Origin of the sequence: Paenibacillus daejeonensis DSM 15491 (genome assembly GCF_000378385.1) — a bacterium.
GTDB lineage: Bacteria > Bacillota > Bacilli > Paenibacillales > Paenibacillaceae > Paenibacillus_D > Paenibacillus_D daejeonensis.
Window position 1 is genome coordinate 173,015 of sequence record NZ_KB899662.1, and the last position, 114,014, is coordinate 287,028.

Annotated in this window: 96 protein-coding genes and 1 riboswitch (1 of these 97 cut by a window edge); of the genes, 21 read left to right on the forward strand and 75 right to left on the reverse strand. The window is 53.3% G+C overall.

Going from position 1 to position 114,014, the window contains the following annotated elements; translation table 11 throughout:
- Both F556_RS0114210 and F556_RS0114215 read right to left on the reverse strand, forming a co-directional pair.
- Nucleotides 1-442 carry the 5' portion of a chromate transporter gene (locus tag F556_RS0114210; RefSeq protein WP_020617637.1) on the reverse strand. Its footprint begins 89 nt before the window's first position, so 442 of the gene's 531 nt are visible here — the first part of the coding sequence; the start codon lies at nucleotides 440-442; its stop codon lies beyond the left edge, outside the window.
- Nucleotides 443-465: 23 nt separating this feature from the next.
- Nucleotides 466-1,089 (reverse strand): chromate transporter, encoded by a 624-nt coding sequence (locus F556_RS0114215; protein ID WP_020617638.1) that lies wholly within the window; start codon nucleotides 1,087-1,089, stop codon nucleotides 466-468.
- Nucleotides 1,090-1,262: 173 nt separating this feature from the next.
- Here F556_RS0114215 and F556_RS0114220 point away from each other — a divergent pair, with 173 nt between their 5' ends.
- A complete protein-coding gene (locus F556_RS0114220) occupies nucleotides 1,263-2,459 on the forward strand; it encodes an ROK family protein (RefSeq protein WP_020617639.1) in 1,197 nt (398 codons plus the stop codon).
- Between the two features lie 3 nt (nucleotides 2,460-2,462).
- Here the strand turns inward: F556_RS0114220 and F556_RS0114225 are convergent, their stop codons facing one another.
- The 15 genes from F556_RS0114225 to ilvB all read right to left on the reverse strand — a co-directional run bounded on the left by F556_RS0114225 (nucleotide 2,463) and on the right by ilvB (nucleotide 18,755).
- Complete coding sequence (locus F556_RS0114225; RefSeq protein ID WP_020617640.1) at nucleotides 2,463-3,605, reverse strand: Gfo/Idh/MocA family protein; 1,143 nt, start codon at nucleotides 3,603-3,605, stop codon at nucleotides 2,463-2,465.
- Nucleotides 3,606-3,811: 206 nt separating this feature from the next.
- Nucleotides 3,812-4,177, reverse strand: a complete 366-nt coding sequence (locus tag F556_RS34050; RefSeq protein ID WP_020617641.1) for an IDEAL domain-containing protein — start codon at nucleotides 4,175-4,177, stop codon at nucleotides 3,812-3,814.
- 263 nt (nucleotides 4,178-4,440) lie between these two features.
- On the reverse strand, nucleotides 4,441-5,955 hold the full coding sequence (locus tag F556_RS0114235; RefSeq protein WP_020617642.1) for a leucyl aminopeptidase: 1,515 nt from the start codon (nucleotides 5,953-5,955) through the stop codon (nucleotides 4,441-4,443).
- 69 nt (nucleotides 5,956-6,024) lie between these two features.
- Nucleotides 6,025-7,395, reverse strand: coding sequence for an ATP-binding protein (locus F556_RS0114240; RefSeq protein WP_020617643.1), 1,371 nt, complete (start codon nucleotides 7,393-7,395; stop codon nucleotides 6,025-6,027).
- A gap of 203 nt (nucleotides 7,396-7,598) precedes the next feature.
- Nucleotides 7,599-9,047: an anti-sigma factor domain-containing protein gene (locus F556_RS36295; RefSeq protein ID WP_020617644.1), complete on the reverse strand. Its 1,449-nt coding sequence runs from the start codon at nucleotides 9,045-9,047 to the stop codon at nucleotides 7,599-7,601.
- 3 nt (nucleotides 9,048-9,050) lie between these two features.
- Entirely contained in the window at nucleotides 9,051-9,836 is a 786-nt protein-coding gene (sigI, locus tag F556_RS0114250; RefSeq protein ID WP_020617645.1) for an RNA polymerase sigma factor SigI, read from the reverse strand.
- A gap of 112 nt (nucleotides 9,837-9,948) precedes the next feature.
- A complete protein-coding gene (locus F556_RS0114255; RefSeq protein WP_020617646.1) occupies nucleotides 9,949-10,374 on the reverse strand; it encodes a hypothetical protein in 426 nt (141 codons plus the stop codon).
- Nucleotides 10,375-10,681: 307 nt separating this feature from the next.
- On the reverse strand, nucleotides 10,682-11,131 hold the full coding sequence (locus F556_RS0114260) for a C40 family peptidase (protein WP_020617647.1): 450 nt from the start codon (nucleotides 11,129-11,131) through the stop codon (nucleotides 10,682-10,684).
- A 3-nt stretch (nucleotides 11,132-11,134) separates the two neighbouring features.
- A riboswitch (cyclic di-AMP (ydaO/yuaA leader) is annotated at nucleotides 11,135-11,271 on the reverse strand.
- A gap of 148 nt (nucleotides 11,272-11,419) precedes the next feature.
- Nucleotides 11,420-11,929 carry a hypothetical protein gene (locus F556_RS0114265; RefSeq protein WP_020617648.1) on the reverse strand — a complete coding sequence of 170 codons (510 nt, stop codon included), beginning with the start codon at nucleotides 11,927-11,929 and terminating at the stop codon, nucleotides 11,420-11,422.
- Between the two features lie 146 nt (nucleotides 11,930-12,075).
- Entirely contained in the window at nucleotides 12,076-12,495 is a 420-nt protein-coding gene (locus F556_RS37135) for a hypothetical protein (protein WP_211222590.1), read from the reverse strand.
- An 83-nt stretch (nucleotides 12,496-12,578) separates the two neighbouring features.
- Nucleotides 12,579-13,658 carry a 3-isopropylmalate dehydrogenase gene (gene leuB, locus F556_RS0114270; RefSeq protein ID WP_020617649.1) on the reverse strand — a complete coding sequence of 360 codons (1,080 nt, stop codon included), beginning with the start codon at nucleotides 13,656-13,658 and terminating at the stop codon, nucleotides 12,579-12,581.
- A 34-nt stretch (nucleotides 13,659-13,692) separates the two neighbouring features.
- Nucleotides 13,693-15,237 carry a 2-isopropylmalate synthase gene (locus tag F556_RS0114275; protein ID WP_020617650.1) on the reverse strand — a complete coding sequence of 515 codons (1,545 nt, stop codon included), beginning with the start codon at nucleotides 15,235-15,237 and terminating at the stop codon, nucleotides 13,693-13,695.
- 161 nt (nucleotides 15,238-15,398) lie between these two features.
- A complete protein-coding gene (ilvC, locus tag F556_RS0114280) occupies nucleotides 15,399-16,391 on the reverse strand; it encodes a ketol-acid reductoisomerase (protein ID WP_020617651.1) in 993 nt (330 codons plus the stop codon).
- Between the two features lie 136 nt (nucleotides 16,392-16,527).
- Nucleotides 16,528-17,013, reverse strand: a complete 486-nt coding sequence (gene ilvN / locus F556_RS0114285; RefSeq protein ID WP_020617652.1) for an acetolactate synthase small subunit — start codon at nucleotides 17,011-17,013, stop codon at nucleotides 16,528-16,530.
- Complete coding sequence (gene ilvB, locus F556_RS0114290) at nucleotides 17,010-18,755, reverse strand: biosynthetic-type acetolactate synthase large subunit (RefSeq protein WP_020617653.1); 1,746 nt, start codon at nucleotides 18,753-18,755, stop codon at nucleotides 17,010-17,012. The genes ilvN and ilvB overlap by 4 nt, the downstream gene beginning before the upstream one ends.
- A 533-nt stretch (nucleotides 18,756-19,288) precedes the next feature.
- On the opposite strand from ilvB, the gene F556_RS0114300 reads away from it, so the two are divergent.
- Nucleotides 19,289-19,744 carry a GNAT family N-acetyltransferase gene (locus F556_RS0114300; protein ID WP_020617655.1) on the forward strand — a complete coding sequence of 152 codons (456 nt, stop codon included), beginning with the start codon at nucleotides 19,289-19,291 and terminating at the stop codon, nucleotides 19,742-19,744.
- A 48-nt stretch (nucleotides 19,745-19,792) separates the two neighbouring features.
- Here F556_RS0114300 and F556_RS0114305 read toward each other — a convergent pair whose 3' ends face one another.
- From F556_RS0114305 to F556_RS0114325, 5 genes are all read right to left on the reverse strand, one after another.
- A complete protein-coding gene (locus F556_RS0114305) occupies nucleotides 19,793-20,131 on the reverse strand; it encodes a hypothetical protein (protein WP_020617656.1) in 339 nt (112 codons plus the stop codon).
- 478 nt (nucleotides 20,132-20,609) lie between these two features.
- Nucleotides 20,610-20,975 carry a 50S ribosomal protein L20 gene (gene rplT, locus F556_RS0114310; protein WP_020617657.1) on the reverse strand — a complete coding sequence of 122 codons (366 nt, stop codon included), beginning with the start codon at nucleotides 20,973-20,975 and terminating at the stop codon, nucleotides 20,610-20,612.
- A 68-nt stretch (nucleotides 20,976-21,043) separates the two neighbouring features.
- Nucleotides 21,044-21,244, reverse strand: a complete 201-nt coding sequence (gene rpmI / locus F556_RS0114315; RefSeq protein WP_020617658.1) for a 50S ribosomal protein L35 — start codon at nucleotides 21,242-21,244, stop codon at nucleotides 21,044-21,046.
- Nucleotides 21,245-21,268: 24 nt separating this feature from the next.
- A complete protein-coding gene (infC, locus tag F556_RS0114320; protein ID WP_040716578.1) occupies nucleotides 21,269-21,766 on the reverse strand; it encodes a translation initiation factor IF-3 in 498 nt (165 codons plus the stop codon).
- Nucleotides 21,767-22,045: 279 nt separating this feature from the next.
- Nucleotides 22,046-23,287 (reverse strand): glycosyltransferase family 2 protein, encoded by a 1,242-nt coding sequence (locus tag F556_RS0114325; RefSeq protein WP_020617660.1) that lies wholly within the window; start codon nucleotides 23,285-23,287, stop codon nucleotides 22,046-22,048.
- A gap of 427 nt (nucleotides 23,288-23,714) precedes the next feature.
- Between F556_RS0114325 and F556_RS0114330 the strand changes: the two genes are divergently transcribed.
- Nucleotides 23,715-24,275 (forward strand): phosphatase PAP2 family protein, encoded by a 561-nt coding sequence (locus F556_RS0114330; protein WP_020617661.1) that lies wholly within the window; start codon nucleotides 23,715-23,717, stop codon nucleotides 24,273-24,275.
- Here F556_RS0114330 and trmB read toward each other — a convergent pair.
- Together trmB and F556_RS0114340 are read right to left on the reverse strand one after the other, a co-directional pair.
- Nucleotides 24,191-24,979: a tRNA (guanosine(46)-N7)-methyltransferase TrmB gene (gene trmB, locus F556_RS0114335; RefSeq protein WP_020617662.1), complete on the reverse strand. Its 789-nt coding sequence runs from the start codon at nucleotides 24,977-24,979 to the stop codon at nucleotides 24,191-24,193. The genes F556_RS0114330 and trmB overlap by 85 nt on opposite strands.
- A gap of 135 nt (nucleotides 24,980-25,114) precedes the next feature.
- A complete protein-coding gene (locus F556_RS0114340) occupies nucleotides 25,115-25,324 on the reverse strand; it encodes a hypothetical protein (protein WP_020617663.1) in 210 nt (69 codons plus the stop codon).
- Nucleotides 25,325-25,586: 262 nt separating this feature from the next.
- Here F556_RS0114340 and mnmL point away from each other — a divergent pair, with 262 nt between their 5' ends.
- Genes mnmL through F556_RS0114355 form a run of 3 tightly spaced genes read left to right on the forward strand, consistent with a single transcriptional unit; the run spans nucleotide 25,587 to nucleotide 28,180 of the window.
- Nucleotides 25,587-26,546, forward strand: coding sequence for a tRNA modification radical SAM protein MnmL/YtqA (mnmL, locus tag F556_RS0114345; RefSeq protein ID WP_020617664.1), 960 nt, complete (start codon nucleotides 25,587-25,589; stop codon nucleotides 26,544-26,546).
- Nucleotides 26,546-27,157 (forward strand): tRNA 5-(aminomethyl)-2-thiouridylate-methyltransferase MnmM, encoded by a 612-nt coding sequence (gene mnmM / locus F556_RS0114350; protein ID WP_020617665.1) that lies wholly within the window; start codon nucleotides 26,546-26,548, stop codon nucleotides 27,155-27,157. Before mnmL ends, mnmM begins: the two co-directional genes overlap by 1 nt.
- 54 nt (nucleotides 27,158-27,211) lie before the next feature.
- A complete protein-coding gene (locus F556_RS0114355) occupies nucleotides 27,212-28,180 on the forward strand; it encodes a type I phosphomannose isomerase catalytic subunit (RefSeq protein WP_020617666.1) in 969 nt (322 codons plus the stop codon).
- A 72-nt stretch (nucleotides 28,181-28,252) separates the two neighbouring features.
- On the opposite strand, the gene F556_RS0114360 is transcribed toward F556_RS0114355, so the two are convergent.
- The 4 genes from F556_RS0114360 to F556_RS0114375 all read right to left on the reverse strand — a co-directional run bounded on the left by F556_RS0114360 (nucleotide 28,253) and on the right by F556_RS0114375 (nucleotide 33,865).
- Nucleotides 28,253-30,061: a B12-binding domain-containing radical SAM protein gene (locus F556_RS0114360; RefSeq protein ID WP_020617667.1), complete on the reverse strand. Its 1,809-nt coding sequence runs from the start codon at nucleotides 30,059-30,061 to the stop codon at nucleotides 28,253-28,255.
- A 124-nt stretch (nucleotides 30,062-30,185) separates the two neighbouring features.
- Nucleotides 30,186-31,712, reverse strand: coding sequence for a stalk domain-containing protein (locus F556_RS36300; RefSeq protein ID WP_020617668.1), 1,527 nt, complete (start codon nucleotides 31,710-31,712; stop codon nucleotides 30,186-30,188).
- A 93-nt stretch (nucleotides 31,713-31,805) separates the two neighbouring features.
- Nucleotides 31,806-32,903 (reverse strand): ABC transporter permease, encoded by a 1,098-nt coding sequence (locus tag F556_RS0114370; RefSeq protein WP_020617669.1) that lies wholly within the window; start codon nucleotides 32,901-32,903, stop codon nucleotides 31,806-31,808.
- Complete coding sequence (locus F556_RS0114375) at nucleotides 32,900-33,865, reverse strand: ABC transporter ATP-binding protein (protein WP_020617670.1); 966 nt, start codon at nucleotides 33,863-33,865, stop codon at nucleotides 32,900-32,902. The genes F556_RS0114370 and F556_RS0114375 overlap by 4 nt, the downstream gene beginning before the upstream one ends.
- A 101-nt stretch (nucleotides 33,866-33,966) precedes the next feature.
- On the opposite strand from F556_RS0114375, the gene F556_RS0114380 reads away from it, so the two are divergent.
- Nucleotides 33,967-34,926 carry an RluA family pseudouridine synthase gene (locus F556_RS0114380; RefSeq protein ID WP_020617671.1) on the forward strand — a complete coding sequence of 320 codons (960 nt, stop codon included), beginning with the start codon at nucleotides 33,967-33,969 and terminating at the stop codon, nucleotides 34,924-34,926.
- Between the two features lie 50 nt (nucleotides 34,927-34,976).
- Here the strand turns inward: F556_RS0114380 and F556_RS0114385 are convergent, their stop codons facing one another.
- The 3 genes from F556_RS0114385 to F556_RS0114395 all read right to left on the reverse strand — a co-directional run bounded on the left by F556_RS0114385 (nucleotide 34,977) and on the right by F556_RS0114395 (nucleotide 38,111).
- Entirely contained in the window at nucleotides 34,977-35,957 is a 981-nt protein-coding gene (locus F556_RS0114385; RefSeq protein WP_020617672.1) for a Gfo/Idh/MocA family protein, read from the reverse strand.
- A 38-nt stretch (nucleotides 35,958-35,995) separates the two neighbouring features.
- A complete protein-coding gene (locus F556_RS0114390; RefSeq protein ID WP_020617673.1) occupies nucleotides 35,996-36,544 on the reverse strand; it encodes a C40 family peptidase in 549 nt (182 codons plus the stop codon).
- A gap of 151 nt (nucleotides 36,545-36,695) precedes the next feature.
- Nucleotides 36,696-38,111: a S41 family peptidase gene (locus tag F556_RS0114395; RefSeq protein ID WP_020617674.1), complete on the reverse strand. Its 1,416-nt coding sequence runs from the start codon at nucleotides 38,109-38,111 to the stop codon at nucleotides 36,696-36,698.
- Between the two features lie 141 nt (nucleotides 38,112-38,252).
- Between F556_RS0114395 and F556_RS0114400 the strand changes: the two genes are divergently transcribed.
- Nucleotides 38,253-39,065: a Cof-type HAD-IIB family hydrolase gene (locus F556_RS0114400; RefSeq protein ID WP_020617675.1), complete on the forward strand. Its 813-nt coding sequence runs from the start codon at nucleotides 38,253-38,255 to the stop codon at nucleotides 39,063-39,065.
- A gap of 234 nt (nucleotides 39,066-39,299) precedes the next feature.
- On the opposite strand, the gene F556_RS0114405 is transcribed toward F556_RS0114400, so the two are convergent.
- From F556_RS0114405 to F556_RS0114450, 10 genes are all read right to left on the reverse strand, one after another.
- Nucleotides 39,300-40,370 (reverse strand): sulfate ABC transporter substrate-binding protein, encoded by a 1,071-nt coding sequence (locus F556_RS0114405; RefSeq protein ID WP_020617676.1) that lies wholly within the window; start codon nucleotides 40,368-40,370, stop codon nucleotides 39,300-39,302.
- Between the two features lie 29 nt (nucleotides 40,371-40,399).
- Complete coding sequence (locus tag F556_RS0114410) at nucleotides 40,400-41,464, reverse strand: sulfate/molybdate ABC transporter ATP-binding protein (RefSeq protein ID WP_020617677.1); 1,065 nt, start codon at nucleotides 41,462-41,464, stop codon at nucleotides 40,400-40,402.
- A 3-nt stretch (nucleotides 41,465-41,467) separates the two neighbouring features.
- Nucleotides 41,468-42,262, reverse strand: coding sequence for a sulfate ABC transporter permease subunit (locus tag F556_RS0114415; RefSeq protein WP_020617678.1), 795 nt, complete (start codon nucleotides 42,260-42,262; stop codon nucleotides 41,468-41,470).
- Nucleotides 42,259-43,065 (reverse strand): sulfate ABC transporter permease subunit CysT, encoded by an 807-nt coding sequence (gene cysT / locus F556_RS0114420; RefSeq protein WP_040716621.1) that lies wholly within the window; start codon nucleotides 43,063-43,065, stop codon nucleotides 42,259-42,261. The genes F556_RS0114415 and cysT overlap by 4 nt, the downstream gene beginning before the upstream one ends.
- A 535-nt stretch (nucleotides 43,066-43,600) precedes the next feature.
- Nucleotides 43,601-44,662, reverse strand: a complete 1,062-nt coding sequence (locus tag F556_RS0114425; RefSeq protein ID WP_020617680.1) for an S-layer homology domain-containing protein — start codon at nucleotides 44,660-44,662, stop codon at nucleotides 43,601-43,603.
- 43 nt (nucleotides 44,663-44,705) lie between these two features.
- Nucleotides 44,706-49,073 (reverse strand): discoidin domain-containing protein, encoded by a 4,368-nt coding sequence (locus tag F556_RS0114430; protein ID WP_020617681.1) that lies wholly within the window; start codon nucleotides 49,071-49,073, stop codon nucleotides 44,706-44,708.
- A gap of 28 nt (nucleotides 49,074-49,101) precedes the next feature.
- A complete protein-coding gene (locus F556_RS0114435; RefSeq protein WP_020617682.1) occupies nucleotides 49,102-50,163 on the reverse strand; it encodes a hypothetical protein in 1,062 nt (353 codons plus the stop codon).
- Nucleotides 50,164-50,277: 114 nt separating this feature from the next.
- Nucleotides 50,278-51,978 (reverse strand): type 2 periplasmic-binding domain-containing protein, encoded by a 1,701-nt coding sequence (locus F556_RS34065; protein ID WP_020617683.1) that lies wholly within the window; start codon nucleotides 51,976-51,978, stop codon nucleotides 50,278-50,280.
- A 109-nt stretch (nucleotides 51,979-52,087) separates the two neighbouring features.
- Nucleotides 52,088-53,701 carry a response regulator transcription factor gene (locus F556_RS0114445; RefSeq protein ID WP_020617684.1) on the reverse strand — a complete coding sequence of 538 codons (1,614 nt, stop codon included), beginning with the start codon at nucleotides 53,699-53,701 and terminating at the stop codon, nucleotides 52,088-52,090.
- Entirely contained in the window at nucleotides 53,679-55,445 is a 1,767-nt protein-coding gene (locus F556_RS0114450) for a sensor histidine kinase (protein WP_020617685.1), read from the reverse strand. The genes F556_RS0114445 and F556_RS0114450 overlap by 23 nt, the downstream gene beginning before the upstream one ends.
- A 217-nt stretch (nucleotides 55,446-55,662) precedes the next feature.
- Here F556_RS0114450 and F556_RS0114455 point away from each other — a divergent pair, with 217 nt between their 5' ends.
- Together F556_RS0114455 and F556_RS0114460 are read left to right on the forward strand one after the other, a co-directional pair.
- The gene (locus F556_RS0114455) at nucleotides 55,663-56,607 is read left to right on the forward strand and encodes an ABC transporter permease (protein ID WP_020617686.1); all 945 of its coding nucleotides are present in this window, start codon (nucleotides 55,663-55,665) and stop codon (nucleotides 56,605-56,607) included.
- 204 nt (nucleotides 56,608-56,811) lie between these two features.
- Nucleotides 56,812-57,690 (forward strand): carbohydrate ABC transporter permease, encoded by an 879-nt coding sequence (locus F556_RS0114460; RefSeq protein ID WP_020617687.1) that lies wholly within the window; start codon nucleotides 56,812-56,814, stop codon nucleotides 57,688-57,690.
- A 749-nt stretch (nucleotides 57,691-58,439) separates the two neighbouring features.
- Here the strand turns inward: F556_RS0114460 and F556_RS0114465 are convergent.
- The 7 genes from F556_RS0114465 to F556_RS0114495 form a co-directional block, all read right to left on the reverse strand.
- On the reverse strand, nucleotides 58,440-59,807 hold the full coding sequence (locus tag F556_RS0114465) for an FAD-dependent oxidoreductase (protein ID WP_020617688.1): 1,368 nt from the start codon (nucleotides 59,805-59,807) through the stop codon (nucleotides 58,440-58,442).
- A gap of 54 nt (nucleotides 59,808-59,861) precedes the next feature.
- The gene (locus F556_RS0114470; RefSeq protein ID WP_020617689.1) at nucleotides 59,862-60,863 is read right to left on the reverse strand and encodes a glycoside hydrolase family 130 protein; all 1,002 of its coding nucleotides are present in this window, start codon (nucleotides 60,861-60,863) and stop codon (nucleotides 59,862-59,864) included.
- Nucleotides 60,864-61,064: 201 nt separating this feature from the next.
- A complete protein-coding gene (locus F556_RS0114475; RefSeq protein ID WP_020617690.1) occupies nucleotides 61,065-61,967 on the reverse strand; it encodes a carbohydrate ABC transporter permease in 903 nt (300 codons plus the stop codon).
- A 312-nt stretch (nucleotides 61,968-62,279) separates the two neighbouring features.
- Complete coding sequence (locus F556_RS0114480; RefSeq protein WP_020617691.1) at nucleotides 62,280-63,179, reverse strand: carbohydrate ABC transporter permease; 900 nt, start codon at nucleotides 63,177-63,179, stop codon at nucleotides 62,280-62,282.
- A 66-nt stretch (nucleotides 63,180-63,245) separates the two neighbouring features.
- Nucleotides 63,246-64,673 carry an ABC transporter substrate-binding protein gene (locus F556_RS0114485; protein ID WP_020617692.1) on the reverse strand — a complete coding sequence of 476 codons (1,428 nt, stop codon included), beginning with the start codon at nucleotides 64,671-64,673 and terminating at the stop codon, nucleotides 63,246-63,248.
- A 122-nt stretch (nucleotides 64,674-64,795) separates the two neighbouring features.
- Nucleotides 64,796-66,421 (reverse strand): response regulator, encoded by a 1,626-nt coding sequence (locus F556_RS0114490; protein WP_020617693.1) that lies wholly within the window; start codon nucleotides 66,419-66,421, stop codon nucleotides 64,796-64,798.
- Nucleotides 66,408-68,192, reverse strand: a complete 1,785-nt coding sequence (locus F556_RS0114495) for a cache domain-containing sensor histidine kinase (protein WP_245583066.1) — start codon at nucleotides 68,190-68,192, stop codon at nucleotides 66,408-66,410. The genes F556_RS0114490 and F556_RS0114495 overlap by 14 nt, the downstream gene beginning before the upstream one ends.
- Before the next feature lie 309 nt (nucleotides 68,193-68,501).
- On the opposite strand from F556_RS0114495, the gene F556_RS36895 reads away from it, so the two are divergent.
- Nucleotides 68,502-73,337, forward strand: a complete 4,836-nt coding sequence (locus tag F556_RS36895) for a 3-keto-alpha-glucoside-1,2-lyase-like domain-containing protein (protein ID WP_020617696.1) — start codon at nucleotides 68,502-68,504, stop codon at nucleotides 73,335-73,337.
- 73 nt (nucleotides 73,338-73,410) lie between these two features.
- Here the strand turns inward: F556_RS36895 and F556_RS0114510 are convergent, their stop codons facing one another.
- Nucleotides 73,411-74,538 (reverse strand): Gfo/Idh/MocA family protein, encoded by a 1,128-nt coding sequence (locus F556_RS0114510; RefSeq protein ID WP_020617697.1) that lies wholly within the window; start codon nucleotides 74,536-74,538, stop codon nucleotides 73,411-73,413.
- A gap of 142 nt (nucleotides 74,539-74,680) precedes the next feature.
- Here F556_RS0114510 and F556_RS0114515 point away from each other — a divergent pair, with 142 nt between their 5' ends.
- Nucleotides 74,681-75,529 carry a helix-turn-helix transcriptional regulator gene (locus tag F556_RS0114515; RefSeq protein WP_020617698.1) on the forward strand — a complete coding sequence of 283 codons (849 nt, stop codon included), beginning with the start codon at nucleotides 74,681-74,683 and terminating at the stop codon, nucleotides 75,527-75,529.
- Between the two features lie 84 nt (nucleotides 75,530-75,613).
- Here F556_RS0114515 and F556_RS0114520 read toward each other — a convergent pair whose 3' ends face one another.
- Entirely contained in the window at nucleotides 75,614-78,751 is a 3,138-nt protein-coding gene (locus F556_RS0114520; RefSeq protein ID WP_020617699.1) for a 3-keto-alpha-glucoside-1,2-lyase-like domain-containing protein, read from the reverse strand.
- A gap of 373 nt (nucleotides 78,752-79,124) precedes the next feature.
- On the opposite strand from F556_RS0114520, the gene F556_RS0114525 reads away from it, so the two are divergent.
- Entirely contained in the window at nucleotides 79,125-80,621 is a 1,497-nt protein-coding gene (locus F556_RS0114525; protein ID WP_020617700.1) for an FAD-dependent oxidoreductase, read from the forward strand.
- Here F556_RS0114525 and F556_RS0114530 read toward each other — a convergent pair.
- The 8 genes from F556_RS0114530 to F556_RS0114570 all read right to left on the reverse strand — a co-directional run bounded on the left by F556_RS0114530 (nucleotide 80,608) and on the right by F556_RS0114570 (nucleotide 89,746).
- The gene (locus F556_RS0114530) at nucleotides 80,608-81,459 is read right to left on the reverse strand and encodes an AraC family transcriptional regulator (RefSeq protein WP_020617701.1); all 852 of its coding nucleotides are present in this window, start codon (nucleotides 81,457-81,459) and stop codon (nucleotides 80,608-80,610) included. The two genes, F556_RS0114525 and F556_RS0114530, sit on opposite strands and share 14 nt — an antisense overlap.
- A 597-nt stretch (nucleotides 81,460-82,056) precedes the next feature.
- A complete protein-coding gene (locus F556_RS0114540; protein WP_020617703.1) occupies nucleotides 82,057-82,428 on the reverse strand; it encodes a DUF4383 domain-containing protein in 372 nt (123 codons plus the stop codon).
- Between the two features lie 467 nt (nucleotides 82,429-82,895).
- Nucleotides 82,896-83,528, reverse strand: coding sequence for a YigZ family protein (locus F556_RS0114545; RefSeq protein ID WP_020617704.1), 633 nt, complete (start codon nucleotides 83,526-83,528; stop codon nucleotides 82,896-82,898).
- 14 nt (nucleotides 83,529-83,542) lie between these two features.
- A complete protein-coding gene (locus tag F556_RS0114550) occupies nucleotides 83,543-84,892 on the reverse strand; it encodes a glucose-6-phosphate isomerase (protein ID WP_020617705.1) in 1,350 nt (449 codons plus the stop codon).
- A gap of 98 nt (nucleotides 84,893-84,990) precedes the next feature.
- Nucleotides 84,991-85,308, reverse strand: coding sequence for a pyrimidine/purine nucleoside phosphorylase (gene ppnP / locus F556_RS0114555; RefSeq protein WP_020617706.1), 318 nt, complete (start codon nucleotides 85,306-85,308; stop codon nucleotides 84,991-84,993).
- A 30-nt stretch (nucleotides 85,309-85,338) separates the two neighbouring features.
- Nucleotides 85,339-87,354, reverse strand: coding sequence for a transketolase (tkt, locus tag F556_RS0114560; RefSeq protein WP_020617707.1), 2,016 nt, complete (start codon nucleotides 87,352-87,354; stop codon nucleotides 85,339-85,341).
- A gap of 316 nt (nucleotides 87,355-87,670) precedes the next feature.
- Complete coding sequence (gene purU, locus F556_RS0114565; protein WP_020617708.1) at nucleotides 87,671-88,573, reverse strand: formyltetrahydrofolate deformylase; 903 nt, start codon at nucleotides 88,571-88,573, stop codon at nucleotides 87,671-87,673.
- 45 nt (nucleotides 88,574-88,618) lie between these two features.
- On the reverse strand, nucleotides 88,619-89,746 hold the full coding sequence (locus tag F556_RS0114570; protein WP_020617709.1) for a deoxyribonuclease IV: 1,128 nt from the start codon (nucleotides 89,744-89,746) through the stop codon (nucleotides 88,619-88,621).
- Between the two features lie 101 nt (nucleotides 89,747-89,847).
- Between F556_RS0114570 and F556_RS0114575 the strand changes: the two genes are divergently transcribed.
- From F556_RS0114575 to F556_RS0114585, 3 genes are all read left to right on the forward strand, one after another.
- Complete coding sequence (locus F556_RS0114575; RefSeq protein ID WP_020617710.1) at nucleotides 89,848-90,303, forward strand: DUF2621 domain-containing protein; 456 nt, start codon at nucleotides 89,848-89,850, stop codon at nucleotides 90,301-90,303.
- 121 nt (nucleotides 90,304-90,424) lie between these two features.
- Nucleotides 90,425-90,913 (forward strand): hypothetical protein, encoded by a 489-nt coding sequence (locus F556_RS0114580; RefSeq protein WP_020617711.1) that lies wholly within the window; start codon nucleotides 90,425-90,427, stop codon nucleotides 90,911-90,913.
- Nucleotides 90,914-90,932: 19 nt separating this feature from the next.
- The gene (locus F556_RS0114585) at nucleotides 90,933-91,829 is read left to right on the forward strand and encodes a TIGR01777 family oxidoreductase (RefSeq protein WP_020617712.1); all 897 of its coding nucleotides are present in this window, start codon (nucleotides 90,933-90,935) and stop codon (nucleotides 91,827-91,829) included.
- Nucleotides 91,830-91,908: 79 nt separating this feature from the next.
- Here the strand turns inward: F556_RS0114585 and F556_RS0114590 are convergent, their stop codons facing one another.
- The 15 genes from F556_RS0114590 to F556_RS0114660 form a co-directional block, all read right to left on the reverse strand.
- Nucleotides 91,909-93,537, reverse strand: coding sequence for a DUF6382 domain-containing protein (locus tag F556_RS0114590; RefSeq protein WP_020617713.1), 1,629 nt, complete (start codon nucleotides 93,535-93,537; stop codon nucleotides 91,909-91,911).
- 21 nt (nucleotides 93,538-93,558) lie between these two features.
- Nucleotides 93,559-94,047, reverse strand: coding sequence for an A24 family peptidase (locus tag F556_RS0114595; RefSeq protein ID WP_211222592.1), 489 nt, complete (start codon nucleotides 94,045-94,047; stop codon nucleotides 93,559-93,561).
- An 18-nt stretch (nucleotides 94,048-94,065) separates the two neighbouring features.
- On the reverse strand, nucleotides 94,066-95,031 hold the full coding sequence (locus F556_RS0114600; RefSeq protein WP_020617715.1) for a hypothetical protein: 966 nt from the start codon (nucleotides 95,029-95,031) through the stop codon (nucleotides 94,066-94,068).
- On the reverse strand, nucleotides 94,994-97,237 hold the full coding sequence (locus F556_RS0114605; protein ID WP_020617716.1) for a TadE/TadG family type IV pilus assembly protein: 2,244 nt from the start codon (nucleotides 97,235-97,237) through the stop codon (nucleotides 94,994-94,996). Before F556_RS0114605 ends, F556_RS0114600 begins: the two co-directional genes overlap by 38 nt.
- Nucleotides 97,234-97,917, reverse strand: a complete 684-nt coding sequence (locus tag F556_RS0114610) for a TadE/TadG family type IV pilus assembly protein (protein WP_169447590.1) — start codon at nucleotides 97,915-97,917, stop codon at nucleotides 97,234-97,236. The genes F556_RS0114605 and F556_RS0114610 overlap by 4 nt, the downstream gene beginning before the upstream one ends.
- Before the next feature lies 1 nt (nucleotide 97,918).
- Nucleotides 97,919-98,104: a Flp1 family type IVb pilin gene (locus tag F556_RS0114615; protein WP_020617718.1), complete on the reverse strand. Its 186-nt coding sequence runs from the start codon at nucleotides 98,102-98,104 to the stop codon at nucleotides 97,919-97,921.
- A 33-nt stretch (nucleotides 98,105-98,137) separates the two neighbouring features.
- Nucleotides 98,138-99,019 (reverse strand): type II secretion system F family protein, encoded by an 882-nt coding sequence (locus tag F556_RS34080; protein ID WP_020617719.1) that lies wholly within the window; start codon nucleotides 99,017-99,019, stop codon nucleotides 98,138-98,140.
- Between the two features lie 37 nt (nucleotides 99,020-99,056).
- Nucleotides 99,057-99,809 carry a type II secretion system F family protein gene (locus tag F556_RS0114625; RefSeq protein ID WP_020617720.1) on the reverse strand — a complete coding sequence of 251 codons (753 nt, stop codon included), beginning with the start codon at nucleotides 99,807-99,809 and terminating at the stop codon, nucleotides 99,057-99,059.
- Nucleotides 99,809-101,050 (reverse strand): TadA family conjugal transfer-associated ATPase, encoded by a 1,242-nt coding sequence (locus F556_RS0114630; protein WP_020617721.1) that lies wholly within the window; start codon nucleotides 101,048-101,050, stop codon nucleotides 99,809-99,811. Before F556_RS0114630 ends, F556_RS0114625 begins: the two co-directional genes overlap by 1 nt.
- Complete coding sequence (locus F556_RS0114635) at nucleotides 100,986-102,140, reverse strand: P-loop NTPase family protein (RefSeq protein WP_020617722.1); 1,155 nt, start codon at nucleotides 102,138-102,140, stop codon at nucleotides 100,986-100,988. The genes F556_RS0114630 and F556_RS0114635 overlap by 65 nt, the downstream gene beginning before the upstream one ends.
- Nucleotides 102,141-102,291: 151 nt before the next feature.
- Complete coding sequence (gene ndk / locus F556_RS0114640; protein ID WP_020617723.1) at nucleotides 102,292-102,699, reverse strand: nucleoside-diphosphate kinase; 408 nt, start codon at nucleotides 102,697-102,699, stop codon at nucleotides 102,292-102,294.
- A gap of 23 nt (nucleotides 102,700-102,722) precedes the next feature.
- Nucleotides 102,723-103,694, reverse strand: a complete 972-nt coding sequence (gene glpX, locus F556_RS0114645; protein ID WP_020617724.1) for a class II fructose-bisphosphatase — start codon at nucleotides 103,692-103,694, stop codon at nucleotides 102,723-102,725.
- Nucleotides 103,695-103,964: 270 nt separating this feature from the next.
- Nucleotides 103,965-104,792, reverse strand: coding sequence for a pyruvate, water dikinase regulatory protein (locus tag F556_RS0114650; RefSeq protein ID WP_020617725.1), 828 nt, complete (start codon nucleotides 104,790-104,792; stop codon nucleotides 103,965-103,967).
- Between the two features lie 12 nt (nucleotides 104,793-104,804).
- Nucleotides 104,805-105,449 carry a CBS domain-containing protein gene (locus tag F556_RS0114655; protein ID WP_020617726.1) on the reverse strand — a complete coding sequence of 215 codons (645 nt, stop codon included), beginning with the start codon at nucleotides 105,447-105,449 and terminating at the stop codon, nucleotides 104,805-104,807.
- Between the two features lie 591 nt (nucleotides 105,450-106,040).
- A complete protein-coding gene (locus F556_RS0114660; protein ID WP_020617727.1) occupies nucleotides 106,041-107,825 on the reverse strand; it encodes a M3 family oligoendopeptidase in 1,785 nt (594 codons plus the stop codon).
- A 132-nt stretch (nucleotides 107,826-107,957) separates the two neighbouring features.
- Between F556_RS0114660 and F556_RS37140 the strand changes: the two genes are divergently transcribed.
- Both F556_RS37140 and F556_RS0114670 read left to right on the forward strand, forming a co-directional pair.
- Nucleotides 107,958-108,128, forward strand: coding sequence for a YycC family protein (locus F556_RS37140; RefSeq protein ID WP_020617728.1), 171 nt, complete (start codon nucleotides 107,958-107,960; stop codon nucleotides 108,126-108,128).
- Nucleotides 108,125-108,367, forward strand: a complete 243-nt coding sequence (locus F556_RS0114670; RefSeq protein ID WP_020617729.1) for a hypothetical protein — start codon at nucleotides 108,125-108,127, stop codon at nucleotides 108,365-108,367. The genes F556_RS37140 and F556_RS0114670 overlap by 4 nt, the downstream gene beginning before the upstream one ends.
- 16 nt (nucleotides 108,368-108,383) lie before the next feature.
- Here the strand turns inward: F556_RS0114670 and F556_RS0114675 are convergent, their stop codons facing one another.
- Both F556_RS0114675 and F556_RS0114680 read right to left on the reverse strand, forming a co-directional pair.
- The gene (locus F556_RS0114675) at nucleotides 108,384-109,088 is read right to left on the reverse strand and encodes a DUF2225 domain-containing protein (protein WP_020617730.1); all 705 of its coding nucleotides are present in this window, start codon (nucleotides 109,086-109,088) and stop codon (nucleotides 108,384-108,386) included.
- On the reverse strand, nucleotides 109,089-109,478 hold the full coding sequence (locus F556_RS0114680) for a globin domain-containing protein (protein WP_020617731.1): 390 nt from the start codon (nucleotides 109,476-109,478) through the stop codon (nucleotides 109,089-109,091).
- Nucleotides 109,479-109,762: 284 nt separating this feature from the next.
- On the opposite strand from F556_RS0114680, the gene ylbJ reads away from it, so the two are divergent.
- The 3 genes from ylbJ (at nucleotide 109,763) to F556_RS0114695 (ending at nucleotide 113,430) form a co-directional block, all read left to right on the forward strand.
- Nucleotides 109,763-110,821, forward strand: coding sequence for a sporulation integral membrane protein YlbJ (ylbJ, locus tag F556_RS0114685; RefSeq protein WP_020617732.1), 1,059 nt, complete (start codon nucleotides 109,763-109,765; stop codon nucleotides 110,819-110,821).
- Nucleotides 110,822-110,889: 68 nt separating this feature from the next.
- The gene (locus F556_RS0114690; protein WP_020617733.1) at nucleotides 110,890-111,687 is read left to right on the forward strand and encodes an NAD kinase; all 798 of its coding nucleotides are present in this window, start codon (nucleotides 110,890-110,892) and stop codon (nucleotides 111,685-111,687) included.
- 3 nt (nucleotides 111,688-111,690) lie between these two features.
- On the forward strand, nucleotides 111,691-113,430 hold the full coding sequence (locus F556_RS0114695; RefSeq protein ID WP_026297302.1) for an ABC transporter ATP-binding protein: 1,740 nt from the start codon (nucleotides 111,691-111,693) through the stop codon (nucleotides 113,428-113,430).
- Nucleotides 113,431-114,014 lie beyond the last annotated feature (584 nt).

The window sequence follows — 114,014 nt, forward strand, 5'->3', positions numbered from 1 at the left end:
CCGCAATGAGAAGTGTACCGAGAAAGCTCCAGTTCAGCCACCCGGCGCCTGCCAGTGGAATCAAAAATCGGATGGCAGCGTAAGCGATCAGTCCGGCGACCACAGGCCGCAGACCGTACAGCACTTTGCGGACAAGCGGCAGTTCAAAGTTGCGCACGAGCAGTGCGGATAGCCCAATCATTACGAGCAGTGAGGGCAGCGCCATTCCCAATGTCGCCGCAATGGCCCCACCCCACCCTGCAACCTCATAACCAATCAAAGTCGCACTGTTGACAGCAATGGGCCCCGGGGCCATACCGGCTAGAGAGGCTAGCTCATGGAATTGCGAGGCGCTCATCCAATCCCGGGCACTCGCTTCATATTCGATGACCGGCATGATGGCATAGCCACCGCCAAAGGACAAACAGCCGATCTTAATAAAGGTCAAAAAAAGCTCCCACACAGCAATCCCCCCTGGTGTCTGTGCTAGATGTAATATTCAGGATACACATGCTCTTCCTGTTGCTCCAATTTAGGGCGCTCCAGGCGCCAGGCCAATCCGAGCCAGCCTTTGCCGGCAATGACGGCAGAGCCGATGAGCAACCCTCCCGCGATAAGCCAGCCTGGATGAATCGGGGTCAGGATGAGACTGGCTAGCGTGGCTGTCAGAATGACAAGCGTCGATGCGTCAAAAACCGCCGCCTTGCCCATTCTCCAAGCAGCCATGGCAATCAGTCCGACAATTCCTCCCTGGATGCCTTGGAGCGCCGCAATAGCCTTGGCCTGATCGGCCACAAGTGTAAAGCCGAACCCCAGTACCAGCACAAGCGTAAACGTCGGTAGCGTCATTCCAAGTACAGCGGCTACCGAGCCGGGGCTGCCAGCTACGCGGTAACCGATCGCAGCAGCGGCATTTACACCTACCCCGCCTGGCGCTGCGGCGGCCAGGGAAAGCAGATCGTTCAAGGTCTCTTTATCCGTCCAATTGCGGCGGTGCACGGCCTCTCGCTCAATGACAGGCAGCATGGCGTATCCACCGCCGAACGCCGTCGGTGCAACCCGTATAAAGCTCCAAAAAAGCTGCCACAACAATCCGGCCTTGGCTATCATCTGGATGTCACCTCTTCTTAGTTGATGATATCTATCTTCTTATTATACCATCTTTATTTCATTTTGACATAAAGTATTGATGAATTGGATCATTGTCCTGAAAATTGTTCACTCTCCCAAGATTCGATATAATAGAAGAAACACAATGTGAACAGGGAAACGGAGGATTCATTATGCACCCGGGTGAACGTCTGCCCTCGGCGAAGCGGCTCATTTACAATTACGTGGCCCAACACGGCCCGCTCCCCAAAAACGAGCTGCGTCATGTGGTAGCAGCATCCGGTAGTACGTTGACACGTGTGTTGGAGGAAATGGCTGCTCAGGGGTTGCTCAACGCTGATAGTTTTGGACCCTCGAGCGGTGGCCGCCGGCCAACGCTCTATCAGATCAATCCCCGTTATCGCTATATTTTTGGCTTGGAAATCTCGAGACTGTACTCTGCTTTGGCTCTTTTTGACATGCAAATGAACCCCATCTCCAGCATTCAATGGCGCATGGATGAGGCAATGGATCCAGAGCGTCTGGTTGAGTACGTGCATGTGAATGCGCAAGCGTTCCTAAGGGATCATCAGATTCGAAGGGAACAGGTAATGGGTATGGGTATCGGAGCTGTTGGCCCGCTGGACCGGGAGAAAGGAATGATTCTTGAGCCGCTCTACTTTACAGCAAAGGGATGGAAGCATGTACCGATCTGTCGCATGCTGGAGGAGAGAACCGGGTTCCCTGCCAGACTAGACAATGGGGCCAATGCTGCCCTCGCTGGGGAGCATTGGTCGCTGCGTGAAGCCAATCTTCAACATATGCTGTATGTTCATGCAGGAGTCGGTTTGCGCTCAGCCATGATGTCGGGAGGGAAGATCATCCGAGGCAGCGTGGATATGGAAGGCGCAATTGGTCAGATGATTATTCAACAGGACGGCCCTCGTCTGGACAACCATGGCAATTCCGGGGCGCTGGAAGCCTTTGTCTCCGTGCAAGCATTAGAGCAGCAGGTTCGCGGCCTCATCAAAACTGGAAGGGACCATCTGCTGCAGCAATTCCGAATCAGCGTCGAACAGGTAAATTACGATATTCTGCTCCAGGCACTCGCTGGCGGAGATGTCATGGTCCAGGAGTTGTTCACCCGGTCGGCTGCGCATCTGGGAATCGGCCTAGCCAACCTGATCAACATTTTACATCCGGAACGGATCGTTCTTGGGGGCGCTCTGGTAAGCGCCAACCAAGCCTATTATGATACCGCCATAGAGGTAGCACTCAAGCACACCTATTATTACCCGGACTATGCCCCACAATTCTCCAAGGGCTTGCTGCGCGAGCATGCCGTCGCAGCCGGGGCTGCACTGCAGCTATGGAACGAGCTCGACATGTAGCGGTTAGTCCTGCTTAAGCTCGACCCACCTGCGTTCCTCGTGACTGCACAGGATCGCCTCAATTAATTTCATCAACTGATGGCCTTGGTTAAACGTCGCATAACTACGATGATGCTTGGGCTCTCGTACATGAGAGTAGAAATCATGACACAGGTTCTTGAGACCGTCTGGCCAGCCTTCCTGGTGTCCACCGGGATAATGCGCCAGTTTGGCAGAACGCTTGGAAAGGGTCTCTGGATCCTTGAGAATGACTTCATTGGCTTGGCCGCGTCGTCCCACCCATAATTCGTTCGGCCGTTCCTGATCCCAAGCCACGGCAGATTGGCCTGCAGCAATCTCAAAGACCAGGCGATTTTTTCTTCCAGCAGCAACCTGGGATACCGTGAATACACCTTGCACCCCATCATCAAACCGAATCAGAACGCTGCCGTAATCCTCCGAGCTGACAGCCACTTCCTCGCACTCTCCAGCTGCTGTCGCAAAGGTTGCAACCTGCTCTATTGGCCGTTGTCGGTGCGAATGAGCCGTCTTCAGATCGGCGCACACTTCGACAATTCTTTTGCCCAATACATGCTGTACGGTATCGCACCAGTGCGACCCGATATCTGCCATGGCGCGTGAAGGGCCATTCACCTCGGGGTCCAGCCGCCAGCTATAGTCGGATTCATAGAGTAACCAGTCTTGCAGATAACTGCCTTGAACATGAATGACCTCTCCATTATCGTCCTTGCGAAGGAACTCCCTTGCTTCCGATACCATCGGATAATGCCGGTAGTTAAAGCATACCCCGCTTCGAACATTGACCTGATCTGCGAGCTCCGCGAGCTCCTGCGACTCTACAGAAGTGACGGCCAGCGGCTTCTCCGACAAGATATGCTTGCCAGCCTGCAATGCCTGCTTGTTAATCTCGTAATGAAGCACGTTGGGCGTGCAGTTATGGATAACCTCAACCTCAGGATCTTCAATCATGGACTCATAATCATCATAAACATGCGGGACTCCCATCTCGGTAGCTACCTGTTCTGCCTTGGCACGTTCCCTCCCCGCTATGCCCCATACCGTTACGCCCGGAATCCGGCGCAACGCCTCAATATGAGCAATAGCCGAAAACCCCGTCCCTACAATACCTGCTTTGATTGGTTTCATGATTGCTCATCCTCCTTTGTATTCGTGAAATTGTATCTTATGTTTGTTATTTACACCGCCATCGAACCGGCAAAACGAAGGTGAAATCTTTATCATAAATATGAAAAAGGAGCCGTAGTCATGGATTCATGTTGTCACAATCCTGACTGCAGCTCCTCATTCGCCAGAGACAAGCTCCGGTGTATATGGAATACCGTGTATTTAATTTAGAAGTTTAAAAAATTCAGGCGTGGGTTCTGCATCAGATCAGCAGACAGGTCATGCTCCGTATCCGTCGCCTGCACTTCCTTCAATTGAGCGGCCAATTCATTAAACCAAGCCTCATCACGACCCGCCAGCGCGGCATCAATTAAGGTTCGCAGCGTCTGTGACTCGGTAAGGGGTGCCATCTCCAGCTTCTTCAGCTCATGCTCGCGAACGCCTACATACTTGTTAATGATGCTTTCGTGGTCAGAGTGAATGACATGCAGTTTGATAATCCCTTGAAATTCACCGATCGTCTCGATATAACCGTGCACAAGCTCACCATTACTGGTATGGCCTTGCACCCAGTCGCCAATTTGAAATGTCATGGTCTAGCACCACCTGTTCTGTAAAAGTCTAGAGTTACATCGGTCTCAACTGTAACAACTACAGGTACACTTTGGCAATCAAACCACCTTGTTTCAGGCATACTGTAATAATACTAGATACAGTTGTGTTTGTCAAGTAAGCTAACCTCTTTGGAAGGTACCGACGCAATCGTCCCACAAGTGTGTAAGGTCCGGAGAACAAGAAGAGCCCCGCTTCGGCGGAGCCCCCTTCTTCTCTATAGATCCATCTTGCCTATTTCGACTCAATTCGACGGACTTGTCAGCTCCGCCAGCGTCCGTACCATGACCCCTGTGGCCCCCTTGGATTCCCAGCCCCGGCTTCTGGACAACCAGGCTGTACCGCCGATATCCAAATGAACCCACGGCCGTTCTTCCGCAAAGGTACCAATGAACAAACCGCCCGTAATCGTGCCTGCCAACCGGCCGCCCGTATTTTTCATATCTGCTGCATCACTATCGAGCTGCTTGCGATATGGCGCGTAGGAAGGCAATTCCCAGACTTTCTCGCCGCTGCGCTCTCCTGCATCCCGTACCTTGCCCATCAACTCTGGATTGTTGCTGATTGCTCCGGTTGCCACATCGCCCAGAGCCACCATGACGGCACCTGTCAGTGTCGCCACATCGACCAGATGGGTAGCCCCCCGCTGAATCGCAGTCGTCAAGCCATCCGCAAGCACCAGACGCCCTTCGGCATCGGTATTCACTACTTCTACGGTGCGCCCGCTCATGGTTGTAATGACATCGCCAGGCTTAAGCGCACGATCAGACGGCATATTTTCTGCAGCAGGGATGACCGCCACGATGTTCACCGCAGGACGGAGCTTGCCGACAATTCGCATCGCCCCCAGTACTGCAGCTGCACCGCCCATATCAGAGATCATCTCTTCCATGCCTGCCGCTTTCTTGAGCGAGATGCCGCCCGTATCAAAGGTAATGCCCTTGCCGATCCATCCCCATACGGTCGGATCGTCTGGTGCCCCTTCATAGTGCAGCACGATCATCCGCGGCGGGTTGGAGCTGCCCTGACCGACGCCGAGCAGACCTCCCATGCCTTGCTCCGCAGCGGACCACTCATCCAGCACTTCGCATTCGATGTCCAGTTCAGCCCCTAGCTGCTCTGCTTCTTCCGCCAGTTGCTCCGGTGTCAGCAGATTCCCTGGCCGATTCGTCAACTCGCGGGCATAACAGACGGCTTCTGCATAGACCTGTCCTCTACGGATCCCTTCCTCCCAGGCCGCCGCAATTTCAGCTCCTGCTGCATCATTGGGGATAATGGTTACCGAACCAAGCCCCGGCCCTTCCTTGGCTTCTCGCCGGATCGCCTGGCGGCTGTCCGTTCCCAGGATAAGCCCCTCGCTCAGCGCTTGTGCTGCTGTTGCTGTCCCGTACTGCTCTGCACCCTCGACTAACAGCTGAGGCAGCAGCACGCGGATATGGACCGCTTTGAGCGGCTGTACCGCGCGCGCAGCAGCAGCTCCAGCCAACCTAAGTTTCTCTGCTGTGATCTCTGAGGACAATCCGATATAGACGACAAATGGTGAAGGCAGCAACCCCAGGGTAGGCAACACATAGGTCTCCTCTGGTTTCGCCCGGTACACGCCTCTCGCATACAGCTGACGTAAGCCATCATCCAGTTGCGGATGGAGCGCCAAGCCTGTCTCCGCATCAGCTTGAAGCTCCTGCTCGGTTACGAAGGTGAGTATGACGTCCGCTTCCGGCTCCTGTTCCTGATGACCGTAAGTAATTTGCAAGTTCATTAGATTTCCTCCTACTCAATCTGCTATGTGAAGAAAAAAAGAATCGGTCTTTTAACCGATTCTAAGCGTTTATCGCACCATTGGCAAATAAATCGTAAACTCCGTTCCTTCACCACTGTTGCTGTCTACCTTGATAAAGCCGCCGTGGTTGCGAATAATCCGGTAACTCACCGACAACCCCAGCCCTGTGCCTTCCGCCTTCGTCGTGAAGAACGGATCAAAGAGGCGGTTCATCGTTTGCTTCTCCATCCCTTTCCCGTTGTCGCGGATGGTAATCTCTGCATACCGGCCTTCCTTGCGGCTGATGACCTCAATTCGGCCTTCCCGCTCGCCCCCCAGCTCGACTATAGCATCGAGAGCATTCTTCAGAATATTCAGAATTACTTGTTTGACCTGTTTCATGTCGATGGAGACCTGAAGCCCGTCCGAAGATCCCTCATATCCAATCACACTCCCCTTCATCAGGGCCTCACTCTCGGTTAACAGAATGACTTCCTTGAGCAGAGAGTTGATCGACACCAGTTGCATCATTGGCGCAGAGGGCTTGGACGAATTTAAAAATTCGTTGATGATCTCATTTGCTCTATCTATCTCGGAGAGAATAATTCTAGCGTATTCTTCTTTGCCTAGCGCTAGCAGATGCGGGCGCAACAGCTGGATAAACCCGCGAATCGAGGTCAATGGATTGCGGATCTCATGCGCGATAGCAGCCGCAATCTTGCCCAGCATCGCCAACTTATCATTCTGATAAGCCGTCTGTTCGATTTGCTTGTATTCGGACACATCCTTAACGCTAATGAGGTAATCACCATCCAGTTGATCCCCATAGGTTACAGTCACGAGCAAATGACGCCCGCCCGCATCCTGAAGCTCAAAGTATCGGCTTCGCTGCCGGATCATCTGCTTGAACAGTCCAATGATCATCCGCTTGGTAGTCTTGCGCAGCGCCGCGTGGGTAACGATTCCCCTTACATCGCAGCCAATCAATGTTGTACGGGGGATATCCAGAATCCGAGCCATCTGCAGATTGACAAAAGTCAACAGCCCCTCTTTGTCGAATAAAGCGATACCGCTGTCCATGTGCTGGAGCACATTCTCATACTTGTCCTTCATCAACTGGGTCGAACGATTGGATTTGAATAATAGCTCTTTCATTTCGTTGAACGTTTCTTCGCTTGACTGCTGAGGGAATGAGCGATTCTTGACCTCCGTCGTCAACTCGACGAGCAGTGTCGTACTGCGTTTGTACACGATCGAGGGATCGCCTGCCAACTTGTCATCCAAGAGCAGCTGCAGCGCCTCATTGTGAATCGAGCTGATTTCCTCCGGACTCAGGCTTTGCAGACAGCGCCCGAGCTCTTGCTTGCGATACATGGATACTTCTCGAGAGCGAACATAATCGGAGAGGATTAGATAATACTTCTTCTGGATAAAGGGCATTCCGGCCTCACTGTGGCTACATACAGCATACCTGACTTGTGGGTCATGCTTGGAACGTCTCATCAGCATTCTCTTATCACATCCGATAGGTTTGTTATCCAACACGATAACCTAATAATAGTTATAATATGTAATCGGTGTCAATCAGAGATTGTGTCGAATGATCCGGGTCAATTCGACAAGAAAATCAGCCTGACGACAAGTCAAGCCGCCCGCACTAGGCCTCTCTGATCAGAGGCCCCCTGCGCTTCCCGCTCCATCCGTTCATTGGACTTACCGTTATTCCCGTGACGTCCTTTTTCTTTTGCGGCCTCGCTCTTGCCTTGTCCCTTATGATGTCCGTTCTTGCTCTCATTGCCCGATTCCTTCTCTGGACGCTCACCCGGCGAGCCTTCACCACGGCCTGGCACATTCTCCTGCGAATCGTTGTTCTCGCGCTGCGGCTTTTTCCCCGGGTCCTGCTGCTCTTGTTTTTTAGTCTCTTTTTGTTGCTGCTTTTGTTGCTTTTCCTCTTCTTTTTCCTCTTCTTTTTCCTCTTTCTTCTTCTGTTTTTCCTCTTGCTTCTTCTGTTTTTCGTCTTCCTTCTTCTGTTTTTCGTCTTTCTTGTTCTGTTTATCCTCTTGCTTTTTCTGCTCTTTATCCGTTTTCTGCTCTTGCTTTTGCTCCTGTTTGCTTTCTTTTGCTGGAGGGACAACAGGAGCTCTGTCTTCTGCCTGTGGCTCCACAGGCTGCACCTGCAAGTTTTCCGCTTGTGGTTTTACCTCCGGCAAGGGCGCGCCGACTGCTGTCTTCCCTGCATCACCCTCGATTCGTGGCGGATCTTCGATGCCGCTCTCTGGAACCGTTGGTTGCTCTGCCTCCTGCGCGAGCTCCTGCTGAAGAAGCCGCCGCAGCGCCTCGCTGGCTCCGGCGGTATCCAATTGACTCAGAATGGCCTCCATCCCCCCGTGCGCTGCCACCGCTTGGTGAATGGAGAATTGCTGTAGCTCCTTTAACATAATTGGATCACTGGTATGCTTCGCGAGCAAATAGACGGCCATTTTGCCTGGCGTAACCCCCTGCTGCTCCGCTTCCTCTCTAAGTTCCAATGGTGCGCTCAACACGGTAACCGTCAGATCAAGAGCCGATTCCAGCATCAGACTCACTTGCCCCGCCACTCTGGCTTCCAGGGATGCATCTGGACGTGCACCTGTGATTACGCTGGTGACAATAACTTCGGGTCTGTCTTCGATCAGATATTGCCCTGCTCTGGCGCGTTCGACAATTTGTCCCAACACTTCCTGCATGGCGATGTTCTCATAGTTCATGCCCTCGATCATCTCCGCCCCGTCCGCATTCCAGGAGCGCAGTTCCAATACGCGCTCGTGTCGATCCACCCCAAGCTCCAGACTTGGATTGAAATCAATCGCCAGGTAAACCGCTACTTCGGAGTAAGAGCGCATGAGATTCGGGAGCGTGAGGAGCAAAAGCACGACAGAAATTGCAGCTACCAGAGCGATCGTCTTGCGCGCTGCCAAAACAGGCGGGCCAGGCAGTCTCACCTCGTCCCCAAGGTCTGCTTCCGAGGTACGCCGTATTTTACGGAATTCCCCATCTGCTGTCATCACGATCCAATGCTTGGGACCAATTTCTACAATGATTCCGTGCTTCATGCTTTACTCCCCTCCTTTCTCTTGCTGCGCTTTCTCGGTCAGATAGGCCTGCAGATGTGGATATGCTCCGATACGGATTAACACAAGGGCGATCAGGAACTTTCGATTGCGTTCCAGCGTCTTTCGGGTGACTCCCGCAAAAGGCAGGATTTCTTTAATCGGCAGTTGTTTTTTGTGCTGGAGCTGTTCCAGCAATGCCTCATTTTCTGCTATATCTGATGCGATCTGCTGCATCTTCTGCCTAGAGTCGATATGCTTGGGCGACACCTCGACCAATTCGGCAAACGTAATTCCGAAGCGCCGAAGGTGGCCACTGAATTCCTCAATTTCCTGGCGCCGTTCGTCAGATTGCAGTTCGGCTGCATAATGACGCATCGACTGTTGCTGTTCAATCCGGCTGAGGCGTCCTTCCTCACCGGGTTGTTCAATCGCACTATAGGGAACTGAAGCAGCATGACGCTGTTCTTTGCGAATATGATCGATCAGCCGGCGACGAATAACGGTCTCTGCAAATCCGATGAAGGACTTCCCCGCTGTCGGATCATACTGCCTGATGGCTTCATGAAAGCCATTGAGCGCGATACTATATTCATCATCATGGGCAGGATCAATATATCGCTTGCAGAATCTGCTTGTTGCTTTAATAATAAAAGGCTCATACGCGGCAATAAAAGGGCTTAGAAGTTCTTCCTCCCCTTTGGCAATACGCGCTACAAGAACCTCCGGCGTCTCCTTACCACGCTCTGGGGCCTTGTCCTTATGTGACTTGCCGAGCCATCGTCTGAACAAAACAAGTAACAACCGCTCCACCTCACATTGATAGCTTTCGACCTGATGTAATTTGTTGTGGGGGTGTATGCAAAAAGAAACGCCTCCCTGTACACGGAGGCGAGATTCAACATTAACAATAACCCTCGGACGTTCGTCTTTGCTGCAATTTGTTGCGTCTTTTATTAAGGACGCTCAATCGCCGCTTGAGCTGGGCTTCCCATTCGAGATCCTGAAGCTGCTTGGCAAAGCTTAGCAGATCCAGCGCCATATCAATCTGGCTATGTACAACCTCCATGGGGTCTTCATGCTCGTGATTGACGCAATTTTCTGCAAGCGCCACATTCTCTTGCTCGACGTAATCGTGAAAGTCGACCTCAGAAGCACCGTCTCCATGAGCATATTCAGCCAGGATTTCATATTCATTTTCAATCAGGTAATGAATTTCTACCCGGTGACAGACAGGACAGAACATAATCGGCACATTATGAATATGTGTTCGATAATGCTTCAAGGTCCCCTTCGTCCCCAACATGCTGGCGCCACAACAAAAGCTCATTTCGACCCCTCCTTTGGCTCGACTGTCCGGACCGCTAGCCCGGAACAGCTCGCTTGCCGTGTCATTTTGACACTTTTACCCGTTCTCTGCATCAATTAATCATAGCTGAATGTACGGGATTGAAGATTCTGCCTAGTGTAGTATATTCGCCTTTTGACCCATAATCCCTGCTAATCGTCAGCCACCAATATCTAACTGTTGTTCATCCTCAAGACGGGAGAGCTCCAACTTCTCGCCATTGCCTGACTGGGAAAAGAAAAACAAGCCCTGAAGGGGCTTGTCTGGCTAGGTTTATGTGGATAACGTTTTAGATAAACGTTTTGGCAGTCGTTACACGACGGGCAGTGACATAACGCTTGTCATAGTAAGAGCTGGACATCTTGCTGACGATCACACCTTTACTGCTGGAGGAGTGTGCAAACTCACCGTTCCCGAGGTAGATACCTGCATGGGAGATGCCTTTGCCGCTGGTATTGAAGAACACAAGATCGCCTGGTTGAAGATCGGCTCTGTTCACTTTTGTGCCTTTTTGCGCTTGAGCACTGGACGTTCTAGGAAGCTTGATGTTGTACTGATTAAAGATATGAAGCACAAACCCAGAACAATCGAATCCTTTTGTTGTCGTACCGCCGTATTTGTAAGGCGTACCTACAACCTTGTTAACCTTTGCCCGCAAATCTTGTTCATTGGCAAACACGGAACCTGCGAATGTGAATAACATTACTGCTGCGAGCATTGCTGCGACCAATCTTTTCAAGACTTTTTCTCCCTTCGTGCCTACGAGGTTAGCTGAGGGTTCGGTTGAGAGTTCCCTATAATTCCTTCTTGCGGAATTAATTCACCCGGGGATGGATCCCCCGTTTCTCAGGAAAACTGAGAATTCGGCATCGCTAGTATTAATTTTCCTATGTTACATGGATTCGCCCTTAAGAGCCAAATTCCTACCTATTTAAACATTAGAAAAACTTCATAAAGTGACGAACAGCGAAAAAGCCTGTAAGCACAAGGCTTCAGGCTGTCGTATTTATTTAAATATGAGAGAACCTTAAGGAATATATTGCTGCACGATTTTGATGATTTTGTCATCTTTTACAGTAAGGTGGTAAGGAAAGTCGCGCAGGTCCCATTCTTCATTGTCCTGAATGAGGGCTACGAACGTTTCCACATCAATCTGCTCATTCCAGATAATGTCTGCTTCCTCAATAACACCTGTACGGTTGTAAATCTGCATGTATACTTCCGCATCCGCAGCTACCTCCAGCTCAGTCAAGGTCTCATCCTCATTCACGATGTAATACCCGTCTGGCGCTTCGGTCATTTCCGGGTCCTGCTCATGCAGGCGAAATTGTTCATTGGCCTCTTCACCTTCGAACCATTGAATGTAATCAGCCACGAGAGTGATCTTGCCGTCTTGCTGAGTAATCGATTCAATATAGGAAGCATGCGTCTCGGGAGAAGCCTCTACAGGCTGATAAGCGTCGTCCTTGGCACTCGCTGCACCAAATTGGATCAACACGATCATGACGACAAGTGCGCTCAACAATGGTTTCTTCATTGCATTCTCTCCCTTGAGTAGCATATTCCTGTCCGCATCTTACAGTTTTCTTACCCTGCCCTGCGGATATTGAACCAGCTCTAGTTTTTATTTTTGATTGCTATACTAATAAGACGGATGAGCAGGTGATTTGGTTGCATCAAAAATCACACTTTCGAAAAAAAATTAAAAAAATGAGAAAACCCTTGAAAACGATCTATGGACCTGTAAAGGAAGAATGGTGCGTTGGAGCAGGCGAAGTGCTGGTTCGGCGGGCAATAGAGGAAGAAAGGTGCGTTGGAGCGGGCGGTTGGCGGGTTGCCTGACAAATAGAGGAACAAAGGTGTGTTACAGCGGGCGGTTGGCGGGTTGTCCGACAAATAGAGGAACAAAGGTGTGTTGGAGCAGCCGGTTGGCGGGTTGCCCGACAAATAGAGGAACAATGGTGCGTTGGAGCAGGCGAAGTGTTGGTTCGGCGGGCAATAGAGGAACAATGGTGCGTTACAGCAGCCGACTAACGGGTTTACGGACAAATAGAGGAAGAAAGGTGCGTTACAGCGGGCGGTTGGCGTACAAAACTCTATCAAAAAGAGGCTGCCCATCGTCAGTGTTACCTGACGTGCTGGACAGCCCTGATAAGTGCTCAAATGAAGTTTACTTGGCAGTGGAATTAAGCTTTGAGTGCTGCGACGATCAGGTCGCCCATCTCGGTTGTGCCGACAGCTGAGCTCTTATCGACAGCGATGTCGCCGGTACGGTGGCCGCTGTTCAGCACTTCGGATACCGCATCTTCAATCGCTTGAGCTGCAGCTTCGTAGCCGAAAGTCAGACGGTACATCAGCGCAACGGACAGGATGGTTGCAATCGGGTTAGAGATGCCTTGGCCGGCGATATCCGGCGCCGAGCCGTGAACGGGCTCGTACAGGCCGAAGCTGCCTTCGCCCAGGGAAGCAGACGAGAGCATGCCAATCGAGCCGGTCAGCATGGCAGCTTCATCACTCAGGATGTCGCCGAACATGTTCTCGGTAACGATAACGTCAAAGCTCGCCGGGCGGCGAAGCAATTGCATCGCGCAGTTGTCGACAAGGACGTGCTCCAGTTCAACATCCGGATACTCAGGGGCAATCCGGTTGACCACTTCACGCCACAGACGGGACGTCTCGAGGACGTTCGCTTTGTCAACGGAGGTCAGATGCTTTCTGCGCTTCTGTGCAATGTCAAAAGCCTGGCGAACGATACGCTCAACCTCAGCTACATTGTATACGCAAGTATCTACCGCTTCTTCACCATGCTCGCCTTCGCGACGGAATTTCTCGCCAAAGTAGATGCCGCCTGTCAGTTCACGGACAACGATCAAATCCGTACCTTCCAGAACTTCTGGTTTCAGCGTGGAAGCTTCGCGCAGGCAGTCGAATACATTAGCCGGACGAATGTTCGAGAACAGTCCCAGCTCCTTACGAATGCCCAGCAGGCCCGTTTCCGGACGCAGCTCTTTGCTGTTGTTATCCCATTTTGGTCCGCCGACTGCACCCAGCAGTACAGCATCCGCATTTTTACAGATGTCCAGCGTTTCTTGCGGCAGCGGTGTGCCTTTCTCATCAATTGCGATACCGCCGAAAAGACCGTGTTCGAATTCGAAGCTAAGTCCAAACAGCTCCTCGGTCTTTTTCATCACCTTGATTGCTTCCGCGACAACCTCCGGTCCGATCCCGTCGCCGGCGATGACCGCAATTTTTTTCGTTTCTGCCATGTGGTTTACACTCCTTTGTTTATAGTTCGCCTTTTTAGATAAGGCTCATTTTGTCGCGACGTCCCGGCGACTTCCGCTTGTCAATCAAGCGGTTTAGCGCATCGACATAAGCGCGAGCACTCGCTTCCAGAATATCCGTGCTCAGCCCGCGTCCTTGAGCAGACACTTCTTCCTGCTTCAGCACAACATGAACCTCGCCGAGCGCATCCTTGCCCTGGGTAACCGACTTGATGGAGTAGTCTTCCAGCTCCACGACCTCTGAAGTCGCCTTGTCGATAGCATTGTAGATCGCATCTACAGAGCCATTGCCCTCTGCCGTAACCGACTGTTCTTCGCCCGCTGCGGAACGAATGCGGACAGTCGCGCTTGGCGTGGCCTGGTTGCTATAGCTTACCTCAACAGCTTCCAACACGAAGACCTCTGGCGTATCGATCAGCTTCTCCTCAAGCATGGCCCGGATATCTTCATCGCTGACGTTCTTTTTCTTGTCCGCCAGATCTTTGAATTTGGCAAAAGCCGTATTCACTGCTTCATCTGACAGATCATAGCCCATATCGAGCAGCTTCTCACGGAATGCATGGCGTCCGGAGTGCTTGCCAAGGACCAGCTTCGACTCTTTCAAACCGATGGTGTCCGGGGAAATGATCTCATACGTTGTTTTCTCTTTCAGCATGCCATCCTGGTGGATACCGGACTCATGCGCGAAAGCGTTGGCACCGACGATCGCCTTGTTGCCAGGCACGACCATTCCCGTCAGCTTGCTTACCAAACGGCTTGTTTTGGCGATCTCTGTCAATTGAATTGTCGTTTCAGCCTGGTAATACTCGGAACGCGTAGCGAGCGTAAGGATGACTTCCTCCAGCGCTGTGTTACCGGCCCGCTCACCGATGCCGTTAATCGTTCCTTCAATCTGATCTGCACCATTCTTGATGGCTGCCAGTGCATTGGCCGTGGCCATACCCAGATCATCATGGCAGTGCGCGCTCAGTTGAATCGATTCAATATTCGGCACCTGTTCTTTGAGTGTCTTGAAAATATTGCCGAACTCCGAAGGGGTCATATAGCCCACCGTATCCGGAATGTTCACCACAGTCGCACCTGCGCGGATCGCCATTTCTGTCACTTCACAGAGGAAGTCCAGCTCCGTGCGTCCTGCATCCTCCGGGGAGAACTCGATTTTATTGAAATATTGCTTCGCATAACGAATCGCTCGCTCCGCCGTCTCCAGCACCTGCTGCTTCTCCATACGCAGCTTATGCTTCCGGTGAATCGGCGATGTAGCCAGAAACAAGTGCAGGCAAGGATCCTGTGCATCCTTGAGCGCCTCACGCACAGCATCAATATCTTGCTCCCTGGAGCGAGCAAGACCAATAATAGACGCATTCTTCACAGCTTTGGCTACGGCTGCTACACCTGCCAGATCCCCGGGCGAAGCCGCGGGAAACCCCGCTTCGATGCGGTCGACGCCAAGCTTTTCCAGCTGCAGGGCGATTTCGACCTTCTCTTGCGTGTTCAGGTTGACGCCTGGCGATTGTTCACCGTCACGCAGCGTTGTATCAAAAATATAGATTTTGCGCATGCTTGTGTGCCTCCTGTCCCCGTAATATGAAGACTGACCCGTATACAAACCAATCATCCCGGATACCTGCGAGAGCAGCCAGGCCTTCCGTGTAGGAAAGCCTGCCTCTCTGCCTGGATAGCCCGGGATTCATGGCATTACTTTGTGGTTACAACTACTTCTTACTTCTTGATCCAGTGCATCAGTTCACGCAATTGGCTGCCCACTTGCTCGATTGGATGCTCGGCTTCACGACGACGAGTTGCAGTCAGTGTAGCACCATTGGATTGGTTCTCAAGGATGAAGTCACGTGCAAAACGTCCAGCTTGGATGTCTTCCAGTACGCGCTTCATTTCTTTTTTGGTTTCTTCTGTAACAACACGAGGTCCAGTTACATAGTCGCCATACTCAGCTGTGTTACTGATGGAGTCGCGCATGGTGGACAGGCCGCCCTCATACATCAGGTCAACGATCAGTTTCAGCTCATGCAAGCACTCGAAGTATGCCATTTCTGGCGCGTATCCTGCTTCAACCAAAGTTTCGAAGCCTGCTTTTACCAATGCGCTTGTACCGCCGCACAGAACAGCTTGCTCACCGAACAGATCGGTTTCAGTCTCTTCGCGGAAGGAAGTCTCGATGACGCCAGCGCGGGTACAGCCGATGCCTTTGGCATAAGCCAGGCCGATAGCTTGCGCGTTGCCTGTAGCATCCTGCTCGATTGCGATCAGACCAGGAACGCCGAAGCCTTCAACATACGTACGACGTACCATGTGACCAGGGGATTTAGGAGCTACGAGGAGCACGTCAGTATCCTTGTCAGGTACGATTTGTCCGAAATGAACGTTGAATCCGTGCGAGAACATCAGAGCCGCGCCTTTTTTCAGGTTTGGTTTGATTTCTTCGTTATATACGCGAGCTTGGGTCTCATCCGGCATCAGGATTTGGACCACATCAGCCACTTTAACAGCTTCAGCTACAGAAAGAACTTCAAAGCCGTCATTTTTTGCTTTTTCAGCGGATTTGCCTGCACGCAGACCGATAACGACTTTCAGACCGCTGTCACGCAGGTTTTGTGCTTGTGCGTGACCTTGGCTGCCATAACCGATAACTGCGATTGTTTTGCCTTGCAGGACATTTTGGTCCGCATCTTTTTCGTAGAACATTTTAACTGCCATGAGAATGAATGCCTCCTTTAATTTGAACCCTATTGAACGGGTGCTCGAAGGGGCGAGTCCAGGGACACCTCGCCCGCTCAAGCTCCCGTTCAATAATATGGGTGTGTACTAATCTGCCAGCATTGCAGCAACGCGCTTAGCGCGCGTTGCCTCGCATCATCGCCGTCACGCCAGTCCGGGAGAGCTCCCGGATGCCGTATGGCTTGAGAAGCTCGACCATTGCGTCGATTTTCTCGGAATCACCGACGACCTGTACCATCAATGTATGGGTGCCGATGTCGACTACCGCTGCCCGGAAGGTGTCAACGACGCCAAGAATCTCAGGTCTGGTGGAAGGTTCCGCACTAACCTTGATTAGTGCCAATTCCCGTCCGACCATTGGGTTCGCACTCAGATCGACAACCTTGATGACATCAATAAGCTTGTACAATTGCTTGGATACTTGCTCCAGCGTCCGGTCATCACCGCTGGTGACGATGACCATCCGCGAGAGCCCCGGCTCCTCCGAAGTACCAACCGTGATACTCTCGATATTGAAGCCTCGGCGGCCGAACAGGCCGGAGACCCGTTGCAGCACGCCAGGCTGATTGTTAACCAATACGGCTATGGTAAATTTCTTCATTCCGAATCCCCCATTATCATCGCATCAATCGTGTTGCCCTGGGTGACCATCGGGTACACGTTCTCGTCCTTCCGTACGACGAACTCGACGACGGCCGGTCCTGGATGACGGAGCGCTTCTTCCCATACCGCCCGGGCATCTTCCTTGCCGGAGGCACGGAAGCCCTTGACGCCATAAGCCTCAGCCAGCTTGACGAAGTCCGGGCTGCCAGCAAGGTCAATGTGGCTGTAGCGGTTGTCATAGATGATCTCCTGCCACTGCCGTACCATGCCAAGCACCTGGTTGTTAATGATGGCTACCTTGACCGGAATATTGTTGATCGCGCAGATGGCCAGTTCCTGGGCACACATCTGCATGCCGCCGTCGCCGTTGATCGAGACGACCACCCGGTCCGGACAGGCCATTTGGGCGCCAATCGCCGAAGGAAAGCCGAAGCCCATCGTTCCGAGTCCACCGGAGGTGATCCAGGAGCGTGGCTGGTTGAAGCGATAGTACTGGGCAGCCCACATCTGATGCTGGCCGACGTCTGTCGTGACGATCGCTTCCCCCTTGGTCGTGTCATGAATCATCTCGATGACCCACTGTGGCTTGAGCACCGTATCCGAATCAATGTATTTGAGCGGCTTGGACTGCTTCCACTCTTGGATCTGGCGGCGCCAGGCATCAGCCCGCGTAGCTGGCTGGGCGTCGCGGTTGGCCAACTGCAGCACCGTCTTGATGTCGCCGACGATTGGAATCTCTGTCGGTACGTTCTTGCCGATCTCGGCCGGGTCGATGTCGATGTGAACGATCCGCGCTTGTGGCGCGAAGCCTTGCAGCTTCATCGTTACCCGGTCATCGAAGCGAGCCCCGATGTTGATCAGCAGATCCGCCGACTGGATGGCTGTGTTGGCGGTGTAGGTGCCGTGCATCCCCGGCATTCCCATCCAGAGGTCTTCGCCGCTCGGATAAGCGCCCAGGCCCAGCAGCGTAGTTGTTACCGGGATCTGGGTCTTGGTTACGAACTCCAGAAGCTCTTCATGGCCGCCCGAGTACACAACGCCCCCGCCTGCCAGAATTACCGGACGCTCAGCTTCGGTGATGGCCTTCAGCATCTTGTCGACCTGCAGCTTATTCGGATGAACCGTAGGGTTGTAGCCCCGAATACTAACCTCATTCACGGGCTGGAATAATGCAGTCTGTGCCGATACATCCTTCGGAATATCGATAAGCACCGGACCTTTGCGCCCGGTATTGGCGATGTAGAACGCCTCATGTATAACACGCGGCAAGTCTTCGACGTTGCGCACGAGATAGCTGTGCTTCGTAATCGGCATCGTAATACCCGTGATGTCGGCTTCTTGGAACGCATCGGTTCCGATTGCCGTCGTAGCTACGTTGCCTGTAATCACAACAAGCGGCACGGAATCCATATACGCTGTCGCAATCCCCGTCACCAGATTGGTTGCTCCCGGACCCGAGGTGGCGATACATACACCGACTTTCCCGCTTGCCCGCGCATAACCGTCAGCCGCATGGATGGCGCCTTGCTCATGACGTGTGAGCAAATGATTAAAATCGGCATAGCCGTGCATCGCATCATAAATGTACAAGACAGCACCGCCAGGGTAACCGAAGACACATTCCGCACCCTCCAGAACCAAGCTGCGAAGCAATATTTCTGAGCCGCTGATGACCTCTTGCTTCACCAGCTTATCCATTATTTCTTCCTTTGACTTTAGCGCTGCACTTTGTGCGTTCATAGTCATCCTCCTTCTCCAGGTTTTGAGTGGGTGAGTTCCCGAAAATCAAAAAAACCTTTCCTCCCTAACACATGTGCATGTGTTGAGGGACGAAAGGTTTAGCTTCCGTGGTACCACCCGAATTTGTCATACGTCTCGCGACATACAACCTCATGAAGTAAGACAGACTCAGGGTCTGTGCCTACCTGCGGCACTGTAACGCGTGCCTTGCGATTCTCCCTAATAGTCCAAACAGGCTTTTCAGGAAAACAGCTCCGAGGTGAGCTCGTAGAAAAGGGATTCTGGCGACGGTCTCAGCTATTCCGTCCGCTCTCTGATACAAAAGAGCCCTTAACACTTCGTCCTCATCATTGCCGATTGCGTATGATATGTTAGGTTTAATTATATGCATTGCATGTCGATTAGTCAAGACCAGGATCGACGGCTTACCCAAAAAGTTGCGCCCATTGTACGCTTACCTGTCCTCCTTCATAAGATAGTATAACCGCCGCGGCGGAACACTACCGGAAACGGAGAAGGAGCGCGTCTATTCGATGACCATCATCCGCAGGCGCAACCCCCGCCTGGATACCCAAGAAATCCTGCGTCTTATTCGTACGGAGCTGATTCCCAGATCCCACACGGTTCGGGAAGGCGATCCGCAAGTATTGAGAGAACTGCCCAAGCGCCTCAGAAAGGGCGAAACGCTGGTTGCCTCGCGCACCCGGTCTGGCTCAGTGCTAGGGTTTGTCCATTTCATCGCTTCTCCGGATCAATTGTACATTGATATGCTTGCCGTACATCCGCAGCAGCAGGGCCGCAGCCTGGGCAAGCAGCTGATGCAGCGTGCGGAAGCTCACGGCTTGTCCCTTGGCTGCAAGGATGCCCGCTTGTTCGTGGATGATGACAATTACCGTGCCCGGCACTTTTATACCCGTCTGGGCTACCAGCAGGTTCGTTACCTTCCTACCTTTCGCTGTTACGAGCTGTACAAGCGCCTAGCTCTCTAACCAAACAGGTGGGGCACAGGATTCTCCTGTGCCCCACCCGTCTACCTTTTAATAGAAATAAGGGCCTTGGTTGCAGCAGTTGCCGCCGTAACCACCACCGTATGGTCCAAATCCGCCGCCTCCGTACGGGCCGGGGCCAAAACCGCCTCCGAAGCCACCGCCGAAGCCGCCTGCGTACGGCAGAGTGCCGATCGCCAGAAGGTCGAATAAGACCAGCGGCAGAATCGCTTTGGTGCTTACTTTTTTCCCTTTGTTCAAGGGACGCAAAATGAGTCGTTCGCCACTGATTTTCACCAGTCGTCCCGTTACTCTCGTTCCGTCCTTGCGAACCGCGTAGATGGCCTTGCCGACCAGCTTGCGGGCCTCTTGCCGGGATACGTTGCGCATACTATCCCTCCTCCTCCGTGATGACACAGTGTATTCAGGAGCCGGGGCGCTAGCGTGTACCCTTGTCTACTATCGGCTAATTTTGGGCCAACAGAATGGCCAAGGTGAAACTGCATAGCCGTCCTTTGACGGCGATGCCAGTTTCACTCCTTCGAATTCTGAGCAAACGTTACCTTGAACCGACTAATACAAAATCAGTTCTGCTCTAACGGCCACCAGCGCACTTATTCCATCCTTTTTGCTTGGTTCGGTAATCTAACGGCCACCAGCGCAGCTATTTCAGTGAAATCGCACGAAATTAGGCACCAAGAAGGCAAATAGGCGCTTATATGGCCGTTACAATTTTAAACCATCGATTTGGAGTGAAATAACGGTCCTGGTGTCCGTTAGAGCAAGCATCCCGCTAATTAGTCCTCTTCATCCATAAAACAATAAAAAAAGCCCCGAACCCAAAAGGGCCGAGGCTTCATTAAACTCCTTACGCGGATGCGTTGAGTTTGTCTTTGGCTACGCCAGCCAGCGAGTTGAACGCACCGATGTCGTTCACTGCCAGGTCAGCCAGCATTTTGCGGTTCACTTCTACGCCAGCCAGCTTCAGGCCGTACATGAACTTGCTGTAGGACAAGCCGTTTTGACGAGCTGCAGCATTGATCCGTGTAATCCACAGTTTGCGGAAGTCACGTTTTTTCTGGCGACGGTCACGGTATGCATAGAGCAGGGAGTTCATTACTTGCTCTTTTGCCGATTTAAACAGTCTGTGTTTCGAACCGAAATAACCTTTTGCCAGCTTCAGAATTCTTTTCCGACGACGCGTGCGGACAAAGCCGCCTTTCACTCTTGCCATGAATTAGCCCTCCAGTTGTATACTTATTCGTTCAATCTATTGATTGTTCATTTGATATCTAGTACAGATTACTTCAGGTTGTCCAAGCCGCGTTGCAGACGTTTTACGTCACCAGCTGCCATCAGTGGTTGTCCCGACAGGACGCGCTTCTGACGACCGGATTTGTGGGAGAGCAAGTGGTTCTTGTAAGCTTTGTACCGTTTTACTTTACCGGTGCCGGTAATTTTGAAACGGTCTTTCAAACTGCTGTGCGTTTTCATCTTAGGCATGTTGTGGTCCTCCTTGGGTTTCGGTTAGGTATTGGTTTTTGGCGCAAGAATCATAATCATGCTGCGTCCCTCAAGCTTGGGCATGCGTTCCACAACACATAGTTCCGCGACTTCCTTCGCCAGATTGTCCAGAATTCGCTGTCCGATCGACGCATGGGTGATCTCACGACCGCGGAAACGGACCGAGCATTTCACTTTGTCGCCTTCCTTCAGGAATTTGACAACATTGCGCATTTTGGTTTGGTAGTCATTATCCTCGATATTGACCCGGAACCAAACCTCTTTCAGATCGACGGTCTTCTGATTTTTACGCGCTTCTTTTTCTTTCTTCTGCTGCTCGTAGCGGAACTTGCCGTAGTCCATAATCCGACATACGGGGGGCTTCGCTGTAGGAGCGACGTTAACCAGATCCAAGTTAAGATCTATGGCCATTTGGAGCGCTTCACGAAACGGCTTGATGCCGATTTGTTCACCTTCTGCACCTACCAGGCGTACTTCTCTTGCCCGGATTTCGTCATTGATCTGATGTTCTCTGCTAATAACCTTCCACCTCCATAGTCTTCTACAACTTTACCGACGAGTTAAAACAAAAAATGCGGGCCCCCACGGGCCCGCACTCCATAACCATTCCTCAGCAGGCGCTCGTTGCTTGTAAGCAACGTGCCGGCACGGTTGTGATTCTTCGCATAACCAGCCAACCAGCGTTGGTCAGGTGAGAAGCGGGCGCTTCTTCTTCAAAGGGTATGACATAAGCCACTTGAATACTATATCACGCTGCACAGGCAGTGTCAACAAGATTTGTCAGCCCGCTTGCTTGCTTTGTACATCCTCGAGCCGAATTACTCTAGTATGCTGGGTGTGGCTCCACTGCTTGTTGTTCTGAGTGAAAAAAGCATAGCAGGTAATCGGCAGCCAGGAGAGCAAAAAGAATGGCAGCGTCAACAGGTGCATGTACATTTTCCACGACCTCACCCGCTCCAGCAGCAGCGCCGCCGGAAACTGAATGACGGCCATCCCCATGGCCGCGATAACCACCCAAGCCGGCAAATACTCATACATGGAAACAAACGCATTCTTGGCCGGCAAAATGTAATCTCCCCATAACAGGGAAGTCAGCAAGAAGCCGAGCAAGACATTGTACACGCTGGCAGAGTAGAGCGCCGCATCAAACTTGACGAAGTTTCTTTCTCGAATGCTCTGCCACAGCAAAGGAAAGAAAAACCGCCGGGCCACATGAAAATGCCCTTGCATCCACCGCAGGCGTTGTCTCGCTGATGCTCTAAACGTAATAGGCTTCTCATCGAATACCTTGGCCTCATAATTCAGGACAGGATGGATCCCCCGCTGGATGCAACGCATGGTGAATTCCAGATCCTCGACCAGGCTGGTTGCCCCCCATCCCATTTCTCTGAGCAGGCGTGACTCGAAGCACATCCCCGTACCTCCGAGAAAGTTGGCCATGCCGAGATTGCGGCGGGAGAGCTGCCACAGCCGATTGCAGTACCAGTAGGTGATCCCATACGCAGCGGTAACCCAAGAGTCCTTGGGGTTTTTGGTATCCAGATAGCCTTGAATGACTTGCTTGCCCTCGCACAGATCCGCATTCATATGCTGCAGGAAGTCAGTATCCACGAGATTATCGGCATCGAACATGACAACTGCATCGTAAACTCTCGGCATCTTCCACAGCTCACTTAACATCCATTCAATGGCGTAGCCTTTGCCGCGCAGGCTTGGGTGGGTACGGATGCAAGCACGAACACCGTGGCTCCGCACAACGTCCGCTGTCCCGTCGGTGCAATTGTCGCAGATCACAAAAATATCATAGAGCTCTTTTGGATAATTCAAATGTTTCAAATTGTCGATCAGTGCTCCAACGACTTGTTCTTCATTGTGCGCGGCGACAAGTATGGCAAAGGATTTGCGCGGTGCAACCCTCTGTTCCTTATGTTTGCGCGTCAGACCAAAAACCGATATCAGAAACTGATACACTCCTACAAAAGCCAATAAAATCTGCATGCCAACAATAAACCCGTCGACCATTATGGTTGTGCCCCCTTAAGACCCCTTTTTTTCAAGTTCTCTCTGTACGTATCTCATCTCAGCCTTTTCTCTATCTGCTTGTAGACGTGTCATCATTTTTCCCGAACTCCCATTTTCCTATGTATTTTCTCGATTCCTTTCTACAGCTATAGCCATACTTTGTGATTCTTAAAACTCTGCTGCTTGCAAAGGGTGTGTTATGATAACAATAAGTACCAAGCAATGAGCCACGAGCTGAGGACGCAAGATGGAAGAAAACGCAAAAAACGGCCAGACTCCATAAAGGAGTGCTAGCCGTTAAAGGGCACAGAAAATGAAAAAAAACTTTTATCTGTCATTAAATTACGTTATTATACCGTTGACATGACGAGAACAATCGACCGCTACACTGGAGGTGACCATGAAAAAAAACACGGGAGGAACCCCTATGCAGCGGGTAACAAACTGGCTGATCTCAGCAGAGCGACGCATGCTGCTGATGGCAAATCGCAGACCGATCAACTTACTGTTGAATCGTCTCCTCAGTGGATGGCTGGGCTCCATCACCCATTTGGGCGGAGCCACCTTTACCTTGACGGCATCGCTGCTCATCGGATTATTCGCCAGCGCCCCCTGGAGCACCGCCGGCTGGCAGGCGCTAGCCGCCGTCGCGCTCAGTCACCTGCCGGTGGCCATCGTTAAGCGCAAGTTCAAGCGACTACGCCCGTACCAAGCCTTGAAGAATGTCAATATCGGCAAGCGGACATTGATGGACCCTTCTTTTCCGTCGGGCCATACAACAGCCGTCTGCGCCTGGCTTGTCCCTTGGCTCTTTGTCCATCCGGAGACATCGCTGCTGATTGTGGCTCCAGCTATGATTATCGGCCTCTCGGTGGCATGGTCACGCATGTACCTGGGTCTTCATTATCCTTCGGACGTTGCTGCGGGTGCTGCACTAGGCTCAGTAACCGCCTTGCTGGTCGTTTCTTTCTGGCCGGCCTTCTCCTGAGCCGCAGCGTCGCGCTCGGCCCGGTAGGACTTCAGCGCAGTGCTGCCGACAAGTGATTCGAGCCGATAGATCGGTTGTCCCTTCTCGATGAACTTGCTTTCATATTCTGTCAGCACCAGATCCTCACGGATTCCATCCTTGTGCAGGTCCAGCGAGATATTCCGCATGAGCAGCTCCGATTCGGAGAAGCTGTTCAGCGAGAACTCGAAGAGGGAACGCGAGTCCGTCTTAAAGTGAATTTCCCCATGCTCGTTCAGCAAAGCGGCATACTTCGCCAAGAAACGCGGATGTGTCAGCCTGCGGCGGGCATGTTTGCTTTTGGGCCACGGATCGCTGAAGTTAAGATAAATTCGCTGCACTTCTCCAGGCTCGAACATCGTTTCGATCTCCTCAATATTGGCACGCAGCAGAGCGAGATTGGGCGGCGTTTCCTCGCCTTTTTCCTCCCAGACAGCACGTGCCTTCTCGCTTGCACGGCGCAAAAGCTCATCATACATATCAACGCCGATATAATTATATTGCGGATTTAGCCCGCTCATCTGACTGATGAAGCGCCCTTTCCCCATCCCAAGCTCGATGTAGATCGGGTTATCATTGCCAAAAAACTCCCGCCAGCGTCCTTTATAGCTCTGTGCCTCCAGGACGACAAGCTCGGGCTGGGCTTCCAGATTTTCACGTATTCCTTTTCTTCCTCGCAAACGCATGCTCAGTTCCTCCATAACGTGGGTTGTCGTCTTATTGTGCCAGATGCGGCGGAAAGAAGTAAAGACATCTGCAGGCAAAAATAAAAGCAGCCTCGGGATCAGTGATCCACAGGCTGCTGACAAGTTGGGACGTTGTTAGTTAAGCAGTTGATAGTCAATGGGGTCTTTTTTGGAGCTTTCGATGTTGTACGTGTCCGCGAGGACCGTTTTCAACTTCTTGCGCGCTCCAATTTCCAGCGTATGGTTCCCATGGAATCTCGCGCCTGTAAGCGCCATCAATTCCTTGACAGTAAGCTCAACTGTAACCTTCTCATCGCCTTGGGGAATTTTTACCGATGTGTTCATTCCTCATCACCTCACGTTTTAGTAATAACAGTATAGCCAAAAATTCATCCTGCTATGACGAGTGGCGTGGCAGTAGAAGTTGTGAAAAACCTTGATTTAGCACACTTTTAATATAACACATCATGTGAGGTGTTGCAAGCCTAAATTCAAATTTTCTTCACGGCGCAGCAAGTGGCCTACGGGGATTTTTTCAGGTACAATAGAAGCAAGTGTTAGAGTGACCCCCTGCTATTGCCGGGGCTGCAGAAAGGGTTTGTCCACGATGTCCACCATGATCCAATCCGCCGGCGAACCGCACCTCTGGCAAGACAAGCGATTCCACACCTGGAATTATGAAATGAGAGAGCAGTTCGGCGGTAAAGTATTCAAAGTCACGCTCGACGCCGGCTTCACCTGCCCCAACCGGGACGGCTCAATCGCTGCCGGGGGCTGCACATTCTGCAGCGCTAGAGGCTCAGGCGATTTTGCTGGCAGCCGTCGGGATGACCTAGTCACGCAATTTAACCAGATCCGTGACCGTCAGCATCTCAAATGGCCGGATGCCCGATATATTGGTTATTTTCAGGCGTATACCAACACTTACGCACCAGTCGAGGTACTCCGCGACTATTACGAAGTCATTCTTGCGGAACCCGGCGTGGTCGGATTATCGATTGCCACTCGCCCGGATTGTCTGCCTGATGACGTCATAGAGTACCTGGCCGAGCTCAATAAGCGTACGTATCTTTGGGTCGAGCTCGGACTGCAGACGGTCCATGAATCGACCTCCAATTTAATTAACCGGGCTCACGATACGGCCTGCTATCTCGATGCGGTTGCACGGCTGCGAGCGCATGGTATTCGTGTGTGCACACATATTATTTATGGGCTGCCCCAGGAAACGCATGAGATGATGATGGAGACCGGCAGAGCCGTTGCGGAAATGGATGTCCAGGGCATCAAAATTCATTTATTGCACCTGATGCGCAAAACGCCGATGGTCAAGCAATACAATGCCGGGCTTTTACGCTTTCTGGAGCGGGACGAATATATCCAGCTTGTGGTCGACACCCTGGAAATTCTGCCACCGTCGATGATTGTCCACCGATTGACCGGGGACGCGCCACGCGATCTGTTGATCGGTCCGATGTGGAGCTTGAATAAATGGGACGTATTGAACGGCTTTGACGCGGAACTGAAGCGCCGGGACACCTGGCAAGGCAAGTATTGGAGGGGACGCTAATGGGCTTTCCTTCTGTACTGGGCATGGCCAAGACCTGGGTCAGCCAGCGTCTCTCCCCAGGCGATGCCGCAATCGATGCTACGGCCGGTACAGGCGTGGATACCCTGTTTCTGGCCGAGAGCGTGGGCGCGCGCGGCAGTGTCTATGCGTTTGATATTCAGCCGCTGGCACTGGCTCGCACCGCTGCCAGACTGGATGCCCGCTTTGCCGGCGAAGCGGCAGTGGACAAGCCTGAGATCGCGCTAATCGCGCAGAGTCATGCCGAGATGCGTGAATGCATACCCGAACGACGGCATGGCCGTGTTTCGGCCATTATGTTCAACCTGGGGTATCTGCCGGACCCTGATGCGGATCAGCGTATCATTACGAATCCGTCCTCCACGCTCACGGCTCTGGAAGCTGGCCTTGCGCTGCTGCGGCCGGGCGGAATCATGACTGCCGTTGTTTATCCTGGCCATCCCGGCGGCGCCGAGGAAGCGGACGCCGTTGCGGCCTGGGCTGCTGCCCAGCCTGCAGCACGTTGCCAGTGCGTGTACTACCGGATGACGCAGAAGCCCTCGGCCCCGTATTTAATCGCTCTTGAGACCCGCCGACAACCCTCAATGCCTTAGTTCAAGTGAGTTAGACGTTCCATAGCTATCTATACATACAGAGGAGAGATGACCATGACTATCAAACCCTATCCGATTCAATTTAAGCCCGAGATGAAAGAACGCATCTGGGGCGGCCAGGCGCTTAGCCGCTTCGGCCTCGATGTGCCCGAGGGCAATATCGGCGAAGGCTGGATGATCGGAGATCACCCTAATGGCACCACCAAAGCCATCAATGGCGAGCTTGCCGGACTGGGCCTCGACGAGATCCGTGAACAATACGGTGCCGAGTGGTTCGGAAGCAAAGGCTACAAAGCAGGCACCCGCTTCCCTCTGCTCATTAAGCTCCTAGACTGCAATGATGATCTGTCCATTCAGGTTCACCCGACCGATGATTACGCCAAGCTGCCTCCGGGAGAGCTGGGAAAAACCGAGATGTGGTACATTCTTGATGCCAAGCCTGGCGCAAAGATCATCTATGGTCTCCAGGAAGGCGTGGACCGCGCTCAGCTGGAACAGGCACTGAAGGAGAACCGCGTAATGGACTGCCTGCAGGAGGTTCCTGTCAAGGCGGGTGACGCCTTCTACATTCCTGCCGGTACCGTACATGCCTTGTGTGCAGGAATCGTTGTCGCAGAGATTCAGCAAAACTCAGATACGACCTACCGGGTCTATGATTATGACCGCCCAGGACTCGATGGCAAGCTGCGCGAGCTCCATGTTGAGGATTCCCTCAATGTGACCGCCTACGAAGGCGCAGGAGCAACCCGCACAACAACGGATGGGGTGCAGGCCGGAGAGTGGCTGGAAATCGCCCGTTCCCCTTATTTCATCGTCGAGAAGGGCATCATCGCCGGTTCAACAAGCCTCCGTGTGCCTTCTGACAGCTTTGTAATCCTGGTGATTGCCGAAGGTAGCGGTTCCCTGGAGTGGGAAGGCGGCAGCCAGGACGTAAAGGCCGGAGAATGCTTCTTGCTCCCTGCTACGCTTGGTCAATATGTGCTTGATGGACAACTGACCGTCATCCGCAGCGAGCTGCCTTAACTGACAAATGCAATTAAGAAGAGGGAAGGGACCCAACCCGGGTCCCTTCCCTCTTCTGTCTTTCCTTCCTCGTTAGCCGATTGCTGCATGTTCCTCCAGTTGGAGATAGTAAGGGGTCGCCCGCTGCTGTCCTGCCGCATCGGGCATATACAGCACAATCAGCAACGTTTCCCGATCCTTGCGCAGCACCCCTTCTTCTACATAGCTCTGCAGATCAAAAGGAATCCGCTCGATCACCGCATGCTTCTGCAGTTCCTTCTCACCCATGCCCAGTGATTCAAAGTCAGACGATACGGCCGAGGGTTGAGCAGCCAGACGGCTCATCCAGCCCTGCCACGCGGCTTTGTCCATATCATGCCCCCACCATACTTTGCGGGGCTTATATTTGTGATTCAGGAAGTAATCCAGCTTCATCAAACCGAGAATGACGGGAAGATCGAGCGCTGTCCTGCCGGAGTCGGCCTTGGCCTGCTCCTCCAGGAAGGACCAGAGCCGGGAGAACAAATCCTCCAGCTGATGACCGATCTTCTGCCAGCCGCGAGCTTCCCAATAGTCACCGAACTGCTGGAAGAAGTCGAATGGCGAATCATAGATACGTTCTACAAGATACAGGAGCGTATGGTCCAACCGATGGGCGTTCCAGTACTTCTCCAGCACATCCTCCACTCGCTTGATTCGAACAATATCACCGAATGGCAGCAGATCATTGCCCAGAATTTCATAAGGAGCGCGGTCCATGAACACATAGCCATGCTTGTCCGCATCCAATCGCATCCCGGTACCGCGCAGCATTTTGAGAAAACCGAGCTGCAGCTCCTCGGGACGCAAGGCAAACACATCGTTAAACGTTTTGCGGAAGCTGTCATAATCCTCATGCGGCAAGCCAGCTATCAAATCGAGATGCTGGTCGATCTTGCCGCTTTCCTTGACCTTGGTAACCGTACGCGTCAGCTTGGTAAAATTCTGGCGGCGCTGAACAGCCAGGTTGGTCAGGTCGTTAGTGGACTGTACGCCGATTTCAAATCGGAAGATGCCTGGCGGCGCATGCTCGGCCAGATAATCCAGCACCTCCGGCCGCATGATGTCGGCCGTAATCTCGAACTGGAACACGGTACCCTGATGGTTCTCGATCAGAAACTTGAACATTTCCAGCGCATAATCTCGCTTGATATTGAACGTCCGATCAACGAATTTAATCAGCTTGGCGCCCGATTCAATTAAGTACAGCAGATCCGCCTTGGTCCGCTCAATATCAAAATAGCGCACGCCCACCTCAATACTGGAGAGGCAGAATTGACAGCTGAACGGGCACCCCCGGCTTGTCTCGAAGTAGACGACACGATTGGGCAAATGAGGGATGTCTTCGTTAAAGCGGTGCGGACTTGGCAATTGAGCCAGATCAAGCTTGGGACGGGGCGGATTCATAATAATCTCGATTTCGCCATCCGCCTTCTCTTTCCGGTAAGTCAGCCCAAAGACCATATGAAACTTGCGATCCCCTGCAATCTCAGTCAGCAGATGATGAAAGGTCTCCTCCCCTTCACCCACGACAATAAAATCGACTTCCGGCAACCGGTCCATCCAGTACCCCATATCGTAACTGACCTCGGGTCCGCCCAGCACAATCTGCAGCGAGGGTTTGATTTTGCGGAGCATATTAATGACCGTAATCGTCTCCTCGATATTCCAGATATACACCGAGAAACCGATGACGTCAGGATTGCGCGCGTACAGATCGGCAACGATATTCATGGCCGGGTCCTTGATCGTAAACTCCGCGATATCGATGTCAAAATCCCGTTCACTATAGGCCTTCAGACAGCGCAGCGCCAGGGACGTGTGAATGTATTTGGCGTTCAATGTAGATAATACAACGTTCATGATGTACTCCTCTTGGTATGGCATTGTAGCTTCTCTCATTGTACCCAATCCTGCCTTAAAAAAGAAGAGCCCCGTCTGTGACGAGGCTCCGCAACTCAAACCATTATTAAAGGATGAACGAAAATTAGTGCCGGCCAATCTTGATATGTCCACGGTCTTGGGTCTGAAAATGAATGACTGGATAACGGACCTTCCACTTGTTGTTGCCCAAGCTGGTGACTTCTTCAGCCTTGAAACCGCGTGGTTCATAACCGAATGTCTGCTCATAATGAACAATTAGCTCCACCGGCTGATTAGGCAGCATGCGCTGCAGCTCGGAGCCGGCATCCACCGCCCAATACCGCATATCCTGAGCGATTTTGTCAGCAAAAACGGTGTAGAAACCAGGATCGATGTTGGCTTCAATGACCAGCCAGCCTTTGCTGTCCCGGTTCACTTGCCAGCCGGTCAGTTCGGTCACGCCAACCGGTGTCCACAGAACAGAAAACTCGTCTTTCATAAGTTTGAGAATCTCTGCATTCGAAGCATTGGTCAAACTAGCTGGCAATCGGGAAGGCAGGAATGCCGCGCGGGTGCCGCTTCTTTTCGCTTGTTCGAGCAGCGGCAGCGCATGCTCGCTGGATACTGCCAGGTTCAAGTGAGCGGTCGTATCCGGAATCGTCGCCGTCACAATACCGACCACCGTACCGTATTCATCAAACAAGGCGCCGCCGGAGCTGCCGGAATCGATCGCTGCCGTCGTTTGAATGTAAGATACCCCGCCCTCATAGTGCACATTGCTGATGATTCCTTCGGAGACCGTATTGCGGAAGCCCTGCGGACTGCCGATCGCGAGAACCGGATCTCCCTTGTAGAAGAGCTGCTCGGTATCCAGAATGACCGGACGCACCCCGAGGGACGAAGCCGTCTCAATGACAGCCAGATCTGCATCTTCATCATAGGCCAAGAGGCCGTTAATTTTAAGAGATTTGCCATTCGTCAGTTCAACCGTGCCTTTGGTTGCGCCTGTCATCACGTGATAGTTGGTCAGCACGTGGCGGTCGCCCACAACCATGCCGCTTCCCTGTCCGCGATCTGTCTCGATGGTGACGATACTGTCATCATACATATAGACAATGTCGCTGAACGAGAAGGTTTCATAGGTGTCGAAGTCTGGAAGCGCGTCGTATTCATCACGACTAATCTGCTCCACCGAACGGATCCGAATCGTGCGGGTTGCACTCTCCCATGCCACTTCTGCCCCTAACGCTTCACCAATGAATCTTAGTGGTACCATGGTTGCCCCCTGTATCAATTGGGGAGGCGTGTCCAGCTGCTGTGCCTTGCCGTTGATCGTCGCCTGCTTGGCGCCAATTTTCAACGAAATAGCCGTACCGCCTTTGGTTGCGAAGATCGTCTGCGTTTGCTGCTCCCAGCTCACTGTCGCCTGCAAGGCTTCGAAGATCGGCCGCATGGGTACAAAGGTGGTCCCATTCTGTTGTACAGGGGCTGGTTTAAAGGAAACCGCCTTACCGTCAACGATGACTTTGATCTCGCTTGTGGCCTGGGCTGCCGTAGCGGCAATGGGCTCCAAGGACCAGCCGGAGACCGGTTGGATGGCGACGCTCGCGGCGATCACCGATGTTGCGATGAGACGGGTTAAAGTTTTCATGTTTTACAGGCTTCCTCCAGTGCATTCCTTTTTCTTCCATACACTAATATCCTACCATCGGCCCCCGACTTTTGTCCACATAAATTTAAGGGGTTATTCCCACTTGAATGTCAGTGATGCCGCGATAAAAGCGACGATCAGCCAACCTCCGAGCAGAGCAGCTTCAAACGCTACATCCGTCAACGAAGCACCGACGTTCATGATCTGTCTCAGCGCCGTCGACAAGTGGGCAATCGGTAGCAGTTTGACGATGGGTTGCAGGAATTCGGGCATATTCTGAATCGGGAAGAAAACACCCCCAAGAAACAGCAGCGGGAACGAGACAAATCCCGAAATCGGTCCCGCGCTCTCCGGTGTTTTGGCCACGCCGGCGATGATGAAGCCGATGGACATGAAGGCTAATGTGCCCGCTATGACAAAAGCCAGCAGGAGCAGCCATGACCCGTTCACCTGCGTCCCAAATATAAATTGGGCAATGAGAACGACGATTACTGCCTGTAGTCCGTTCAGCAGCAGCCGCGCCGTAATCTGGGCAGCGATAAAGGACGAGGCATGCAGCGGCGTACTCTGCATCCGGCGCAGGATGCCCCGCTCCCGCCAGGAGGAGATCTGAGCGGCAACACCATTCAGATTGGTCGTCATAATCATCATCGCCACTATGCCTGGCACCAGAAAATCGATATAGGAAAGCTCGAGCGATTGAACGCCCTCGCTTGTCACCGTTAGAATTGGCTCATATCCGGTCCGTGCCTTGGACACCTCATCGATAATGTATGTAATTGTCGTGCGGGCCAGCTCTGACACCGTCAGCTGCGTCTCATCTGTATAGAGTTGTACGGATACTGGACTGATAGACGGTCCAGCGTCCAACGCCGCTCCCAAGCCCGCAGGAAGTACAATGACAAAGGAGGTGTCGCCAGATTTCAGCTGGGTTAGCGCGTCGTCTGCGTCCGCTGCTTCCGACAGCATCAGCGCATCAGTAGCCAGCAACCGTTCCTTCACGGTTGCTGCGGCTGGGCTCCCGTCTTCATCAACCAATACGCCCTGTAGCGAGATGCCATTGCCCTGACCAAGAAATGAGCCCATCATGACCATCAGAAAGATCGGAAAAGCGATACTCCAGAACAGCATTTGACGGTTGCGGGCAAAAAGCTTGAGCTGCGCAAGCGTTAGTTGTTTGTATGCATTCATGCTTCTCTCAGGCTCCTTCCAGTCATCTGGATGAATACATCCTCCAGCGAGGCCGTCCGGGTCTGCAGCCCGGTAAGCGGCAGCGCCTCCCGTTCAGCCATGCCAACCAGCTCGGTAAGAGAGGCTTGGAGATGCTCGGTATAGAGGATGACCCGATTCTTGCGAATCTCGGCCTGGGCAACCCCCGCTAATTTACGCAACCGATTGAGGACGGGTTCTGTGTCCACAGCTGACGAATCCGTTGAGGAGTTCAGCTCAAATTCAATTGCACTGCCCGATGCCAGCCGATCAATCAGCTGCCTTGGCGTGTCCAGCGCCACGATACGACCGCTGTCCATCAGACAGATCCGGTCGGCCAGAATCTCAGCTTCGTCCATATAGTGGGTACTGAGTACGATCGTTTTCCCTTCATCGCGCAAGCCCAGGATAATGTCCCACAACATGCGGCGAGCCTGTGGATCAAGCCCTGTCGTCGGCTCGTCCAGAAACACGACCTTGGGATTATTGACCAGGGCCAGGGCAATGGCCAGCCGTTGCTTCTGGCCTCCGGAGAGATGCTTGACGCGGTCATTCAACTTCTCCTGCAGCAATACCCGTTCGAGCAGTGGCTCCACGGGGAGGGTCGGCACCCGGTAAAAGCTGGCGTACATCGCCGTAATCTCACGGACAGTCAACAGATCGAACAGCGATGTCGATTGCAGCTGGACGCCGATGACCTCCTTCACCCGCTTCAACTGCGTCCGGGTGTCATAGCCTGCAATGCGAGCATGCCCCTCATCCGGCAGCCTCAACCCTTCTAGCATCTCCATCGTCGTTGTCTTGCCAGCACCATTGGGACCCAGCAGACCAAATACTTCGCCTGGACGAACCTCAAGCGATACCCCGTTCACCGCAGTAAATGCACCGTAACGCTTAACCAGTCCAACGGCTTCGATGACCGGCGTATTCGGCTCTTGTGTCATTTGCACTTCACTCCTCTCTCCGGCCTGGGCCAGGATAGCTTTATCGAATCAACTCATGCTATAGTAGGGGGAAACTATGAAACAAAGGACGGAATTTTGTTATGAATCGACCCAAGAAACAAGCTTCTTTTCGCAAACCGGCCAAATCGGCTCCCCCACAAAAAAGAGCCGGCGCATCGGCCGGCCACGGCACCAAATCATTTGATGTGCGTGAGCCTATGGAGCTGTTGCCTTTCCTGATCGAGCGCTATGCCCGGCTTAGCCGCAACAGTGTCAAATCCTTGCTGACGCGCAAGCAGGTCGCTGTCGATGGCCGTATTGTCTCCATCCATAATCATCCGCTGGAACCGGGCCAGGTCGTCACCGTCGGTGAACGGGAGCCTGAGACCGCTCCACTGGCAGGAATGTCCATTCTGCATGAGGACGAGGATATCATCGTCATCCACAAGGATGCCGGGCTTCTGTCGATCGCCACGGACAAAGAAGATCAGCTGACCGCTTATCGGCAACTGACCGCTTACGTCCGCCGCACGGATCCCCGCCAGCGGATTTTTATCGTGCATCGCCTGGACCGGGATACCTCCGGCGTCATGATGTTTGCCCGCAGCGAGCAGATCCAGCAGCAGTTGCAGAATGAGTGGCAGGAGGCTGTCGTCGAGCGCTCTTATGTAGCCCTGGTAGAGGGACGGGTACGCAGGGCTGCAGGCCGGATTGAATCGTGGCTGAAGGAGAGCAAGACGCTGCGTATGTATGCCAGTGAGCGGCAAGGCGACGGCCAGCATGCCATCACCCATTACAAGGTAATGGAGACCAGTCGGACTCACTCCCTGCTGGAGGTTACCCTGGAAACTGGACGCAAGAATCAGATCCGCGTGCATATGGAGGAGATCGGTCACCCCGTTGTTGGAGACAAAAAATATGGCTCCACCAGCAATATTATCGGCCGCTTGGGATTACATGCCCGCATCCTGGTATTCCGTCATCCGCGCAGTGGCGAGCTGCTGCGTTTCGAAACACCGATTCCAAAAGCATTCCTGACGCCTTTCCGTTCCCAATCCTAGTCAGAAGCTGCAGCCAGCTGCGTCGTCCTGCGGGGCGACGCTAGTTCTGGTTAGCCCTGCAGCGGCTTCAGCAGTTGATCCATGATTCGGCTCGTCCGGACGGCCGAAGCCGCATCACTGGGACAGGCGCCGCGCTGGCCGAGCAGCTCATCTACGATGGTCTGAATCAAGGGCTGCTGCACATGCGCCGGATGGGCAATCTCCCACGACTGCAATTCCGTGCCGCGGTGCAGGACGACCGGGAGCTCTCCGAAGGTGGAGAACACCAGCTTGCCCTCGCTGCCGACAATCTCGTTGATATCCTCTTCGACACCTACCGTGTACCCCCATTGCCCGCTGCCATGAATGCCATCTTCTGTCTGATAGAAACCGGTGACCAGATCCTCGACTTCATAATAACCGCCACGGTTGGAGCTGCGTCCTTCGGCCGCTGTAATCGGTCCGACCAGATAATCAATCAGATTAAGCGTATGACTGGCCAGATCCACAAAGTGACCACCCCCGGCTACCTCCCGCTGCAGACGCCAAGGCAGATCCCCTTGTCGCTCCTGCTCCGAAGCCCGCCGCCAGTGTCTGGTGTTGACCGCGTGCACCCGTCCGATTGCCCCTTCCTCCAACAGCTCCTTCACCTTAAGAAACCGAGGTAGTGCCCGGCGATAATACGCTACGAACAAAGGAACACCCGCCTCCTGGCAGGCCTCCGTCATCGCTGTACACTCACCGGCATGCAGCGCCATCGGTTTCTCCACATACACCGGCTTCCCCGCCTTGGCCACCTGCAGCGTGTAGGGCAAGTGCTGAGCAGGCGGAGTCGCGATATAGACCGCATCCACCTCCGGATCATGAATGAGCGACTCAGCATCGGAATACCACCGCTCTACGCCATGCCGCCGGGCATAATCCTCAGCCAATGCACCATCTCTCCTCATAACCGCTGTCAGCCTGGAGCCTTGCGCCTTTTGAAAGGCAGGTCCGCTCTTTACTTCTGTCACATTGCCACAGCCGATAATTCCCCATCTGATTTCCTGCAAGCTGCCACTCTCCCCTGATTAGCATATAGTTTCCTCTATCATAACCGATGAAGGGGAACTTGCCGACTGCCAAAACGACTCAGCTCGCCGCGGAACATCAGCTCCAGCGATGGCGAACGCTCCAGATCAGCCGGAGTCGTCAGAGAGGGGCATTTGGGAACAAGACTCAGCCCATTCTTCTCAAAGGCAGAAGCGACGAATTGCGAACAAAAAAACGCATGCTGGCGTTTGATCCGAACATGAAACATGACGCCGAACAGACCAAGAAAATTGTATCGGTAGCGGTCGGGATCCTGCTCGAAGCTGCGTACATAATTGCGGATCCGCTCATACTTGCGCTGACTGACCTTGCAGCTATAGACGGCACAGGTTGCGTGGCGGAATAAACCTCCGCCCAGATCCTCTTTGATGAAGCCCCCTATAAACGGATTGCCCGGGCTCTTGCGCCCGAAGCTGTATACCTCGCGAAGATCGTCATCAAATGCAATCGAGGCATGGTTGAGCTCCGCTCGCGTATACAGCCGAATCAAACGGGTCAACAGCGTCCCCGTGTCCGACAATAAGATATAGATGGTTTTCTCCTTCATCCTTCATTCTCCACCCGTACATTAAGATTGGAAAAACGTCCGGCGTCTTCCTACCATTAATGATAGTGGGCGGAGAATGGAAATAAAACCGTCCTGTGTCTGAACGAGAACTAGACTTCGGTCCAGTGCAATATCAGCTAAACTGGTTTTGCTATCCAGTTAAGAGTTCTACTGCACGCTGATGCTGCGGGTCCTCGCGAACGACCTTGTCGCGCACCCGTTCCACGAGACGGTAGGACGACCTACCGCTGAGTACACCATCTACCGGCAGACCTTCATCCCGCTGGAAACGCTGGACAGCGGCTTTGGTCTCCTCGTCGAAAATGCCCTCAGGCTCACCTGGCTGGTAGCCAAGTGTCTCTAGCAGCTGCTCGGCAGTCTTGACATGCTGGCCAAAGCTGCCTACAGAAATATCAATGTCTGACGGCAGCGAGGGGAGGGACGCATAATCCGGCATTCGCACCTCAACCGTCGGCTCGATCCCTTCGTCTTGAATCCAGCTGCCGTCTGCCCTGCGCCACTGCGCTTCGGTCAGCTTGAGCACAGAATGATCTTCGAACTGCTGGAAGGTCTGAACGATGCCTTTGCCAAAGGTTTTGACACCAACAATCTCGATGCCGGCAGAATCCTTGAGCGCCGCGGCCAGCACCTCGGCCGAGCTGGCGCTATTCTCGTCCACAAGGACAACCATCGGGAGCTCCCACGGTTCTTCCTGTTTGGAGCGGTGGGTAATATGATGCTTGTCGTCCTTGTATACGACCTGAACGATAACTTCATCCTTGGGTACAATCCGACTGGCAATCTCAATCGCCGGCCGCAGCAGCCCCCCGGGATTCATTCGCAGATCCAACATCAACGCTTGCATGCCTTGCTGCTCCAGCGCTCGGATGGCCTCATCAAATTCGGCTGCTGTATCCTCGGAGAAACGAATGATCTGGATGCTGCCGATGCCGTCTTCCAGCATTTCATATTCTACCGTAACAACTGGAACGGCAGCCCGTACCAGCACCTGCTCAAAAGGCGCCTGCATCCCTTCGCGCTCGATCGTCAGCGTGACCTCGGAGCCTACCTCGCCACGGGTAAGCTGGATGATCTCCGGCAGGGTTTTGCCCGTTAACGGCATGTTATTGATTTCAGTGACAATATCATCCTTCAATAGTCCGGCCTGATCGGCCGGCGCTCCTTCGACAACGGCCTCCACCCGGAAGTGCCCGTCCTCCTTCCTTAACTCCAGACCAATTCCCACGAATGAATTCTCGTAGCGCTCCAAATAGCTTGTCCCTTGCTCTTTGGTATAGTAACTGGAATAAGGATCATTCAGGGATTCGACCATCCCTTCGGCGGCGCCATGCAGCAGACTGCTCGCTTCGGCACCGTCAAGATAATCGGTCATAATCTCTTTATAGGTTGTGTCGAGGTTACGGAAAACCGGCTCCTTCAACATCGGATACTGTGTCGTCATCGACCAGCGTCCTGCGCCAAAGCCAATGCTGATCGTGATCAGACAGAGAATAACGAGGAGCGCAGCCCGCCGTTGCCGTCGCTTGGGTGATTGAGGTGGGTTCATCTGCTTATCCTCCATTCAAGCTTGCTGTTATCACTGTATCGCATTCGGAGACAGGCTTCAAGCGGCGCTTCTATCCCTTGTGCCAATATAGCTTTTTCGATACAATCATTCTAGCTGACAGACGATAGAGGAGAGAAATCAATGACTTATAAACTGATTGCAATCGATGTAGATGACACGCTTCTTAATGATGATATTCAGGTCAGCGAAGGCACGCGTGCCGCCCTGATCGAAGCGTCTGCCCAAGGGGCCACAGTGACATTGGCTACTGGACGGATGTATGCCTCCGCACGCAAGATTGCCCAGCAAATTGATCTCAACGTGCCTATCATCACGTATCAAGGTTCACTTGTGAAGACACTGATCGACGAAGAAGTGCTATACGAGCGTAATGTGCCGGAGGATGCCGCATTGGAATTGTTCGATTATTGCATCCGCAAGGGATTGCATTTGCAATTGTATGTAGATGATGTACTCTATGTACGTGAAGACAACGACAAGGCCCAAGGTTACTCTCGCCTGTCCAATATTCCTTATGTCGTCGAACCCGACTTCGAGAGCCTTGCTCGTAAGCCACTGAACAAGATGCTGATTATTGATGATCCCGAGCTGTTGGACCAGGTCGCACTGGAGCTGGCACCGCTGATTGGTGATCGGGTACACATCACCAAATCCAAGCCTCACTACCTGGAGATTATGCACAAGGAAGGGACAAAGGGGCACGCGCTGCAGTATATGGCCGCCCATCATGTGGGCTGCAGCATGGATGAAGTGATTGCAATTGGTGATTCGTGGAATGACCACGAGATGCTGGAGGTCGCAGGCCTCGGCGTAGCGATGGCCAATGCCGTTGAACCGCTCAAGGCAATTGCGGATTATGTAACCTTGTCCAACAATGAAGAAGGCGTGCGACATGTGATCGAGAAGTTTGTGCTCGGCCGCCCTGTAGAGTAAACTTCGCCAAATTCTCAGGCTGTCCTCAACAAGGGGCCTACGGTCACGGATCGATCTTACGATCGCTGTTGTCCCCAGATTTCTTGATTTACTAACCGCTCTAGCGGTTGAAATCCGGGGACAAAGGCGAACGCTTCGCTTCTCCAGATTCGATTCCGTGCCTCTTCGGCCTTTAAGGACAGCCTGAACGCGTAGCAAAATGCCCCACAGTCATCTAGACTGTGGGGCATTTGTTTATAGTCCAGCCAGCACTTGGTACCAGACGCCTCTCTTGGAGTATAGCAGCTCACGAACTTCGGGCCAGCCTCCCAGGTACTCGATATCGAATAGCCCTTCTGGGATGGTGAATTGCTCCTGTGCGGCCTCTTCTAGCACATCGTTAGCCGGTCGGAAGCCGTAATCCATGAATAGCGACTGGGCTTCTTCACTGTATAGATATTCTACAAAAGCCTCCGCCACTTCTCGGGTCCCGTGCTGATCGACGTTTTTGTCGATGACTGCGGCAGGGTTTTCAATGAGAATGGTATCTTCAGGGATCACGATATCATATGGCACGCCTTGTGCAATCCGGGCCAGCAATTCATTCTCATAGGTGACGATGACGTCTCCCACACCATATTCAAATGCCGCCATGGAAGCACGGCCGCTCTTGTCCAGCGATTCGATATTGGCATGAACCTGTTCGAGGAACTGCTTGGCATACGCGGGATCAGCCGTGCCCGATTGACGTTCCGAGCGCTTCAACCCGGCGCCGTAGATGGCATTAATGTCCCATTGCGCGCCACCTGATGTCTTGGGATTGGGGTACAGCACCTTGACGCCGTCCCGGGTCAGATCCTCCCAATCGCGAATGTCCTTGGGGTTGCCGTCCCGGGTGCCCAGCACAACGATCGAGCGCGTAATCATGCCGCCGGCACCTTGCTCCCGCCAGTCGTGCGTAATCATGCCCGCTTTCTCGATCCGCTCAACGTCCCCCTCCATCGCCAGCACCGTCACATCTGCCTCGAAGCCGCCGACAATGGCCCGCGCCTGCGTCCCCGACGCCTCATATGATTCCTGAAACGTTACCGTCTGCCCGCTTTGCTCCAGCCAATGCTCCTGGAACATCGGCAAGAGCTCTGCAAATACATCCTTAACCACCGAATACGCTCCAATGACCAGGGTAACATCCCCCTGCTGCACCGGCTCGCCGTCCACCGTCTCATGATTGGTCCCGGTGCAGCCGCTGACGGCAAGCGCGGCGCACAGGACAAGCAATAGCTTGCTGCGGCCTAAGGATCGCCTAATGAGATTCGATAATGGCATATGCTTTACACAACACTTTCTACCTAATTTTAGATATGAACCGGCATTGGATCTTCCTTCAATCGGTTTTCCATAATCCAGCTCTCATCATTGGTGAAGAGGTAAGCACGGTGAACCAGAACATTGATTTCTTCGCCAGGCTGCAGAATATCTTTTTCCAGGGAGCGATACGTGATCAGCGTGATGTCACCGACCGTCACCTCAACCATCCATTCGCTGCCGCGGAAGTGCAGCTGCTTGATTCGCCCAGGCTCCGTCGCCGAAGCAATCTTGAACTCATGCAGCTTGCCGATCTCGATATATTCCGGCCGGATCAGCGCTTTGACGCCAGGGTGGGCGGATGCAGCTTCGAAGCCTTTCAGCTTGGAGATGTCCTCCACAATCGTCGATTCGCCGATGAAGCTGGCCACAAATTGCGTCTGCGGACTTTTATAGATATCCCACGGCGATCCTTTCTGCTCCAGCTTGCCCTTGTTGATGATCATGATCTCATCTGCTACCTCAATCGCCTCATCCTGGTCATGGGTAACGAAAATGGAGGTAATGCCGAGCCGCTCAATCATTTCCTTGAGCCACGTCCGCAGCTCTTGACGAATCTTGGCATCGATTGCGGCAAACGGTTCGTCAAGCAGCAGCAATTGCGGCTCTGGAGCCAGTGCACGCGCGAACGCTACCCGCTGGCGCTGACCGCCAGAGAGCTGGTGCGGCAGCCGATGTTCGAAGCCCTTGAGGCCAGTCAGCTCAACAAGCGTAGTGACACGCTCGCGGATTTGTTCTTTGGATTGTTTCTTTACCTTCAGGCCAAAAGCGATATTCTCGAAGACCGTCATATGCTTAAACAACGCGTAGTTCTGAAAAACAAACCCGATGCCCCGCTCCTGCGGCGGCAAATCATTGACGCGTTTGCCATGGAAGACGATATCGCCTGAGGTAGGCGTCTCCAATCCAGCCAGCATGCGGAGGATGGAGGTTTTGCCGCCACCGCTGGGACCGAGCAGACCGATCAGTCTCCCCTTCTCGATCGAGAAGCTGACATCCTGCACCGCATGAAATTCACCGAATTGCTTGTTAAGCTGTGTGACCTCGATATGCATGGCTTAGTGCTCCCTTCGTTTCTTCGCCCACTCCATTAACAGAAGCAGTCCGAATGATACTGCAGCCAGTACAAGCGCCACACTGTTGGCTGCCAGCACGTTGAAATTCTCCACGTCCTGATAAACCAGTGTCGTTGCTGTCTGCGTCTTGTTCATGATATTGCCCGATACAACCAGCACCGCTCCGAACTCGCCCATCGAACGTGCAACCGTGAGTACAACTCCGTAGATCACGCCCCAGCGGATCGAGGGCCAGGTCACTTTCCAGAAGGTATAGAACGGGTATGCCCCCAGCGTCGAGGAGGCTTCTTCCTGCTGGGTCCCGATTTCTTGCAGCACCGGCATCACTTCGCGAATCATGAGGGGAAAGGTGACGAACAGTGTTGCCAGAATCATACCCGGAAGCGCGTAAACGACCTTGAAGCCCAAATCGCCAAAGAAGCTGCCAATAATGGTGTTCGGTCCGAGCAACAGTACGATCATTAAACCGCCGATAACAGGCGAAACCGCAAACGGCAAATCCACAATGCTGTTAAGCAGCTGCCGCAGCCGCTTGCTGAGCCAGGTGGCACGCACCAGATACAGAGCAAGCATGACACCGAATAGCGTATTAATAATCGTGACGGTAACAACGATGATCCCCGTCATATACAGTGCATGCAGAGATTGCGGCCTTGTAATTGCTTCTACAAATCCGCCCCAGCCTTCTTCCCAGGACCCGATGAAGATCCGAACCAACGGAATTATGATTAAGATGGTAAATACAGCATACGTCAGGGTGATCCATAATTTTTTCATGCGCCCGCCCTCCTGGACTGAATCACATTCACGATCCAGAGGATAAGGAAGGAGAGGGTCAACAAGATAATAGATACCGAGGCCGCGCCTTGTGGATTATCGCTCTCCACTTCGCCGAAGATGTAAACAGACGCAACCAGCGTCCGGCCCGGGATATTGCCCGCAATCAGAACTACGGCTCCGAACTCTGCGAGGGCGCGCGAGAAGGCCAACATGCCTCCGCTCATAATTCCCGGTGTCATCGTCGGCAGAATGACCTGGAAGAAGGTCTTGGCCTTGGATGCGCCAAGCGTGTAAGCCGCCTCCTCCTCCGAACGGTCCATCTCCTCCAGGAGTGGCTGTACCGCACGGATGACAAACGGAAAGGTAACGAAAACCATAGCGATCACAATCGCAGGTTCATGGAAGACGATCTCAATCCCGAAAAAGCCGGCAATATCGCCTACGAGGCTATTCGGTCCGAGCAGCAGCAGGATCATCAAGCCGCCTACCGCAGTTGGCAACGCGAACGGCAGATCAACCAGACTGTTGAGCAATCGGCGCCCCCAGAAGGAGTAGCGGATGAGTACCCAGCCGATCATGGTACCTACGGCAACATTGATGAGTGCAGCGATGACAGCCAGCCGGATGGTAAGCAGAACCGCTTTCCAAGCCAGGGGGTCACTGACACTTTCCCAAAATGGCTGCCAGCCAAGCGAGAAGGATTGACCATAAACACCAATGATGGGTAAGACGATTAGTACGAGAAAATACAGCATGACGGTACTTCGGAATCCGAAGCTCCACCAGCGGCTGCGAAACATCACATTCACCTTAAGTAACCCTCCCAGACCTTCGGTATGTCCGATCGCCCTGTTTATAGGCTTTGGTACGTTAATTCCTATTATTTCACTAGGTATTAATACTTTAGCAGAATGTGGGCTGTCCAGTCAATCACTAAAATGCAATCTTTTGAGAGATGGCACGTGTATCACCCTGGATGCTCGGATTAGCCTTTTTTCGCTAAGGAAACGACATAACGCTATCTTGATGATTTTGCTCGAATTCTATTTCTAACGAATCTGTGTATCTCTATACCAAGGAATTCCAGGGCAAACAGGGAAATTTTGCAATAATAAAGTGATGTAGTTTCGTTAGAATTGCAGTATGCCAATTTTGCACCCAATAGCGTGTCTCAGTTTCCTTACACACGTGTCTTGCAGGCTCCTTCGGCGAATACTTCACTGGGGGCTCTGTTCTAAGCTGAGGCTGCTCAAAAAAGCCGTCTCCAGCACCGTGATCGGCGTGGAGACGGCTAGTTAAAGTGCATGATGTTACCGGTAAAGTTAAGCGCGATAGTTAGTTGGACACGATTCGCAGAATCAGAGTAACCGCCTCCGCTCGCGTTGTCCGCTCCAGTGGCCCCAGGAGCCGAGGACCGCGGCCCTGCAGCAGACCTGCTTCCACTGCCAGGGCCATGGGCTCTATCGCCCACTCCCCAAGCTGGTGGCGATCAGCAAAGCGGGACAATACAGATGGATCAGCAGGTGCGGAGCGATCCATCGTTCGGGCGATGATCGCGGCCAGCTCCTGGCGTGTAATCGGCTGCTTGGGGCGGAAGGAGCCGTCCTCGTAGCCGATGATCCACTGCTGCGTTACTGCTGCTTGCACAGCCTGGATTGCCCACGACGCTATGGACTTCTCATCTGTGAAAACCGTCCCTGTGACCCCGGTCGTATGGCCAGCCGGCTGTCCGTCGTCTGATTGGCCGGATAATAAATCCCCGGCTGTCATTCCCTCACTTGAACCATCTCCGAGCGCACGTACCAGCAGCACCGCGAATGCCTCGCGGGTCACCTGCAGGTCCGGCCGGAACGTGCCGTCCTCGAAGCCGCTGACGATCCCGCGGGCGACGCCCTCCAGGACGGCCTCCCTTGACCAGTGACCATCCAGGTCAGAGAATCCACCAGGCGAGACACCACTCTCGATAACGACGGGCTGCTTTGGCTGAACCTCCTCCATAGCCAGCTTGGAGTCTACCAGCTTGGCGTTCTCAATGCCAACCATCGCCGCCCCTTCCGCAATCCGCTGAAAACTCAGCCGAGCGAGCTCGAAATCCCCGTCCCTGCCGCTCCCCTGGCCAGTTCTGGTATGGGCGTACCTCACCTGGCCAGGCTGATGAATCGGCTGAACGGCATAACCCGGCAATCCAGTCTTCGCGTCCAGCCAGCGCAGCCGTTCAGCATCATAGTGGATAACGATGTCCCAGGCATACAGATCCCGAGCACCAAGAACGCGAACAACCACCTCAATTTTATCACTGCCCTCTGCTGCTTCCAGAGTCACGACGGGCACCGCTGCCGCCTGGACTGCTCCTGCCGGCACAAGAGCCGGCAAGAGCAGCAGCATCGCACATCCCATCAACAGAAACCTCCGAATCCGCAAGGTCCAGCTCTGCCCGCGATTACGCATCATACCAGTCGGAGAGAATCATACGAGCAACCGCCGCCAGGGATTGAATGGTAATTTCCTGCTGATTCAGCACATCGGCTGCAGCAGCCTCGTGCCAGTTGACGGCCTCAGACGTAAGACCGAAGTAACGGGCTACGACGGACAAGGTTTTCAGCGTAATTTGTGTCTCGCCTACTACCAGTGTCACCCGCAGCTGTCGGAAAGCCGCCATCTCTGTATTCAGCGTCTCCACAGCTGTATTGACTGTGGACTGGGATGGGCTCCCTGCTTCCACTGCTTTGGCGGCTGTGATGGCCTCCTGCAACGCTGTTGCTCCTGCTTGCGGATATTGTCCCACCTTGCTGCCAATTGAAGCGCCATCATGCAGACGCTCTGCCAATTGGATCGTCTCCCGCAGCGCACCTTTATCTACAGGTGTCGATTGATTTACCGAAGCACGGAAGGTCTGTACTGCACCACTAATCGCTGTTAGCGCTTCGTTCACCGCTTGCTGAGACTGCGCTGGATCATCATAAATCGCTTGCGCTGTCTGAATAGCCGTCTGCAGTATTGCTTTGGACCCTGCGGGATATTGTCCGGCTGCCGCGCCTTCACTCGAATCGTCATGAAGTGCTTGTGCTTCTGCAATCGCCCCGCCGAGCGCCGTCCGATCGGCAAGCGTCACGGTGAGGAGATGTCTAGCCGTTTCAATAGAGAGCGGACGGACCTCCCCATCCCCGTCGATGATATCTGCTTTTGTCAGGTGAACCGTCGTGTCGCCGGAGGACACCTCTGTCTTCACGCTGCCATGCAGTCGGAACCATTCCCCACTGGCCTGCAGCGTCCGGCCCGGCGCGCTTAGCAGGACGTATATCAAACCTTCCGATTGTTTCACAGCAGAACCCAGCACCGTCACGCCATCACGGCTGGTGGAGATGGCCTCGTCTGTCAACGATACCATGCCGTCCTCCCCGACCGTCGTCTCGAAGCTGAGCACCTCAGGATCATAGGCTACAATGGCGCTCATTGTTGTATAGTCCTCGTCGCTCTCGGAAGCGTCGACCGTCAGTTCAACCCGCTGGCCAGCATAGACGCTCGCGGGGCCACTCACTTGCAATACGGGAAGCACTGGGTCTGGCTCTGGCTCCGGATCTGTACCAGGCCCGGCTTCCCCGCCGTAGACTTCAAGCTCAAAAACCCGCGCCCGCTCATCGGAGCGCTCGTTACCCTTGGTTATGTAGAGCCGCAGCCGCTCGGTCTGCACCGGCTCCCAGGACAACTCAGTATATTGTCCGACATAATTGTCATCCGCATTGCCTTCAACTGCCGCTAGCGTGGACCAGGCGTCACCATCCCAAGCCTGGATCTCGAAGTCTGACAGCTGCATGCCTTTGGCGTCGCTTTGTCCGCTCCATACCCGCGCCCCCTCTACCTCTTGCGACTGCTCCCAGGCCAATTCCAGCCAGTGGGGCCCTTCCGGTCCCGTAACCCAGCGGTCGGAGCCCGTATGCTTGTTGCCATTGACCGCCAGAGTCGGCGGGAAATTCCCGCTCTCGTGTACGGAGCTGGCGGTTACCGTTGCTTGGGGCGCCAGATTCGGACGTGCCGGCGGGTCCGTAATCTCGATAAGGACGCGGCCGGTGACTCCGGAGCCGTCCTCTGCCGCTGCCACCACAGTCACAGTGCCCGCCGACACTGCGGTCAGCACGCCCTGCTGATTGATCGCAGCAGCCGTTGAAGGCGCGCCAGTTTCATCTTCCACGCGCCAGGTCACTGACGGATCATCCGCGCGGGCAGGCAGAACTTGGGCTGCGAACGCCAACGTATCCCCAACATCCAGCTTGGTAATGCGGTTCTGCGGCGTCACATGAATGCCGTGAACATAAACTGGCGGAATTTCTGGTCCCTGTGGATCCGGATCATGCTCCCATACCTCCAGTTCAAATACACGTGCATGATTATCGTTCGTCTGCGGACTCACCGTACCGTTAGTGACATATAGTCTGATTTTATCCGTGTGAATGACCGGGAAGGTCAGATCGTTGAACTGGTTGATCCGGGCGTCCATCGGATTGTTCGTGACAGCCGCTGCCTCTTGCCAGGCCCCGCCCGACCAGTACTGAATCTGGAAGTCACGAATTTGCCAGTTGGTCGTCCCAGCACCTGCACCACTCCATAAGCGGATGCGGTCGATGTCATAGCTTTCATCCCACGCCAGCTCCAGCCAGTGTGGAGCCGTACTGCCCGCTGCCGTTATCCAGCGGCTGTTAATGTCCTTGGAACCATCCGTTGCAAGGGATGGCGGATACAGCGGATTGTAGGAGCTGGCTGTCAGTTCAGCTGCAAGGGCCAGATTCTGCTTGCCCGGCAGCGGCTCTGGCGGCAGCTCCGGCGGAGCCGCTGGCGGATCGACCGCTCCGTACTCGTATAGCAGCAGGTCGTCAATGAGGACCGCACCGCCTCCATCATGCTTGTAGAGGTAGATGACCCCGCTAGTGGCCGCAGGTCCCGTCGTAAAGGCTACCTCACGAGCCGCATAGTCGGTCGTTGCGCCTATTACGACCTCTTTGGGCGATTGGCCATGATTCTTGACGCCTAGCAGTGCCCTTCCACCGCCGCTGTTCTTGCTGTAACCCGACAGCTTATAAATCGTGTTCGGCTTGAGTGCGAGGGTCTGTTCAATGCCTGATACGGCATTCGCCAACCGGGCCGCCTTCTCCCCGCTTCGGACGTCGGTGTCAACGACCGCTGCGCCACCGAAGGTTACCCCCCAGCCGGTAAAATTGTTCTCAAAGCCCGGATTGACGAGGAGGTTGTCAATGTCCGCCCCCGGCGGCACTTCACCTTCTGGGATACCCGGTCCTTCATAAGCGCCGATATTCGGCTGCTGGTTGGCCGGCACGACATTGCCGAAAAAGTCCAGTCCGCCGTTGTCGGGAATAATGGCGCCGCTGCCGATCGCAGGTGAGCCTTCCAGCAGCTGATAGCCGGCAAGTGTATCTCTTCCAATGCGTCCCGTTCCCGGAGCAGCCAGCAGCGGGTCTGCAACGATCTTGTTCACATCCATGTCCAGGACGTTCTGCGGATGATTGCCATAGAACAGGTTGTTATCAAACACATTGCCTGTACTCGAGCCAAAGTTGTAACCGCCGCTGCCAAGATTGACGATGAGATTGTTCGTATACGTCTGATTCTTGGCCCAGCCGCCCCAGTTGAGCGTGTCGACAACCTTGGTCGTCGAGCCTGGCGGGATATAGACCGTATTATTGTAAACATGCGTGTTCTCCGGCGTGCCGCTGTAATTGAACACGGCCCCCAGATCACTCTGGCTAATATTGTACCGAATGATCGTATCACGATTGAAGTTCGCCGCCTGCGTGCCGTCATTGACTGCAAGCGACATGCCTCCGGCGTTATTGTGACTGTAATTGTATTGGATAATGGTGCCTTCGCTCTTGTAGTCGGAATCGTACGCCATCGCATCGCCGCCCGGATGCGTATTGAATACCTCATTATATTGGATAATCGAGTCCTTCGATTCGAATAACCAGAGCGGTACATGATAACTAGTTGAACGCTTGTGCGTATCATAGACAACATTACGCTCAATCAGACCATTGGTCGTATTGAGGATGAAAGCACCGTCGCCTCCGATATCATACATGACGTTGTCCGCAACCTTGTTGTTGAACGAATACGGGCGACTCCCCCCATTCAGGTAAATGCCTACACTGTCCAGCGAGTAGATCTTGTTATGCTGAATCGTCACATCCGTTACGACATAGTTCCAGCTGGGATCCCAGATGATAATGCCTCCATTATGGGCATAATCCATGGCCAGACTGCCTTTGATGCTGTGAATGTCCAGGTACTCGAACACAAAATGCCGGTACACCTTCGGGTTGTTCCAACCGCCACTGTTCCCTGCAACATGGATGCCCCGGCGCTCGCCGCCAGTTGCCGCATAGTTGGTAATCTCCAGATGGCGCACTTCCCAATATTCCTGACTGTAAAAGTATACCGCCGCATCCGCGCCATCCCCGGCAATCAGCGGCTTGGGACCTTCACCGTAGCGGTCGATGCGAATTGGACTGCCTTCTACGCCGGAGCCTTTCGGATACAGCGTACCCTTCCAGACGCCACCCGCCTTGAATCGTATCGTATCACCGGGCTGAAAGGTCGTGGCATTGACCTTGTTCAATGTTTTCCAGGCGGTGCCTTCACTGGTCCCGGGATTGCCGTCATCGCCGCCTGCAGCATCTACGAAGTATTCGGTTCCGGCGGCATCGGCCGCCTGCAGCGGCCATCCGGGAATTCCGGCTCCCGCCAGCAGCACAAGAATCAACAGCCAGCTGATTACCTTGCGGTTTCCTGTTCTCATGAATTATGATCCTCCTCGGTTTGTTGTCTTACGGTGTCATCCCCATCGTCTGTTCCTCCAGCTCCGGCAACAAGACAAGCTGCGCCTCGGCAACCTTCGACGTGACATAGTCTTCATAGGCCTGTTCAAGATAAACTTTGCGGACTTGATCCCGGACAGCGGCGAATGCCGGACGTTCTCCCTGCTGATGCTCCTTCACTTGGACCACAAGGAAGCTGCCAGATGCCGGATCGTCAATGACCACAGCCAAATCTTGATCGGTAGCGCTTTCATGAAGAGCCATATATAAGGCGTTTTCGCTTCTGTACATCCGCGATGCATTGGCGCTGTCCAGAACAAGCCCCGGCTCGGTATGTATCCTGTCGTCGGCAGCCAGTTTCTGGTCACCGAGTGAAGTGGATTGCAGCTGCTGACGCAACTCCTCCGCAAGCCGCCCCGCCTCGATCCGCAGCGCTTCATTGGGTTCGCCCTCCAGCAGGTAGGTTATCGTATATTGGTCATAGATAATCCGGTCCTCGGCAGGCATCAGATCAGGCAGTTGCTGCTCGTAGTAACGCTCCAGCTCCCCCTCTCCGGGCATCAGCTCTCCCAACGCCAGCTCTTCTAGGAGCAAGGTCCTCGTCTTGCTGCGGAAGAAATCGATGAATGTATGCGTTTCAAAATGGAGCGGTCCGTAGATCGGTCCACCCTTAGCTACCACCGCTGCGCGCCGTTCATTTTCTTGCTCCATTTGTGCCATTACACTCTCGTAGGAAACGCTTTCAATAATGCTATGCTCCCGAGCAAGCTGCAGCTCGATCTTCATCTGAATCGCGTCTGCAAGCGACTGCTCCCGCAATGCCTCCATCGGCGTCCGGCCTTCCTTCTCCTGATGCCAGAAGGTTTCATCCACCGCCTCCTCCGTCAGCTGGCTATAACGCTCAATGACTGAAGCCCGGTGTTCCCCGGCAAAATGATTCAGCTCCCAGACCGTAATCGGGTCGCCATTGACCTCAGCAACTACGACCGACCCCGCTGGCTCTCCCGCAACCCGGAGCGCAAAACCTGCGCCTGCAAGCAAAAGAACCAAGGCCGTTAATGTCACCATCATCACAGGCGCAGTACGCCTCTTTCTTCCAGTGCTTTTTTGCAAAGCTCTCATCTCCGGTTGGAATCATTATCAACAAGCAGGGGGCCAGCCGCTTCCGGCGGCCCCCCCGACCTGCTACTTCATGTTCTGATACCACTCATTCGCTTCCTTCGTTACATCGTTACCGCCAATGCTTTTCCACTCTTCGACGAAATTTTCGAAGTCCGTGATTGGCTTTTTGCCATAGATCATGTTGATGAACGTATCCGATTCCAGCTTGATCAGAATTCCGTTCTTGGACTGCATCGCAGGTGTCGGCGAACCCGTGAATTGCTGGGCAATCGCCGAGCCGCTGTCCCAGCCGTCTACGACAATCTCTGCCGCCCGAAGCGTGTCAGGATTAGTCTGGGCCGCGCGTTTCTCTGCGGAGGTCTGCGGCTCTACGCCGCGGCTGATATTCGCCAGCATCTCCAGATTGGTGAATGGATTCTTTGGATCAATCAGCACATATTTGGAGACGGATACTTTCTCTCCTGGAATATCATCCTCGGACACGGATACGGTACCGTCCGGCAGGATCGTATAGTCATAGTCAAGCGCCCAGCCGTGCTCGAACTCACTATCCGGCTCATTCATGATACGGCCGAAAATCCGGTTCAGGTACAAGAACAGTGCATCCACATGTTCAAAATCCTGCTTGACCAGCATACCGCCTCTGAGAAAGGTTGTGTCGCGGGAGGCTGATTTGCCATCCACGGTTGGCAGCGGGAACGGCTTCATATCTGCGCCTTCCACATTATTCTTCAGATCCGGAATCGGCCAGTTTGGCAGCCAGTAAGGCGCCACTACCATACCCACGCGACCTTGACCGATCAATTCGGCAAGCTTGTTCTCATCATGCAGGCCTGCCTCCTTGGAGATAAACCCTTTGTTGAACCAATCGTTCAGACGCGTCAGACCGTCCTTCATCTCCGGCAGCGTTGAGCCATGTACGAGTTCGCCATCACGCTCCAGCCACTGGTACGGAATGGTGCCATAAGGACCGAATACCCATGTGCTCTCGCCGAGCCAGCCAGCGAACGGATTCGGATGGTTGCCGCCCGAGCCAAGACTCAGACCAAGCGGGATAGAATCAGCGTTAAGCTCCAGGAACGCCTGCATTACCGCTTCGAGGTCCTCGAAGGTTTCCGGCGCCTCCATATTTGCTGCTTCCAGCCAGTCGGTACGCACCCACAGAACGCCATTGTCATTGCCTGCATGGGCAAAGTTCGGCAGGGCCATCCGTTTGCCTTCGTGCGTCACCTGACTCCACATCAGCGGATGGGAATCGTAGACATCCTTTACGGCCTGCGAGGCATATGTTTCAAAGTCCTGTGTAATGTCCCGGTAGTGTCCAGATTGGATCAACTCATTGATGAGACCCATATCTTCGGTATTGATCACATCCGGAAGATCTTCCTTGGCCGTCAGCATGAGCCGTACCTTGGTAGCGAATTGATCTCCAGGCGACTCCCAGAGATTTTTAAGCTCAATGCCAAGCTCTTCTCTGGCCCACTTCGTGTGTACGTTGTTCTCCAGATTTTCACCATTTTTGAATTTCAGCGTACCATCGGTCGCTTTTACCGTCGTAATGGTCACCGGCGGGTCAAACTTGTGCGTGCCGTTTTGAATGGCTTCCGCATTGGCATCCGTCTCTGCCGGTGGTGCCTCTGCCGAATTACCAGGCTCCGTCTGGCCTCCTGTTTGCTCCCCCGCATTGTTCGAGTTCGTCGAGCAAGCTGCCAGCGTGAAGACAAGCAGCGCTGCGAACATCAGTAGAATGGACTTTTTAACCATGTGTCTAGGTGAACCTCCCTTGAATCTGCTGTATTGAGATGCAACTTAATCTTATTACAGCGCTTACAGCTGGGTAAGAGATAAAGTTTTAAGATCGTATAGCAATTTGTTAAGATTCCGCCTGGTTACGTTCCCGGTATTCGTTCGGCGTCATCCGGTAGTGATACTTGAACAGTTTGCTGAAATACGGCGGGTTCTGAAAGCCCAACATACTGGACAGCTCATAAATTTTGATGTCCGTCGTCCGCAGCAGTACGCTCGCCTTCTCCATGCGGTACCGCATAATAAAATCGCTAATATTCTCTTTGGTCTCCTGCTTGTAGAGGGAGGAGAGATAGGCCGGGTGCAGTCCAACATGATCGGCAATCGCCTGCAGCGAGACATCCCGCGCAATCTGATCTTCGATAAATCGGTGAATCTTGGAGATGAGCTGACTCTTGTTATCCTTGAACTCTCGTCCTCCCGCAGTCGTCACATTGCGGAGCGCCATCTCCGCCCACTCCATCACATGATCCAGCCGGCTGAACACGCCCTGCTCTGCTGCGATATCGGCCTCAAACCCTGTCAGCTCCATCAGTGTTTTGCCTTGTTGATGTGCCAGATACAGAAAAGCATTCATCAGCGTATAGACCACTTCACTAATATGTTCTTCCGTATCCAGCTTCTTGGCACGCATTTCTTCAAACAGCGCAGCCAGCTTCTGACTGGCCTCCGGCCAGCGCCTTGCTTCGAGCAGCTGCTGAAAGCTCGGCGGGGCATACAGAGAGTCCAATGACCGGGATTGCGTCCGAGCTTCCTCCGAACGAACTACGATTCCACGGTCGCTGCGGGGGATTTTGCGGAAGGCATTGAGAGAACGCCGGTATTGGTCAACCAATTCACCTGGGAAGGACCGCGTCTCTCCGATTAGGACAGAAATCTCCCCCTTGAGGAAGGCTGCTACCTTCAAAATCAACTCATGCGCCAGCTTCTCCAACTGTTTGCTCTCTTCTGCCAGTGCAGGCTGGGTCCGGTTCTTGTTCTGCATCAGCAGACACAGATACCCGTTGGCATCTGTATATAACCATATCTCATACTGGCTGCCCAGCAATTCAGCGGCAATGTTGCCGACCGCGAAGGTATAGAGCGAGGATTCATGGATGGATGCCGAGTCGTCGAGCCGGACCAGCATCAGTGTGCTGGCGGCGCCGGGTTCAAAAGACAGCTGATACTCCCGCATCCGCTCAGCCAGCACAGCTTGCGGCAAGCGCATTCCGCCTAACAAATCCCCCAGCAGGTTTGAGCGCAGCAAAGGCAGATGGGCATGCAGAGTCTGCCTCGCCCGCTCAAACGAGCCAATGCGATCCCATTCCTGCTCCTGTAGCATTTTGACCCGCGCCACTTCGGCCATGAGCTCTTCATCCGACACCGGCTTGAGCAGATAATTGGCTGTCCCGTAGACGATCGCTTGCTTGGCATATTCAAACTCTCCGTAGCCCGACAGCAGAATACACTTGGTCAGCGGGTGATGCTCCTGCACGTACTTGCATAACTGCAATCCATCCATCCCCGGCATCCGGATATCTGTCACGACAATGTCGATCGCCAAGCTTTCGATTAGCTCCACCGCTTCCAGGCCCGTTGTCGCCTGATAGACCTGCTCGATGCCGATCGCCCCCCAATCATTGGCCACCATGCTCTTCAGGATTACCGGTTCATCATCAACAAATAAAAGTCGGCTCATAGCTATTCTCCTTTGTGTCTGCTCCTAGTTCTGTTTTCCAGCGCAACGAGATGGACATCCCCTTTAATGTTTCCGAACGCTCAATCGTCACGCCAGCTCCTTCGCCGTATCGAACCTTCAATCGCTGGTGAACGTTCCATAGCCCACAGCCGGTTTCCTCGCTCATCGGCAGCTCCAGCTGTTGTCTATAGTCAGCAATCGCGTGTTCAGTCATGCCTACGCCGCTGTCTTCGACCTGCAGGATGGTCCATCCCGCCTCTCTCCGTCCCCGGACGACGACAAGTCCCGGACCGGGCTTCGGCTCGACGCCATGCATAATCGCATTCTCGACCACCGGTTGAACAATGAGACGCATGACCGGCTCCCCCAGCATGTCCTCCGGCACCTCGATACGGTAATCCACCCGCTCCAGCCGGTACGTATAAATCTGCAGGTAGTGCTGGACAAGATTCATCTCTTCTTGAAGCGTTGCCTTTTGATTCTCCACTCGCGTCGTGTACCGATAATAGCCCCCAAGATGATAAGCCATATCCTTGATCGTTTTCGTTTCGCCCGCTTTGGCGCAGGCCGCGATGAACGAGAGACAGTTGTAGAGGAAATGGGGATTGATCTGGGATTGCAGCTGCTTGAGCGTGGCCAGTCGGGAGCGGTTCTGCTCCTCATACACATTTTGAACCAGATGCTGAATTTCCCGGCCCATGTCGTTAAACCGGTGCATCATGTAATCAAATTCATTATGAAACCGCTGCTGGATCCGATACCCGTAGTCCCCTATTTCGAACTGCTTGAGGCCTTTAATCAAGGTAGACAACGGCTTCTGCACATGCAGATAGAGCAGGTAGGAAGCGCAAAAACCGAGCACCACCAATACCAGCATGCTGATGTAGAACAGGTTGCGGCTCTGGATAATCGGAGCGTGAAACTGCTCCAGCGGCACATAATCCACCAGCCAGGCACCGAGATGCGGCACAGGTGCGTAGCTTAGATAGACCTCTTTGCCATCCACCGTCATATTGTGGTTGCCGATCCCTTCCAGCCCCTCTGCCAACAGGCTGGAACCGAGCTCGGCATAGTTAGCGTCGTTGGCACCCGTATCCGAGAAGACCTCTCCGGATTCAGTCATCAGGAAGCTGTGACCGGGATTTTCGGTGTTGTACTGACGCAGCATTTGGCGGACATTATCAATTCCGAAACGTACTTCGAATACCGCATTTACCGAATCCGGCTGGTCTTTGGAGAGATAAGGATCCCAGATCAACATCTGGTAGTAGGCATCTTGTGCCTGAGAGCCGGCCTGAAATTCCCACACGCCGTTATCGGATTGCTCCAGTACGGTCGGGTCATAGCTGCTGCCCAGGGTGGTGGAGATACGGGTCTGGATATCGGGGATATAGACGGAGAGCTCATTGGACCAATGGCTGGAGAAGCTCTGCAGATAGAGCTTTTCTTTGACCAGCGACTGGTATTCAATCATCCGCAGATAGTCCTTCCGGAGAATACTGAGATACAGGTCCAGAATCGAAGAGTCCCGTGCGAGCACGTTGGAGGACAGCGACAGCCGCTCCACATTGGATTTAATCTGGCTTTGGAGGAAGAGCAGCTGGCTCTCCTTGTAGGCTTTCATCTGCGAGTCAATCACCTGCACGCTGGATGTACTGAAATACGTGTACAGGATGACCGTAGGAATGAGCAAGATGAGAATAACGCCGTTAATCTTAAAAAAAATCGGTCTGCTCCGCTTCAACTGTGGTTCCCCCTAAAATTTATATGCAAAATTTTATATTCCGGTTTTCAGAACCGAGAAGGTTGGAAGTTATCAAAACCGGACTTCTTAAGAAAGTGATAGTGACCTTTAGGATGTGCTGTATACAAAGCCAAACCCAATGACCTACAATTTTTTCATACCGCTCAGGCCGTGTCAGCGGCCGGACGCAGCAAAACCGATCAGGAGGCAGTCCCCCATGAAGAATACCGACATTATATCATCACCTGCACGTTCGTCAACTGGACGCACCAGCAAAAATCCGTTTCGTAAAACGTGGCGGCTTCATATCCTGCTGCTGCCCGCTGTCCTTCTAGCCATCATCTTCAAATACGCCCCGATGCCGGGAATTGTAATGGCTTTTCAGGACTTCAAGCCTTGGCTGGGCATCAGTCAATCGCCGTGGGTCGGCTGGGATAACTTCCAGCTCATGTTCACCCTTCGGGGTACGGTGCAAGTTATCTGGAATACGCTCATCATCTCGGTCATGAAGATCATCTTTGGACTGGCGGTCCCTGTATTGTTTGCGCTGATGCTCAATGAGGTCCGCAACATGGGGATGAAGCGCTCCATTCAAACCATGGTCTACTTGCCCCACTTCATGTCCTGGGTTATCCTCGGCGGCATCCTGCTCGATCTTCTTTCGCTTGATGGCATTGTAAACCGCTTTCTGGTGATGGTGAATTTGGATCCTGTGATGTTCCTCGGAGAGGGCGACTGGTTCCGTACCACCGTTATCGTCAGTGACCTGTGGAAGGAATTCGGCTTCTCGGCCATCGTCTTCTTGGCGGCACTCTCGGGCATCAATCCGGATTTGTACGAGGCTGCTGAAATCGATGGGGCCGGCCGGATGCAGCAGACGATCCACATCACTCTGCCATCCCTATTGCCGATGATGGTCGTGGTTTTCACCCTGTCGCTAGGCAATATGCTGAACGCCAATTTCGACCAGATCTTCAATCTGATCAATCCCTTGGTACTGGAAAAAGGCGATATTATCGACACCTTCGTGTTCCGCTCGTTCCAGGACGGACAATACAGTCTTGCGACGACGGTTGGCTTGTTCAAGTCGGCGATTGGCTTCATTCTCATCAGTGGCGGCTATTATGTGGCGTATCGGTGGGCGAATTATCGGATTTTCTAAAAGCGAGTTAACCCTGAAGGTCGCTCCAGAAAAGAGGGGGCTTCCGATCGCTGTTGTCTCCAGATTTCTTGATTATTTACCCCTGTAGGGGGTGAAATCCGGAGACAAAGGCGAGCATTTCATTTCTCCAACCTCCCTCTTCTCTTCCGCTAACCTTATGCATGCTCATCGCGCTTTTAAGTTTTTTAACAACGGAGGTAGACCATGTATCACAAGAACCCATCGTACAAGGTGTTTTATTATTTCAATCTGGCTCTGCTGATCGTCGTATCGATTTTATGTATCCTGCCGATGATTCATATTTTCGCCGTGTCCCTGAGTGGCAAGTCCGCGGCGGAGTCCAATCTGGTGACATTCTTCCCGATTGATTTCAATCTGGAGAGCTATGCCCGAACGTTTGAGAACGATAATTTTACAAATGCCATTTGGATATCGGTGATGCGTGCCATTATCGGAACGGTCTTAAGTATGGCAGTAACCGTGATGGCTGCCTTTTCCTTGTCCCGGAGCAGCGTCGAGTTCAAGGCTCGTGTATTCTATGTCTGGTTTTTCCTGGTTATCATGATTTTTGATGCCGGGCTTGTGCCCAACTACCTGCTGATCCAGCAGCTAGGACTGGTCAATTCGTTTTGGGTGCTGATTCTACCCGGACTGGTGAATGTCTGGAATATGATTTTGATGATGAACTTTTTCCGGGTACTCCCCAAGGAACTGGACGAGGCTGCCATTGTAGACGGCGCGTCTACCTTCCGCATCCTGTTCTCCGTCTACCTGCCAATCTCGCTGCCCGCGATCGCTACGATCTCGTTGTTCACGATGGTCGGGCACTGGAATAGCTGGTTTGATGGTATGCTATACCTGCGCTCTCAGGATCAATGGCCGCTAGCGACGCTGCTACAAACTATTGTCGTTGTGCAGGACTTCAGCAAAACCGGCATCACACCAGAGGATATGGCTATGCTCTCCAACCGCAGTGTCAAATCGGCTCAAATCTTTATTGCCATGCTGCCGATCCTAGCCGTGTATCCATTCCTGCAGCGCTTCTTCGTCAAAGGAATCGTACTGGGCGCGGTGAAGGAGTAAATGCTACACTGAGGTCATCCGGGCAGATGCGGATAGGTGCCGGGTAGGTGCCGGTAGGCGCCGGATGCAGGATAGGCTCCACACCTGCTCGACCCCTGCTTGGCCCACCCGGGACAATTTGCTGTAACGGCCATATAGGCGCTTATTCCGCCTTTTTTGAGGGGTTGGCGCTTCTAACGGCCACAGGTGCAGTTATTGTCACCATAACCTAGAGAAAACATTGTTTTTACGCACAATAGCGGACTATATGGCCGTTACAATTCCCCAGTGCCAATTTCGAACGAAATAGCGGCTGTGGTGGCCGTTAGAATTCCAAGTTAGAGTTAGGGGCAAGAAGCACCAAAGGAAACGCTCCCCCTCGACGGTTCAGCGATAAATGAGCAAAGCGAACGTGGCGTGTAGCGGAGGACGGATGAAGAAAACTGCTAATCCTCCATAATAACTTTCTAGTAGATGATTCGGGTGCACCCCCGTTCCCATTGCTTCCTTAGACACCTACGGAGTCTTCGACCAATCCGTAGGTCAAATTGCTCACAGTGGTATTTCACTGCTACTAAGCACTCAATCGCTTCCGGAGAGGAAAACATTCTTGTGCACACCAAAAAGGGACCTCGATTTCCACGCAACGTGGTTATTGAGGTCCCTTTTGGGACCAGAGTCTGAAGTCTGACGTTTGGACTCTGGAATTTGGAATCTGAATCCGCTCATGTTCAGCGGTGTTCGATTCGCTAGGGATTCATTCTTGCTATTTAGCTCTCCTGGCTTTGCTCTACCGGCACAAAATCCTCGCCTAGCCACACATTCTGCTCCAATAGACGCTGCTGAAGCTCAGCGACGGAGATGTCGCGCGAGCCCAAGCCATCACGAAGGGCCAGGGCGGCCGCCGTTCCCGAGGCCTGACCCATGGAGAAGCAGTTGGGCATTACTCGCAACGAGCCTTGCACCGCGCGATCCGAGGATACGCAGCGTCCGGCTACCCACAGGTTATCGATCCCAATCGGCAGCATGATCCGGTAAGGGACACCGTGGGATACACCTGGCGGCAGATGGTTGATGGTCATCTCGCCCTTGCTGTGGGCAAGATGAATATCGATGTAGTAGGCGTTGCGGGCAATGTCGTCCGGGAAGGAACGCGCAGACAGGAAATCGTCCACGGTCAACGTATAGTCTCCTTCGATCCGCCGAGTCTCCCGGATGCCAAGCTGCTCCCCGCTCGCCACCATGTGGGCATTCTCAAAGCCGGGCACATAACGGCGGAAGAACTGCAGCTGGCGTTCCGCCGTGCGGCGCCCTTCGATCGCTCCCCGTGTCAAATCTTCAGCCTGGGTGCCATCCACACCAAACACATGGCCGAAGTTTACACCCACCAGGTAGTCGCTAACCCAGGCCAAGCCTGAGATCGACTTGCGGCCCTCCGGCAGCGCGCCCTCCAGGATTGCCCGCTCCACCGTCTTGTGCAGTTGGCCTGTATCGCCACTCTCCTCCAAGAACCGACTGAACCTGGGACGGTCGACATTAGCCAGCAGGTAGCACATACTGCCAGGCTGCAGTTCGCCCGCTTCGCCGCCTTTCTGGAAGGGAACGCCTGCTAGTGCGGCAACATCCCCGTCCCCGGAGCAATCGATAATATAACGGCAGGGGATGAACGAGCGTCCCGTTTTGTTAACCACGACGACGCCCTCCACCGTTCTTCGATCCTCGGACAATACGACATCGTACACAAAGGTATGAAACAGCGGCGTTACGCCGCTCTCCAAAATCGCATCGTCATACACCCGCTTCAGCACTTCGGGGTCAATCGGCACCCAATCGAGTACCTCCTCATAGTCTTCGCGGAATTCGGGATAGCAAGCCTGCTTCATCCGATCCATTAACGCAAGACCGAGTCCGCGGATGATGGGCTTCTGCTTATCCGTAAAGGGGCAAAAGGCCGGGACAAGCGCAACCGTGCCCATGCCACCCAGAAACCCTCTCTGCTCTATCAGCATGGTGCGTGCTCCCCCATTCGCGGCTGCTATGGCAGCTGCAATTCCGGAAGCACCGCCGCCGATGACCAATACATCGACCTGGTTGGCAACCGGGATACTGGTGGACGGCAACGTAATCTGTCTGTTCATGGCAACCTCCCGTATTTTGAATCAAACATCATCTGTACAAACGGTGTATTGGACTTAACCTTCCAGGCAAAGCCGTAGCAGATCATTCACATCGGCAGTGGCCAGGCATTCTACCGTATCGGCAGCACCGTAATAGATTTTGACTTCACCAGACTCCTCCAGAATCATACCTCCTGGAAAAATAACATCATTGCGGAAGCCCCCATCGGTCTCGTATGCAGACTCCGGCGCAAGCAACGGGGATTTGGCTTTGCCGATGATTCGGCTCGGATCGTGAAGATCCAGCAGCATGATTCCGGAGGTATATCGTTTTTGCCAACTCGGCTCCCAGCCATTCTTGCCCCGACTGCGGTCGATATCCACAGCATGGAACAAGGTCAACCAGCCTTTGTCGGTCTTGACGGGCGGTGCGCCCGGGCCAACCTTATCGTTGGCATAAGCTACATCCTCAACGGCAAGCAGCAGCTTGGAATTTCCCCAGTATTTCAGGTCGGGCGAGTCGCTCATCCACATGTCAAATCGGTCTATCCCGCCCCGGCTGTAAACAGGCATCGGACGCTCCAGCCGCACATACTTGTCCCCGATTCGTTCCGGGAACAAGACCATATTGCGGTTGTCGGGCAGCGATAGGCTTAGCACCTCGAACGACCGAAAATCGTCAGTTACAGCAATACCGCCACGCAGCCCATGCTTCGTATCGACTGCAAAGCACAAGTAGCATCGTTCATCGATCACAGTTAGACGCGGATCATACACACGGATGACCTCTTCATCATGCCAAGACCAGCAAGGTTCAGGCTGGACCTCCCATGATATGCCGTCATTGCTGAAGGCTAGTCCCAGATTGGTAGTATGATGAGGCGCCACGATTCCTTTTGATTCGTCGCCGTAGTCATTGCGGAACACCATCACATAGCGGCCCTGGAACTTCGTAACCCCGGCATTAAACACCATCGCCGGACCATAGGGCACATCACCCGGGGCCAGCACCGGATTTGTCGCATGCCGAGTCACAACCGGACTGGAGCTCAAAACTCCGACTGTATCATTTGTCACGTGAATCACTCTCCCAATTACTATTTCTTCAAAGTTCAGGTTGTTGGAGCCAAAAGGTACGGATCGATTCTGGAGAAGCACAGCGTTCGCCTTTGTCCCCGGAATTTAACCCCATAAGGGTTAATTCATCAAAAATTCTGGGGACAACAGCGATCGGAAGAATGATTCGTCACCTAAAGGCGGTTTCCAACAACCTGATCTTTACCCCTTCACCGATCCGGCCGTCACCTGGATAAACGACTTGTTCGCCACCACATACACCAGCAGCATCGGCAAAATCGACAGGCAGGCTCCGGCCATCATGAGATGGATCTGCATCGCTGCGGAGGAGCCGAAACGGAGATTCGCCAGACCGACAGTGAGCGTCTGCAGCTCCGGGTTCGTCATTGTGAATACCAGCGGCAGGATGTATTCGTTCCAGGCCCCGCGGAAGGCGAACAATCCCGCCACGCCCAGTCCCGGCGCCAGGAGTGGCAGTACAATCCGGAAGAACGTTCGGACAAACCCGGATCCATCCACCATGGCCGACTCATCCAGCTCACGGGGAATTGCCTTGAAGAAGCCCAGCAGCATGAAGAATGTTGAGGAATGACCGCTAATCAGAATCAGGATGACGCCCCACAAGGTGGTATTCAGGTTCAGCGAGACCATCAGATCGAATTGAGGTCGCAGCACAATGGCGCCGACGGAAATGAACATCATGGACGCTTGTGTCGTCACAAACAGGGATTTACCAAAAAACTGGCGGCGGTCCACCACATAAGCAGCCATGGCCGCAACCAGCAATGTGCCTACGGTCACCATCACGCTGACAAACGTACTGTTCCAGGTATAGCGGGCAAAATTAGCCTGCTTCCAAGCTTCTGCGTAATTCACGAATTGCAGCTTGGTCGGCAACAAGGTACCGCCGGTCATCATCTCGGCACCAGTTTTGAGCGAGCCGGCCAAGGTCATAAATAAAGGAAATACAGTCAATAGCGCCGTCACCAATAAAAACAGCCACATGATGGTGAGGCTCACCACTCTGCCTGAGCGACTGGGCAGCGGACGGGCGGCAGGCCTGTGCTGCCTGTCTGGCTCTCGGGATAACACCTGATCGTTCATCTGCTGAACCTCCTGCGCGTTTTACGATGTTGAGAATGGGGATTACTACTATTACAAATTCAAAAGGTTGGTGCTCAGCACCGAAGCTTATGCTTACGAAGCTACGTTTTCTGCGAAAACGTCTTGGCTTGCGAGAACCCGAAGAAGGAGGAGCGGTACACGTTTTCGAAGAAAACGACTTCGGAAGCATCCCTACATGAGCACCTCAGGGTTTCCTAAGGAAACCAGCATCGTAAGCGATACTTTTCAAGGGTGAACGCAAGATTCGACGTCGAATCCGCTTCCTGCAATACTTCGTGATGGGCAGCAACTCTAATAGACTTTGTTCATTTTGCGGCTTAGTAGGAAGTACAAGCCGGTAATCGCCCCCACAATAAGGGCTGTGGCAAAACCTACAGCGCTGCCGTAACCAAACTGTTGTACAACAGGAGAACCCGTAGATACCGGGAACAACAATTTGTACAGATACAGATACATGACCTCGGTTTTGCCGATCGGTCCGCCTTCCGTAATCAGCATGATGCTCTCATAACCTTTTAGAGATGCGATAATCGCCAGCATAATGACCAATTGGGCAACCGGGGCCAGCATCGGCAGCGTAATGCTCCAGAATTGCCTTCCAGCATTGGCCCCGTCTATGGAAGCACTCTCGTAAAGATCTTTTGGAATACCCTGCAGTCCAGCAAGGAACAGCAGCATATAGTTCCCGACCGCGCCCCATACCGCCACAAGAATGACGGTCAGCATCGCAAGCTTGGGCCCAAGCCATTCAATCGGTTGCGAGATCAGGTGCATTTTCATTAATAGGGTGTTCACCATACCGTTGTACGAATTGAAAATCGTGTAGAAAACAACGGATATGACCGCGGTACTGATGATTGTTGGCATAAAATAAATCCCGCGCAGCAGGTTGCTGCCCCTCAGCTTGCCGTTCAGGATAACCGCCAGCAGCATGGATACAGGCAGCGTGAGCACCAGCTTGCCGCCGGCATAGATAAAGGTATTCCCAACCGATTCCCAGAAGAGCGCATCACGCATCAGCCGCTGGAAATTGTCCAGGCCAATGAATATCGGCTCGCCATATCCGGCATAGTCGTAGAACATAAAGCGCAGCATCCATAAGATGGGGTAGATGCCCAGAACTGCTGTCAAAATGATGCTTGGTGACAAAAATAGGCTATTCTCCCCCAAACGTCTCCACTTAAAATTCATCTTCGTTCCTCCCGGGGAAAGAAAAGGGGCCTCCGCCAAGTTGCGCGGCAGCCCCATCCTCGCCTGTTATTCTCCCTGCGGATTTGCTGGATCAAAGGAAGGGTTTGGCGTGACCGTTACCTCGCCTTTCTCCACTGCCTTGGCCAGTGCATCGTTGTATCTCGTATTCAAGTCCTCTGTAATGGCCTGCAGATCTCCGCCAGCCAGGATATATTTGTAGAATGCGTCGGCATAGCCTGCGCCCTCCGGTGTAACGATTGGCGCAACAGGCCAGAGCGAGTCGTGTTCCCCGACCAGGAATCCCTCCATCCCGTTAATCTCCGGATCTTGGGCCTGCTCCACAATGCTTGGCACGATAGCGATGCCGAATCCTTTTTCATGGTAGGTAGTCAGAACATCGTCGCCGTACATAAACTCCATGAACTTCCAAGCTGCATCTTTGTTGGCCGATAGCTCGCTAATGCCGAGCCAGGTTCCGGCTGAGACGATCTCGGATGTCCCTTTAATTTGGCCGTCAATGGTTGGGGCCAAGGCGCCACCCCAGTTGATCTCCGTCGGGAATTGGTCCTGGTAGACGCCCGGCTCTGTGGAGAAGGAGAGGTACATACCAATTTTACCTGCGGCGAATTGTGCGCGTAGCGGGTCAATATCAAGCGCTTCTGCTCCAGGCATGACACTGCCGTCTTCATGCATTTGCTTGAAATACTCAATGACCTGCGAATACGCCGTAAAATCGTATTGTCCGGTTTTCAGATCAAACCCTAGCCCCTGATGCCCGCTGAGCGAAAGAATCTCCCGAATGGAGCGATCAAAAGCCGACTTCGGAGATTTGAAGTTCAAGGCAAATCCGTAGATGCCCTCCGATTTACCGAATTCAGTAATCTGCTTAGCAGCGTCCACCATCTCTTGCAGCGAGGTCGGCGGCTGCCCGATACCCGCCTGTTCAAACAGGTCCTTATTGTAGACCAAGCGCAAGGTGAGGCCGGTATTGGCCAGCGAATATACTTTGCCGTCAAAACGGTTCACATGATCAATCTGCAGACTGCCGAATTTCGTGTTTATCTCGTCCGTCAAGTACTCGTCAATCGGCGCAAGATACCCTTTCTTGACAAACTCACCCACAATGTTGGTCTTCAGACGCAGCACATCCGGCGCCTGCTTGCTGGAGAAAGCGATATCAACGCTTTGCGCGTAATTCTCGGACATCACGGTAAGCTCTACCTGAATATTGTCCTCATTCGTCTCATTGAACGTGTTGACCATTTCCTTAATGTACTCCTGATCATGCCGATCATCGGTCCAGTACTTTAGCTGAACGGGCTTGCCCGTCTCCACCGGGGGGGCCTGCGTTTCTGTCCCCGACTTTCCGTTCGTCGCACCACCATTACCCGCTGCTCCGTTATTATCATTGTTGTTAACGTTGCCGCTGCTACAGCCAGCTAGACCGACAGCCAGGATCAGGCTCAAGCCAATTCCTGCCCATGTTTTACGCATACCCTCTACCCCTTTAATGTTCAATTGTTTTGTGAGCTCGCTTTTATTATAGTGGCTCGGACTCCGAAAAGGAGTGCGGCAACTTCACTCTCCAGGGATAGAATTCTATGGTTTGCTGAAGCTTATGTCTCTGGGCGATCCCCGTGATAGCCTGCCCTGAACTCGGACGGCGTCTGTCCGGTGATCTTCTTGAACATCTCACTGAAATACCTGCGCTCCTCGTATCCGACTGCCGATGCGACCTCTTGCACCTGCGCTCCCTCCACCAGCAGCAGCTTGGCTTTGTGAATGCGTTCCGCGGTCACATGCTGGGTGACCGTCATCCCCGTTACCTGCTTGAACAAGCTGGAGAAGTAGCTGGCGCTCAGGTGCACATGGGCCGCGCATTCGCCTACGGTCATATCCTCAGCCAAGCGATGCTTCATATAATCCATTGCTTTATAGACCACCTTTTGGCCTTCGGACAAGCTGCTTCGGCGCACCAGCTCTGCCCCTTCCGTGCACAAGACGAGTAGCTGACGCTGCAGGGCCGCAAGCGGCAGTCCCAACGTCAGCTGCGCCTCCCTGAACCGCTGAATCAACGGCTGGATATCTGCATAAGGAACGATTTCGTAAAAAGTCCGGATCGCTGAAGCGGCCAATTCCTCGTACAGGCTGAGTAGATAATCCGGGCTTTGGCGGGAGACCAGCTTCTGCACCTCCTCCGCGATGACGGACAGTATGGTCGTAGTCCGGTCGGTATTTCCCGAACGAATCGCCATGAGCAGTTCGTCCTTGTACTCCAGTGCCAACGGTTTTTGGCTGGCCACCGGATATACATCCTCATACCGGACAGCCGCGTTGCCTTCGGTAAACAGATGATGAGAGAGCGCACGCTGGGCCTGGCGGTAGGAATCCGGCAGTTCGCTGAGTTCAGCCACGCTGCCGCCGACTCCGATGGAGACCGTGAACTTGGTATAATGTTCAATATTACGGCAGCACTCCTCAGCGATGTCGATGGGACGCGAGGAGCCAGTGTCATTGAGGATTGCCAGGTACTGGTCATGGAGCGCGCGGAACACCACGCTTGGCGCATGAGCAGCAAGTGTCTCCTGAACAATATTAAGCAGCGAGAACCGGATCAGCTCCATCTCCCGAACCGATTGCTCGGACGCCTGCTCCCGAAAACGGTCGATATCGATCAGCATCACGACGAAGTCTCGCGGTTGCAGACCGATCTCCAGGAACGCCCAGCGTTCCTTGGCCTCTTCCCATGTGGTGCGGTGACTGACCAATTGGGCGCAATATTCCTGACGCAACGCTGGCATGCTCTCCCGCAGCTTGGTCTCCATCTTCCTCCTGTCCACAAGTCTGGTTCGCTCTTCCATAACTGCGGCCTTGGCCCGCACTACTGCGGCCATCAGTTCCTCTTCCGAGAACGGCTTGACCACAAAATCAAAGGCGCCCAGCTGCACCGCACGCTGAGCGTATTCAAAGTCGGCATAGCCGCTGATTAAGATCACTTTGCAGTTGTGGTGCTCTTGCAGAACGGCGCGCAGCATATGTAATCCATCCATCTTGGGCATTCGTATGTCCGTGATGACCAGATCCGGAAGCAGCCGGGTAATCAAGTCCAATCCCTCTTCCCCGTTGCTCGATGAACCCACCACCCGGATGCCCGCTTCCTCCCAGTTCATCGCAGTCAATCCATCCACAACACTTCTGATGTCGTCGATAATACAGAGGTTGATGGCCTCAGGCTGACTCATGTACATACTCCCCTTTCAAAGGCAAAGAAATCGTAATGGTCGTTCCCCTCGCCGGCGCACTGTCCACACGAAACTCTGCCGTGTCCCCGTAATACAGCTGAAGCCGCTGGATCAGGTTGGATACCGCATAGCCCTTCTTCGATTCCGACAACAACATCGCCTCTACCTGTTCTTCATCCATACCGTGTCCGTTATCGCGCACGACAAGCGTCCAACGCTCTTCGTTGCCGTCGATCTCGATGTCGAGTCGCCCACCGCTCTTCATATCCCGAAATCCATGCAAGATGCTGTTCTCCGTCAGCGGCTGCAACAGGATCCGCGGAAGCCACAGCGTGCTCAGCTTGGGCTGATGCACATGAATCTCGTACGTGAACAACCCTTCATAGCAGCTTAACTGCAGCTCCAAATACTGACGCACATGTTCCAGTTCCTTGGCCAAGGTCGTCATTTCTCTGCCGTTGTTCAGCCCCAGCTGGAACAGACGGGAGAGCGAGAGGACCATCTGCTGCGAAGGCTCGATCTGCTTCAGCTTCAGCTTCCAGTAGATCGTATTAAGCGTGTTGTAGAGAAAATGTGGATCCATCTGCGCTGAGAGCGCCTTGATTTCAGCCGTCCGCTTGTGCGTCTGCGCCTCTGTCACCTCATCGATCAATCGGACGATCTGCTCCAGCATCCGGTTGAAGCGGAAACCCACCTGCCCCAGCTCATCGCTGCTCCCGCTTTCAAAACGAGCGGTTAAATCGTTGGTTTCGACCCGTTTCATGACCTTAAGCAGCCCTTGCAGCGGTCTCAGCAAATAACGCGCAAAGGCGCCTGAGATCAACAGGGTCACTGTAAAGACCACGGCAGCTACGGCGACAATCAGCCATTTGACATATGCCAGATCCTTCAACACAACCGAGCGGGGCCTGATGGTTGTCATGGTCCAATCCGCGATGTCCAGGCGGGCATAATTCAGCAGGTAGGTCTCGCCATCTAGGACGAAGGGTTGACTGCCCTCCAGACGTTTCACCTGGCGGCCCAAATGGCCTGTGTCTACCGCTTGGCGGACTAGCTGCTCCCTGGCAGGATAAACCGTCTCGCCTGCGGAATTAAGCAAAAAACTGGTTGCTTCTTCTCCTGCGTTTCCCTGAACAAGCTTGCGGAAGCCCTCTTCCCGAATATTTACGATGATATATACGCCGCTGACCGGAGTGTCAAAAATTGGCTGCAAGATAAGCGATATTACCCTTTCATTCCCGGAGAACAGCATATCCTCGTGCCCTTCTACCCACTGGTTTCTATTTTCTTGCTCGATACGCGCATATAATAAGGTATCTTCGAATGCGTGCGCCCGGTTGCGGTTCATGGACGAAGGATAAAACTCGCCAATCGGCGTAGATACGTAAATCGAATGGATAAGCGGCTCTGCAATTTTGGCCTGCGAGAAAACGTTATCAAGATCGCTCAAATGAGTGTAATACCTGCCCGCATCCTGGGAAACCACATCTCTTAGCATGTCGTAGAAGGGCTGGCTGATCATGAACGTCATCATAATCAACATCAGCTTGTTCAGCTTCTCATCCACAATCTGTGCAGACCTTGCCACTGTATCCTGTGTGAGATTCAGCGCATTTCTCTCCAGAATGGCAGCTGAGATATAATAGGACAACCCTCCGGTCATTAGGACTGAGATAACAATTACCGCGAGAAATGCAATTTTGAGTTTGTTGCGCAGTGATTGCCTGCGGAGGTAATCCATGCTGACCACACCTTCCAAAATTTTTACCACCAAGCAACAAAACGAGGATTCGTTCCATTATAATCTAAAATTAGTCAAAAAAGAGTGCGGCACCTTTACTCTTTAGGGATATATTTTAACGGTTCACCCCTCTGCTCATAGCGCACCTCACAAATTTATCCCTTAAGAGTGAAATCACCCCCCTCCTCTTTTTTTGGACAAAAATTATAATAAATAAATAACTCCTTGAGAGGGGGCAAGAGAGTTAGACAGATTTTATATTATTGATAGCGCTTGCAGGGAAGTCATTGAATGTTATCATCAAGGAAGAATTTTGATCTTGCGGAGGGATGGATACGAATGCGGAAAGTCGTAAGTCTTCTATTAATTATTGCGGTCATGCTCACAGGTATATTGCCGCAATCAGCCGGTGCAGATGAGATATATGAATATGACTATGTAGCTTCGACGGATTCCACGGATGAGGATAGTTATGCAACATTGCTTGAGACGACGGATGAGGCGGCCATCATACAGAACTACCCGATGCCCTCGATTTATACCCCATCAAGCATATACTCCTTAAGAGCGGACCAGGAGTCGGTTCCCGTCATTCAATACAAGCCTGAATATGACTACGCTCAATTTTCTTTCGCTGGAACGGTCAGCATAGAGATCACTGCAAATGAACCGATCACCTCCTATTCCATCAGTCCGTTAGCCAAGAACATAGAAGGAACGGTCGATGGGAATAAGCTGACGTTTACGCTTTCAACTTCCACCTACGTCATCGTTGATATCAATGAGGATCCCAACGAAAGAGTCGATGAAAGCGACCCGGCAAAGATCAGAAAACGACTCGTTATTGCCGCCGATCCGCTTGAAACGGATATTCCTGACGCTTCTGGTCCCGGAATTTACAACGTGACAGCCGAGCCGTACAATGCCGACAATACAGGAGCAACTATAACATCAGATGCGATACAGCAGGCCATTGACGATGCTCATCAAGCCGGGGGCGGTACGGTGTTTATTCCAGCCGGAGTATACACCTCCAGTAATCTGACCTTGAAAAGCAATGTCGACTTCTACCTGGCCGGAGGAGCGGTCATTGTCGGTACGGGCAGAGGTGAGGATTACCGAAATGACTTTCGCAAGGATTCGCTCTCCAGAGATGGAACCTACTTTATCCAGACGGCCATCGACTCTGAGAATATCACCATGAGAGGACGCGGAACCATTGATGGCAAAGGGGTGGAGATGCGAAACCGCAAAATGACGGCTGCTCCACCTACACATAAGCAAGGGGAAGGCTTCATCAACAACCTATTGGTGCCCATTGCAACCAGTAATTTTAAATTTGACGGGTTGACCTTGAGGGACGGCGGCTTCTGGGCATTCATGGTCGTTCGATCCGACAATGTTACTATTACCAATTATAAAGTATATCAGGATTTGCGCATGCTTGAGAACGACGGCATCGATATTAATGAAAGTCAGAACGTGCTCGTTAAGCATGCCCTCGCGATCTCCGACGATGATGCTTATTCCACCAAAACCTGGCCGCAAATGGGCATGTCCAAGGATTGGCCAGGCGCAATCGAGCATCTGGAGAATGTCGTATTTGACGACTGTTTTGCCTGGACCCGTACTGCAGCTTTCAAGCTTGGCATGGGCATTTGCACCCCCCAAATCAACGTAACCATACGTAATTCCTATGTGTATCAGAGCGCCAGGGCGCTTCTTGTTGATCATGCCTTCACAAGCAATCCGCTTCCGGAGGAAGGTTACGCCCAAAATGTCACGTTTGAGAACATCGATATCGAGCGGGTCGGTATTAACCAATTCGGCAATTATTGGTTCAGGGTATCCACCAGTACATCCGGGGATGTAAGCAATATCCTGTTCAAGAATATTAATGTTCGTCAGACAGGAGGAACCTCTCAGATTCAAGGGAACCCGACCCGAGGTGGAATGGTGGATGGCTTAACATTCTCGGATGTGTATGTGAAGGGCGTGCTTGCAACAAGCCTTAACGACCTGAAAGCCTCCGTGAGGAATGAAAATGTTAAAGGCGTCGTCTTCGCCAATACGATTCCGCCTATCTTCAGCGATGATTTCGAAGACGGGACGCTTGATAAGTGGCAACTACGATCTGAGGATCGATGGACCATTCAGGATGAGGGCGGAAAAGTTCTCTCCAGCGGAAATCGGACCAGCACCTCGCTACTGATCGCCAAGGAAGGCGCTTCATGGACCGATTACTCCTTCGAGGCCAGAACGCATCCTCATTTGGCGAACGGCAAAGAAAACGCAGGCCTGATCTTCCGAGTGACCGATGCAGACAACTATTATATGTACCGAATCAATGCCGATGCCAAGAGGCTCGAGCTGTTTAAAGCCATCGGCGGAACCTTGACGCGGATACAAGAAGCCGACACGGCTTTTACCCCTGCCAAGCAGTGGTATACGATAAAAGTGATTGTTCAAGGAAATACGATCGAGGCTTATGTGGACGGCGAGCCCATGACAAGCTGGACGAACCCTGACCAAGAACTATCAACTGGAGGCGTTGGATTCCGAACCACTTCCGCCCATGTGAAGTTTGACGATGTCATCGTTTCCGCGTTGAATCGGGCACCGACCGATATTACGCTGTCCAATCATCTCATCGCGGAAAATACGAGGATCGGTAGCTTTATTGGCGCCTTCTCCACAGAGGACCCCGATCAAGAAGGTTCGTTCTCCTACACGCTAGTGGAAGGCGAAGGCGATACGGACAACAGAAGCTTCTCCATTTCTGTGCTGGGGAACACGCTGGTTCTCCGAACGGAGCTGGATTACGAGACCAAAGACAGCTACAGCATTCGGGTCAGAAGCACAGATTCAGGCGGACTCTATTACGAAAAGAGCTTCACGATTCTAGTCACGGAAGTCAATGATTTGCCCATTGAATCTGATCCTGACAATGTTCTTTACAGCGATGACTTTGCTGAGGCGGATATCCAAGATTGGACTGCTAATGGAGGTACTTGGCGAATAGCAACAGAGGAAGACGCCAACATCCTGGTCCAACGGTCGAGTACGCCCGCCCTCTTTACAACAGGCGATGATTCATGGACGGATTATTCCTATGAAGCTGATGTAAGACTACACATCTCCAATGCCAATGCAGGCCTTGTCTTCAGAGTAGAGGATAGCAGCAACTTCTATATGTATCGGCTCAATGGCTCGAACAGAAGGCTGGAATTGTATAAATCTGTGGATGGTACGATGACACTCCTATCAAGCGCCAATCTCACCACGGTCGCGGCGAAGCAATGGTATACCTTGAAAGTGCTTGTTTACGGTAATTCAATCAAAGGGTATCTGGATGGGCAATTACAACTGGAATGGAACAATCCCATTACAGAATTGGCGGCAGGCTCAATAGGCTTAAGAACCACTTCATCGGATACGGCTTTCCGTCATATTCTCGTTACCGGTATCAGGTACCAACAGTCTGAGGTGCCACTAGCCGATGCTTCCAAAAATACTGTCACCCTCGACCGCAGCAGCGTGACGGCAGGCGATACGGTAACAATTACGGCAGCAGGCGACAGACAGCATGAAATCGGAACAGTGGCGGGTGAAGAGCGCTATTACCCCGTAGAATGGAGTTCTACCGAGCTTGGAAAATCAGGCGAATTCACGACAAGCGAGCAGGTCTATTCGTCCAGCTATACGACTTCCACGGAAGGTCAATACGTCGTAGAGGTTACATTCCAGAAGCAAAGCTGGGACGGTGACACTTGGAATGACATCACGACAGATATGAAAACAGCCGCTCTGACCGTAACTGCCCGGGACAATGGCGGTGGGACAACGCCTCCACCAACAGACAATGGGGGCGGTATAACGCCTCCTCCAACGGACAATGGAGGCAACGTAACACCTCCTCCAACGGACAATGAGGATGAAGAACCCTTGGCAGTCGGCATCAGCACGGAGACCACGACTGAGGAGAACGGCATTAGCGTTACAACCGTGTCCATCGATCCAGCGCGTCTGGAGCAGAAGATTGCTCAGGAAGTCAACGGCGCAATTATTACCGTTCCGGTTCAAGCTCCTTCCGACAAAATCGTCGTGGAACTGACGGGACAGATGGTGAAGGATATGGAAGCAAAAGGATTGTCGCTGCAGATCAAAACAGACAAAGCAACTTACACACTGTCCGCAGCACAGATAAATATGGATGCCCTGGCACAGCAAATGGGAAGTCAGACGATCTTGCAGGACATTAAGATCCAGATTACGATAGCCATGCCTGCGACAGATATTGTTAAACAGGTGCAGGACGCTGCGGAGAGGCAAGGGTACCAGGTTGTTGCACAGCCGTTAGAGTTCAAGATCATCGCCAGCAGAAGTACCAGTGCCGATGTAGAGATTACTAATTTCGAAGGCTATGTGCATAGAACCCTTGCGCTTCCGGAGGGTTTCCATTCTGGCACAAGCTCGACAGGTGTTGTCCTCCATCGTGACGGCTCCATATCTCATGTGCCCACAAAAGCAATTGTAATTGACGGTAAGCCGCATGCAGCAATCGCAAGCTTGACCAATAGCGTTTACGCAGTGGTATCCGGCTCCAAGACCTTTGCAGACATCGATACGCATTGGGCACAGGAAGCGATCAACGACTTGGGCTCCCGACTTGTCATCGATGGCAGCGGAGAAGGCAAGTTTGAGCCTGGACGGAATATTACCCGAGCAGAGTTCGCCGCGATTATCATCAGGGGACTCGGTCTTGTACAGCCGGGTACAGGAAATAACACCTTTCATGATGTCACCACAGATGACTGGTATTACGATGTTGTTGCCATTGCACACAAGTACGGGATTATTAATGGCTTCGAGGATGGTGCCTTCAGGCCCGCTGAACACATTACCCGTGAGCAGGCGATGACGATGATTGCAAGAGCGATGCAATTAACCGGCTTGAATGTGGAACTGACGACGGATGCAGCAGTACAGCTGCAGTCGAAGTTTGTGGATGCGGGGGATGTTGCCGACTATGCCTTGCACAGTATGTCATCCGGCTTGCAGGCAGGAATCATCAATGGACGGGACGGTCATGTATTGGCTCCTAAGGACCCTATGACCCGTGCGGAGGTTGCTGTCATTGTAACGAGGCTTTTGCAGCAATCGGGGTTGATTTGAATATCAGTTTCAGGAAAAAGGGCCACCCAGTGGGTGGCCCTAACTCTTTAACGCGGGGGTTACTATTCCAACGTTAATTCCCTTTGCGGGAACGGGATTTTTGAATCCTCTCCTGCAGGAGGGTATAATACAGCTCTTCATCGATTGGCAGTTCCACCCAATTATCGATCCAGGTAGAGAGCAGCATCGCGTTCGATAGCATCAATCCTTTAATGCCTTCTTCGCCAGGAGCGATCAGCTCTTCGCCATGCAGGATCGCGTTTGTCCAATTGCGCATTATGCCTTTATGATTGGAATTTTCGCCAACGACCGGAACATCACATCTCCAGCATTCCGGCTGGCCGAAGCCGCCCTTGTAGGTTGCATTGAACTCCCGTTCGGATACACGCAAGCGCCAGAACGTCAGCTTGTCGTCTTCAATGACAATTTTGCCGCGGTCGCCGATGATTTCCAGTCTGTTGGTACCCGGCGTCTCGCCCGTTGTCGTTACGAATACGCCAGTCGCCCCATTCTCATATTCGACAAAAGCGGTGACATCGTCTTCCACTTCAATGTCACGATGTTTGCCGAAATAACAGAACGCGCGAACGCGCTTGGGCATCATGTTGATCGTCCATTGCCACAAATCGAGCTGATGCGGATCCTGATTCAGCAGAACGCCACCGCCTTCGCCTTCCCATGTCGCTCGCCATGTGCCGGAATCATAGTAGCTTTGGGAGCGGTACCAGGTTGTAATAATCCAGTTGGTCCGCCGAATCTCGCCAAGCTCTCCGCTGTCCACCAAATCTTTCAGCTTACGATACAACGGATTTGTACGCTGATTATACATCATACTGAATTTGACGTCTGTTTTGGCAAATGCTTCATTCATCTCGCGAACTTGCTTGGTGTAGACGCCGGCAGGCTTCTCGACCATAACATGCAAGCCCCGCTGGAAGCAGGCAATGGCCAGTTCCGGATGGGAATAATGTGGCGTAGTAATCAATACGCCGTCAACCTTGCCGGAATCCAGCAATGCATAGGGATCGGCGTAGATGCTGACTCCTTCGCCTGCGTGATCCTTGGCCCATTGCCGTCCCGCTTCCGCAATGTCGCTGACTGCCGTCAGCTTGGCGCCGGGTACCTCTCCATTTACGATATAACGAATATGTCCTTTGCCCATATTGCCCAGTCCAATTACGCCTAAACGCACCACTTCCATGTTCGGTTAGCTCCTTCACATTTGAATGTTTAGTGGTATCGTACCACGACGGGAAGAAACGAACTTCTTTGAAATTAACGTAATTGCTCACTCATTTGACTGTGATTGGTGAACGACGAATGTACTTACAGGAGGAATTTCATTGAATATCAAACGAAGAATCACGCCCCCCTTTACCATTCATACATCAACCAGCTATAACAACCGGACGCAATATCACACCCACTTTCATTATGAAATTTATTATTTTCGCGGGGGTAAGGTCAATTATTTAATTAACGACCGCATTCATAGCCTGGAGCCAGGGGATATGCTGCTTATGCACGGTATGACCTTGCACAAAGCCCATGTCATCAATAACGATGCTTACATCCGCACCACGCTGCACTTCGATCCCTATTTCTTCAAACAGTATATTCAGCCTGCTTTCGCACCGGATTTACTTACGCCATTCGAGAAGCTTCACAATGTCCGGCTGCAGTTAAGAAGCGAAGACAAAGCTGAGGTGGAAGCCGAGCTGCAAAAGCTTGAAGAGCTCTACCAGCAGCATACGCCTCATGCGCAGCAACGATTTCAGGCACGTCTGCTGGATCTGCTCATTCTCATTTATAATCACTGTGAACAGCCACTTCAAACGCAAGCTTCATTCCCGACCTTAAAGGAACAGCATGTCCAATCCATTATATCGTATGTAGAAGCTGTGTTTAGGGAGGAAATGACGCTTGAAGCGATCCAAAACGAGCTGCATTTAAGCAAATATTATTTGGCCAAAACGTTTAAAGAAGTGACAGGAATGACGATTTTTCAGCATCTGATGCATCGTCGAATTTACCAGGCCAAGCTTCAATTAATCGAGCTTAGCAACAGCATTACTGCTATTGGTTACGAAGTCGGATTCAAGCACCCTTCGCACTTCAGCCGCGTATTCAAGGAGCATACGGGCATGACGCCAGAACGCTATCGCAAGGAGCACAAGCTCCATGCCATATAGACGCTTTCCCGATATAAGCCAAAAGCTGTCCGTAAAGCCGCATTCCGGCTTCTGGACAGCTCTGGTTATACCGCATGAACAATACTAGGAAGAAGTCCGCACAACAGCGTTATCAAAGGAAATATTCGCCGAGGTGGTGCGGAATCCGATTTTGCCTGTTGTCAATTCCGTTATCGGATTCGTCCACTCCGTCTTTAACACTCCGTTGGCATAAGCTTTGATGGTATTTCCCTTCACATAAGCCTTCAGCTCAACCCACTGATTGGCCTGCGTCGTATACGGCGTGCTCGATACAAGCGTCAGAACCTGATTGACCGACTTGTACAGCTCCAGCCGTTGCGCCGTTCCGTTTAGTCGATACATGTAATAATTGTTGGCATCCTGGAGCCGGAACAAGATCCCTGCATTGGCATTAACGATCGGCAATTTTACTTCCGCTTGATACGTGTAATCCGTCCATGTACTGCCAGCAGAAATTAACGCCGTCGTCGAAGCCGTCTGGGTCATTACTTGAGTTCCGTCGGTCTTGACACTCCAGGAGCCAGACGCAGGTGTCCATCCGCTCATCGTTCCATTCTCGAAATTAGCGCTGAATGCGGTAACCGTATGATTCGATGGCGGGGCAGGCTCGCTCACATCCGATACTTGAATCGTGAAATTTTTGTCAACATATAGCCCGCCTGAATCCATGCTTCTCACCCGGATACTATAGCTGTTCTTCGTTTCGTAATCCGGTGTTACTGCGAGATATAAGCGGTTCTCGGCAATGGTGAAGCTGTTGTTGTCGCTGCTTCCCGCTCCGGCAATGAGCTGGTACGAGAAGGTCTCGCCAGCATCGGGATCGGTGGTCGTGAAGGCTCCGACCATGCCGCCAGCCGTCGTATTCTCAGCTACAGTGCTATGGGAGAGGGCGATATTGGTTGGCGCATAATTAATGGGTGCAACGACAGCATCGTCAAAATGCACGCCCGCCGAGGTCGTCCGGAACCCGATGCCCCCTGACGTCAACTCTGTCACTGGATTCGTCCATTGCATTTTTAATTGCCCATCCACGTAACCGGCAATCGTGTTCCCCTGAACAATGGCTTTGAGTTTGTACCACTGCTTCTCCTGGGCTGCGAACGGCGTGCTCGCCACAAGCGTCAATTGTCCCTGGATCGATTTATACAGCTCCAGTGTCTGATTGGCTGCATTGATACGATACAGATAATAATTGTTGGCGTTCATGACCCTGAATACCAGGCCGGCATTGGCATTGACGTAAGGCACTCTCACTCCGGCTTCATACGTATAATCCTTCCATGTACCGCCGCTACCTGCAGTAATCATCGAGGTATTGGTCTGACTGCCGCTGGACAACACCTTATTATCGCCGGCCGTCGGCACGCTCCAATTGCCTGCGACTGTTGTCCACCCTGCCAGATCGCCGTCCTCGAAATTGTCGCTGAACAGTCTTGGCTTGGAATTGGCAAAACGGATGCCTTCGACATTCGCATTCGCTACGTTGATTTTCAGGTCGCTCACGGTTGTTGCAAGATTACCTTTGACGTAGATATCCGAGAACGTGACGTCCCGGACCTTGCCACCGCGAGTGACATTGCCTGACAGCCGGGACTGCTGGCCTCCCAGTTGGCGGATATTAATATTTTTGACCACGACATTGCTCACATCGCCGGAGGTGCTGGTCGAGACCCCTAGCCAATAATTGCCGAATTGGTTAATTTCAACGCGCTCAATATCAATATTGTCAAACGTAATGTTATGCGCATATCCTTCTTGCGGCAGCGTATTCTGGGTGTACCCATGGTCCACAAGTAGAGCGCGAGCGCTTTGATAGACATAAGAGTTGCGAATCGTCACCCCGATCTGTGGCTGGGCTACCCCCATGCCGATTTTGAACGCTGCACATCTTGTCCAAGCGAACGCATCATCAAAGACGACATTCTCCAGATGCTCCAGCGGCCCTGGCCAGTCTTTGGACATCCCCGTTTGCAGCCAGGTTTTCGTAGAATAGGTGTCATCATCCGAGATCGCAATTGAATGCTGGACGAGCACGTTTTGACTCTCGTTGATATCGATAACATCATTTTCGATTTTGTACAGATCCTGAAATCCCTTGAGATTCTTGATCGTCACATTGTCGGAACGCACCACCATGAACGACCAGAACCCGCTATCCCGCAGAATCAGACCGTCAAAATTAAAATTGGAGGTAGCGATGGGAACGAGCAGATTGTTGAGAAAGCCTTCATTTTTGTTCGGTGCTGGCATCCTCCGCTCACGCATCGCAATCCCTTTACCGTCGATGGTGCCGCGTCCCCTGACCGTAATATTGTTGGAGTTCACCGCTGTCCGGATAAAATACGTACCATCCGCATTTCGTGAATCCTTACGAAAGTCATTCCGGTAATCCTCACCTCTGCCCGTCCCGACAATGACCGCGCCACCAGCAAGATAGAAGGTCACATTGCTCTTCAAGGTAAGATTCCCACTTTTGTAGATGCCCGCAGGAATGAAAACGACACCCCCGCCAGCTTGGTTGGCGTCATCGATTGCCCGCTGAATCGCGGTTGTAGCCATCGCCACTCCCGTCTTGTCCGCGTTGTAGGGCGACTGCGTCACATTATAGATCCCTGATCCGGTGGAGGGCGGAATATTTGTCTCCAGCGGATCGGCGGCGATCACGATCCGTTTTCTCGCACCATTAATTTCTACAATTACATAGGTTGAGGAGGACAGCGAAAAGGTTAACTTGTTGCCGCTTACCGTACCCTGGATTTTTTTGGCCAAGGGACTGATGGAATACGAAGTAATCGGCTCATTCACTGTCACTTCAAGACTGACCGTGCCGTCAAATGAAAAGTGAGCATAATCATAGTCCGGCATATAGCTCAGGACCGGAACCGTTTGGTTATCAGCTTTTAGTGAGAATACGCTGGATGCGGCGTAGATGGAAGGTTTCGGATAATTTTGGATGGTTGCCGGAGCCGCAGCGATCTGTGCAGAAACTAAATCCTCCAAATCCACCTCATCTACTGCATCCGTCTCATCTGTCCCTTCTCCTTCTTCAACTACCTCTTCTGTCTCATCCACCACATCGACTGAAGAAATTGTCTCGCTCTCCACGAACTCGATGGCATGAGCCGCATACGGCATAACAGCAGTCATTATCATGACGAGCACCACCAACAGATGAAAGGTTTTTCGTGTCATAGTAAGCATAACTACCTCCTCAACCTGATTTTTCTGCCCATCCGTCAATCAGGCAGCACATCGCATTTCCGTTCGCCCAACCGGATGCCGGGTTGCGATCTGTGAAGGCGCTATCATTTTTTCGGTAAAGCCAGACAGCTAATTAGCTGATTCAGCCTCCTTCCATGACAACATGGCCTGACAAGTTGAATTATAAGCGCTCTCCAATAAGAAAGGAGTGGGGCAGGACAACTCTCCAGGGCGACAATTTAACTGTCCTGCTGCTGCCTCCCTCAAACAGTAAGATCCATCAAGTGAAAAAGGAAGATTCATCATTCTCGCCTCATCCGTCTGCAGTTTATAATAGCGTTTGAAAGCGAATGAAGAGTCAAGGAGGCGTAACATGAACCAGGAAGAATCGTATGATATCGTCATTTACGGAGGAACGGCTGCAGGTATCGTTGCAGCTCTTCAAGCCAAGTCTATGGGCAAAAGCGTGGTAGTCCTTGAGCCAAGTCGTCGGATCGGCGGCATGACCACCGGCGGACTGGGAGATACGGATATCGGAATGGAGGAAGCCGTCGGTGGTCTGTCTTTGGAGTTTTACCGCCGCATTGCCAGAAAATACGACCAGGATGGAGCCCGTTGGCTGTTTGAACCCAAAGTGGCGCTCGAGGTTTTACTGGAGTGGGTGAAGGAAAGCCAGATCGAAGTCGTGTACGGTGAAAGACTGGAGCTCCAGGACGGCGTGGAAAAGCAAGGCACCAGCATCACCTCGATCCAGATGGAATCCGGGAAGGTGTATCGCGGCCAGATCTTTATCGATGCGACGTATGAAGGCGACCTGATGGCCAAGTCCGGCGTATCCTATGTTACTGGTCGCGAGTCGAATGCACAATACGGAGAGACCTTGAACGGTATTCACTCCGGAAATGAGCTGCCCAGCGGAATCGATCCTTATATCGTCAAAGGTGTGCCCTCGAGCGGCTTGCTTCGTCGCGTCAATCCGAACGCCGGTGGACGCTTCGGCGATGGAGACACCAACGTTCAAGCCTATAACTTTCGTATGTGTTTGACGAACAATCCGGACAACCGCCTGGATATTCAGAAGCCTGAAGGATATGACGAGGCCGATTATGAGATTTTGTTCCGGGCTATCGAGCAGGGTCAATCATCGAAATTCTTCAAACTGAATAGGGTCACTGCGGACAAGACGGACTCCAATAACAACAGCGGCATCTCTACCGATTACAACGGTATGAACCACAGCTATCCCGAAGCAGATTATGCTACTAGAGAACAAATGTGGCATGCCCATCGCATCTATCAACAAGGGTATGTCTGGACAATTCAGAACCACCCGCGTGTACCGGAGGACATCCGGGCCGTGTACAAACCGTGGGGCTTGGCTCTTGATGAATTTACAGACAGCAACCATTGGACACCGCAACTGTACGTCCGAGAATCCCGCAGAATGGTCAGCGACTACGTCGTCACCGAGCATGCAGTCAGACGGGTAGACGAGGCAACCGATTCCATAGGCATGGGCTCCTTTGCTATGGACTCGCATCACACGCAGTACTATGTCAATGAAGACGGCCATGTCAGCTCGGAGGGCGGATTTTATGAACGGTTGAAAGCCCCTTATCCCATCAGTTATCGGGCGATTGTGCCCAAACCGCAAGAGTGCACCAATCTGATCGTACCAGTATGTGTCTCAGCGACTCATGCAGCCTATGGCTCGATTCGGATGGAGCCTGTATTTATGATTTTGGGACAGTCGGCTGCGGTCGCTGCCGCCTTGGCTCTAGATGCAGACGGCATTGTTCAGCATGTCCCATATGAGCAGCTGCATCAAGTGCTCGTTCAAGAAAAGCAGGTTTTGTTTACGGATGAATAAGACCTGTGTCCCCTTCGTTGAACCCTATCCCGAAGGTGTGGCGGTATTCACCCGGCGGATATCCGAACCGCTCACGGAACATGCGACAGAAATGAGGATAGCTCTGAAAACCCGTTTTTTCGGCAACCTGCTCTAGCGGAAGACTGGTATATAGCACCTGCTGCTCGGCAAGCTTCAGCCTGACATCGATGCAGTAGGCGAACAGCGACCGGCCATAAGCTGATTTGAACAAGTACGAGCAGCGGGAAACGCTTAACCCGACCGAAGCCGAGATATCCTCCAAACGGAGAGGCTCATGGGCATGATGCTCAATGAACTCTTTCAGCTTGCGTGCGATGTCTCCACCTGGGGCACGCTGGTTGGTAGAAATGACTTGTTCCAGGGTTAAGCAAAAGGCCTTTAGAAGATAATCCATGATTTCTGCTTGATTTTGCATAACTTTTTTCTTTTCGCTGATGATATGCTTCCATAGTGTAATGACGGTATCGTCAAAACCGATGTTCGTCCGGGCGGGTATGCTTTTCGTTTGCCACCAGTTATCCAGCCATTCCCCATTACCCATGAGAAAATAGTCACTCACGGGTTGAATAGCATCCGGTTCCGATAGACTTCGGGGCTGCACACTGAGATCATACGCCTGATTGGGTGGATAGATGAGCAGATCGCCGGGGATGATGGTCTCATATTGCCCTGCAACCAGCGCGCGGCAGATACCCTCCACCTGAAGCCGGAACAAATAGCATTTCAATCCATCATGATACCTTACGGCGTGAGGCTTGGTGTGCGTGGAATAATTGGCATACATGACGCTGGAGCGATGTGGATCGGACGTCGTCATACGTGCGAGACCTCCTGAATGGATCAATCTACACTGATTATATCGTGCTGCGTCTGCCTCATCATACCACATGACAGGCTGCCCTCAAATGGGAACCTACAGTCACGGATCGATCTTACAAGCGCCGTTGTCCCCAGATTCCCTTGGTTCCACCCCTATTAGGGGTGTGAAATCCGGGGACAGCGTATGCCTAAGGCTCAGGGGGCAATTATGTTCGAAATTTCGTGCTTATTGGGGCGGACGGCGGCTCAGGGGCTATATTATATTCGAATTTTCGTGCTTATTTGGGCAGACGGTGGCTCAGGAGCCAATTGTATTCGAAATTTCGTGTTTATTTGGGCGGACGGTGGCTCAGGAGCCAATTGTATTCGAAATTTCGTGTTTATTTGGGGCAACGGTGGCTCAGGAGCCAATTGTATTCGAAATTTCGTGTTTATTTGGATCAACGGTGGCTCAGGAGCTGATTATATTCGAATTTTCGTGCTTATTGGGGCGGACAGTAGCTTAGGGACTAATTAAAAACAACACTTGCTTGGGCGCCCCTGTCTTCGGGCTTCAAGCAAGCGTTGTATGGTGTATTCGCGTTAAGTCATTCTCCTACACCGTGCGCCGCGAGCGCACCGGAGCCCGTGACTCCACGAGGACAAAGCCAATGTAGAGCGCAATCGCCCCCGTGATGAAGTGGAGGATGTGATCGGCGAGCCCGAGTGTCATGAGTCCAAACACATTGCCCGTAAAGACACCAAGCACACTCAGCACAATGGTCACGGTTCCGAGCACTTGTGCATAGCGACAAGCATACCCTTCCTCGGAGGCCGCCAGCAGACCAAGCAGTCCAGCCAACAGGTACAGCACGGTATGCGACGAGTGCAGATGAAGCAGGCCGAACAGCTGGTCAGCGAACAAACCGACAATTCCCATAAATCCGAAGACGAGTCCCGCAAGCGCTGCAAACCGCCTGGCTGCCATAGCGATTCCTCCCTGTATCCGTCAGGTATGGAAGGACGCAACTACACATCCTTCTCTATAGGAACCCTATGCATATACAAGCCAAAACATGCAGGGTCGCTTTTGATCACGAAGTAACTCATAGAAGTCTATTCGACATCGAATCTTGAAGCCAGTCGAAACTTCCGGTGCTCACGTAGTCTTAACTACGCTCCGCTCCTCAATTCCTCCTGTCTCCAACCTTCTCGGTGCTGAAAAGCGACTGTTGATCACGAAGTAACTCATAGAAGTCTATTCGACATCGAATCTTGAAGCCAGTCGAAACTAAGCCTATGCTTCCGAAGCTAGTTTACTCCGGAAACTCTTAGGTGCTCACGTAGTCTTAACTACGCTCCGCTCCTCATTTCGTCGTGCCTCCTGTGCTTACGAAGCTAGTTTCCTTCGGAAACTCTTAGGTGCTGAAAAGCGACTATTGGGCATCCCCGGGGCTATTCGCCTTCGATGCAGTAAAGCTCGTCGCCGAGGGTGATGACGGCCTGTCCCTGGGTCAGGTCTGTGATCCAGGCTGCGAATCGTTCCGCTTCCTCGGCCTCGGGCAGGCAGGTGACCGTCACTTTGTCCGTGAACTCGGTGCCGCCCAGACGGACCTCGCGTTGATGAAACGCGTTCTCCAGCTTGCCATGCCACGTATAATCCACTTCAACATGGACTTCGCGGTGCAGAACGTTGACAATCTCCTCTGCCGCCTCGAGCGCAGCGACAGCTCCATCCGTGTAGGCACGGATGAGGCCGCCTGCTCCCAGCATGATTCCGCCAAAATAACGAGTCACAACAATAGCGACATTTTTGACGCCCCGGTTCTTGATCACTTCCAGCATCGGTTTGCCAGCCGTACCGCTCGGTTCACCGTCATCGGACTGCTTTTGCACCTCGTCCCTCTCCCCAATCATGTACGCCGAGCAGTTGTGTGTCGCGTTCCAATGCTGCTTCTTGATCTCCTCGATGAAGGCTGCTGCCTCCGCTTCAGATGTCACAGGCTTGGCGTGGCCGATGAATCGGGATTTCTTGATGACGATTTCCTTGTTTCCAAATTGTCGTACAGTTGTATAACGGCTAAGCATAGTCGAATCCTGCCTTACAGGCGGGCTTCCAGCTCAGCTTTTTCTTTCTCAAAGCCCGGCTTGCCCAGCAAGGCGAACATATTCTTTTTGTACGCTTCAACGCCCGGTTGGTCGAAAGGATTAACGCCCAGCAGGTAACCGCTGATGCCGCACGCCTTCTCGAAGAAATAGACCAGGTATCCGAACGTGTACGGCGTCATATCTTTGATATTGACAACCAGGTTCGGTACATTGCCGTCGGTATGCGCCAGCAGTGTGCCTTCAAACGCCTTTTTGTTGACGAAGTCCAGCGTCTTGCCAGCCAGGAAGTTCAGACCATCCAGGTCGTCTTCATTCTTCTCAATCGTAATCTGCTCCGGTACCTCACCCACCTGGATGACGGTTTCGAACAGGTTGCGGTTGCCCTCTTGAATGAATTGACCCATGGAGTGAAGATCCGTGGAGAAATCAACAGCAGCCGGGAAGATGCCTTTGAAGTCTTTGCCTTCGCTCTCGCCGTACAGCTGCTTCCACCATTCCGATACAAAGTGCAGGGACGGCTCGTAATTGACGAGAATTTCTGTATCCTTGCCTTTGCGGTAAAGCGCGTTACGTACTGCAGCATACTGGTAGCTCTCGTTTTCAGCCAGATTCGGGTTGCTGTATTCCTTGGAAGCGTCAGCTGCGCCCTGCATCATCGATTGAATATCGATGCCAGCAGCTGCGATCGGCAGAAGACCAACGGCAGTCAGAACGGAATAACGTCCGCCTACATCATCTGGAATAATGAAGGACTCGTAGCCTTCTTCGGTGGCCAGCTTCTTCAGTGCACCTTTTTCACGGTCAGTTGTCGCGTAGATCCGCTTGCGCGCTTCTTCCTTGCCGTACTGCTGCTCCAATGCATCACGGAAAATCCGGAACGCAATAGCCGGCTCGGTTGTCGTCCCCGACTTGGAGATCACGTTGATCGACCAGTCACGGCCTTCGAGCAGCTGCTTCAGATGGGTAACATAGGTGGAGCTGATGTTGTTGCCTGCGAAGAAAATTTGAGGCGTCTTGCGCTGGTCGCGAGTCTGCACATTATAGAAGGAATGCGAGAGCATCTCAATCGCCGCCCGCGCACCCAGGTAGGAACCGCCGATGCCGATAACCACGAGCACCTCGGAGTCGTTCTGGATCTTCTGGGCTGCTTGCTCGATGCGTGCAAACTCTTCTTTATCATAATTAACCGGCAGGTCGATCCACCCGAGGTAATCGGAGCCGGCACCTGTTCCGTTATGTAACTGCTCGTGAGCCAGACGAACGGCTCCCTCCAGATAGTCCACTTCATGCTGTCCGACAAATGCGGATGCTTTGCTGTAATCAAAAGAAACAGTTTTACTCATAATTGAATAGCCTCCTTTAAACGAATGGGGTCAGGCATACTGCAAAGGACTGCCCGGGTTCCGCCGTAGCGGACCGCCGGTACAGTCCTTCCTTTACTCTACTCGCTAATATACGAACAGCAGTAGTCAGTTACAGCTGCAATCTGGAGTTTGAACTTGGCATTGGCAGGAACGATGAATTCCCCTTCGCCCTGGATGTGCAGCCATTCGGTTTCACCCGGCAGCAGCACTTTCAGGTCGCCAGCCATGATTTCCATGATTTCCTTCTGGTCAGTACCGAATTCATAGTCGCCAGGCAGCATAATGCCTAACGTCTTCTTGGTGCCGTCCGGGAAGATCACTGCACGGCTGGTTACTTTGCCGTCAAAGTATACATTTGCTTTTTTAACGACGGATACTTGATCGAATTGGGACATGATGCGCTCCTTTTTATGCGGGCTGCTTGACTACAGCAGCGCCTTGACTTTGCTGACCACATTCTCCACGGTGAAGCCATACTCTTTGATGACGCGGTCGCCAGGAGCGGATGCGCCAAACGTAGAGATGCCCAGAATATCGCCTTCGTCGCCGACATAACGCTCCCAACCAAATGGCGAAGCCATCTCGATTGCCAGGCGTGCCTTCACGTCAGGCAGCAGAACGGACTGGCGGTATTCCTTGGATTGTTGGTCGAACAGATCCCAGCTCGGCATGCTGATGACACGTACCTGGATTCCCTCTTCTGCCAGCGCCTTTTGAGCGGCAACTGCGAGTTGAACCTCGGAACCGGTAGCGATCAGCTGAGCTTGCGCCTGACCTTGCTCCTTGGAGACAACGTATGCACCGCGCGCGATGCCTTCACGAGCTTGCTCTGCCGTACCTTCCAGAATCGGCAGGTTTTGACGCGTCAGTACGAGTGCTACAGGCTTGCCAGTATTGGCAACCGCGTATGCCCATGCTGCGGAAGTTTCATTGGCATCTGCTGGACGCAGAACGGTCAGCTCCGGAATGACACGAAGCGATGCAAGCTGCTCGATCGGCTCATGCGTCGGGCCGTCTTCACCCACAGCGATACTGTCATGTGTCAGAACATAAACAACTGGCAGTTTTTGAATGGCTGCCAGACGCACAGCTGGACGAAGATAATCAGTGAAGACGAAGAACGTACCACCGTACACCTTCAGTCCGCCATGCAGCATAATGCCGTTCATCGCTGCGGCCATACCAAATTCACGTACGCCAAAGTAGATGTTGCGTCCATCATACTGGCCTGCTTTGAAGACCGGCAAGCCCTTAAGGTGAGTCATTGTGGAGCTCTCCAGGTCAGCAGAGCCGCCTACAATGCTAGGAACTTTGGCTGCCAATGCGTTAAGCGCATTGCCACCAGCAACGCGTGTCGAGACCGCTTTGTCCTCTGGTGTGTAAGTAGGCAGTTCACTGTCCCAACCTTCAGGCAGTTCACCAGCGATAGCTTGCTCAAGCTGCGCCGCCAGCTCAGGATGAGCTTCTTTGTAGGATGCAAGCAACTTGTCCCATGCTTGGTTGGCTTCTTCGCCGCGTTTTTTGACGTCTGCAAAATGACCACGTACTTCTTCCGATACGTAGAAGTCTTCTTCTGCCGTCCATTTGTAATATTCTTTGGTGAGCTTAGTTTCGTCCGGTCCCAGCGGGGAACCATGTGGTCCAGCATGACCGCCTTTGCCGCCTTTATTCGGGCTACCGTAACCGATGACCGTTTTCACTTCGATCAGCGTAGGCTTGCCAGTCTCAGCTTGCGCTTCAGCGATTGCTTTCTCGAGTGCTGGCAGATCGTTGCCGTCCTCAACGCGAAGCACTTGCCAGCCGTACGCTTCAAAGCGCTGCTGTGCGTTCTCGGAGAAGGAGAGGTTCAACTCACCGTCAAGCGAGATATCATTCGAATCATAGAGCACGATCAGCTTGCCAAGCTTGAGATGGCCAGCGAGCGATGCAGCTTCACTGGAGATTCCCTCCATCAGGTCGCCGTCGCCACAGATTACATATGTGAAGTGGTTAACAATGTCGAAGTTTTCTTTATTGTAGGTAGCAGCCAGTTGGGCTTCTGCCATGGCCATGCCGACCGACATACCCAGACCTTGTCCAAGCGGTCCAGTCGTAGCATCTACACCAGCAGTGTGGCCCCATTCCGGATGCCCCGGTGTTTTGGAATCCCATTGGCGGAAGTTCTTCAGCTCTTCCAGCGGCAGATCATATCCGGACAGGTGAAGCAGGCTGTACAACAGCATGGAGCCGTGACCTGCGGACAAAACGAAGCGGTCGCGGTTCAGCCACGTCGGATTCGACGGGTTGTGGTTCATGTTTTTGGCAAACAATTGATACCCCATCGGAGCGGCACCCATAGGCATGCCCGGATGGCCGGACTTTGCTTTCTCGATCGCGTCGATGGCTAGTGTCCGGATCGTATCGATCGAGAGCTGATCGATAGATTTTTGAATAACTGTCATGTTTGTATTTCCTCCCATACCTGTTCTGATCATGCGTTTTATCTTATCTCTATCTCTGGTTTTGCGAGAGTGTTCTCCGCAATGGCTATGAAATATTGTACCATTTGCGCCCTCGCTTTTCCATACCCAAGTGAGCCGACCCGGTAAGGGGATTCGAGCGCAGCAGACAAATGAGCTATGTAATCGTCAATAATCGCTTGATTTTACCTCACCGAGATATTATTCCCAGCATGCACTAGAACCATCACAGCTTCTAATACATAAGAAAAAGCCGCAGGATCTGGAGGCTCCAGTTCCTGCGGCCTGAGTGAGACGCTTAATTGAACACAACTGTTTTATTGCCGTGCACGAGGATACGATCCTCAATATGCCATTTGACGGCTCTCGCCAGTACCGTACGCTCGATGGTTCGGCCGATCCGCTTCAGATCGTCGACATTGTCGCGATGGCTGACCCGTTGAATATCCTGCTCAATGATCGGTCCGCCATCCAATTCCTCCGTGACGAAGTGAGCTGTGGCGCCGATGATTTTAACCCCGCGCGTGTACGCCTGAGCATACGGCTTGCCGCCTACAAACGCCGGCAGGAAGGAATGGTGAATGTTAATAATCCGGTTTGGATAATGCTCAATGAACTTCGGCGTGATGATCTGCATATAGCGGGCCAACACGATGACATCGACCTTGTCGGCTACCAGCTCCAGCTGTTTCTTCTCAGCCTCTTCCTTGGTATTGGCAGTTACCGGTACATGGTAGAACGGGATGCCAAAAGGCTCAACGATCCCTTTCATATCCGGATGATTGCTGATGACCATAGAAATCTCGGCATCCAGGTCCCCCGCCTGCCACTGCCAGAGCAGCTCCAGCAGACAGTGATCCTCTTTGGATACAAAGATTGCCAGACGCTTCTTGCGACTTGCACGGAAAGTGGACCATTTCATCTGGAAACGGTCAGCGATTCGGCCAAAATCCTCTTGCAGCACAGGCAGCTGCTTATCTAGGTCAGCCAGATCGAACTCAAAGCGAATAAAGAACATGCCGCCTTCAGGATTCATCGTATATTGGTCTGATTGCACGATATTTGCACCCTGCTCATGCAGGAAATGCGACACGGCTGCTACGATACCTGGACGGTCCGGGCACGAGATCAGCATCCGGGCGCGGTTGCGCTTGGCTGGATCTTCTTTGTAATTGGGCGTTTGATACGTATTTGCAGACATAACTCTATCTTCCTTCCATTGTTCTCAAGTACTGAGTTAGTATAATCAAGCATTCACCAATACGGATTTACCGGCAAACCATGCCGTGAGCCTCTGGTTAATCGCCTCTTCGCTCAAATCGGGCAGTACATCGTTCTCCACAACGAGGTCGTACAGCCGTTCCATCGGCTCTCGGGGATCGGCTTTTTTGGCTTTGGCATCGTTTTTGAGCGTATCCCAGCTATTGATGACATAACTGCGCGGATCAATGCCTTCTTTTTCGAAGAAATGATGCAATCGCTCGACATGCCCCAGGAACTCATCGCCGAACCGCTCCTGCACATTGCCCCGCAGCAAGGCAATCTCTGCTTCATACATTGGACGTTGGGTCTTGGCCTCTTTGCCGATCCATGGCGTTTCCAGAATAAACGGACGTCCGGCGAGCAGCTCGTGATGTACGATAGCATGCAGCGCCTCATGACCCAGCCATCCCGCGCCGATAGGAGCATGACGGTCTTTGCCGGCGCCTCTCGGATTTTTCGTATCGTTCACATGAACGACCGCTACACGGTTTAACCCCACAAGATCATCAAATTGCTTCAGTACGCCGTCCAGATCGTGAATGAGATCATAGCCGGAATCATGCATATGGCAGGTATCCATGCATACGGTAAGCCGGTCGTTCTGGTCCACTTTCTCGATAATTCGGGCTAGCTCCTCGAAGCTCCGACCTACCTCTGTGCCCTTCCCGGCCATGGTCTCCAGCGCGATATTGACGTCGGTTTCCTTGGTGCCATTCAGCACCTCGTTCAGCCCTTCGGCAATCCGGTTAATTCCGTAATCGACATCCTTGTCTGTGTATGCACCGGGATGAAGGACAATATTGCGAACGCCGATATGATGCGTGCGGCGCATCTCTTCCTGCAGAAAATCTACCGCCAGCTTGTATGTCGCATCCTTGTATGAGCCAAGATTAATAATATAAGGGGCATGGACTACAATTTCTTCGATCCCGCTCGCTTGCATCGCTTCCTTGCCTTCATTAATATATAATTCATCCATCGGCTTGCGCCGCGTGTTTTGAGGTGCACCGGTATAAATCATAAAAGAGCTTGAGCCGTAGGTAGCCGCCTCTTGCGCAGCGGTTAACAGCCCCTTGCTTGAAAATGAGACGTGCGAGCCAATCTTCAACATGGCTTATCTTGCTCCCTTCCTCTTTCGATTCATCTTATTTTACAGGGAATATCGAAATAAATCTAGGAATACGGTATAATTACTAGTGAGGTGATTGGAAGATGCCTAGCGCACCCGACGGGTTTATGTATTTTATCGTGTTCTGGGGCGTCGTCATGGTCGTTTTTATGGCAATTGGCGGCTTTTTTATGTTTCGCAAATTTTTGAAGGTACTGCCCAAGCAGGATGGAAAATCCAAGCTGGACTGGCAGAATTACTGGGTAGAGCGCAGCCGTCCGATGTGGACCGAGGAATCCAAGCAGTTCTTGGATCAGCTGGCTTCGCCTGTGCCGACCCCTTTCCGGGACATCGCCAAGCATTCAATTGCTGCGCGCATCGGCCAAGTTGCGATTGAGAGTGGAGCTAACGAGGTTACCAGGGATCATTGCATTGAAGGTTATATCCTGGCCACACCGCCCCGCGATTACCGCAGCCTGATTTCCTTTCTAAAAAAACAAAACATTGATTATTCCCCATACGAGCATTTGCTTCAGACATCCAAGACCTCGTCCTCTTAAGTAGCGGACGGGGTTTGTTTTTGCTCGGAGTTTGACGGCTTTGTGTCAGGTACACTCGTTACGATTGAGCCGCGAGCTCCAAGGGTAATGATTCGTTAAACCATCAGGAGGTGCATGCATTATGAACAACAAGAAATCCTATGTACATAGCCCGAAGCTGGTATTGATCGTGGCTTTGATGCTTATCATGGCGATCACAGCAGCTTGTGGCAATAACAACAATGCCAACAACACGCCAACCGATCCGGGGACCAATACTCCGGCGCCGGCGCCAGAGCCAGACAACACAGAGACGGACCCCGAGCCGGAGCCTGCTCCGGAAGAACCAGCTGAGACGGAGACGCCACCAGCGGGCGAGGGCAATGATTCAAACGAACCAGCGGCAATGATGGATGAAGGTCGGTTTGTGGGCATCATGGACACGCACTCCATTGAGATTGAAACCGCAGATGGCCCGACTGCCTTTCAATATGAAGAAGCAATGACCGAGACGATCAATAACATTGAACCGGACGCACAAGTCCAATTCGAATATGTAGAGGAAACCCAAGATGTAGATGGGGAGCAAGTTACGCAGCTCTGGCTGGTCTCCATTGAAGAGGTACAATAACGGGTAAAGGGTGAAGGCGATGCGGATAGCGGTAACGGGAGGGAGCGGTTTTGTCGGCGGTGCGCTGGTCGACAGCCTGCTGGATCGTGGAGATGAAGTCTGGATTATTACACGTTCCAAAGACAGCGTCAAAAAGCAGCGGAGCGGCCTCCAAGTTGTGACGTGGGATGAGCTGGACCAAGAGCCGAACAAGCTGGCAGGCGTGGACGCCATTGTCAACCTGGCCGGTGAATCCATTAACCAGCGCTGGACAGACAAAGCCAAGGAACGAATCCTGCAATCGCGACTGAAAGCAGCGGATCGCATCGCCAAGTTCGCTGGTAGTCTGGAGCAGCGTCCTGCCGTTGTCATTAATGCATCTGGGGTATCCTATTATGGCACATCGGAGACTGAGACCTTCGACGAGACGAGCGAGCAAAGGATAATGGACTTCCTCAGCGAAGTAGTTGACAAATGGGAGGCAGCCGCAGATGAGATTCCGACAGACCGTCTGGTCAAGCTGCGGGTCAGCCTGGTGCTGGGTCGGGATGGCGGAGCGTTCCCGCTGATGGCCCTGCCCTATCGCTTGTTTGGCGGAGGGCGGGTCGGAAGCGGCAAGCAGTGGGTGTCCTGGATCCACATGGAGGACATGGTGCGCTTGATTCTGTTCTGCCTCGACAACGACTCGGTTTCCGGTCCCATCAATGCGAGCAGCCCTGATCCCGTCACCAACGACCAGTTCGGCCGGGCCATCGGCCGGGCCATGGGACGTCCCCACTGGTTCCCGGTGCCTGCCGTGCTCATGAAGACGCTGCTCGGCGAGCTGTCCGTCCTGCTACTCGAAGGTCAACGCGTTCTACCACGTAAGGCACAAGAGCATGGCTTCGAGTTCCGTTATGCGACTGTAGATCAGGCGATGAAGGAATTGGTCGGATAAGAATTTACACTTCGTATCAAAACCCTCCCTTGAGTTTTCACAGAAAACTCGGAGGGTTTTCTTTCTGCAGTATACGATCTTATACTTGCTGAAAAGTGTAGACCGCGCCATTTGCACCCGCCAGCTGGAGCTGGTCACCAGACTGAATGGTGTATTGTTTATAAGGTATCATGGACTCGCCATTAAGCAAGCTGCCGTTGCGGGATCCCAGATCCTTGACGGCGTAACCGGAGTTCTCTTTTAAAATTTCCAGATGGGAGCGGGACAATCCTGAACTGCTATCCACGTAATGCGCATTCTCGCCGGAGCGGCCAATGACAAATCGTCCGTGTGATAAGGGTACGCGTTCGGAGCGACCATCCCACAGCCGTTCCAGATAAGCACCGTCAGGTCTGCCTGATTGTTTGGTGTCAGATGAACTTAACAATACGGTTTCCTCACTGCCAGGTGAAGGTGCAGCCGTAGGAGGAACCGGCGGAGGGTACACACTGGCATCTGGCATTTCCCAGGTAGCAGTTCCTACTGCAGCAGGCCTCACCGCCCCGGAGGGTACAGAACTTACTGCCAGTTCGCTTCCTTCCACCTGTTGGCGTTCCCAGCCCCCCCAGCGCCAGGCCGACTGCTCCTCTTCGTAGTCCTGGATGTCTTGACGGACAGCAGCTTCATCTTCTTCCGCCTCTTCTGACTTGTCTGCACTCCGCCAGCCCCAGTACCCGGCAGCAGCTGCCAGCAAGGTTAGTCCTCCACACAGCAAAGCCCGCTGCATCGTAGGCGTATCCATGTAGCCATAACGCCATACGAGTGCGGAAGCTACGAAGACGATTGCACCTATCACAATGGTGCGCCTTGATTTCGAGCCCTCACCTTGTTCCTCTTCCACAACTTCAGGAGCCGGCAGATCAGCATCAGCATTAGTTGCTCCGACTGGAACCCCTCTTGGGGGATCAACTACCGCTGCTCCTTGCATGATTGGCGGAATTGGGGCTGCCACTTGCTGTTGTTTTTCCACCTCTCTGGAAAACGGAGCAGCATTGTACGGTTGTGAAACTGCCGGTCGATTCGGTCGAGATAATTGAGGTTGTACAGCCTGAGCCATCTCGGGGCTGGTATTCTGCCCTACAGGGGCCGCCTCCGGCTTGCCTGATAAAGCAATCAGTTCCAGCAACAGCTCGCGCAAATCGGTCCAGTCAGCGATATCATGTCCTAGCTCCCGCAGCATACGTTGCAGCCCGGCTCCATCTACTTGCTCGACATGGACCGTCCACCGCACCGCGAGCCCCGTCAAGCGCTCGCGTACTGGCAATGTTGGTTCCACGCGTAAGGGCATGTAAGCCAAGCCGATATCCTGCCAGGCATCTCCGACATACATATAATGCTCATGTAGCAAAATCGCTTCGCTGCGCAGCATATAATGCTTGCAGTCTTCGATGGCTTCCACAATGGCCAGTATCAATTGATAATACTGACGCATCGTGAACGTGCCCGTCTGAAGTCGCTGCGACAGCATCCGTTTTCCTGCCAGTGCATAGCGAAACGTAATATGTCCATCCAGGTCGTACCAGTCCATCTTCAGCAACCGAGGCACCTCTGCTGCCTGGAGCATACTCAGCTCCAATTCATCCAGCTCCTCACGCACAATACCCTTCTCCCGGTCCAGCAGCATCTCATGCCCGCGCTGCATAGCAAAATCCATCCGGTATTGTTCCATTACCTGTCTCCTCTCTTCTTGCTAGAATACGAAGCAAATTACAGCCGCCGGCGCTACGGCCAGCATGAACGGGAAGCGCAGTCGCTTCCGGTTGCTAACGTCATCGTCAGGCGCTTCGCCAGTGCTATTCATCAGCATCCAGCCCTGCAATACATTCAGACAGCGGTAAAAAAAAGGACGGTACACCATTAGAATGACCAGTCCAATCAGCCCAGCCAACAAGATGGAGTAACACATCAGCTCCAGCACCGCCGCTGCGCCCATCCATGCCCCCAGCGCACCAAACAACTTCACATCACCAGCGCCGATTCCCCTCAAAAAGTATAGGATTAGCAAGGGCAGGAATCCTGCTGCCGTTCCGAGCAGTGCGGCTCCCAGACCGGACCAGCCAGAGACGATTCCATGAAACAGCCAGCCACAAATGCATGCAGTTAATGTCAAGCGATTGGGAATAATCATGGCCCTGACATCGCTTATCAGAGCCATTCCCACAATCATCAGTGCTGCCATCCCTGTCATTGTCAATTTCTATGTGCCCCCTTCATTCAATGCCTGAGCCTTGACGACATCAAAATGCATGCCGATGCGCGCACCGTCCGCCCCGGTTACCGTAAGCTCCCACGTTCCCGGCGTTGTGTTGCCTGACACATGCCACTCCCAGTCCACATATCCATTCTCGTCTGCCGTTGCCTCGCCCAGGTGCCTCGCCTTGCTGGAGCCGCTCTTATATTGCACGGCGAGCGCAACCGTTGCCCCTGGATCTGTACGTACCATTAGCCTGGCTTTCCGGCCCGGGCGCACAGGGTCAGGCTGAATCCCAATAATTTGAAGAAGTGAGGAGCCCTCATCTGCCATATTTCCAGAATCCGAAGGCAAGGCATCGGGAATCCACACACGCTCGGAGACACGCCCATGCAATTTCAAGGACCTCGGTGTAAAAGGTAAATTAAGCGGGTAGTCGTAAACGGCCACCAGCTCCAAATACGCTTCCTCTCGACCATGCAAGTCCGGCAGCTTCACACTCTCCACTCGCAGTCTCTCTACATCAAGCACGCTCTGTTCAGCCAGCCGATGCAGCAGCGGCTCGGCAACCCTGGAGGCGACGTAAGATGCCGCCATGTCCCCGGTTGCACTCCAATCACCGGTAATGGCTGACGTAATCAAGGTTCCGGCCGGCTCGGGAAGCCACCTGGCCAGTGCTTCAGCAGCGCGGCTCATATCTGCAAGTGGCAGCCGCTGCTGCTCGGGAGCAGGACGCTGCGGGAGCTTGTCCGCAGCCAGTAAGGCAGGATGTATATGCGCGGCAGTTTGCCGGACGACCTGCGATGCAGCATCATTCACAGCCATTTGTGCTGCTGCCAACTGCACCAAAAAGATAAAAAACAGCAAAACAAACAAGATCAGCGGCAGCAGTAGGGCGGCCTCCAGCACAATGCCGCCGCTCTCTCCCTGCTCTTTACGAGTACGACCAGGCCACAGTTTTCGTTGTTTCATAGCGATTCCCCGTTACCTTTCCATCCAGCAGTCCCGTTCGGGCAAACTGCTTCATGATCCCCGGCAGGAACCATAGTCTTAATGAAGCCGAGACTTCGGCGGATGCGCCGGTCGGCATCCTCGCCAGCCGGTAGCCGGTGTTATGCTCCATGAGGGCGATCATTCGCGACATCTTGTTCTCTGCCGAGCCTTGCACCATCAGAAACACCCTCAAATAGTCCAGGTAAGTGACATCTACCTTGATGTATTTGGAGAGCTCCGTCTTGCCTTTGCGTACCAGGTCAAACAGATCCTCCACCGATTTGGCAATGCCATAGACGACAGCGGCCGCCAGAATGAGCAGCGGATGGCCCAGAGCCCGGCTTTCGATTAATCCCTCCATCGTGCGAATGGCGAGCCGTACGGCAAAAATTTCGCCATAGGCGGCGGACACATTGCCTGCCGGATTATGAATGCCATACAGCACATATTCCAGCTCCTGCTGACTTACATTAAGGGCATGTGCAAATTCTTCACTGCCTACCGATTCGAACAGATTCTGCAGCTTCTGGGGCGGAAAATGCGCGAAGCGCTGGGCTGCGTATTCCCCGACGTACAAAATATCGCGAAAATCGGTCGCCACCTCGCCCAGTCCGCCAAACAAGCCACCCAACCCATTCATAGCTTGTTCAGCGTCTTCACTCGCACTCCCATCGTTTCCTTCAAGAGGATCTTCGGCTCCTGACTCGCCCCCCTCCAAGTAAGCGTTAAACCTCACACTTTCCTCATATCTTTCTTGGAGCTGCAGGAAGGCTTCTTTGTGCTCACCGATCTGGGGGCTGAGAGACATTCGTTGCAAGAGCGCACGGGCATCCTTCATCATACCTGCTGCTGCCGCTTCCTTTTCCTTCTGAAGCTTGGCAGTGGGCCCGTTGGCCGGCAGCTTGAGATGACGCTGATTCAGAATATCTCCTGGTTCGGAGTATCGTGTCATATAAGTCATGAAGCTGAGATTCAAGTTGGCCAGGGATTCTTGCATCAAGGATTGGGCATGCATGCCATTCAACGCAATGTTAACCGAGGATTTGAAAGCCGCACCTTCCATATCGACGGAACGAAAGTCAGTTAACTGCTGTCTGATTTCCGATTTGTACATTTCAAAATAATCCTCCACCAACACCAAATCATCGGCCATCCGGCGAATCTCATCGAGCTCATCGCTAACCGATCCCGGCACATCACCTCCGTCAGTTCCCGGGCTGTCAGCACTCTGAAGACGATCGTACCCATTCGGAGCCGAGGCCGCGGCAGACTTGGCCAGCTCTTTCATCGCTCGATTGGCATCCTGTGCTTTTTCCACCTCCACGATAGCTTCCTGCAGGATCGGATCCTGTCGGACAAGCGCTCTTGCTGCTGCTTGCTGAATTTCATCGGCTGTCGATCGCGCCGAGGATTGATAGGCGGCAATCGCCGCCCCGTACAGCAAGGCCGTTCCATCCTCCGTCAATTCATTGCTTGCCAGCCATGAGGTATAGGTACTGTAGCTTGAGACAATACTCATGGCCGTCTGACTATTGAGGTGACTACCGACTGTAGTTGGGATTAGCTTCTTGAGCCCAGAATCGGCCCCAATAGCTGCTGCCGTTCGCTGCAGGGTCAAAGCTTCCTTCAACGCCTTCTCCCGCGTCTCATACAGCTTGCGCATCTTCTCCAGCAGATTGACGGTGGCGGTAGCCTCCTTCATCGCACCGGAGAGCGGCTTGAAGCGGGAGATAATATCCATGGTAAAATCAACTGGCGCTTTATATTTCATCTCTTCAAGCACCTGTCGTCTGAATACATCATAGGTGCCCAATACCTGCGAAGGGTTCACATGCGAAGCCTCTCGCTGCATGGGCAACAGTTGGAACCCATTCTCCGGAGACTCCAGGCTGCGGTCTGCTACCCGCTCCAAGATGGCGTCAGCATCCGAGCCGCCCCGCGCAAACAGCCCATACCGGCTGTAAAGCATTTCGTCATAGGCGGACAGCACCGATCGAATACCGCTTTGAACGGCGATTTCCAGCTTGCGATCTGCTGCGGCAATCCTCCCGAAATCCATAAGAACGGCTGTAAACAGCAGGATGCCTGCCATCACAAGAGAGAAAAACACGGTAATGGAACCGTCTCGGTTCGCAGCAAAACGTCTGCGTCGGGGCTGGCTTCGTCGCTTGATGAGTCTTATCATTTCTTGCCACCCCCTTTGGCTGCGCGTCCGCGCAGGATCTCAGCTGCCTGCGACCGCTTCGCCTTGGTGTCGACGATATCGCCAAACTTCGCGGTGTAGTATCGGACCATATCCACGCTGCGAATGAACTCTACAGGATCCACAACCGTGCCCGCTGCGCGTGCCTGAGGCTCCGAATGGCCGAGTAGCGTCTCAAGTGGTGTAATCCGGATCGGCTGACGTACACGCGCCGTCACGGTGCGCAGCGTCAAGCCGCCATCAAAGGTAAGGTCGCCACCGTATGCGCCGGGGATAAAGACGGCTGCAGCTGACAACTTGCCCTCCGGTAGTCCGCCTCCGCTTCCCGAGCCAGCTGGCAGCTGCACACGCACCGGCTCCGTGTCCGCAACCAAGCCGAACAGCGAATCCAGCATATGATCGTCATGCAGCCTCCAATACAATCCATCATACTGACCGACAGGGGCCATCCCACTCATTGCATCCCGGTGGCTGTTGTCCCAGCTGTGCGCCGCCCGTCCCGCTGCCTGCGATGCGCTATGGTACAGCACCACCTTCTGGTAGACGTACATGCTCATGAACAGCATAGCGAGCAGGGCTACCAGCACGACCGGGAAGACAAGGCTCGCTTCGATGGTGAAGGAGCCTCTTTCGCCTCGTAGAAAAGAGTTAATGTTTCGCACCTCAATCAAAAATCTCGTTTGCTTTTCCCTCCGCCTCGCCTAATAAGCTATTTACTAAGCCGATAATCCAATCTTTGAAAATCAATGCAATCAAAATCACGACCGCAATAATCAACACAATCTCCAACGTCCCAATTCCGTCTTCCTCGTTCCAAAATTGCTTTACAGCCTGTTTCATGTTCTCCATGCTTCAACACACTCCTCTTCTTGTATGTACTGCTTAAGACATCATCAATACAGCCGGTGAGGCCACAATGACCATGAGAATCAAAAAAATAACCACCAGCGGAAACACCAGCTTGGACGACGCTTCCTCACCCAACGTGCGAGAAACCGACTTGCGCTTCTCCCACAGGGCATAGGATAACTCCCGAAGCGACAAGCGGAGCCGGTCGCCGCCCCGTCTGTAGTTGAGCAGCAGGTTGGTCGTGAACATCGACACCTCCTGGACCGCGCAGCGTTTGTTGAACCCCTCCAGGGCGATATGAAAAGCAACACCATTGTGCATGTCATGGCACATGCGGGTCAGCTCCGCATAGAGGGGGTGACCCGCCGAAGCCTCCCGCACATGACTGGCCTGACAGCGCAGCAACGCACGCTGGATCGTCTCCCCGGCGCCGATTAACAGCATGAGCTGGCTCAACAGCTCGGGCATGGCCAGCAGGACCTGTTGTCTGCGGCGATGGATACGCGTCTTCAGATCGCGGAGCTTGGCAGCAGGGATGATTCCTGCAATGACCGAACCGATGACCAATACCATCATCTCTTCACTCTGCCATGCCATCAGGGCCGCGACCGTCAAGGCCGCATAGCCGTAAGAGACCGCCAGGGCCAGCTCACGCTTCGTATCATCGAAGGTATGGCGCTCGCCGTTCAGAATCAGCAGCCGGCTGTGCAGTATGGTGAGGAACGACTGGAGCTGCTCCCAGAGATTGTACCGCTCCGCCAACGCCAACCAGGGCAGAGTCAGATGCCAAGTCAGCGGCTCCTTGCGCTTGCGACGAGAAGCTCCGCTTATCTGTCGCTGCCTAAGGAACGCCCAGCCATAACCGGCAGCCCACAATAGGACTAGCGTGGCAGCAGCAAGCTGAGCCACTACCATTCCATTCACCTCCCTTCTTACATCCAGCCAAGCTCTGCTAAATGCGAATTGACATCAGCCGGATCATGAACCAATAACATAACGACAGCAGACCCAGACACACCGTCAGGAGCACATAACCAATCGGACTGGCGTACAATGGCTCCATATAATCGGGTGCTGCGGCAGCGAGAAATCCCAGGAAAATAAACGGGATTGCCATCATAATGCGGCTTTCAAACTTTTTCTGGGCAATCATGACGGCGATCTCCAGCTGAATATCCAGCTTCTCGCCAATCGTCTGGGCCGTAGAACGGATAATCTCGACCAGATCCCCGCCGGTTCGCTTGCCGGTGGCGAACACATCCACGAAGTTCGTGATGTCCTCGATGCCGGCCCGCTCACTGAAATCCCGCAGCGCTGGCTCCAGTGACTCCCCATTATCCAGACGGATCCGAATAAGGGTAAACTCCCTCAGAATATCCGTCTTCGGATCGGGATAGATCAGCTGCAGATCGTCAGCGAGCGTACGAAACGCATTCTCGACAGAGCGCCCCGCAGCAAGTGAGGAAGTTAGGGAAACCAACGCTTCCTTGAACTGCAGCCGCAGTCGCTGCCTACGCTGCTCGGCCAGGATGGCCCGCCACCAGCGTGGCATCAGCAAGCCGGAAGCGGCGCACAGCAAGGCTACAATTACCGACCGATAGAACAGATATGAAGCCACAAAAGCGATCAATGCTCCCAGCGCCACAGCAAGCGCCTGCTGGCCTCTACTGAGCATGTACACACGATAATCTGTCATCTCCTGCATCAGCCGCTCTCCCTTCCCGCCAGACCGGCCATCTGCAGCTTGGCTACGCCGCTCATTGGCTCCCCAGTTGACCTCAGTTCGCCAATAATCTTGCCTTCCCGCTCATCTTCCTCCACAAAACGATACAAGCACCGCGTCCGTACCTCTCCATTCTCCAGACCCAGGACCTCGCTGATCTCTGTCACCCGGCGGCTGCGATCCCGCAGTCTGGAGAGGTGAATCATAATGTCGATGGCCGATGCGATTTGCTGCCGGATGACCGGCACGGGCAGGTCGGCTGCGCTCAGCACCATCGTCTCCAGCCGTCCCATCATGTCGCGTGTATTGTTAGCATGGCCGGTGGACAACGAACCATCATGGCCAGTATTCATTGCCTGCAGCATATCCAGCGCTTCTCCCCCGCGCACCTCACCCACGACAATCCGGGAGGGCCGCATCCGCAGGGAGGCGCGGATTAACTCACGCATCGGGATCTCGCCTCTGCCTTCGGTATTGGCATTACGCGTCTCCAGTGAGACCAGATTCGGTACGCTGCGGATCTGTAGCTCCGCCGAATCTTCAATCGTGACAATCCGCTCATCGGCGGGGATGAACTGGGACAGCGCATTAAGGAAGGTCGTCTTACCAGAGCCGGTGCCGCCGCTGATGAACACGTTGTACTTGGCGACAACCAACTGGCGTAGCAGTTCGGCAGCTTGCTCGCTCACCGCCCCCATTCGGATCAAATCTGCCATCAAGAGCGGCTGGTCGGGAAACTTGCGGATCGTCATCGTCGGTCCCTTCAGCGCAATCGGGGGCAAAACCACATGGACGCGCGAACCATCCGGGAGTCTCGCATCAACGATAGGCGAGGATTCATTGACGACCCGGTTCACCCGGGACACGACACTCTGAATCAGATCCTCCAGCCGTTCGCGGCTCTCAAACGCATGTGGATACCTGCTCATGGCGCCGCCCTGCTCAATGAAAATGTCATCATAATCGTTGATCATAATCTCTGTCACCGAGGGGTCATCCATGAGCGGCTGCAGTACATCCAATCCGCGAAACGAATGGAATAATCGACGAACCATCTGCAGCTTCTCGGTCGAGGTCATCACCGCAGAACCTTCCCATTGAAAGACCGCCTGCTCAATAATCGCCGTCAGCTCAGCATCATCCACTGCACCGCTTAGATCAATGCGCTCGCGAATACGGCGCCTCAGCCCAAGCACCACCTCCTCTGCTGCGATCAAGTTCATCTCCTCCCTCCGGATAAACCAGCTGGTGCATCAAGTGATCTACTGCTTGGCGGTACTGGGGCGAAGCAAAAGGGACTGGAGCCGCCTGTGGACCCAGCCATTGCGGGATCACAGGTAGGATGCCTTGCGAATCTGGCTGCCCGCTCCCTGAAGCAGGACGCTCCTGCTCTCCGATGCGAATCATCCGCAGCCGGTTCTGCAGCAGCTCGCCGCCGCGCTTCCTTGCCTGCTCCAGCCCGTACTGGGTTTTGCCTCGCACGGCAGCATCATCGGACCATAACCACAGCAACAGCTGGCTGGCAGACGTGACCTGCTCATGAACGTCGTCCATCCAGGTATCCATATCGACGACAATCAGCTCATATTCGCCACTGCCCCTTATGGCTCCCAGCAGTGAAGCCGCTACGGCTCCCGTCAATGCCCGACGCTCTCCCGGTCCCTGGGGTGGTGCAAAGGTATCGCACTGCAGCACGCCGTGCTGCTTCCTCAACTCCCGCAATCTTACTTGTGCCTGATCCGGCTGGGCCTGCAAGCTATACAGCATCCGCGAGAAGCTATCATCGGGCTGGTCCCCGAAGAGACTCCCTGCTCCATGCCATTGCTCCAAATTCAGATAAAACACTTTTTTGCGCTGCATCGCCGCCGCTCGAACAAGATGCAGGGCCAGCGTTGTTTTGCCGATGCCAGCAGCGGCGGAATAGACGCTAACGATCAGTGGCGCTCCCTTCAACTGCGTGGGCTCGGCGATGCTTCCCGATGCCTCGCGATACAGCTGCGTCAGCTGACGCAGCAACTCTGGCAACGGTTGAAATTGCAGCAGCTCTGCTCCACTTTCTCCCCGTCGCTGGCGCACCAGCTCCGCCACTACGGCATCCGAAGGCATCAGTTCGCCTGCCTCCTCGATGAAATCAGGCTGCGCAAGTACCAAATCCGCCGGATAGCTGTTCTTGAGATATTGCTTCATTGCCGGCGGATGGGTGAACGCCGTCACCTGCCAGGCCGCGCCGAACGGCACGTCCCGCATATACGAGGTCAAACGTTGAATATACTCGGGTTCCCTGGCCGCTATGATCAAATGTCCCAGCTTCATGATGGGCTCCTCTCTTTGTGAGAACACGCAAAAAAGCACCGTAAATTACGCATTCCATGCGCAATGTACGGTGCTTCCGTCACGTGTTCCTGAGTTATTTTGACCTAATATAGCATAGTTCTTCCAATTCCGTCAACGGTTAGCTACTGCTTTACTGGTCTCCTCCAAAAAACAATCCAATCTCACGCTCGGCACTTTCAGGAGAATCAGCGCCATGCACGATGTTACTGTCCATGATGAGAGCGAAATCGCCACGGATGGTACCCGGTGCAGCTTCAGCTGGGTTTGTCTTGCCAATCAGGGAGCGGGCATTGGTAACGGCTTTGTCGCCTTCCCAAATCATGGCGAGAACCGGACCAGAGGTAATGAAATCTACCAGCTCGCCAAAGAATTTTTTCTCCTTGTGCTCGCGGTAGTGCTCCTCCGCCAATGCCGTTGGAATGGTCATCACCTTGATATCTTTGAGCACCAGCCCTTTTTTCTCAAAACGGCTTACAATTTCACCCATTAATCCTCGTTTGACGCCATCCGGTTTAACCATAACAAATGTTCTTTCCATCGTGGAACTCCCCTTTTCGTTGGTTAATTGGCACTTCTCAGCAACGCTTTGTTAGGCAAATAATGCAGGGAACGAATATAGCGGATTGTCTGGGTCTTCACCCGCATGACAACCGAATGCGTCTCCGCCCGCTGATCGGGAAGGTAGCGCACACCACCCAGAAACTCCCCTGGTGTCACACCGGTCGCGGTGAAGATCACATCGCCCGTACCGACCATGTCGTCCATACTGAGCACCCGCCTCGGCTCCGAGATCCCCATGGTGATGCAGCGATCAAACTGCTCTTGATCCTCAGGCATCAGCCGGCCTTGAATTTCACCGCCCAGACACTTCAGTGCGGCAGCTGCCAATACGCCCTCCGGGGCGCCGCCCGAACCGACATACAGGTCGATACCCGTCTCTGGGAAAGCAGGGGCCATCGCACCGGCAACATCTCCGGCCGAGAGGAATTTGATCCGTACGCCAGCGTCTCTGAGATCTTGCACAAGCTCAGCATGCCGAGGCCGATCCAGCAGGATAACGGTGAGGTCGGAGAGCGGTTTGTTGAGTGCCAGCGCTGCCTTCTCCACGGTCGTCCGGATGGGATCGCGAATGCTTAGCTTGCCCGCCAGCGCCGGTCCTACCGCCAGCTTCTCCATATACATGTCGGGAGCATGCAGCAGCTGCCCCTGAGGTGCGATGGCCAGAACGGACATCGCATTGTTCAGCCCCATCGCAACGATCTCCGTCCCCTCCAGCGGGTCCACAGCGACATCTACGGCAGGGCCTTGCAGATTGCCTACTTGCTCGCCGATGTAGAGCATCGGCGCTTCGTCCATCTCGCCTTCCCCTATTACCACTGTTCCCTGAATCGTAATCGAATCAAACATCCGCCGCATCGCTTCGGTAGCAGCTCCATCGGCACTATTCTTATCGCCCCGTCCCATCCATGGTGCGGCTGCCAACGCAGAGAGCTCTGTGACCCGGACCAGTTCCAACGCTAGTTCTCGTTCCATTCTGCATCCCCCTCCGAGTTATTCAAGGTGAAACGGCGGTTGCCGTCCATTAATTGCACGTTCAAAAAGCCAACGATTCAGCACCGAGAAGGTTGCGAGAACCTGAAGAAGGAGGAGCGGAGTGTAGGCAAACCTACATGAGCACCTAAGAGTTTCCGAAGGAAACTAGCATCGTAAGCGATACTTTTCGAAGGTGAACGCAAGATTCGATGTCGAGTTTGCTTCCCGGGCTCCTTCGTGATCAATTGAGGGCTTTTTGAACAACCTCTTTTACGGCTGCGGTGAACGTTTACGCTCATGCATCCAGGTTGTAATGATGCCAGCCGTCTCCTCAATGGCGCGGTCCGTCACATCAATAACCGGACAGCCGAGCTTGCGCATGACCTCTGAAGCATAGTTTAATTCTTCATGGATGCGGGCTTCTGAGGCATAGCGAGAAACGGCGGGCAGCCCCATGGATTTTAACCGCTCGGCACGAATCTTGATGATCTGGCGCGGATCCATCGTTAAACCAACAATGAGGCGCTCTGAGGAAGGAATGAGCTCAGCTGGTGGCTTCACCTCCGGCATGAGCGGCAGATTGGCCACCTTGATTCCCTTATGCGCAAGGTAGATACTGAGCGGCGTCTTCGATGTTCGAGAGACCCCGATCAGCACGACCTCCGCCTGGAGCAGTCCGCGTGCATCCTTGCCATCATCAAAGTTCACTGCAAACTCTACAGCATCAATCCGTTGGTAATAATCGTCATCAAGCGTGTGCAAGAGTCCCGGCTCACGCCTCGGAAACCCGTTGAACGTGTCGATATAGGCTTGCATCATCGGCCCCATTACATCGACAATCCGCACGCCCCGCTGCTTGGCCTCTTCCTTCATCATCTCGCGCAGTTCCGGTTGTACCAGTGTAAAAGCGATGAATCCTCCCGTTGCCGCGGCTTCCGTAACGATGGAGATAATCTCTTCCTCCGTCCGGATATGACCATATCGCCGAAGCTCTACCTCTCCTGCCGGGAACTGGCGAATGGTCGCCCGTGCGACCGCTTCCGCCGTTTCGCCTACGGCATCTGAACAGACATAAATAATCCGCTGCTGTTGTGTCAACTTTTGCTCCCCCTATTCCGCTGCTGTTACCAAATCCTTCAGAAGATGAACGACATTCGTCTTCGTCACCCAGCCGACAGCCTCCGTCCCACTCTCTGTTTCCTCCAGGACAGGCAGACAGTCCAGCTGATGCGCGATCATTTTTCTAACGGCTTCGGTGACCGGATCGTCGGGTTGCACGGTGACAATATTCGGATAGCGGGTCATAACCATACTGACTGGTATCGTCGCGGCGGTCGAATTGCCCAGCGTGACCTTCAGCAGATCCTTTGGCGTGACAATGCCCAAAAATTGCTTGTGCTCGCTAACGACGAGCAGCGTATTCGCATTTTCCATAAATAGCGTAATGACTGCGTCATGCACCGACAACGTATCCGCGATGCTGACCGGCGAGCCCTGGACTTCACGTACCTTCATCGTCTTGAGACTCTGGAGAGCGGCATTGTCCTGACGATAGGCCGTTCCCAGAAAGTAGCCTACCTTCGGCTTGGCATCCAGCAGACCCAGCATGACCAGAAGCGACAGGTCTGAACGAAGCGTCGGCCTGCTGACGCCCAGCATCTCAGCCAACTGTTCGCCAATGATCGGCGCGTGCTGCTTGACAATATCCATGATCTCTAACTGACGCGCTGATAGCTCGATGTCCCATCCCCCCATATTTTACACAGGTTTTACCCTATCGGCTTGCATATTGCAGAACAATCCGATCCATTCGGTATATTTAATGTATCATATATATAATTAATGTACAACATTTATGGCAGACAACCTTATATCAGGTCACTCCGGAAGTGGATATTTCTAATTATAACCACGCATCCAGTAGCATCGCTGTGACCAAAATCACGACCACTGCCCCTTAAAGTCAAAAGTACAATTAATAGCACATGATAATAGCAAAATGACACAGTTAAAGTCAAAAGTACAACTAAATCGCTCGTTTATTGAAATATATGGGTATTCCAGCGAGATTAATTGCACTTTTGTCTTTACGGGCCTCAGTATCTCAACTCAAGCTAGAATTAGTTGTACTTTTGACCTTAGCGCAGCCAGCCACCTCTCCCCCGCCACGCGAGATCCCCACCCACCTCCATGGACTGTATTAATGGGTTCTTCTGCTCCGCCTCCCCCTCATCATGCGATGATACGAGAAAATTAAGCGCATCACCCAAGCATCAGCGTACCGACACGCTTCCAATTGAAAAGGCCTGCCAAGGCGTACAGTGTACACCTGGCAGGCCTCGCTTCTTATTCCGTCATCTCTAAAAACGTCTGGATATCCTGAACGCAGAGCGCCACCGCGCTCCGCCAAAAGTCCGGGGCTTCAAGCGACACGCCCAGATGCTTCTGGGCCAGCTCCTCTACCGTCATACGCCCGGTATCGCGCAGCAGCTCCACGTACCGATCCGCAAAGGCCGACCCTTGCTCCAGCGCGCGAGCATAAATTCCCGTACTGAACAAGTAACCAAAGGTATACGGGAAATTGTAAAACGGCACATCCGTCAAATAAAAATGCAGCTTGGATGCCCAGAAAGAAGGGTGCTTGCGTTCAACTGCCCCGCCAAACGCTGTCTCCTGGGCTTCCGTCATCAGCTCGCCCAGCTCCTCGGCGGACAATGTACCTTCGCTGCGCTTGGCATAGAAGGCCGTCTCAAACCGGAAACGCGCATAAATGTTCATAAAGAATGCGACCGAGCGCTGGATTTTGTCCTCCAGCAGCGCCAGCTTCTCCTGTGGGTCCTGTGCCAGCTGCATGGCCGAGTCAGCCACAATCAGCTCGGCAAAGGTTGAGGCCGTTTCCGCTACATTCATCGCATATTCCTGCGCCATCGGCGGCAGATCATTCATCACATGCTGGTGATAGGCATGCCCCAGCTCATGAGCCAGCGTCGCTACATTGGATGCTGTGCCGGAGTAGGTCATGAAGATCCGGGTCTGTCCAGTCCGCGGGAACGAGGTGCAGAAGCCCCCCGGCCGCTTGCCCGGCCGATCCTCCGCCTCGATCCATCCGTCCCGGAAAGCCGTCTCTGCAAAATCGGCCATCTGCGGGTCAAAGCTGCGGAAGCGTTCGGTGATGAATTGGGCTGCTTCCTCATAGCCGATCGTCTTGCCGGCATTGCCAAGCGGCGCTTCTACATCATGCCAATCGAGGCGCTCCACCCCGAGCAGCTTCGCCTTGCGCTCCAGATAGGCAATCAGCTGCGGCTTGCTCTCCTCGATAGCAGACCACATGGCATCGAGTGTGCCTTCACTCATCCGGTTCATCTGCAGCGGCTCCTGCAGCACCGAGGACCAGCCCCGCTGCTTGTAGAGCTGGAGCCGGAAGCCTGCCAGCCGGTTCAGTGCATCAGCGCACAGCACAGACTGGCTGCCCCAGACCCGCTCCCATTCGTCAAATGCAGCTACCCGCACCGAACGATCCGGATGAGACAGCAGGTTATGCATCTGCCCGGCCGAGAGCTCACGTGCCTCTCCCGCTTCAGGCGGCGAGGTGAAGCGGGCTCCGGAGACGATCGTATTGTACAGCTCTCCCCATCCGTGATACCCGTCTACGGCCAGACTGCTGACCAGTGCTTCCTGCTCGGGCGGCAGCTTCCTTCGCGCCAGCTCGCGACGTTCTGCCAGATAGAACGCAGCGTCCGCCAGCTGCGGCTGCTGAATCCATGTCTGCCAGACTTCATCCGGCTGACGGCTCAGCGCCTCGTCAAATCCGGTCAGCGCTTGTCCGAACTCGGCAGCCAGTGTCTGCACGCGGTTGTTGAGACGCGAGGCCCGTGTATCGGTCATCTGTTCGGCCATCAAACAGGAGACAAAGGATTCGGCCTCTCGCAGCCGCTCAAGAATAGATTGCACCGTAGTCGTCCAAGCATTTAAGGTCTCCCCTGTGACGTTTCCATTCTGCTCTGCCGTCTCTGTCTGCAGCTGTCCAATCTCACGGGAGAGCTGCTCCAGTTCCTCTGCGAAGCTCGCCGATGACGATCCGCCTGCAAAGAATACCTCCAGATCCCAACTCGTGGGCAACCCTTTCTCCATCGTCACCACTCCTTTTTTATGTAGACCTGCTATTTGCGCAAAACCCGCCGACAGGTGTATAACTATACTATGCTTCAAAAGGCCATGCCTGTTAAGACGCTCTTATAAAACTAAACCCAGGAGGGATGTACCATGTCCAGACCCTTGCAGATTTCTGCCGAAACGGCCATTAAGCTCTCCGAGCAGCTAGGTGTGCCGATTGAGCACCTCATGCACATGCCACGCCATATCCTGCTGCAAAAAATGGCCGAGCTGGCAGCCAAAGAAGCCGCATCCGAAACGAAGGACAAGCCCGAATCATGATCCCACTCGAGCGCTGCTTGCCCTATGACCAGACGATGGGCGACCTGTATGTCCCGGAATGCCCATTTTGCGGTGAAGAACAGGTGCTGCTCCCCATGAAGCCGCAGGAGCTACAGGAGATTGCAGACGGCCGCAAACGCCTGTTGGTCTTTCCGTGCTGCAGGAACAAAGTGACCCTGCTGGATACGGACAACGATTATTTGCTCACAGACACTGTGATCCGACGGCTGGGCACCTAAGCCCAGACCGTCGCCACTATTGAGAGGCTTTCATTTCCTCAGGAATCTCCAGCTTTTTGGCCAGCATGTCTTCGCGCAACAGCTGCCATTGCTCCCTTGACGCCCGGATCATAGCCGCATCGACGATCCGCTTGTCGTGAATAACACGCGAGAACCATTTCACGGCTTCGTATGGTTCGTCCAGACGCCGATTCAGTTCCCCGATCAGATACATCAGTCGTGCATTGTTCACTGAACCGCCTTCCACCTCATACACCCGAACGTAAGAATCCAGTGCATACCGGAGAAAACGCAGTTCCTGCTCGGTTTCGTCCTTGTAGCGATACAACCAGGCAATATGCTGCAATAGCCCTGCAATAATACGTTCCTTATCTCGTACCGTCTGAGCGCACAGGAGGGCCAGCTTATAGCTCTGCAGGGCCTGCTCCCAGGTGCGTTTGCCCCCGTAATCGCGGGCAGTCCAGCTGCTTCCCAGCTTATCGCGATACAGCTTGCGCTGCACTTCATTCAGGACGGCAATTGAATTCTCGGTCGAAGCGAACCCGCAATTCGGGCAGACACGGACCACATAATAATCCGGGTTATGCCCTTCCTTGTAATAAGCGCAAAAATCGCTGTCGGTGCGAATCGCCTTTTTGAAGCTCTGTCGCACGCGGGAGGTCTCGAAGGTCCGCTCGCAGCAGACGCACTGAATTTTGATCGTATACAGCGGCTCCAGCACCTATTCGTCCTCCTCTTCCGTATTAATGAAATGGAAGGCCGGGGCCGATAAACGGTCCAATATGACTTCCCGCAGCTCAGCGTTCATGCCCAGCTCCTCCAGCGCCCCTCTCATGCACTCCAGCCAAGCCAGTGCACGCTCTCTGTTGATTGGAAAAGGCATATGCCGTGCCCGCATCATCGGATGGCCGTACTGCTCCGAATAGCGCATAGGTCCTCCGAAAAACTGTGTCAAGAACAAGGTCTGCTTGTCCATAACCGGTGTTATATCTTCAGGAAAAAGAGGACCCAGAAGGGGATGCGCCTGAACCCTTGGATAGAAAGCCTCAACAATCGCCCGGACCCCCGCTTCCTCGCCTACTGTTTCATAGATGGTCATTTTTGTCGTCATATCGAGTCAGAGCTCCCATACCAAGTATTCGAGAGAGAGAGTCTCGTCTCTCCCGCTAGATGAATAGATGTCGCCGTTTGTTTTCAAGTGAGACTATTATACCATACTGCCGTGCATGGAGATATGTCCCAGGTCCGGCGTGAATGCATGTGGGCAAGCCCTGACAGCGAGATAAGCCAATTTTTCTGGGGTTTGCCTCCTTCACAGTGCTGCCTGTCCCGCCTTCTGCATATATCTCAATATAGGTATGTCCAAAATGGGTTTATTGCGCAAGGAGGGCTGTCATGCTGAGACGTCTCACTCATCCGGTCTTGTGGACCGCTCTGCTTGCCAGCGCGCTCTCGCTTCTGCTTGCCGTCTTCCCCGAAGCGGCACTTGGCGCATCCGTCCGCGGCATTGCAATCTGGTGGGAAGTCCTGTTTCCCTCCCTATTCACCTTCTTCGTCCTCTCGGAAATCCTGCTGGGATTCGGAGTCGTTCACTTCTTCGGCACCATGCTGGACCCGCTGATGCGCCCCGTGTTCCGGATTCCCGGCATAGGCGGGTTCGTCATGACCATGGGACTGGTGGCTGGCTATCCTGTCGGAGCCCGATTGACAACACAGCTGCGGGAACAAGGGCTGGTCAATCGTGCGGAAGGGGAGCGGCTTGTTGCCTTTACCACTTCTTCGGACCCGATTTTTCTCATTGGTGCCGTCTCGGTCGGCTTCTTCCATAACGTTGCCGTCGCCCCACTGCTCGCCGCCGCCCATTATGGCTCTGTGATGATGATTGGTGTCATGATGCGGTTTCATGATCGGCGCGCACCCTCCACGCCGCCCCCCCAACAAGAACAGGCGACAGGCGGCAGATTCCGGGCATCTCTGGCTGCCATGCACAAGGCAAGGCTGGAGGATGGTCGCGAGTTCGGCACGCTGCTGCATGACGCAATCCAATCCGCTCTTCGCCTGATGCTGGTCGTTGGCGGTTTGGTCGTGTTCTTCTCGGTGATGATGGAAGTGCTGACACAGGCAGGTGCGATCCCAAGGTTAGCCGCCTGGATCGATGCGCTGATGAGAATGGTTGGCCTGCCCTCATCCTTGTCGGACGCCATTATTAGCGGACTATTCGAGGTGACACTGGGTTCACGCGAGGCCGGGGCAGCAGGCGGATCGCTCATCCATCAGTTGGCCATTGCCGCCTGGGTGCTTTCTTGGGGAGGACTGTCCGTGCATGCACAGGTCGCCAGTCTGATCAGCCGCTCTGGCATGCGCTATGGTCCTTTTTTAGTGGCCAGGCTGGTGCACAGCTTTTTAGCTGTGTTTCTCGTTTACGCGTTGTGGGGATGGCTGGGTCCCGTGTGAGATTGTGTTTCGGACCGTTTTCCGCTATCATTCAGTGTAGAATCAAGACGAGGAAGGGGCCGTTACTGTTGAGATATGCTGTACTGGACCGAGGAGATTCCCTGTCGCAGGGGCTCGCGGAGAAACTTCACCGACTGGCGGCAGACAAAGGCTTTACCCATGATCAGGACGAGCCCGAGATCGTGATTTCGATCGGCGGGGACGGCACATTGCTTCACGCTTTTCATACCTTTTTGCACAAGCTGGATCATGTTTCTTTTATCGGAGTACATACGGGCCACCTCGGCTTCTATGCCGACTGGCAAGCCAATGAACTGGAGGATCTCGTCGATCGGATGGCGACGGCAGAGCCGTTTCTCGTACGTTATCCACTCGCCAAAATCGAACTCGACACCTCCGATGGCAAAACCGACTATCTGGCGCTTAACGAATTTACGCTGAAGGGTGTCAATGCCACGCTTGTCGCTCAGCTCAATGTCAATGACGAGTTGTTCGAGATGTTCCGGGGGGACGGCATTGTGATCTCGACACCGACTGGCAGTACCGCTTATAACAAAAGTGTCGGCGGTGCGGTATTGCATCCGTCCATACCATCCCTGCAAATCGCCGAGATCGCGTCGATTAACAACCGCGTGTATCGGACCTTGGGCTCTTCCATCGTTCTGCCCGAGCACCATCATGTGGACATTATTTCAAAAAAAGAGCAGCGCCTGCTGCTTGCCATTGATCATATCAATATTGAGAGGGAGGACATCCATGCCATCCGCTGCAGCGTCTCTGACCTGCGTGTCCGGTTTGCCCGCTATCGACCGTTCCCGTTCTGGAACCGGGTGCGCGAGGCGTTTCTTGGCTATGATGTAAGGTAGCAGATGAAAGAGCTCCGAATGTACCTCAAGTTCGTCAAGCCCTACAAGGGACTTGTCGCACTTACCTTGTTGATCGGTATGGTCAAGTTTGCGATACCGCTCATGATGCCGCTTTTTCTCAAATATGTAATCGACGATATTCTGATGGCTCCCAAGCCCATCGCCGAGCAAACCACACAGCTGCTGACGGTGATCGGGCTTGCTTTTGTCGTCTTCATTGTTGTCCGTTATCCGATTGAATACTACCGGCAATATTACGCGCAGCTTACGACCAGCAAAATTCTGTTCGATCTGCGCAACAAGCTCTATGCCCATCTGCAGCGGCTATCGCTGCGGTTCTATCAGAGCCGCAAGAGTGGCGAGATTATCTCCCGAATGGTCAACGACGCCGAGCAGACCAAAGCCATCGTTGAAACGGGGCTTATGAATGTCTGGCTGGACATTTTCACCCTCTCGATTGCCATTGTCATTATGGCCACTATGAATGTTCCACTGACACTGGTCGCGATCATTGTGCTGCCGTTCTATGCGTATGCGGTCAAAAAGCTGTATAAGCGATTACGGGACTATTCCCGTTCCCGTTCCGCTGCACTAGCGGATATGCAGGGCTATCTGAACGAGCATGTGAATGGCATCCCTGTCGTCAAGAGCTTCACGCTGGAGAAGCATGAGCAAGAGCAGTTTGGCGGCAAAAACGGCCACTTCCTGAGCCGGGCAATTGCACTGACCAAATGGAACGCTCTGACGACCGGCATCATCAATACGCTAACCGAGCTTGCTCCGCTGCTGGTGCTTGCTTATGGCGGCTATCTAGTCATCACTAAGGATCTTTCGCTAGGCGAGTTTGTGGCCTTCTATGGCTATCTGGACCGGCTGTATACGCCGCTACGGCGGTTAGTCAATGCATCAACTACACTGACACAGGCTTCGGCCTCGATGGAACGGGTGATGGAACTGCTGGCTGAGCCCCCGGATGTAACGGATTCGCCAAATGCCCGAGAGCTGAAAAATGTTCGGGGAACCGTGGAGTTGGAGCGCGTGTCCTTCCGGTACCGCGATGAAAACGATTGGGTGCTGCGCGATGTTAGCCTGAGGATCGCTCCTGGCGAGACCGTGGCGTTAGTCGGCATGAGCGGAGGCGGTAAATCCACGCTCATAAGCCTTTTGCCGCGTTTCTACGATGTGCAAGAAGGTGAGATTCGCATCGATGGTCAGGAGGTGCGGGAGGTCACTTTGCAAAGTCTGCGCTCGCAGATTGGCATGGTGCTGCAGGACAACATCCTGTTCAGCGGCAGCGTCCGTGAGAACATCCTGCTCGGCAATCCCGTCGCCACCGAGGAAGCCATGAGGGAGGCGGCCCGCCGGGCCAATGCCGAGGGCTTCATCGAATCGTTGCCAGACGGCTACGATACGGAGATTGGGGAGCGCGGCGTCAAGCTATCAGGCGGTCAGAAACAGCGAGTCGCGATTGCCCGTGTGTTCCTCAAGGACCCGGCAATTCTAATTCTGGACGAAGCCACATCCGCCCTGGATTTGGAGTCAGAGCAGCTCATTCAGAACGCTCTCAAGGAGCTGTCCACTAACCGGACGACCATTATTGTCGCCCACCGGCTCTCCACCATCACCCACGCCGACCAGATCATCGTCATGGAGCACGGCGCCATTGTCGAGCAAGGCAGGCACGAGGAGCTCATGCGGCTTAACGGCGCATATGCACGGCTGTACAGCGTCCAGCACCTGTAGGTCTGGCCGGGCTGACGCCAATGCTACGCAGTTCAAGTAACATTGTGCACCTCATTGGGCGAATCATCGGTCAGCGGCGCTATCCAAGTAACATTCTGCACCTCATTGGGCAATTCGACGGCCAACGGCGCTATCTAAGTAACATTCTGCACCTCATTGGGCAATTCGACGGCCAACGGCGCTATCTAAGTAACATTGTGCACCTCATTGGGCGATTCGACGGCCAGCGGCGCTATCCAAGTAACATTGTGCACCTCATTGAGAAGGTTGGATTACTGCAACGAAAGAAACTTGCCTTAGAGGCACCAAGCGAGCGTGTCCCGACGCTGCAACGAAAGAAACTTGCCTTAGAGGCACCAAACGAGCGTGTCCCGGCGCTACAACGAAAGAAACTTGCCTTAGAAGCACCAAGCGAGCGTGTGCCGGCGCTACAACGAAAGAAACTTGCCTCAGAAGCACCAAGCGAGTGTGTCCCGACGCTGTAACGAAAGAAACTTGCCTTAGAAGCACCAAACGAGCGTGTCCCGATGCTGCAACGAAAGAAACTTGCCTTAGAGGCACCAAGCGAGCGTGTCCCGACGCTG

Bases quoted from the DNA above. Each gene is read 5' to 3' on its own strand.
- F556_RS0114215 (WP_020617638.1), bottom strand. From the start codon at position 1,089: ATGATAGCCAAGGCCGGATTGTTGTGGCAGCTTTTTTGGAGCTTTATA.
- F556_RS0114220 (WP_020617639.1), top strand. From the start codon at position 1,263: ATGCACCCGGGTGAACGTCTGCCCTCGGCGAAGCGGCTCATTTACAAT.
- F556_RS0114225 (WP_020617640.1), bottom strand. From the start codon at position 3,605: ATGAAACCAATCAAAGCAGGTATTGTAGGGACGGGGTTTTCGGCTATT.
- F556_RS34050 (WP_020617641.1), bottom strand. From the start codon at position 4,177: ATGACATTTCAAATTGGCGACTGGGTGCAAGGCCATACCAGTAATGGT.
- F556_RS0114235 (WP_020617642.1), bottom strand. From the start codon at position 5,955: ATGAACTTGCAAATTACTTACGGTCATCAGGAACAGGAGCCGGAAGCG.
- F556_RS0114240 (WP_020617643.1), bottom strand. From the start codon at position 7,395: ATGCCCTTTATCCAGAAGAAGTATTATCTAATCCTCTCCGATTATGTT.
- F556_RS36295 (WP_020617644.1), bottom strand. From the start codon at position 9,047: ATGAAGCACGGAATCATTGTAGAAATTGGTCCCAAGCATTGGATCGTG.
- F556_RS0114255 (WP_020617646.1), bottom strand. From the start codon at position 10,374: ATGAGCTTTTGTTGTGGCGCCAGCATGTTGGGGACGAAGGGGACCTTG.
- F556_RS0114265 (WP_020617648.1), bottom strand. From the start codon at position 11,929: ATGAAGAAACCATTGTTGAGCGCACTTGTCGTCATGATCGTGTTGATC.
- leuB (WP_020617649.1), bottom strand. From the start codon at position 13,658: ATGGCAGAAACGAAAAAAATTGCGGTCATCGCCGGCGACGGGATCGGA.
- F556_RS0114275 (WP_020617650.1), bottom strand. From the start codon at position 15,237: ATGCGCAAAATCTATATTTTTGATACAACGCTGCGTGACGGTGAACAA.
- ilvC (WP_020617651.1), bottom strand. From the start codon at position 16,391: ATGGCAGTTAAAATGTTCTACGAAAAAGATGCGGACCAAAATGTCCTG.
- ilvN (WP_020617652.1), bottom strand. From the start codon at position 17,013: ATGAAGAAATTTACCATAGCCGTATTGGTTAACAATCAGCCTGGCGTG.
- ilvB (WP_020617653.1), bottom strand. From the start codon at position 18,755: ATGAACGCACAAAGTGCAGCGCTAAAGTCAAAGGAAGAAATAATGGAT.
- F556_RS0114300 (WP_020617655.1), top strand. From the start codon at position 19,289: ATGACCATCATCCGCAGGCGCAACCCCCGCCTGGATACCCAAGAAATC.
- F556_RS0114305 (WP_020617656.1), bottom strand. From the start codon at position 20,131: ATGCGCAACGTATCCCGGCAAGAGGCCCGCAAGCTGGTCGGCAAGGCC.
- rplT (WP_020617657.1), bottom strand. From the start codon at position 20,975: ATGGCAAGAGTGAAAGGCGGCTTTGTCCGCACGCGTCGTCGGAAAAGA.
- rpmI (WP_020617658.1), bottom strand. From the start codon at position 21,244: ATGCCTAAGATGAAAACGCACAGCAGTTTGAAAGACCGTTTCAAAATT.
- F556_RS0114325 (WP_020617660.1), bottom strand. From the start codon at position 23,287: ATGGTCGACGGGTTTATTGTTGGCATGCAGATTTTATTGGCTTTTGTA.
- F556_RS0114330 (WP_020617661.1), top strand. From the start codon at position 23,715: ATGCAGCGGGTAACAAACTGGCTGATCTCAGCAGAGCGACGCATGCTG.
- trmB (WP_020617662.1), bottom strand. From the start codon at position 24,979: ATGCGTTTGCGAGGAAGAAAAGGAATACGTGAAAATCTGGAAGCCCAG.
- F556_RS0114340 (WP_020617663.1), bottom strand. From the start codon at position 25,324: ATGAACACATCGGTAAAAATTCCCCAAGGCGATGAGAAGGTTACAGTT.
- mnmL (WP_020617664.1), top strand. From the start codon at position 25,587: ATGTCCACCATGATCCAATCCGCCGGCGAACCGCACCTCTGGCAAGAC.
- mnmM (WP_020617665.1), top strand. From the start codon at position 26,546: ATGGGCTTTCCTTCTGTACTGGGCATGGCCAAGACCTGGGTCAGCCAG.
- F556_RS0114355 (WP_020617666.1), top strand. From the start codon at position 27,212: ATGACTATCAAACCCTATCCGATTCAATTTAAGCCCGAGATGAAAGAA.
- F556_RS0114360 (WP_020617667.1), bottom strand. From the start codon at position 30,061: ATGAACGTTGTATTATCTACATTGAACGCCAAATACATTCACACGTCC.
- F556_RS36300 (WP_020617668.1), bottom strand. From the start codon at position 31,712: ATGAAAACTTTAACCCGTCTCATCGCAACATCGGTGATCGCCGCGAGC.
- F556_RS0114370 (WP_020617669.1), bottom strand. From the start codon at position 32,903: ATGAATGCATACAAACAACTAACGCTTGCGCAGCTCAAGCTTTTTGCC.
- F556_RS0114375 (WP_020617670.1), bottom strand. From the start codon at position 33,865: ATGACACAAGAGCCGAATACGCCGGTCATCGAAGCCGTTGGACTGGTT.
- F556_RS0114380 (WP_020617671.1), top strand. From the start codon at position 33,967: ATGAATCGACCCAAGAAACAAGCTTCTTTTCGCAAACCGGCCAAATCG.
- F556_RS0114390 (WP_020617673.1), bottom strand. From the start codon at position 36,544: ATGAAGGAGAAAACCATCTATATCTTATTGTCGGACACGGGGACGCTG.
- F556_RS0114395 (WP_020617674.1), bottom strand. From the start codon at position 38,111: ATGAACCCACCTCAATCACCCAAGCGACGGCAACGGCGGGCTGCGCTC.
- F556_RS0114400 (WP_020617675.1), top strand. From the start codon at position 38,253: ATGACTTATAAACTGATTGCAATCGATGTAGATGACACGCTTCTTAAT.
- F556_RS0114405 (WP_020617676.1), bottom strand. From the start codon at position 40,370: ATGCCATTATCGAATCTCATTAGGCGATCCTTAGGCCGCAGCAAGCTA.
- F556_RS0114410 (WP_020617677.1), bottom strand. From the start codon at position 41,464: ATGCATATCGAGGTCACACAGCTTAACAAGCAATTCGGTGAATTTCAT.
- F556_RS0114415 (WP_020617678.1), bottom strand. From the start codon at position 42,262: ATGAAAAAATTATGGATCACCCTGACGTATGCTGTATTTACCATCTTA.
- cysT (WP_040716621.1), bottom strand. From the start codon at position 43,065: ATGTTTCGCAGCCGCTGGTGGAGCTTCGGATTCCGAAGTACCGTCATG.
- F556_RS0114425 (WP_020617680.1), bottom strand. From the start codon at position 44,662: ATGGGATGTGCGATGCTGCTGCTCTTGCCGGCTCTTGTGCCGGCAGGA.
- F556_RS0114430 (WP_020617681.1), bottom strand. From the start codon at position 49,073: ATGAGAACAGGAAACCGCAAGGTAATCAGCTGGCTGTTGATTCTTGTG.
- F556_RS0114435 (WP_020617682.1), bottom strand. From the start codon at position 50,163: ATGATGGTGACATTAACGGCCTTGGTTCTTTTGCTTGCAGGCGCAGGT.
- F556_RS34065 (WP_020617683.1), bottom strand. From the start codon at position 51,978: ATGGTTAAAAAGTCCATTCTACTGATGTTCGCAGCGCTGCTTGTCTTC.
- F556_RS0114445 (WP_020617684.1), bottom strand. From the start codon at position 53,701: ATGAGCCGACTTTTATTTGTTGATGATGAACCGGTAATCCTGAAGAGC.
- F556_RS0114455 (WP_020617686.1), top strand. From the start codon at position 55,663: ATGAAGAATACCGACATTATATCATCACCTGCACGTTCGTCAACTGGA.
- F556_RS0114460 (WP_020617687.1), top strand. From the start codon at position 56,812: ATGTATCACAAGAACCCATCGTACAAGGTGTTTTATTATTTCAATCTG.
- F556_RS0114465 (WP_020617688.1), bottom strand. From the start codon at position 59,807: ATGAACAGACAGATTACGTTGCCGTCCACCAGTATCCCGGTTGCCAAC.
- F556_RS0114475 (WP_020617690.1), bottom strand. From the start codon at position 61,967: ATGAACGATCAGGTGTTATCCCGAGAGCCAGACAGGCAGCACAGGCCT.
- F556_RS0114480 (WP_020617691.1), bottom strand. From the start codon at position 63,179: ATGAATTTTAAGTGGAGACGTTTGGGGGAGAATAGCCTATTTTTGTCA.
- F556_RS0114485 (WP_020617692.1), bottom strand. From the start codon at position 64,673: ATGCGTAAAACATGGGCAGGAATTGGCTTGAGCCTGATCCTGGCTGTC.
- F556_RS0114490 (WP_020617693.1), bottom strand. From the start codon at position 66,421: ATGAGTCAGCCTGAGGCCATCAACCTCTGTATTATCGACGACATCAGA.
- F556_RS36895 (WP_020617696.1), top strand. From the start codon at position 68,502: ATGCGGAAAGTCGTAAGTCTTCTATTAATTATTGCGGTCATGCTCACA.
- F556_RS0114510 (WP_020617697.1), bottom strand. From the start codon at position 74,538: ATGGAAGTGGTGCGTTTAGGCGTAATTGGACTGGGCAATATGGGCAAA.
- F556_RS0114520 (WP_020617699.1), bottom strand. From the start codon at position 78,751: ATGCTTACTATGACACGAAAAACCTTTCATCTGTTGGTGGTGCTCGTC.
- F556_RS0114525 (WP_020617700.1), top strand. From the start codon at position 79,125: ATGAACCAGGAAGAATCGTATGATATCGTCATTTACGGAGGAACGGCT.
- F556_RS0114530 (WP_020617701.1), bottom strand. From the start codon at position 81,459: ATGACGACGTCCGATCCACATCGCTCCAGCGTCATGTATGCCAATTAT.
- F556_RS0114540 (WP_020617703.1), bottom strand. From the start codon at position 82,428: ATGGCAGCCAGGCGGTTTGCAGCGCTTGCGGGACTCGTCTTCGGATTT.
- F556_RS0114545 (WP_020617704.1), bottom strand. From the start codon at position 83,528: ATGCTTAGCCGTTATACAACTGTACGACAATTTGGAAACAAGGAAATC.
- F556_RS0114550 (WP_020617705.1), bottom strand. From the start codon at position 84,892: ATGAGTAAAACTGTTTCTTTTGATTACAGCAAAGCATCCGCATTTGTC.
- ppnP (WP_020617706.1), bottom strand. From the start codon at position 85,308: ATGTCCCAATTCGATCAAGTATCCGTCGTTAAAAAAGCAAATGTATAC.
- tkt (WP_020617707.1), bottom strand. From the start codon at position 87,354: ATGACAGTTATTCAAAAATCTATCGATCAGCTCTCGATCGATACGATC.
- purU (WP_020617708.1), bottom strand. From the start codon at position 88,573: ATGTCTGCAAATACGTATCAAACGCCCAATTACAAAGAAGATCCAGCC.
- F556_RS0114570 (WP_020617709.1), bottom strand. From the start codon at position 89,746: ATGTTGAAGATTGGCTCGCACGTCTCATTTTCAAGCAAGGGGCTGTTA.
- F556_RS0114575 (WP_020617710.1), top strand. From the start codon at position 89,848: ATGCCTAGCGCACCCGACGGGTTTATGTATTTTATCGTGTTCTGGGGC.
- F556_RS0114580 (WP_020617711.1), top strand. From the start codon at position 90,425: ATGAACAACAAGAAATCCTATGTACATAGCCCGAAGCTGGTATTGATC.
- F556_RS0114585 (WP_020617712.1), top strand. From the start codon at position 90,933: ATGCGGATAGCGGTAACGGGAGGGAGCGGTTTTGTCGGCGGTGCGCTG.
- F556_RS0114590 (WP_020617713.1), bottom strand. From the start codon at position 93,537: ATGGAACAATACCGGATGGATTTTGCTATGCAGCGCGGGCATGAGATG.
- F556_RS0114595 (WP_211222592.1), bottom strand. From the start codon at position 94,047: ATGGCAGCACTGATGATTGTGGGAATGGCTCTGATAAGCGATGTCAGG.
- F556_RS0114600 (WP_020617715.1), bottom strand. From the start codon at position 95,031: ATGAAACAACGAAAACTGTGGCCTGGTCGTACTCGTAAAGAGCAGGGA.
- F556_RS0114605 (WP_020617716.1), bottom strand. From the start codon at position 97,237: ATGATAAGACTCATCAAGCGACGAAGCCAGCCCCGACGCAGACGTTTT.
- F556_RS0114615 (WP_020617718.1), bottom strand. From the start codon at position 98,104: ATGGAGAACATGAAACAGGCTGTAAAGCAATTTTGGAACGAGGAAGAC.
- F556_RS34080 (WP_020617719.1), bottom strand. From the start codon at position 99,019: ATGGTAGTGGCTCAGCTTGCTGCTGCCACGCTAGTCCTATTGTGGGCT.
- F556_RS0114625 (WP_020617720.1), bottom strand. From the start codon at position 99,809: ATGCAGGAGATGACAGATTATCGTGTGTACATGCTCAGTAGAGGCCAG.
- F556_RS0114630 (WP_020617721.1), bottom strand. From the start codon at position 101,050: ATGAACTTGATCGCAGCAGAGGAGGTGGTGCTTGGGCTGAGGCGCCGT.
- F556_RS0114635 (WP_020617722.1), bottom strand. From the start codon at position 102,140: ATGAAGCTGGGACATTTGATCATAGCGGCCAGGGAACCCGAGTATATT.
- ndk (WP_020617723.1), bottom strand. From the start codon at position 102,699: ATGGAAAGAACATTTGTTATGGTTAAACCGGATGGCGTCAAACGAGGA.
- glpX (WP_020617724.1), bottom strand. From the start codon at position 103,694: ATGGAACGAGAACTAGCGTTGGAACTGGTCCGGGTCACAGAGCTCTCT.
- F556_RS0114655 (WP_020617726.1), bottom strand. From the start codon at position 105,449: ATGGGGGGATGGGACATCGAGCTATCAGCGCGTCAGTTAGAGATCATG.
- F556_RS0114660 (WP_020617727.1), bottom strand. From the start codon at position 107,825: ATGGAGAAAGGGTTGCCCACGAGTTGGGATCTGGAGGTATTCTTTGCA.
- F556_RS37140 (WP_020617728.1), top strand. From the start codon at position 107,958: ATGTCCAGACCCTTGCAGATTTCTGCCGAAACGGCCATTAAGCTCTCC.
- F556_RS0114670 (WP_020617729.1), top strand. From the start codon at position 108,125: ATGATCCCACTCGAGCGCTGCTTGCCCTATGACCAGACGATGGGCGAC.
- F556_RS0114680 (WP_020617731.1), bottom strand. From the start codon at position 109,478: ATGACGACAAAAATGACCATCTATGAAACAGTAGGCGAGGAAGCGGGG.
- ylbJ (WP_020617732.1), top strand. From the start codon at position 109,763: ATGCTGAGACGTCTCACTCATCCGGTCTTGTGGACCGCTCTGCTTGCC.
- F556_RS0114695 (WP_026297302.1), top strand. From the start codon at position 111,691: ATGAAAGAGCTCCGAATGTACCTCAAGTTCGTCAAGCCCTACAAGGGA.